This is a genomic window from Rhodococcus sp. 06-221-2 (assembly GCF_002258365.1).
Taxonomy (GTDB): Bacteria; Actinomycetota; Actinomycetes; order Mycobacteriales; family Mycobacteriaceae; genus Rhodococcoides; species Rhodococcoides fascians.
In genome coordinates this window covers 1-91,287 of record NZ_NOYJ01000019.1, presented here as the reverse complement: position 1 = coordinate 91,287, position 91,287 = coordinate 1, and the positions used below count along the sequence as shown (strand labels likewise).

95 protein-coding genes and 1 riboswitch are annotated in these 91,287 nt (G+C 65.0%); of the genes, 52 read left to right on the top strand and 43 right to left on the bottom strand.

All coding sequences use genetic code 11. From position 1 onward, the window contains the following. Positions 1-135: 135 nt before the first annotated feature. Positions 136-1,335, bottom strand: coding sequence for a lipase family protein (locus tag CH281_RS10740; protein ID WP_179274165.1), 1,200 nt, complete (start codon positions 1,333-1,335; stop codon positions 136-138). Positions 1,336-1,429: 94 nt separating this feature from the next. Between CH281_RS10740 and CH281_RS10735 the strand changes: the two genes are divergently transcribed. Both CH281_RS10735 and CH281_RS10730 read left to right on the top strand, forming a co-directional pair. After that, a complete protein-coding gene (locus tag CH281_RS10735) occupies positions 1,430-1,867 on the top strand; it encodes an OsmC family protein (protein WP_027494355.1) in 438 nt (145 codons plus the stop codon). Between the two features lie 173 nt (positions 1,868-2,040). Then, positions 2,041-4,335 carry a putative bifunctional diguanylate cyclase/phosphodiesterase gene (locus tag CH281_RS10730; protein ID WP_045841405.1) on the top strand — a complete coding sequence of 765 codons (2,295 nt, stop codon included), beginning with the start codon at positions 2,041-2,043 and terminating at the stop codon, positions 4,333-4,335. A 16-nt stretch (positions 4,336-4,351) separates the two neighbouring features. Here CH281_RS10730 and CH281_RS10725 read toward each other — a convergent pair whose 3' ends face one another. Beyond that, positions 4,352-4,663 (bottom strand): antibiotic biosynthesis monooxygenase family protein, encoded by a 312-nt coding sequence (locus CH281_RS10725; protein ID WP_027494354.1) that lies wholly within the window; start codon positions 4,661-4,663, stop codon positions 4,352-4,354. 36 nt (positions 4,664-4,699) lie between these two features. Here CH281_RS10725 and CH281_RS10720 point away from each other — a divergent pair, with 36 nt between their 5' ends. Further along, complete coding sequence (locus tag CH281_RS10720; RefSeq protein ID WP_052053258.1) at positions 4,700-5,476, top strand: alpha/beta fold hydrolase; 777 nt, start codon at positions 4,700-4,702, stop codon at positions 5,474-5,476. After that, complete coding sequence (locus CH281_RS10715; RefSeq protein ID WP_032382187.1) at positions 5,443-6,252, top strand: alpha/beta fold hydrolase; 810 nt, start codon at positions 5,443-5,445, stop codon at positions 6,250-6,252. The genes CH281_RS10720 and CH281_RS10715 overlap by 34 nt, the downstream gene beginning before the upstream one ends. Here CH281_RS10715 and CH281_RS10710 read toward each other — a convergent pair. Beyond that, positions 6,249-7,133 carry an A/G-specific adenine glycosylase gene (locus CH281_RS10710; protein WP_032391282.1) on the bottom strand — a complete coding sequence of 295 codons (885 nt, stop codon included), beginning with the start codon at positions 7,131-7,133 and terminating at the stop codon, positions 6,249-6,251. The two genes, CH281_RS10715 and CH281_RS10710, sit on opposite strands and share 4 nt — an antisense overlap. 121 nt (positions 7,134-7,254) lie before the next feature. Between CH281_RS10710 and CH281_RS10705 the strand changes: the two genes are divergently transcribed. From CH281_RS10705 to CH281_RS10695, 3 genes are all read left to right on the top strand, one after another. Next, positions 7,255-7,881 (top strand): carbonic anhydrase, encoded by a 627-nt coding sequence (locus CH281_RS10705; RefSeq protein ID WP_027494350.1) that lies wholly within the window; start codon positions 7,255-7,257, stop codon positions 7,879-7,881. 111 nt (positions 7,882-7,992) lie between these two features. Then, the gene (locus CH281_RS10700) at positions 7,993-8,739 is read left to right on the top strand and encodes a hypothetical protein (protein ID WP_027494349.1); all 747 of its coding nucleotides are present in this window, start codon (positions 7,993-7,995) and stop codon (positions 8,737-8,739) included. Between the two features lie 15 nt (positions 8,740-8,754). Next, positions 8,755-9,624, top strand: coding sequence for an SCO6745 family protein (locus CH281_RS10695; RefSeq protein WP_027494348.1), 870 nt, complete (start codon positions 8,755-8,757; stop codon positions 9,622-9,624). Between the two features lie 47 nt (positions 9,625-9,671). On the opposite strand, the gene disA is transcribed toward CH281_RS10695, so the two are convergent. The 3 genes from disA to CH281_RS10680 form a co-directional block, all read right to left on the bottom strand. Beyond that, positions 9,672-10,757 carry a DNA integrity scanning diadenylate cyclase DisA gene (disA, locus tag CH281_RS10690; protein WP_027494347.1) on the bottom strand — a complete coding sequence of 362 codons (1,086 nt, stop codon included), beginning with the start codon at positions 10,755-10,757 and terminating at the stop codon, positions 9,672-9,674. 128 nt (positions 10,758-10,885) lie between these two features. After that, the gene (gene radA, locus CH281_RS10685; protein WP_027494346.1) at positions 10,886-12,283 is read right to left on the bottom strand and encodes a DNA repair protein RadA; all 1,398 of its coding nucleotides are present in this window, start codon (positions 12,281-12,283) and stop codon (positions 10,886-10,888) included. Between the two features lie 53 nt (positions 12,284-12,336). Continuing rightward, positions 12,337-12,945, bottom strand: a complete 609-nt coding sequence (locus CH281_RS10680) for a hypothetical protein (protein ID WP_027494345.1) — start codon at positions 12,943-12,945, stop codon at positions 12,337-12,339. Positions 12,946-13,233: 288 nt separating this feature from the next. Here CH281_RS10680 and CH281_RS10675 point away from each other — a divergent pair, with 288 nt between their 5' ends. Genes CH281_RS10675 through rlmB form a run of 5 tightly spaced genes read left to right on the top strand, consistent with a single transcriptional unit; the run spans position 13,234 to position 17,306 of the window. After that, the gene (locus CH281_RS10675; RefSeq protein WP_027494344.1) at positions 13,234-13,722 is read left to right on the top strand and encodes a CarD family transcriptional regulator; all 489 of its coding nucleotides are present in this window, start codon (positions 13,234-13,236) and stop codon (positions 13,720-13,722) included. A 35-nt stretch (positions 13,723-13,757) separates the two neighbouring features. Then, entirely contained in the window at positions 13,758-14,423 is a 666-nt protein-coding gene (ispD, locus tag CH281_RS10670; RefSeq protein WP_032391218.1) for a 2-C-methyl-D-erythritol 4-phosphate cytidylyltransferase, read from the top strand. Further along, the gene (gene ispF / locus CH281_RS10665; RefSeq protein ID WP_032391219.1) at positions 14,420-14,884 is read left to right on the top strand and encodes a 2-C-methyl-D-erythritol 2,4-cyclodiphosphate synthase; all 465 of its coding nucleotides are present in this window, start codon (positions 14,420-14,422) and stop codon (positions 14,882-14,884) included. Before ispD ends, ispF begins: the two co-directional genes overlap by 4 nt. Before the next feature lie 23 nt (positions 14,885-14,907). After that, the gene (gene cysS, locus CH281_RS10660; protein ID WP_032391283.1) at positions 14,908-16,323 is read left to right on the top strand and encodes a cysteine--tRNA ligase; all 1,416 of its coding nucleotides are present in this window, start codon (positions 14,908-14,910) and stop codon (positions 16,321-16,323) included. Further along, a complete protein-coding gene (rlmB, locus tag CH281_RS10655) occupies positions 16,323-17,306 on the top strand; it encodes a 23S rRNA (guanosine(2251)-2'-O)-methyltransferase RlmB (RefSeq protein ID WP_027494340.1) in 984 nt (327 codons plus the stop codon). The genes cysS and rlmB overlap by 1 nt, the downstream gene beginning before the upstream one ends. A gap of 18 nt (positions 17,307-17,324) precedes the next feature. Here the strand turns inward: rlmB and CH281_RS10650 are convergent, their stop codons facing one another. The 6 genes from CH281_RS10650 to CH281_RS10625 are packed head-to-tail and all read right to left on the bottom strand — an operon-like array spanning position 17,325 to position 22,314. Continuing rightward, positions 17,325-18,179: a biotin-dependent carboxyltransferase family protein gene (locus tag CH281_RS10650; protein ID WP_032391220.1), complete on the bottom strand. Its 855-nt coding sequence runs from the start codon at positions 18,177-18,179 to the stop codon at positions 17,325-17,327. Continuing rightward, positions 18,176-18,778: a 5-oxoprolinase subunit B family protein gene (locus CH281_RS10645; protein ID WP_032388292.1), complete on the bottom strand. Its 603-nt coding sequence runs from the start codon at positions 18,776-18,778 to the stop codon at positions 18,176-18,178. The genes CH281_RS10650 and CH281_RS10645 overlap by 4 nt, the downstream gene beginning before the upstream one ends. Beyond that, the gene (locus CH281_RS10640) at positions 18,778-19,536 is read right to left on the bottom strand and encodes a LamB/YcsF family protein (protein ID WP_032364917.1); all 759 of its coding nucleotides are present in this window, start codon (positions 19,534-19,536) and stop codon (positions 18,778-18,780) included. The genes CH281_RS10645 and CH281_RS10640 overlap by 1 nt, the downstream gene beginning before the upstream one ends. A gap of 10 nt (positions 19,537-19,546) precedes the next feature. After that, complete coding sequence (locus CH281_RS10635; RefSeq protein WP_027494336.1) at positions 19,547-20,425, bottom strand: metal ABC transporter permease; 879 nt, start codon at positions 20,423-20,425, stop codon at positions 19,547-19,549. Further along, entirely contained in the window at positions 20,422-21,255 is an 834-nt protein-coding gene (locus tag CH281_RS10630) for a metal ABC transporter ATP-binding protein (RefSeq protein WP_027494335.1), read from the bottom strand. The genes CH281_RS10635 and CH281_RS10630 overlap by 4 nt, the downstream gene beginning before the upstream one ends. 48 nt (positions 21,256-21,303) lie before the next feature. Further along, a complete protein-coding gene (locus CH281_RS10625; protein ID WP_032391221.1) occupies positions 21,304-22,314 on the bottom strand; it encodes a metal ABC transporter solute-binding protein, Zn/Mn family in 1,011 nt (336 codons plus the stop codon). 141 nt (positions 22,315-22,455) lie between these two features. Between CH281_RS10625 and CH281_RS10620 the strand changes: the two genes are divergently transcribed. After that, a complete protein-coding gene (locus tag CH281_RS10620) occupies positions 22,456-23,562 on the top strand; it encodes a LacI family DNA-binding transcriptional regulator (protein ID WP_032364921.1) in 1,107 nt (368 codons plus the stop codon). A 212-nt stretch (positions 23,563-23,774) separates the two neighbouring features. Here CH281_RS10620 and otsB read toward each other — a convergent pair whose 3' ends face one another. Both otsB and CH281_RS10610 read right to left on the bottom strand, forming a co-directional pair. After that, positions 23,775-26,327, bottom strand: a complete 2,553-nt coding sequence (gene otsB / locus CH281_RS10615; RefSeq protein ID WP_094694112.1) for a trehalose-phosphatase — start codon at positions 26,325-26,327, stop codon at positions 23,775-23,777. Between the two features lie 59 nt (positions 26,328-26,386). Continuing rightward, positions 26,387-27,130 (bottom strand): FadR/GntR family transcriptional regulator, encoded by a 744-nt coding sequence (locus CH281_RS10610; RefSeq protein ID WP_027494331.1) that lies wholly within the window; start codon positions 27,128-27,130, stop codon positions 26,387-26,389. 80 nt (positions 27,131-27,210) lie between these two features. Here CH281_RS10610 and CH281_RS10605 point away from each other — a divergent pair, with 80 nt between their 5' ends. The 4 genes from CH281_RS10605 (at position 27,211) to CH281_RS10590 (ending at position 29,698) form a co-directional block, all read left to right on the top strand. After that, positions 27,211-27,771 (top strand): gluconokinase, encoded by a 561-nt coding sequence (locus tag CH281_RS10605; protein ID WP_094694126.1) that lies wholly within the window; start codon positions 27,211-27,213, stop codon positions 27,769-27,771. Positions 27,772-28,030: 259 nt separating this feature from the next. Next, on the top strand, positions 28,031-28,333 hold the full coding sequence (locus tag CH281_RS10600; protein ID WP_094694110.1) for a WhiB family transcriptional regulator: 303 nt from the start codon (positions 28,031-28,033) through the stop codon (positions 28,331-28,333). Positions 28,334-28,371: 38 nt separating this feature from the next. Further along, positions 28,372-29,166 carry a DUF2637 domain-containing protein gene (locus CH281_RS10595; RefSeq protein WP_032382196.1) on the top strand — a complete coding sequence of 265 codons (795 nt, stop codon included), beginning with the start codon at positions 28,372-28,374 and terminating at the stop codon, positions 29,164-29,166. A 22-nt stretch (positions 29,167-29,188) separates the two neighbouring features. Beyond that, complete coding sequence (locus CH281_RS10590; RefSeq protein WP_094694108.1) at positions 29,189-29,698, top strand: DUF427 domain-containing protein; 510 nt, start codon at positions 29,189-29,191, stop codon at positions 29,696-29,698. Between the two features lie 4 nt (positions 29,699-29,702). On the opposite strand, the gene CH281_RS10585 is transcribed toward CH281_RS10590, so the two are convergent. Genes CH281_RS10585 through CH281_RS10575 form a run of 3 tightly spaced genes read right to left on the bottom strand, consistent with a single transcriptional unit; the run spans position 29,703 to position 33,657 of the window. Next, positions 29,703-30,752 carry a hypothetical protein gene (locus CH281_RS10585; protein ID WP_256983455.1) on the bottom strand — a complete coding sequence of 350 codons (1,050 nt, stop codon included), beginning with the start codon at positions 30,750-30,752 and terminating at the stop codon, positions 29,703-29,705. Continuing rightward, positions 30,749-31,372 (bottom strand): 5,6-dimethylbenzimidazole synthase, encoded by a 624-nt coding sequence (bluB, locus tag CH281_RS10580; protein WP_174557217.1) that lies wholly within the window; start codon positions 31,370-31,372, stop codon positions 30,749-30,751. Before bluB ends, CH281_RS10585 begins: the two co-directional genes overlap by 4 nt. 11 nt (positions 31,373-31,383) lie before the next feature. Continuing rightward, complete coding sequence (locus CH281_RS10575; protein WP_094694106.1) at positions 31,384-33,657, bottom strand: putative bifunctional diguanylate cyclase/phosphodiesterase; 2,274 nt, start codon at positions 33,655-33,657, stop codon at positions 31,384-31,386. Between the two features lie 134 nt (positions 33,658-33,791). Between CH281_RS10575 and dinB the strand changes: the two genes are divergently transcribed. Then, positions 33,792-35,024 carry a DNA polymerase IV gene (gene dinB, locus CH281_RS10570; protein ID WP_256983454.1) on the top strand — a complete coding sequence of 411 codons (1,233 nt, stop codon included), beginning with the start codon at positions 33,792-33,794 and terminating at the stop codon, positions 35,022-35,024. Here the strand turns inward: dinB and CH281_RS10565 are convergent, their stop codons facing one another. Beyond that, on the bottom strand, positions 35,025-36,422 hold the full coding sequence (locus tag CH281_RS10565; protein WP_032406557.1) for a cytochrome P450: 1,398 nt from the start codon (positions 36,420-36,422) through the stop codon (positions 35,025-35,027). Between the two features lie 95 nt (positions 36,423-36,517). Between CH281_RS10565 and CH281_RS10560 the strand changes: the two genes are divergently transcribed. The 3 genes from CH281_RS10560 (at position 36,518) to CH281_RS10550 (ending at position 38,196) form a co-directional block, all read left to right on the top strand. Next, on the top strand, positions 36,518-37,093 hold the full coding sequence (locus tag CH281_RS10560; protein WP_027494321.1) for a TetR/AcrR family transcriptional regulator: 576 nt from the start codon (positions 36,518-36,520) through the stop codon (positions 37,091-37,093). A gap of 22 nt (positions 37,094-37,115) precedes the next feature. Continuing rightward, a complete protein-coding gene (locus CH281_RS10555) occupies positions 37,116-37,397 on the top strand; it encodes a DUF2277 domain-containing protein (protein WP_027494320.1) in 282 nt (93 codons plus the stop codon). Between the two features lie 106 nt (positions 37,398-37,503). Next, positions 37,504-38,196 carry a hypothetical protein gene (locus tag CH281_RS10550; RefSeq protein ID WP_143544788.1) on the top strand — a complete coding sequence of 231 codons (693 nt, stop codon included), beginning with the start codon at positions 37,504-37,506 and terminating at the stop codon, positions 38,194-38,196. Positions 38,197-38,213: 17 nt separating this feature from the next. On the opposite strand, the gene CH281_RS10545 is transcribed toward CH281_RS10550, so the two are convergent. Next, a complete protein-coding gene (locus CH281_RS10545) occupies positions 38,214-39,377 on the bottom strand; it encodes a globin domain-containing protein (RefSeq protein WP_094694121.1) in 1,164 nt (387 codons plus the stop codon). Between the two features lie 213 nt (positions 39,378-39,590). Here CH281_RS10545 and clpB point away from each other — a divergent pair, with 213 nt between their 5' ends. The 5 genes from clpB to pyrE all read left to right on the top strand — a co-directional run bounded on the left by clpB (position 39,591) and on the right by pyrE (position 45,531). Next, positions 39,591-42,137 (top strand): ATP-dependent chaperone ClpB, encoded by a 2,547-nt coding sequence (gene clpB, locus CH281_RS10540; protein WP_032364931.1) that lies wholly within the window; start codon positions 39,591-39,593, stop codon positions 42,135-42,137. Between the two features lie 103 nt (positions 42,138-42,240). Next, positions 42,241-43,146 carry a DUF5666 domain-containing protein gene (locus tag CH281_RS10535; RefSeq protein ID WP_052073633.1) on the top strand — a complete coding sequence of 302 codons (906 nt, stop codon included), beginning with the start codon at positions 42,241-42,243 and terminating at the stop codon, positions 43,144-43,146. 162 nt (positions 43,147-43,308) lie between these two features. Then, positions 43,309-44,247: a hypothetical protein gene (locus CH281_RS10530; RefSeq protein WP_032364973.1), complete on the top strand. Its 939-nt coding sequence runs from the start codon at positions 43,309-43,311 to the stop codon at positions 44,245-44,247. A gap of 57 nt (positions 44,248-44,304) precedes the next feature. After that, positions 44,305-44,880 (top strand): LemA family protein, encoded by a 576-nt coding sequence (locus tag CH281_RS10525; protein WP_032364932.1) that lies wholly within the window; start codon positions 44,305-44,307, stop codon positions 44,878-44,880. 102 nt (positions 44,881-44,982) lie between these two features. Then, entirely contained in the window at positions 44,983-45,531 is a 549-nt protein-coding gene (pyrE, locus tag CH281_RS10520) for an orotate phosphoribosyltransferase (protein WP_032364933.1), read from the top strand. Between the two features lie 58 nt (positions 45,532-45,589). Here the strand turns inward: pyrE and CH281_RS10515 are convergent, their stop codons facing one another. The 5 genes from CH281_RS10515 to CH281_RS10495 all read right to left on the bottom strand — a co-directional run bounded on the left by CH281_RS10515 (position 45,590) and on the right by CH281_RS10495 (position 50,680). Beyond that, the gene (locus CH281_RS10515; RefSeq protein WP_256983453.1) at positions 45,590-46,087 is read right to left on the bottom strand and encodes a class F sortase; all 498 of its coding nucleotides are present in this window, start codon (positions 46,085-46,087) and stop codon (positions 45,590-45,592) included. A 97-nt stretch (positions 46,088-46,184) separates the two neighbouring features. After that, entirely contained in the window at positions 46,185-48,032 is a 1,848-nt protein-coding gene (locus CH281_RS10510; protein ID WP_094694102.1) for a hypothetical protein, read from the bottom strand. 271 nt (positions 48,033-48,303) lie between these two features. Continuing rightward, on the bottom strand, positions 48,304-49,530 hold the full coding sequence (locus CH281_RS10505; RefSeq protein ID WP_094694100.1) for an MFS transporter: 1,227 nt from the start codon (positions 49,528-49,530) through the stop codon (positions 48,304-48,306). Further along, positions 49,527-49,988, bottom strand: coding sequence for a MarR family winged helix-turn-helix transcriptional regulator (locus CH281_RS10500; RefSeq protein ID WP_032364936.1), 462 nt, complete (start codon positions 49,986-49,988; stop codon positions 49,527-49,529). The genes CH281_RS10505 and CH281_RS10500 overlap by 4 nt, the downstream gene beginning before the upstream one ends. A gap of 92 nt (positions 49,989-50,080) precedes the next feature. Next, positions 50,081-50,680, bottom strand: a complete 600-nt coding sequence (locus CH281_RS10495) for an Rv1733c family protein (RefSeq protein ID WP_052053263.1) — start codon at positions 50,678-50,680, stop codon at positions 50,081-50,083. Between the two features lie 141 nt (positions 50,681-50,821). On the opposite strand from CH281_RS10495, the gene CH281_RS10490 reads away from it, so the two are divergent. Beyond that, a complete protein-coding gene (locus CH281_RS10490) occupies positions 50,822-51,517 on the top strand; it encodes a lysoplasmalogenase (RefSeq protein WP_094694118.1) in 696 nt (231 codons plus the stop codon). Here CH281_RS10490 and CH281_RS10485 read toward each other — a convergent pair. Further along, positions 51,444-51,893, bottom strand: a complete 450-nt coding sequence (locus CH281_RS10485; RefSeq protein WP_027494309.1) for a hypothetical protein — start codon at positions 51,891-51,893, stop codon at positions 51,444-51,446. The two genes, CH281_RS10490 and CH281_RS10485, sit on opposite strands and share 74 nt — an antisense overlap. Before the next feature lie 90 nt (positions 51,894-51,983). On the opposite strand from CH281_RS10485, the gene CH281_RS10480 reads away from it, so the two are divergent. The 4 genes from CH281_RS10480 to CH281_RS10465 all read left to right on the top strand — a co-directional run bounded on the left by CH281_RS10480 (position 51,984) and on the right by CH281_RS10465 (position 55,400). Beyond that, the gene (locus tag CH281_RS10480) at positions 51,984-52,772 is read left to right on the top strand and encodes an SDR family oxidoreductase (RefSeq protein WP_027494308.1); all 789 of its coding nucleotides are present in this window, start codon (positions 51,984-51,986) and stop codon (positions 52,770-52,772) included. Between the two features lie 86 nt (positions 52,773-52,858). Further along, entirely contained in the window at positions 52,859-53,521 is a 663-nt protein-coding gene (locus CH281_RS10475) for a DUF6636 domain-containing protein (protein ID WP_370878753.1), read from the top strand. Then, positions 53,518-54,201, top strand: coding sequence for a TrmH family RNA methyltransferase (locus CH281_RS10470; RefSeq protein ID WP_045841394.1), 684 nt, complete (start codon positions 53,518-53,520; stop codon positions 54,199-54,201). Before CH281_RS10475 ends, CH281_RS10470 begins: the two co-directional genes overlap by 4 nt. Positions 54,202-54,263: 62 nt before the next feature. Then, on the top strand, positions 54,264-55,400 hold the full coding sequence (locus CH281_RS10465) for a glycoside hydrolase family 76 protein (protein WP_032364937.1): 1,137 nt from the start codon (positions 54,264-54,266) through the stop codon (positions 55,398-55,400). Between the two features lie 117 nt (positions 55,401-55,517). On the opposite strand, the gene CH281_RS10460 is transcribed toward CH281_RS10465, so the two are convergent. After that, the gene (locus tag CH281_RS10460) at positions 55,518-56,183 is read right to left on the bottom strand and encodes a DedA family protein (RefSeq protein WP_027494304.1); all 666 of its coding nucleotides are present in this window, start codon (positions 56,181-56,183) and stop codon (positions 55,518-55,520) included. A gap of 73 nt (positions 56,184-56,256) precedes the next feature. After that, positions 56,257-56,997: a VTT domain-containing protein gene (locus CH281_RS10455; RefSeq protein ID WP_370878752.1), complete on the bottom strand. Its 741-nt coding sequence runs from the start codon at positions 56,995-56,997 to the stop codon at positions 56,257-56,259. Between the two features lie 185 nt (positions 56,998-57,182). Here CH281_RS10455 and fbaA point away from each other — a divergent pair, with 185 nt between their 5' ends. Continuing rightward, positions 57,183-58,223 carry a class II fructose-bisphosphate aldolase gene (gene fbaA, locus CH281_RS10450; protein WP_027494302.1) on the top strand — a complete coding sequence of 347 codons (1,041 nt, stop codon included), beginning with the start codon at positions 57,183-57,185 and terminating at the stop codon, positions 58,221-58,223. A gap of 63 nt (positions 58,224-58,286) precedes the next feature. On the opposite strand, the gene CH281_RS10445 is transcribed toward fbaA, so the two are convergent. Next, positions 58,287-58,988 (bottom strand): Rv0361 family membrane protein, encoded by a 702-nt coding sequence (locus CH281_RS10445; RefSeq protein ID WP_094622807.1) that lies wholly within the window; start codon positions 58,986-58,988, stop codon positions 58,287-58,289. A 148-nt stretch (positions 58,989-59,136) separates the two neighbouring features. Between CH281_RS10445 and CH281_RS10440 the strand changes: the two genes are divergently transcribed. From CH281_RS10440 to CH281_RS10430, 3 genes are all read left to right on the top strand, one after another. Continuing rightward, positions 59,137-59,553, top strand: a complete 417-nt coding sequence (locus tag CH281_RS10440) for a DUF3151 domain-containing protein (RefSeq protein WP_027494301.1) — start codon at positions 59,137-59,139, stop codon at positions 59,551-59,553. A 37-nt stretch (positions 59,554-59,590) separates the two neighbouring features. Further along, a complete protein-coding gene (locus CH281_RS10435; protein WP_094694098.1) occupies positions 59,591-60,685 on the top strand; it encodes an FUSC family protein in 1,095 nt (364 codons plus the stop codon). 78 nt (positions 60,686-60,763) lie between these two features. Further along, positions 60,764-61,693 (top strand): cation diffusion facilitator family transporter, encoded by a 930-nt coding sequence (locus CH281_RS10430; protein ID WP_027494299.1) that lies wholly within the window; start codon positions 60,764-60,766, stop codon positions 61,691-61,693. Here the strand turns inward: CH281_RS10430 and CH281_RS10425 are convergent. From CH281_RS10425 to CH281_RS10415, 3 genes are all read right to left on the bottom strand, one after another. Beyond that, positions 61,683-62,150: a pyridoxamine 5'-phosphate oxidase family protein gene (locus CH281_RS10425; protein WP_179274163.1), complete on the bottom strand. Its 468-nt coding sequence runs from the start codon at positions 62,148-62,150 to the stop codon at positions 61,683-61,685. The genes CH281_RS10430 and CH281_RS10425 overlap by 11 nt on opposite strands. Before the next feature lie 117 nt (positions 62,151-62,267). Continuing rightward, positions 62,268-63,041 (bottom strand): site-2 protease family protein, encoded by a 774-nt coding sequence (locus tag CH281_RS10420; RefSeq protein ID WP_094694114.1) that lies wholly within the window; start codon positions 63,039-63,041, stop codon positions 62,268-62,270. Further along, a complete protein-coding gene (locus tag CH281_RS10415) occupies positions 63,038-63,703 on the bottom strand; it encodes a hypothetical protein (protein WP_052053266.1) in 666 nt (221 codons plus the stop codon). Before CH281_RS10415 ends, CH281_RS10420 begins: the two co-directional genes overlap by 4 nt. A 203-nt stretch (positions 63,704-63,906) precedes the next feature. On the opposite strand from CH281_RS10415, the gene CH281_RS10410 reads away from it, so the two are divergent. The 3 genes from CH281_RS10410 (at position 63,907) to CH281_RS10395 (ending at position 67,334) form a co-directional block, all read left to right on the top strand. Then, positions 63,907-65,196 (top strand): adenylosuccinate synthase, encoded by a 1,290-nt coding sequence (locus CH281_RS10410; protein WP_027494295.1) that lies wholly within the window; start codon positions 63,907-63,909, stop codon positions 65,194-65,196. Positions 65,197-65,610: 414 nt separating this feature from the next. Next, the gene (locus CH281_RS10405) at positions 65,611-66,147 is read left to right on the top strand and encodes an alternate-type signal peptide domain-containing protein (protein WP_032371491.1); all 537 of its coding nucleotides are present in this window, start codon (positions 65,611-65,613) and stop codon (positions 66,145-66,147) included. A gap of 626 nt (positions 66,148-66,773) precedes the next feature. Then, positions 66,774-67,334 (top strand): signal peptidase I, encoded by a 561-nt coding sequence (locus CH281_RS10395; RefSeq protein ID WP_094622806.1) that lies wholly within the window; start codon positions 66,774-66,776, stop codon positions 67,332-67,334. 133 nt (positions 67,335-67,467) lie between these two features. Here the strand turns inward: CH281_RS10395 and CH281_RS27290 are convergent, their stop codons facing one another. After that, entirely contained in the window at positions 67,468-67,719 is a 252-nt protein-coding gene (locus tag CH281_RS27290) for a hypothetical protein (protein WP_230593050.1), read from the bottom strand. 177 nt (positions 67,720-67,896) lie between these two features. On the opposite strand from CH281_RS27290, the gene CH281_RS27285 reads away from it, so the two are divergent. Both CH281_RS27285 and CH281_RS10380 read left to right on the top strand, forming a co-directional pair. Next, positions 67,897-69,438, top strand: a complete 1,542-nt coding sequence (locus CH281_RS27285) for a signal peptidase I (protein ID WP_143544787.1) — start codon at positions 67,897-67,899, stop codon at positions 69,436-69,438. A 469-nt stretch (positions 69,439-69,907) separates the two neighbouring features. Continuing rightward, complete coding sequence (locus CH281_RS10380; RefSeq protein WP_032371486.1) at positions 69,908-70,348, top strand: LGFP repeat-containing protein; 441 nt, start codon at positions 69,908-69,910, stop codon at positions 70,346-70,348. 72 nt (positions 70,349-70,420) lie between these two features. On the opposite strand, the gene CH281_RS10375 is transcribed toward CH281_RS10380, so the two are convergent. Continuing rightward, positions 70,421-70,945, bottom strand: a complete 525-nt coding sequence (locus tag CH281_RS10375; RefSeq protein ID WP_094622805.1) for a methylated-DNA--[protein]-cysteine S-methyltransferase — start codon at positions 70,943-70,945, stop codon at positions 70,421-70,423. Between the two features lie 90 nt (positions 70,946-71,035). Here CH281_RS10375 and yczR point away from each other — a divergent pair, with 90 nt between their 5' ends. Continuing rightward, the gene (gene yczR, locus CH281_RS10370; RefSeq protein ID WP_027494287.1) at positions 71,036-72,517 is read left to right on the top strand and encodes a MocR-like transcription factor YczR; all 1,482 of its coding nucleotides are present in this window, start codon (positions 71,036-71,038) and stop codon (positions 72,515-72,517) included. 84 nt (positions 72,518-72,601) lie between these two features. Here the strand turns inward: yczR and CH281_RS10365 are convergent, their stop codons facing one another. After that, on the bottom strand, positions 72,602-73,678 hold the full coding sequence (locus CH281_RS10365) for a CaiB/BaiF CoA transferase family protein (RefSeq protein WP_032373688.1): 1,077 nt from the start codon (positions 73,676-73,678) through the stop codon (positions 72,602-72,604). A gap of 95 nt (positions 73,679-73,773) precedes the next feature. On the opposite strand from CH281_RS10365, the gene purT reads away from it, so the two are divergent. Next, positions 73,774-74,970 carry a formate-dependent phosphoribosylglycinamide formyltransferase gene (gene purT / locus CH281_RS10360; RefSeq protein ID WP_094694096.1) on the top strand — a complete coding sequence of 399 codons (1,197 nt, stop codon included), beginning with the start codon at positions 73,774-73,776 and terminating at the stop codon, positions 74,968-74,970. On the opposite strand, the gene CH281_RS10355 is transcribed toward purT, so the two are convergent. Further along, the gene (locus CH281_RS10355; protein WP_094694094.1) at positions 74,967-75,632 is read right to left on the bottom strand and encodes a CPBP family intramembrane glutamic endopeptidase; all 666 of its coding nucleotides are present in this window, start codon (positions 75,630-75,632) and stop codon (positions 74,967-74,969) included. The two genes, purT and CH281_RS10355, sit on opposite strands and share 4 nt — an antisense overlap. A 72-nt stretch (positions 75,633-75,704) precedes the next feature. Here CH281_RS10355 and CH281_RS10350 point away from each other — a divergent pair, with 72 nt between their 5' ends. Next, the gene (locus CH281_RS10350) at positions 75,705-76,187 is read left to right on the top strand and encodes a DUF456 domain-containing protein (RefSeq protein WP_032406543.1); all 483 of its coding nucleotides are present in this window, start codon (positions 75,705-75,707) and stop codon (positions 76,185-76,187) included. Here CH281_RS10350 and CH281_RS10345 read toward each other — a convergent pair. Continuing rightward, positions 76,184-76,930, bottom strand: coding sequence for an amidohydrolase family protein (locus tag CH281_RS10345; RefSeq protein WP_094694092.1), 747 nt, complete (start codon positions 76,928-76,930; stop codon positions 76,184-76,186). The genes CH281_RS10350 and CH281_RS10345 overlap by 4 nt on opposite strands. Positions 76,931-76,985: 55 nt before the next feature. Here CH281_RS10345 and CH281_RS10340 point away from each other — a divergent pair, with 55 nt between their 5' ends. Continuing rightward, positions 76,986-77,855: an SMP-30/gluconolactonase/LRE family protein gene (locus CH281_RS10340; protein ID WP_230073381.1), complete on the top strand. Its 870-nt coding sequence runs from the start codon at positions 76,986-76,988 to the stop codon at positions 77,853-77,855. A gap of 104 nt (positions 77,856-77,959) precedes the next feature. Here the strand turns inward: CH281_RS10340 and CH281_RS10335 are convergent, their stop codons facing one another. After that, positions 77,960-79,345, bottom strand: a complete 1,386-nt coding sequence (locus tag CH281_RS10335) for an FAD-dependent oxidoreductase (protein WP_094694090.1) — start codon at positions 79,343-79,345, stop codon at positions 77,960-77,962. 304 nt (positions 79,346-79,649) lie between these two features. Between CH281_RS10335 and CH281_RS10330 the strand changes: the two genes are divergently transcribed. From CH281_RS10330 to CH281_RS10315, 4 genes are all read left to right on the top strand, one after another. Next, complete coding sequence (locus CH281_RS10330; RefSeq protein WP_094694088.1) at positions 79,650-80,513, top strand: TauD/TfdA dioxygenase family protein; 864 nt, start codon at positions 79,650-79,652, stop codon at positions 80,511-80,513. 64 nt (positions 80,514-80,577) lie between these two features. Continuing rightward, positions 80,578-81,105 carry an Rv0361 family membrane protein gene (locus CH281_RS10325; RefSeq protein WP_094694086.1) on the top strand — a complete coding sequence of 176 codons (528 nt, stop codon included), beginning with the start codon at positions 80,578-80,580 and terminating at the stop codon, positions 81,103-81,105. A gap of 45 nt (positions 81,106-81,150) precedes the next feature. Further along, entirely contained in the window at positions 81,151-81,564 is a 414-nt protein-coding gene (locus CH281_RS10320) for a rhodanese-like domain-containing protein (RefSeq protein ID WP_032364957.1), read from the top strand. Further along, positions 81,561-82,784, top strand: a complete 1,224-nt coding sequence (locus tag CH281_RS10315; protein WP_094694084.1) for an O-succinylhomoserine sulfhydrylase — start codon at positions 81,561-81,563, stop codon at positions 82,782-82,784. The genes CH281_RS10320 and CH281_RS10315 overlap by 4 nt, the downstream gene beginning before the upstream one ends. Before the next feature lie 4 nt (positions 82,785-82,788). On the opposite strand, the gene CH281_RS10310 is transcribed toward CH281_RS10315, so the two are convergent. From CH281_RS10310 to CH281_RS10290, 5 genes are all read right to left on the bottom strand, one after another. Beyond that, positions 82,789-83,862 carry an isochorismate synthase gene (locus CH281_RS10310; protein WP_094694082.1) on the bottom strand — a complete coding sequence of 358 codons (1,074 nt, stop codon included), beginning with the start codon at positions 83,860-83,862 and terminating at the stop codon, positions 82,789-82,791. Then, positions 83,862-84,677 (bottom strand): HAD-IIA family hydrolase, encoded by an 816-nt coding sequence (locus CH281_RS10305; RefSeq protein ID WP_045840622.1) that lies wholly within the window; start codon positions 84,675-84,677, stop codon positions 83,862-83,864. The genes CH281_RS10310 and CH281_RS10305 overlap by 1 nt, the downstream gene beginning before the upstream one ends. A gap of 33 nt (positions 84,678-84,710) precedes the next feature. Continuing rightward, positions 84,711-85,052, bottom strand: coding sequence for a WhiB family transcriptional regulator (locus CH281_RS10300; RefSeq protein ID WP_370878629.1), 342 nt, complete (start codon positions 85,050-85,052; stop codon positions 84,711-84,713). A gap of 100 nt (positions 85,053-85,152) precedes the next feature. Continuing rightward, the gene (locus CH281_RS10295; protein ID WP_094694080.1) at positions 85,153-85,554 is read right to left on the bottom strand and encodes a hypothetical protein; all 402 of its coding nucleotides are present in this window, start codon (positions 85,552-85,554) and stop codon (positions 85,153-85,155) included. A gap of 42 nt (positions 85,555-85,596) precedes the next feature. After that, positions 85,597-86,796, bottom strand: coding sequence for a hypothetical protein (locus CH281_RS10290; RefSeq protein ID WP_141215171.1), 1,200 nt, complete (start codon positions 86,794-86,796; stop codon positions 85,597-85,599). A 235-nt stretch (positions 86,797-87,031) separates the two neighbouring features. Continuing rightward, positions 87,032-87,126: riboswitch (SAM riboswitch) on the top strand. Between the two features lie 117 nt (positions 87,127-87,243). Here CH281_RS10290 and CH281_RS10285 point away from each other — a divergent pair. From CH281_RS10285 to CH281_RS10270, 4 genes are all read left to right on the top strand, one after another. After that, positions 87,244-88,200: an amino acid ABC transporter permease gene (locus tag CH281_RS10285; protein ID WP_094694078.1), complete on the top strand. Its 957-nt coding sequence runs from the start codon at positions 87,244-87,246 to the stop codon at positions 88,198-88,200. After that, positions 88,197-88,994 (top strand): amino acid ABC transporter ATP-binding protein, encoded by a 798-nt coding sequence (locus tag CH281_RS10280; protein ID WP_094694076.1) that lies wholly within the window; start codon positions 88,197-88,199, stop codon positions 88,992-88,994. The genes CH281_RS10285 and CH281_RS10280 overlap by 4 nt, the downstream gene beginning before the upstream one ends. Before the next feature lie 42 nt (positions 88,995-89,036). After that, the gene (locus tag CH281_RS10275; RefSeq protein WP_027494270.1) at positions 89,037-90,011 is read left to right on the top strand and encodes an ABC transporter substrate-binding protein; all 975 of its coding nucleotides are present in this window, start codon (positions 89,037-89,039) and stop codon (positions 90,009-90,011) included. A 68-nt stretch (positions 90,012-90,079) separates the two neighbouring features. After that, positions 90,080-90,604: a GNAT family N-acetyltransferase gene (locus CH281_RS10270; RefSeq protein WP_094665641.1), complete on the top strand. Its 525-nt coding sequence runs from the start codon at positions 90,080-90,082 to the stop codon at positions 90,602-90,604. 68 nt (positions 90,605-90,672) lie between these two features. On the opposite strand, the gene CH281_RS27280 is transcribed toward CH281_RS10270, so the two are convergent. Further along, positions 90,673-91,188 carry a TfoX/Sxy family protein gene (locus tag CH281_RS27280; protein WP_256983450.1) on the bottom strand — a complete coding sequence of 172 codons (516 nt, stop codon included), beginning with the start codon at positions 91,186-91,188 and terminating at the stop codon, positions 90,673-90,675. Positions 91,189-91,287: the final 99 nt, after the last annotated feature.

The following is a 91,287-nucleotide window of genomic DNA, read 5'->3' as shown; positions in this document are numbered from 1 at the left end:
CCTCCGCTCACCCGGCCCGCCACCCACCCCCCGGATCAATGTGGGTTCCAGTCGGTCAGACTGCAACAAAGGCGCATTGATCCAGGCCCGGGCCGCGCAGAAGCCTCGGTGAAGACCCTGATTTCGGTGCTGAGATCAGGCGTCGCTTTCGTGAACGAGGTCCGCGATCCAGGGCAATATGTCGGCGTATGCGGCCAGGGCTCCGGGTGCATGGTTCGCGCCGGTCATCGGGACGACCGGAAAGTCGTATTCGCGGTAGGTGACGTCGGCACCGAGTTCCCGCCAGCGTTCGAGCAGAGTGCGGGACTGCTCGATCGGTACGACGTCGTCCGCGACGCCGTGCGACAGGTAGACCGGCATGCTCGGTGCGATTCGGCCGACGGTGTTCGCATCGATCACGTCGACGATTCCGGGGTCGTTCAGGTGTGCGGTGAGTGGGCGTCCGTCTCGGGTGAGTTCGCTGGTGTCGACGGGGTCGTTCGCGGCGCGGTCGGTGCTGCACCAGTTCTGCGCGGCGTCGAGCACCGCGGTGCCGTCGGCGTCGAACACGCTTCGGATCTCGTCGGCACGTTCGGGGTAGGCGTTGATCATGCCGTCGACCGCGAACAGCACGGCGCTGCCGAGTGTGGTGCCGTCGAGGGGCTCGATGTTGAGCGTCGGATCTGCCGGTGGCGCACCGACGTACGCGCCGACGATGTTGAGCTCGGGGGCATACCCATTGGCGAGTTCGGCCGCCGAGGCCGAGGCGAACCCACCCTCGGAGTACCCGTACAGCACCACCGGGGTGTCGGCGTCGGCGGTTCTCGCCACGTCGAGCAACGCGTGTCCCGAGGCCAGACGGTTCAGATACGTGTGCCCGCCCGGAGTGCCGAGTCCCTGGTAGTCGGTCGCTACGACGCGATAGCCGGCCAGCAGTAGCGGCAGGATGGCGGGGGACGAGCCGACGGTACCGAGTACCGCCGATCCGGCGCAGCGATCGGCCATCCCGGATGTGCCGGGCGCGTAGGCGATCACCGGTCGCGGTCCGGGGCCGGGCCACGGCGCGGTGGGGGTCATCGTGTACCCGGAGACGGTCATGGGTTCGCCGTGCGTATCGGTGGAGGTGTACAGGATTCGTTCGATGTCGAAGCCGAGTCCGAAACCTTTGGGCGAGTTCATCGGTCGTACTCGCACCACATCGCCGGGCGAATGTCCCGTCGATTCCACCGGCAGGTCGTAGAAGTCCGACAGGGGATCGGCGACGACGGGTGCCGACAGCGTGACACCCCAGACGAGCGCCGCCGCCACGATCATCGCTGTTCGCCGCAGGCAACTGGTGGCTCGCTCGTTCGTCATCTCGAGATCTCCGCACTCGATGGCCCGGTCACCCCGCCGACGTTAGCCTGAGTATCGGCCCTATGAAGGGTCGACGACGAAAGGACTCGGTTCGATGCCAACACGTACCTCACGCACCGCATGGAATGGAACTCTCGAACAAGGTTCCGGCCAGGTGGAGCTGTCCAGTTCGGGTGCAGCGACGTTCGACGTGTCGTTTCCCAAGCGTGCCGCCGAGAACGCCGACGGCACCACCAGCCCGGAGGAACTGATCGCAGCGGCTCATTCGAGCTGTTACGCGATGCAATTGTCGGCGCTGATCGCCGAAGCAGGCGGTACTCCGCAGAGTCTCGAAGTCACCGCTGATGTCTCGCTCGGTCCGGATCAGCCCGGTTTCAAGCTCACCGGTATCAAATTGACCGTCCGCGGCGAGGTGGACGGTCTCGACGCCGACGGGTTTGCGAAGGCAGCGCAGGCAGCGAAAGAGACCTGCCCGGTCAGCAAGGCTCTCACCGGTGTCGAGATCACGCTGGACGCCGCGCTCGAAGGCTGATCGAACGGATCACCCGATGTGAGACTGGCGAACAGTCGCCAGGTTTGAAATAGTTCGTGAATCGACCCATCCACGGATGGTTCGGTGCCGAATCGAGGTCAAGCATCGGGTTAGATCGGCTGTTGCATACCTTCGGGGAATGTAACGACCAGCCTAGGAAGGATGTGCCCACCATGTTGTGGACGCGCTTCCTAGGCCTGGGTGCCCTGGCAGTTGCAGCGCACGCGGCAGCCCCGCAGGGATTACCCCGCGACATCGTCTATGCAATCGTGGTCCTGGCCACAATGGCGGCATTCGTTTATCGGTACCTGCGCGAGAACGGTCCGGATCGGCGCACATGGAAGTACATGGCCCTCGGTGTCGGCTGCTGGGGCGTGGGCGATGGCTTGGTCGCCCTGATGCAGTACGGGGGCGGTCGGGTCTCGACCTTCTCGGCCGCGGACGTGCTGTTTCTGGCCGGGTACGTGATCATCGCTGTGGGATTCGCGCGTGCGGCCGACGAGAACGGGCTCGTTTTCGGTCTGGAAGAGCTGCTCGAATGTCTGGTGGTCGCAGTGGGCGTCGGTCTGGCCGCGTGGATGTTCGTCGTTCCCGGCGACTGGACGGGGTCATTGGCCTCGATGCTCTCGTTCCTGCCTGCGACCGTCTACCTGACCATCGACGCGTTCTTGCTGACTCTCATCGGCAGTCTCTATCTGTTGACGCGTTCGACCGGAATCTCGGTCGTGGCTGCCACCATCGGCACAGTGCTTCTCACCGTGTCCGACTTCGCCACCTACTCTCGGCTCGACGATGTCGAGCTCTACCGCTCGCTGATCCCGAACACGCTGTGGCTGGCGGCCTACGTGTGCTTCGGAGTCGTTGCGCTGTTCGTGCCGGAGCGGGCGGTCGCACGGATCGAGCGGCCCAGTCCGTTCAGGTTCGGGCGAGCACGATTCGTCGGTCTGGGTCTCGCGGTTGCCGTCACCCCGGCGGCCATGGCCGTGCAACTGGCTCGCGGAGTGCCCGTCGCGCAGTGGGGTTGGGTGATCGTGCTGTCCTCTGCGTTGGTCATATCCCTGGTCGGCGGCAGGATGGCCTGCTTCCTCGGAACGCTGCGCAGGCAGGCTTCGGTGCTCGAGAACGTGGCACGAACGGATGCCGTTACCGGACTGGGGAACCGCAGGCTGCTTCGGGAGCGCCTCGACACGATGCTCGCCACGCGCGGCGAGTCGGACGTCTTCACGCTCGTGGTCGACATCGACCGTTTCGCTCAGATCAACGAGACGTTCGGGTACAGCGTGGGCGACAGCGTGCTCCGCGAGATCGGCCATCGCCTCGTCGCCTCGGTGCGGTCCGACGATCTGGTGGGGCGGCTGGGAGGCGATCAGTTCGTCGTGGCGATGCGTCGGATGCCGGGCAGGACCGATATTTTCGACATGGCACATCGGCTCCAATTCGCGGTCAGCAGAACGATGTTCGTGCACGACATCAACGTCGCCCTCGACGCGGCGGTAGGGATAGCGGCGTTCGAGGAGTGTTCGGGGGCGTCCGAGACGAACGGCGTCGACGGCGAGGCGATGTTGCAGCGAGCTCATGTGGCGTTGACGTCCGCGAAGGCAGGCCATGCTCGCATCGGTCTGTACGAGCCCGACATGGACCGAAACCGACACGATCAGATGCGACTGTTGGGCGAGCTCGACACGGCGATCCGTGACCATCAGCTCCGGGTGTTCTTCCAGCCGTGTCTCGATCTCGAGTCGGGCAGCGTCGACCGGGTCGAGGCTCTGCTGCGGTGGCTGCACCCTCGCGAGGGACTGATCGGGCCGTCGACGTTTCTCCCCGATGCGGAGCGCACCGGCATGTTGCCCGCCATCACCGCACTGGTACTGGACGAGGCACTCGCGCAGTGCAGCGCACTACGACGGCGAGGCATCACTCTGTCTGTCTCGGTGAACCTTTCGGTTCGGAATCTTCTCGACGAGACACTCACCGAACAGGTCGCCGCGGCACTGGCGAAACACTCCGTACCGGCGCACGCCCTGGAGTTCGAGGTCACCGAAACGACAGCCATGACCGACCCGGTGCGATCGGTGGCTGCGTTGACCTCGTTGCGCAGCCTGGGGGTGACTCTGGCCATCGACGATTACGGGACCGGCTACAGTTCGCTGGCGTACCTGCAGACCCTGCCGGTGCAGACCCTCAAGATCGACCGCTCGTTCGTCTCGAAGATGAACTCCGACGACACCGACGCGTCCATCGTTCGCTCGACCATCGACCTGGCCCGCAGCCTCGGCGTGCGGATCATGGCCGAGGGCGTCGAGGACGCAGGCACCCTCGACGCCCTTCGTCGGCTGGGTTGCGATGCGGCACAAGGCTTTTATCTCGGTCGCCCGATGCCTGCCGAGCTGTTGTTCGACGCCGTGCACAAACTCGATTCCGATACGCCCACCAGACTGGAGTGGGAGCTCGCCCGTCAGCCCATCTGACGGGCGAACTGCGTCGTCACGAGGTGGCGGGCACGTCCAGCACGACCTCGAACTCCAGCAGTGACGCGCCCGACGCGACCGGCTTGCTCTCGCCGGAACCGGCGTGCGCCTGCCGTGACGGGCCACCGGACCAGGCCTGGAACGACTCCTCGTCCTCCCACTGGGTGACGACGAAATAGCGTGTCTCGCCCTTGACCGGACGGAGCAACTGGAACCCGAGGAAACCGGGCGAACCGTCGACCGTTCCGGCACGCGCGGCGAAGCGCTTCTCGAGCTCGGGGCCTGCGCCCTCGGGTACGTCGATCGCGTTGATCTTCACAATGGCCATTCTCGGGAGACTACCCCGCCGATATGCTCGGCGGTGATGCTCTACGACGAGGGTGGATCCGGCCGTTCGATACTGCTGCTGCACGGGCTGATGGGCAGTGCGGCGACGTGGCGACGCCAGATTCCGTGGCTCCGAGAATTCGGGCGGGTGCACACCTACGACGCCCCGGGTCACCGTCGGCCTCCGCCGCCCGAGCTGACGACCGAGGCGTTCGTGGACGACCTGATCGAGCACCTCGAAACGGTGGGTCCCAGTGTGCTGGTCGGTCATTCGATGGGAGCGCTGCACGGCTGGTGTGCGGCTGCGCGGCGACCGGATCTGGTCACCGCGCTCGTCGTCGAAGACATCGCGCCGGACTTTCGCGGTCGAACGGCGGACGGCTGGGCGGCGATGATCCGGGCGTGGCCGCAACCGTTCCCGGACGCCGACGCGGTACGCGCCTTCTTCGGAGATGTTGCCGGACAGTACTTTCTGGATTCGTTCGAGCTCAGCGACGACGGCTGGCGACTGCACGGTGACGTCGATACGTTCGAGGCCATTTCGCAGGAGTGGGGGACGCGGCACTTCTGGAACGAATGGGATGCCGTTCGTGCTCCGGTTCTGTTGATCGAAGGTGAGCACACCATCACGCCTGCCGGACAGATGAGCAGAATGCACTCGGCCAAGCCCGGATCGGTGTACGTCCGAGTCGAGGGTGCGGCGCATCTCGTTCACGACGAAGCCCCGGAGCGGTATCGCGACGCCGTCGAGGGGTTCCTGCGCACACTAGGATCATCCGAATGCCGCTCGCACAGCTCAACGGAATCGACCTGAACTACGACGTCACCGGTGACGGACCGCTCGTGGTTCTGGTGATGGGAACGGGAAGCCCGGGCCGCGTCTGGCGAACCCATCAGGTTCCCGCGCTGGTGAAGAGCGGATATCGCGTGGTCACATTCGACAATCGCGGTATCGCACCGTCGTCCGAGTGTGCGCGCGGGATGACGCTCGACGACCTGGTCGCAGACACCGCCGCCTTGATCGAACATCTCGGCGGCGGAAAGGTGCGCGTCGTCGGCACGTCGATGGGCGCACGCGTCACCCAGGAATTGGCGTTGGCGCGGCCGGATCTGGTGTCGCACGCAGTGATGATGGCCACCTACGGCAAAAACACCACGATGCGTCAGCAGTTGACGAAGGGTGAGAAAGATCTGTTCGACGCCGGAGTCGAACTTCCGGCCTCGTACCGGGCGGCGATGACTGCGATGCAGAACTTCTCGCCCAAGACCTTGGCCGACGAGGCAGCGATCGGCGATTGGCTGGCGGTGCTCGAATACTCCGGCGGCAAGAAGACGGCCGGTATGCGGGCGCAGATCGGACTCGAAATGCGTGCCGGCACAGACAGATTGATAGCGTATCGCCGAATTTCGGCCAAGTCGCTCGTCGTCGGATTCGCCGACGACCGGCTCATTCCGGTGCAGCAGTGCCGCGAAGTGGCTGCGGCGATACCCGGTGCGCGCTACGTCGAAATCGCCGATACGGGCCACTTCGGCTACCTCGAACGACCCGACGCCGTCAATGCGACTCTGGTGGAGTTTCTGGCGTCCTAGCCGTCCGAACCTTCGCCGGCCAGCGCGAACAAGCCCGATTCGGTCTGCTCGATCAAGCCGTCGGTCAACAGTGAGTCCAACGCGCGGTCACGCTGGGTGGGGTCGGTGGGCCAGACGATGTCGAGCTGAGCCCGCTCCACCGGCCCGGTGCTCTCCCGCAGGACCGACATCAGTTTGCCGCGTACCTGTCGATCGGTTCCGGCGAACTTCTGCACCTTCTTCGCCGGGCCGGTGTGCGCAGGCCGCCCGGCCTCGATCCAGGCGCACTCGGGAAGTGGGCACAGCAGGCACGCCGGATTCTTGGCGGTGCAGATGAGCGCGCCGAGCTCCATCAACGCCGCCGAATACCGGGCGGCGCGGGGCACGCTGACTGGAAGCAGTTGTTCGACGTCGGCCAAATCCCTTGTCGTCGAGGGATTTCCAGGCTCGGCGTTGCCGTGCAACGCACGCGCGACGACGCGTCGAACATTGGTGTCCACCACCGGAACTCGCTGGCCGTAGGCGAAAGTCGCCACCGCCCTGGCCGTGTAGGCCCCGATGCCGGGCAGGCCGAGCAGGGTGTCGACATCATGCGGAACCTCGTCGCCGTAGTCCTCGGCAAGCACCCGAGAACACTCGTGCAGACGCAATGCGCGACGCGGATATCCCAGCTTCCCCCACGCCCGCAGCACCTCGGCCTGCGACGACGCGGCCATCGCCGAGGGGACCGGCCACCGCTGCACCCACTGCTCCCAGATGGGAGCCACCCGCACGACGGGCGTCTGCTGCAGCATGATCTCGCTCATCAGGATCTGCCATGCGGTCACTCCCGGACGACGCCACGGCAGGTCGCGTCCGTCGGTATCGAACCATCCGAGCAGGGCCTCGGGATCGATCGGCAACTGTGCGCCCTTCTTCTCGTGTCTGTGACGGGTACCAACAGTAGTGAACCCGACTCGCCGGTAACCCGCTGCGCGTGCACCCGACTCGCCGGTAACCCGCTGCGCGTGCACAATGAGAGCTATGCCTGCTTCGAATCCGATCGCTGCCTGGAAGTCACTCAAGGAAGGCAACCAACGGTTCGTCTCCGGAGAGGTCCTGCATCCGTCGCAGGGGATCGAGGACCGCGCCCGGCTCGAGAGCGCTCAGCACCCCGGGGCCATCCTGTTCGGCTGCGCCGACTCACGCGTCGCCGCCGAGATCATCTTCGATCAGGGCCTCGGCGACATGTTCGTCGTTCGCACCGCCGGCCACGTCGTCGATTCCGCTGTTCTGGGCTCCATCGAGTACGGCGTCGCGGTGCTCAATGCTCCGCTGATCGTCGTGCTCGGACACGACCACTGCGGTGCCGTCCAGGCGACCGTCGACGCACTCGAGAGCGGTGACGTGCCCGGCGGCTACATCCGCGACGTCGTCGAGCGCGTCACCCCGTCGGTGCTCTCGGCCCGACGCGACGGCCACGAAGCCGTCGACGAGTTCGAGGCGCGCCACGTCCAGGAAACCGGCAACCTGCTGATGCAGCGTTCGCGCATCGTCGCCGAGAAGGTCGAAGCCGGCGAGCTGGCGATCGTCGGGCTCACGTACCAGCTGTCCAAGGGGCGTGCGCAGCTTCGCGAGGTCATCGGCGACATCGGCGAACAGCCCGCCTGAACGGTCGAACAGCCCGCCTGACGGTCCGGCAGCCCCCGAAAGCCCGTTCGCCGGTGCGACACGCCGCGTGGGCTCAGGGATAGCGTGGCTTCGGCCGCATACGGTTGATTCGTGTTGGAACCGACCGGGCCATTGCCTCCCGAAATCTACTGGCGACGCCGCGCACTCGCCATCGGTGCGGCCGTTGTCGTCCTCGGCTTGATCGTGTGGTTCATCGCCTCGCTCAGCGGTCGTTCCGACGACCCCGAGGCCGCTCCGGCCGGGGTCGCAGCTCCGGCGACCACGTCCGCCCTGCCGTCGCCCAGCTCGTCTGCCACGCCCGGTGGTTCGGGTGGCTCCGGTGGTTCGGGTGAGGGATCGGGCGGTTCCGGTGGGTCCGGTGGTTCGGGCGGCGGTACCGACTCCGCGGCCGGCGGTGGCACGACAGCAGCAACGACCAGTGGTGCGCCCGCTCCGGCGATCGCCAACCAGTGCCCGGATCAGTCCCTCGCGATCAAGGTGACGCCCGAGAAGGCCACCTATCGCCTCGGCGAAGAGCCCGTGTTCACTGTCGTGATCACCAACATCGGGTCAGCGGAGTGCCAGCGCGACGTCGGTGCCGGGCTGCAGCAGGCACTCGTCTACACGCTCGACAACCAGCGCATCTGGTCCAACATCGACTGCTTCCCGAACGCTGCGTCGGATCTGCGAACCTTCAAGCCCGGTGAGCAGGCCGGCTTCACGGTGAAGTGGTCGGGCACCAACTCGGTTCCCGGCTGCGGTGAAGAGCGCGTCCCGGTCGGCGTCGGTGCATACCAGGCCATCGCACAGCTCGGCGAACTCAAGAGCGTGCCGGAACCGTTCAACATCACCGGCTGAGTACGGTCGAACCTCATGACCACCCCGACAGCGCTTGCCCGAGCGGCCTACACGACGCTCGAACCCTTCCATGTGACCGCGTACTTCAATCCTGAACTCGGATCTGCGTACGAGGACACCGGACTCGACGGTCATGCCTGGTACGTGGGCGCACGGGCCGCGCCGATGGGTCCGTGCGCGCCCAGCGTCGTCGCGGCAGCGTTCTACAACTTCAACCCGGTGTTGATCGAGCAGGCGTGGCCGGCCGCTGTGGCCGTCGGTCTGGATGCAGTGTCCGATCGTCGGTGGGCACTGCTCGACTCCGTCCTCGGCGCAGCATTGGGTTCCTTGGCCTCCGAGCCCGATCTCGCGACCATCGCGGAGCGATTGCGCAGCATCGGCGACGCGGCGTCCTTCGCCGGCCGTCCTCTCGCAGCAGCATGGCATTCCACCGAACGACCCGACGTGCCTCATCTCGCCCTGTGGCATTCGATCACCGTGCTGCGTGAATGGCGGGGCGACGGCCACCTCGCCGCGTTGATCGACGCGGAACTCGACCCCGCGGAAGCAGCGGTGTTCCACGAAGCCGTCCGCCCGACACCGCAGCCCGGACGCCGAGCACTCGGCAAGCGCATCACACAGCTGACGCGACAGTGGTCCGAGACCGAATGGGATTCGGCTGCAGAACGACTCGCCGTCCGGGGACTGCTCACCACTTCTGCCGAGGGGGAGACGTTGACCGAGGCCGGCACCGCTCTCGATCGGCACATCGAGGAGCGCACCGACGCCATGGCTTCGGCAGTGTGGAAGACCGTTCCGGATGCGGAGCAACTGATCACGAGCGCACGGCCCTACGTGAAAGCCGTGATCGACGCTGGTTTCCTCCCGGGGACCAAGAAGCGGTAGGGGTTACCGGTTCTCCCAGTGGTCCCGGGTCACGGTCGTAGCGCTTCCTAGTCGTAGGGCCCGGAGATCGAGGCCTCTGCCAAGCGCGACAGTCCCTCACGAATGTGCCTGGCCCACAGGCCGCCGATGCCGTCGACCGACTGCAGATCGGCGGCGGTGGCGGCCAGCAGGCCCTGCAAAGTGCCGAATGCGCCCACGAGTCGGTGAATCTGGCTGAACTGCAACCGCGGCACTCGCGTCAGTACGCGATAACCGCGCGGGCTCATCGGGGTGTCCAACGCTTCGATGGTCGCGGGATAACCGAACGCACGGGACAGAGTCGTCAGGTCCAACAGGTCGACATCGGTCAGCTTGTCCAGCGCCGCGAGCGCTTTCTCCACACCGGTGGTGCTCGACGGTTCGTTGCCGGCGAGATAGTCGCGCACGATCAGTTGACGGTCGATGTCGTTGTCGCCCAACAACTCTTCGAGCTGAAGAGCGAGCTGACGGCCGTCGGTACCGAGCTCGAGGACGTTCTGCTCGATTTCCACCGACACCCGTCGCACCATCTCGAGGCGCTGCGCGACGGTCAACGCGTCGCGCAGGGTCACGAAATCTTCGATCTCCACGACCGAGAGCTGACGCGTGTTCTCGTCGAGCCGGGCCTTGTATCGCTCGAGCGTGGCGACGGCCTGGTTGGCGCGCGAGAGAATGGTGGCGGAGCCCTCGACGACGTGCCTGATGCCGCTGATGTAGACACTGACGATGCTCATCGACTGGCTCACGGAGACAACGGGATACCCGGTCTGCATCGCGGTTCGCTCGGCCGCGCGGTGTCGGGTGCCGGATTCGACGGTAGGAATCTTGTGGTCCGGGACGAGCTGAACATTGGCCCGAACGATGCGCTGCCCGTCGGTCGAAAGCACTACTGCGCCATCCATTTTCGACAGCTCGCGCAGTCGTGTCGGCGCGAACTCGACATCGAGCTCGAACCCGCCGTCGCAGATGGCCTCGACCTCTTCGTCGTAGCCCAGGACGATCAATCCGCCGGTGCGGCCGCGCAGGATTCGTTCGAGACCGTCCCGCAGGGCGGTGCCCGGTGCCAGTCGAGCGATGGTCTCGCGTAACGCCGGGGACTGCGCGGCGCCTTCCATGGCCAACCCCCTCGTGTCGTAACGGCATGCGGCAGATCTGGAGCTCGTGCCCAACAAAGACTAACGCGCCGCCGAATGCGGGCCACGCCGTTGCACACGGGCAGCGCCGTAAAGGGTACCGCCCGGTGTCATACCGGCCGCATACGCGTGTAGGTCAGGGCCTCACCGACGTTGGTGACGGTTTTGACCTTGATGCCGGGCGGGATGGGGCCCGCGTCCTCGGGGACGATGGCGTAGTTGAACCCCAGTCTGGCTGCCTCGGCGAGGCGGCGCCCGAGCCCGGCGACGCGTCGTACCTCGCCGGCGAGCCCTACTTCCCCCAGAATCACCATTCCTGCGGGCAACGGTTGATCACGCACCGCCGACGCCACCGCAGCTGCCAGAGCCAGATCTGCGGACGGCTCACTCGTGCGCATCCCGCCGACCGTCGCGGCATAGACCTCGGCCTTGGACACCTTCACCCCGCACCGGCGTTCCAGGACGGCCAGAATCATCGCGACACGGGCGTGATCGAGTCCGCTGACCGCACGTCGCGGTGACGGCATGGCGGTGTCGACGATCAGTGCCTGCAACTCGGCCAGCAGCGGCCGCTTGCCGTCCATCGTGACGGTGACGGCGGTCCCGGGGACGGCGTCGTTGCGGTGATGCAGGAACAGTCCGGACGGGTCACTGATGCCGACGATTCCGGTCTCCCGCAACTCGAAGCAGCCCACCTCGTCCGAGGCACCGAACCGGTTCTTGACGCCGCGAATCATGCGCAGCGTGGAGTGCTTGTCGCCCTCGAAGTTGAGGACCACGTCGACGAGGTGTTCGAGCGAGCGCGGGCCTGCCACCGCGCCTTCCTTCGTCACGTGCCCCACGAGCAGAACGGCGACTCCGGTGGTCTTGGCCAGCGTGGTCAACGCACTGGTGATGGCGCGGACCTGAGTGACACCGCCGATGACGCCGTCGACGTCGGCGGCGAGCATCGTCTGCACCGAATCGACGATCAACAGGCTGGGCTTGACCTGTTCGACGTGTCCGAACACGGTTGCCAGATCGGACTCGGCGGCGAGAAAGACGCGCTCGTGCACCGCGCCGGTACGGTCGGCTCGCAGCCGAACCTGCCCTGCCGATTCCTCACCGGTGACGTAGAGCGCGCGGCGATCGGGAGCCGAACGCGCCCACCGATGCACCACCTCGAGCAGCAGCGTCGACTTGCCGACGCCCGGCTCACCGGCCAGCAGAACGACCGAACCGGGGACCAGACCGCCGCCGAGGACACGATCGAACTCGTCGATGCCGGTGGTGTTCGCCTGCGAGGTTGCGCTGCTGATGGTCGTCAGTGCAGCTGCAGGCGTCGTCGGGATCATGGCACCGCCGCCCGAGCGGAGCGCCGATGCACCTGCGCGCGACGTGAGCGGTGCCGCGGTGGCCTGGACCTCGTCCATCGAGCCCCAGTCGCCGCATTCGGGACACCGGCCGACCCACTTGGAGACCGAATGATGACACGCGGAGCAGCGGTAGCTCGACTTCAGTTTGACCACGTCGGAAGCCTAACGATCGGCACCGACAGGTCCGGTGACCTCGTACGGAGGGGTCAGTGCCCGCCGCTGTGCTCGGAGACTGCCTCTTCGGAGCGCTCGAGTTCGTGACCGGCGTCGACGGGGACGTTGACGACAACATCGCCCGCATTCGCGAACTCGAAGGTGACCGGCAGCGTCAGGCCCGGGCGCACGTTCTCGCTGATGTCGGCCATCTCGACCTTGATGAGCTGGATCGGAAGCAAAGGATCGTCCAGCTGCGTGTCGGCGGGTGATCCGGCACCGAGCGCGGTCAGCGGAGCGATCTCGGTGCTGCCCGGTTCTGCCTCGTCGACGATGGTGACCTGAGCCTCGGGAGAGGAGATCCCGGTCAGCTCGTCCGCCACGGCGGGGTTGGCGTTGATGGCCGTGAACCCGAGCTCGACGGTGCCGCCGGGCTCGATGCTGTACTCCTCGGAGGAGGGGTACACGACGTGCACGTTGCGAAGCTGAATGTCTCCGACGTCGACGGAATTGCCGTTGACCGCCGCGACCTGAGTGGCCGTCTGCGAGATCTGACCTGCGCCGCAGGCGGTGAGCACGAGGGTGCCACCAGCGAGAAGCGCGAGGGCAGCGGCCGTTCTGCGATGGCGGCCAAGCGGTGTCGCAGCGTCGATTGCAGTCACTTCGGTCGTCCTCCATGTGGTGCCGGGCCGGCTCGGTCCATCTCGTCCACTAGGCAGAGTAGTAGTTCTCGTCCACCGACCGCTCGTGGGGTCCGCCACTGCTCACGATGCGCCAGGTAGGGCAGCCTTCCGCGCGGAACGGGGGTGTTACGACCGCGGCCGAAATGTGGCATCGGATACACGTCGAACGGTCTGTGTCAACCCCTGATTCGGCAGCACTGTGCCCCTGACCTGCGCCGTTGATATTGGGCGTGGTATTCTGGATAAATCGAAAGGGGCACTTGTCACATGATTTTCAAGGTCGGAGACACCGTCGTTTACCCCCATCACGGAGCGGCGCTGATCGAAGCGATAGAGACACGCACCATCAAGGGCGAACCGAGAGAGTACTTGGTTCTCAAGGTCGCGCAAGGCGACCTCACCGTTCGAGTCCCCGCGGACAATGCCGAGTACGTCGGCGTTCGCGATGTCGTCGGGCAAGAAGGCCTCGACAAAGTCTTTCAGGTGCTGCGCGCACCGCACACCGAAGAGCCCACCAACTGGTCGCGTCGCTACAAGGCCAACTTGGAGAAGCTGGCTTCCGGTGACGTGAACAAGGTGGCAGAGGTCGTTCGTGATCTCTGGCGTCGCGAACAGGATCGTGGATTGTCGGCAGGCGAGAAGCGGATGCTCGCCAAGGCGCGTCAGATCCTCGTCGGCGAGTTGGCACTGGCCGAGGGAACCGACCAGGCCAAGGCCGACACCATGCTCGACGAAGTTCTCGCCACCGCTTCGTAGAGTGAGCAGCTTCGCAGAATGAGCAGCTTCGTAGCGTGAACGGTACCGCCGGCGACGTTGTCGCCCTGGTACCCGCAGCAGGTAAAGGCCTTCGGCTCGGACACGACGAGCCGAAGGCTTTCGTCTGTCTGGGTACCGACTCTCTTCTCAAGCGATCCGTGGACGGACTGCGTGCCTCGGGTGCCGTCGACCGCATCGTCGTCATCGTGCCCGTCGATCTGCTCGACGCGGCCCGCGGGCTCGTCGGCGACGACGTCACCGTCGTGGCAGGCGGCCGCGAACGCACCGATTCGGTGCGCGCCGGTCTCGCCGTCATCGGAGGCGCTTCGGTCGTGCTGGTCCACGACGCCGCTCGCGCTCTCACCCCGCCCGCGTTGATCGCCCGCGTCGTCGCCGAGGTCCGAGCCGGACGACCAGCGGTCATCCCGGTGCTGCCCGTCGTCGACACCGTCAAGGAAGTCGACCTCATGGGCGCTGTGGTCGGCACGCCCGATCGCGCGAGTCTGCGTGCGGTCCAGACCCCGCAGGGCTTCGACGCCGACGTCCTGCGTCGCGCCTATGCCGCCGCTACCGACATCTCCACCGACGATGCGGGACTGGTCGAGCGCATCGGCGAGACGGTGCACACCATCGTCGGCGACGCGCTCGCATTCAAGATCACCACTCCGCACGACCTACTACTGGCAGAGGCGCTCCTATGAGAGTCGGCATCGGCACCGACGTCCACCCCATCGCTCCCGGCCGACCCTGCTGGCTGGCCGGACTGCTCTTCGAGGACGCGGACGGTCTCGAGGGCCACTCCGACGGCGACGTCGCCGCGCACGCGCTGTGTGACGCCCTGCTGTCCGCTGCGGGCCTGGGCGATCTGGGGTCGGTCTTCGGCACCGGGCGTCCGGAGTGGGACGGGGTCAGTGGAGCCGCGATGCTGACCGAGGTACGACGGTTGCTCGACGCCGACGGGTTTGCGGTCGGCAACGCTGCGGTGCAGATCATCGGTAATCGGCCCAAGATCGCACCGCGCCGCGTCGAAGCGCAAGACGTTCTCTCGGGTGTGCTCGGTGCGCCGGTGTCGGTGTCCGCGACCACCACCGACGGGCTCGGGCTGACCGGTCGCGGCGAAGGAATCGCGGCCGTCGCGACCGCACTTGTCATGACGAGGTAAAACCACCGGTAGCATTGCTGGTCGTGACCCTTCACCTACACGACACCGAGACGAGGGCCCTGCGGGAATTCACCCCCTTGGTCCCTGGCCATGTATCGGTGTACCTGTGTGGGGCAACGGTGCAGGGTGAGCCTCACATCGGCCACGTACGCAGCGGAGTAGCGTTCGACGTCCTGCGCCGCTGGCTGTTGGCACACGACTACGACGTCGCTTTCGTTCGCAACGTGACGGACATCGACGACAAGATCCTGAACAAGGCGCGCGACGCCGGTCGTCCGTGGTGGGAGTGGGCGGCAACGTACGAGCGTTCGTTCACCTGGGCCTACGACCGACTCGGTGTGCTGCCGCCGTCCGCCGAACCGCGTGCGACGGGCCACATCACTCAGATGGTCCAGATGATCGAGCGGCTGATCGAGCGTGGGCACGCGTATGCCGATTCGTGCGGAGACGTGTACTTCGACGTGCAGAGTTTCCCGAGTTACGGCGCGTTGTCCGGTCACAAGCTCGACGACGTACACCAGGGCGAGAGCGTTGCCGAGGGCAAGCGCGATTCTCGCGACTTCACACTGTGGAAGGGTGCCAAGCCCGGCGAGCCCTCGTGGCCGACGCCGTGGGGCCCAGGCCGTCCCGGCTGGCATCTCGAGTGCTCGGCGATGGCGGAGACGTACCTCGGCGCGGACTTCGACATCCATTGTGGCGGACTCGATCTCGTGTTTCCGCATCACGAGAACGAGCGGGCTCAATCCATGGCGGCCGGCGACGGCTTCTCGCGCTACTGGCTGCACAACGGCTGGGTGACGATGGGCGGCGAGAAGATGTCCAAGTCTCTCGGCAACGTCCTCTCGGTACCCAACGTGCTCAAAAAGGTTCGGCCGCAAGAACTTCGGTTCTACCTCGGTGGCGCGCACTATCGCTCGATGCTGGAATACTCCGACACTGCGCTCGAGACCGCGGCGGTGACGTACCGGGGCATCGAAGGATTCGTCCGGCGAGCCGTCGAACGTGCCGGTGACGTACCGATGGGCAAGTGGACCGCCGGATTTGCCGCGGCTCTCGACGACGATCTCGGAGTTCCCAAAGCGTTGGCCGAGATTCACGCCACCGTCACCCTCGGCAACACCGCCCTCGAGTCCGGTGACCTACCGGCAGCCGTGGAGCATGCGGGCAGCGTGCGGGCCATGCTCGACATCCTCGGTGTCGACCCCCTCGATCCGCACTGGTCGAGTGACAGTGGTTCGGACGCAGCAGCTCTCGGTGCACTCGGCGTTCTCGTCGAGGCCGAGCTGGAGCGTCGAGCAACGGCGAAGGCGACCAAGGACTGGGCCGTCGCCGACGAGATACGCGATCGACTGGCGCAGGCCGGAGTCGATGTGACAGATACACCCAATGGGCCCGAATGGTCGCTGGGTACGAGCAAGACCGACGAAGCAGGTTTGTGATGGCAGGCAATTCGAGTAGGCGCGGCGCAATCCGCAAGGACGGCACCAAGAAGGGGCAGGTCGCCGGATCCGGAGGCAAGCGTCGTAAGGGCCTCGAGGGCCGCGGCGCAACGCCCCCCGCCTCCGAGCGCACCAAGCATCCCGCAGCGCGTCGGGCCAAGCTCGCCGAGAAGTCCGCGCAGAACCGCGGCGCTACCACCGGAGGACGCGCGGGTGGACGCCCGGCCGGACGTAAGGCCGAAGACGGTCCCGAGGTGGTACTCGGGCGCAACCCGGTCGTCGAGTGCCTGCGTGCAGGCGTGCCCGCCACCGCCCTGTGGGTTGCCGTCGGCACCGACAGTGACGATCGACTCAAGGAAGCCGTGCAGCGCGCAGGCGACGCACGGATCTCCATCCTCGAAGTTCCCCGCTCCGATCTGGACAAGCTCAGCGCCAACGGACTGCACCAGGGCTTGGCCCTGCAGGTGCCGCCGTACCGCTACGCGCACCCCGACGATCTGATCTCGAACGCGCGCACGCACCAGGAACCCGCACTGCTCGTGGCGCTCGACAACATCACCGACCCGCGCAACCTCGGTGCCGTCGTGCGTTCGGTGGCCGCGTTCGGTGGCCACGGCGTCGTGATTCCGCAGCGTCGCAGCGCCAGCGTGTCGGCGGTGGCATGGCGCACCAGCGCCGGTGCCGCAGCCCGACTGCCCATCGCGCGGGCGGTCAATCTGACTCGCACACTGAAGGATTGGCAGTCCAAGGGCGTCACCGTCGTCGGTCTCGACGCAGGCGGCGACACCGACCTCGACACCTTCGACGGTAAGGGGCCGGTCGTCATCGTCGTCGGGTCCGAGGGCAAGGGCCTCTCGCGTCTGGTCAGCGAGACCTGCGACCATATCCTGTCGATCCCGATGGCGGGGCCGGTGGAATCGCTCAACGCCTCCGTCGCTGCGGGCGTCGTGCTGGCCGACATCGCGCGTCAGCGTCGAGGCTGAGGTTGCGCGGGGCCTGGATCAACCGGTAGCGCGGAACTGGATTCGCGTTCCGGGGGTCAGTTGCGCGGCGGCGGATACATCGTTCGTGGTGACGACGGCGATCACCGGATAGCCGCCCGTGACGGGATGGTCGGCGAGAAACAACACCGGCTGTCCCGAGGGCGGCACCTGTAGTGCCCCGAGAACCATTCCCTCGCTGGGCAATTCGTCGTCGACCGCGCGGGTCAAGGGCTGCACGCCGTCGAGCCTGATGCCGACGCGATCCGAATCCTGCGTGACCGTCCATGGCTGCTGCACCAGAACCGATCGGGCGTGCTCGGTGAACCAGTCATCGCGCGGGCCGAATGTGATGTGCAGTGTTTGTCGAATCGGCGGTGGTACTACGAAATCCGCTGCAGGCCAATGGTCTGTGGTGTCGCCGACCGGGAGCACCGTGCCGGGGGAGAGTCGAGCGGGCCCGAGGCCCGACATCGTGTCCGTCGATCTGCTGCCGAGAACCGGCGGGACGTCGATGCCTCCCCGGACGGCGAGGTAGCTGCGCAGACCCGATGAGGGCGGCGACAGAGTCAACTCCTGCCCGGCTCGGACCACGAGCGTCGAATGCAGTCCCTGCACGGTGCCGTCCACGCGGCAGATCACGTGCGCTCCGGTGACGGCCATGACGGCGTCGAACTCGGCTCGGACCTGCAGGCCACCGAACGTCACTTCCAGGGTGGCGGCCCCGGAGTCGTTGCCCACCAGACGGTTTGCCGCATCGTGTGAACGGAGATCCGCTGCACCGGATCGTCCGACGCCCACCGCCGCGTGGCCACGTCGTCCACGATCCTGGACGGTGCACAGCGGACCCGTCTGCAGGACGGTCAGGGCCTTCATGTCGACTCGAATCGGACGGTGGTGCCGGGTGTGAGCAGTGCCGGTGGAGTGCGCTCACTGTCCCACAGCGTCACGTCGCTGCGGCCGATCAACTGCCATCCCCCGGGTGAGGATCGCGGGTAGATGCCGGAGAACTCGCCGGCCAGACCCACTGCGCCTGCCGGGACGCTGGTGCGCGGTGAATTACGTCGCGGCACGTGCAGTCGGGTGTCGGTGCCGACGAGGTAGCCGAAGCCGGGCGCAAAGCCGCCGAACGCGACCGTCCAGGTCTGTTGCGTATGCGCTGCAACCACTTCGGCGACGGACAGGCCCGTCAGGCGGGCGACGTCGTCGAGATCTGCGCCGTCGTAGGAGACGGGAATCGTGACCGCCTCGGATGCGGCAGTGGGGTCGTCGACAGCGGGTTCCAGCGCCGCGACCCACTCGAGTATCGGTGCCGGTGCCCCGTCGAAGATCACCAGCACGGTGCGGGCGGCAGGAACCAGATCGACGACCGCGTCCGGCCGTTGGCGGACCATGGACCGGTGGTACGACATGGTCTCGGGCAGGTCGGCGAACTCGATCAGCAGCGCGTTCTCGCCTGCGGGGAGGAGGCGCATCAGACGAAGGAGGCGATATCGACAGCGTTGACGCGCAACAGGTCCCGCACGGCATTCGCCATCGCCACCGCGCCGGGGGAGTCGCCGTGCAAGCAGATCGATTCGGCGCGGACTTCGACCGTTGTGCCGTCCACTGCTTCGACCGTACCGTCGGTGATCATCGTCAGGACCCGCTTGGCGACCGCCTCGGGATCGCTGAGCACGGCTCCCGGTTCTGAACGCGAGACTAGAGTTCCCTGTGGGGTGTAGGCGCGATCGGCGAAAGCCTCTGCGACTGTTCGTAACCCGACGCGTTCGGCTTCGTCGAGGAATGCCGAACCGGGCAGTCCGAGTACCGGCAGGCGCGGGTCGTACGCGGCGACTGCCTCGGCGACGGCTTTCGCCTGTTCGCGGTGATGCACGATCGCGTTGTACAGCGCACCGTGCGGTTTGACGTACGTGACGGCCGAACCGGCCACTCGGGCAAGGCCGTCGAGGGCACCGATCTGGTAGATCACGTCGGCGGTGAGGTCTGCGGGGGCGACGTCGAGAAAGCGTCGACCGAATCCGGCGAGGTCCTGATAGCCGACCTGAGCCCCGATCCGCACGCCCGCGTTCGCAGCAGAGCGGCAGGTGCGCAGCAGAGTGGTCGGATCACCGGCGTGAAAGCCGCACGCGACGTTGGCACTGGACACCACTGCGAGCATCGCGTCGTCGTCGCCCAGAGTCCACGCACCGTAGCTTTCGCCGAGATCGGCGTTGAGATCGATGGCCGTCACCTTGGACAGTCTAGGCGGCGACGAGCCGTCCGGAATTGGCCTTGCGGGTTGCCCCGATGCCGCGGCAGAGGAGGTAGATGACGAACGAGATGGTCGTGACGAAGGTCGAGACCGGGAGCCCCGGAGCGAGCGAGAGCAAGATGCCACCGACAGCGGCGATCTCGGCGAAGAGGATGGACAGCAGCGTCGCCTTCAGCGGGCTGGCCGTGACCCGCGCGGCGGCCGCGGCCGGCGTGATGAGCAGTGAGAGAACCAGCAGGGCACCGACGATCTGCACGCCGAGTGCACAGGCAACTCCGACGAGTACGGCGAACACGACCGAGAGTGCGCGGACCGGGACGCCGCGGGCCAGGGCCACCTCGGGGTCGGTGCTGGCGAACAGCAGCGGCCGGTAGACCACGGTGAGCACGATCAGCACGAGAACGGCGCACACCAGCAGCAGCTGGATTCCGCTCTGCCCGACGCCGACGATCTGGCCGATGAGCAACGAGAAGCTGGTGCCGGTTCGGCCCGGGTACAGCCAGATGAACAGCACCGACAGGCCGAGGCCGAACGACATGATGACGCCGATGACCGAGTCGCGGTCGCGGGCCTTGTTGCCGAGGAGGGCGAACATCACCGCGGCGACGACGGATCCGACGATGGCCCCGAGTCCGACGGTGATACCGACGAGCAGTGCTGCGGACGCACCGGTGAGGGAGAGTTCACTCGATCCGTGCACCGCGAAGGCCCACTGTCTACTGACGATGAGCGGTCCGAGCGCACCGGCGAGTAATCCGAGAATGGCAGCGGCGATCAACGCCTGCTGAACGAAGTCGTAGCTCAGCAGATTCGCCGTGGTGTCGAAGTCGAGCATTTTCGAGAATGCGTCGAGAACCTTCTCGTTCATGCCTTGTCTTCTCCGTCGTGCGGTACGGGTGGATGGTGGGCGCCGGCCGAGCCGAGCGCATCGATCGAGTCGCCGGTTCCGACGACGACGAGCCGACCGCGAACCTTCAACACCTCGACCTCGGTGCCGTACAGCTCGGACAGCACCTCGGTGGTCATGACGTCCTCGGGAGTCCCGATCCGGAACCGGCCGTCGACGATGTAGACGACGCGGTCGACGAGCGGGAGGATCGGGTTGATCTCGTGCGTCACGAACAGCACGGCTGTGTCGTGCTCCCGCCGTCGGCGATCGATGAGGCCGGAGACCAACGATTGGTTGGCGAGGTCGAGGCTGAGCAGGGGCTCGTCGCACAGCAGTACCGACGGATCGCCGACGAGTGCCTGGGCGATCCGCAGTCGCTGTTGTTCACCACCGGACATCGAGCCGACCGGTGCGCCGGCGAAGGAATTGGCGTCGACCTGATCGATGGCGCGCTGCACCGTCTCCTTGCGCTGCCGCATGCCGCGCAGTCCCATGCCCCATTTGTGGCCGTCCCAGCCCAGACCGACGAGATCGCGTCCGCGTAGCGGCAGATCGTCGTCGATGTTGCGTTGCTGGGGGACGTACCCCACGCCCGACTGGCCGCGGCGAACGGGACTGCCGCCGATCGACGCGGTGCCGGACGTGAGGTGGTTCTGACCGAGCAGCACCTTGAGCAACGACGTCTTGCCCGACCCGTTGGGGCCGAGGACGGCGACGAACTCGCCCGCCGCGACGGACAGATCCAGGTTCTGCCAGAGTGTGCGGTCGCCGAAGGCCAGTCCGGCATCGCGCAGTTCTACAGCAGGCATGCGTTACAGCTTTCCATCAGCTGCGCACCGATCGGGAGGCGGATCGGCTCACGGGTTGGTGCTGAGCGCGGCCTGCAGGTCCGTCGCGGCCTTGGTCTGCCACTCGATGAACGTCATCCCGGCGGGCAGAGTTTCGGTGACCTCGACGACGGGGATGCCCGCAGCCTCGCTGGTGGTGCGAATGTCCTGTGTGACAGCGTCTTCGGTCTGAGTGTTGTAGACCAGCGCGCGGACGGACTTGGACGTGAACAGATCCCGTGTCGCGGCGATCGATGCGGGCGACGGGTCGTTGCCCTCCTCGATGGCATCCTTGAAGTCCTCGGGAGTGCGATCGTCGAGATCGGACTCCTCCAGGAGGTAGTGCGCGATCGGTTCGGTCTGGGCCACCGGTGCGTTCGGGAACTCGGCGGCGATCCGGTCCGTCACGTCGGTGATCGCGTGGATCTGCTCGTGGAACGTTTCGGCGTTGGCGGTGTACTGCGCGGCGTTGTCCGGGTCGAGCTGACCGAGCTTGTCGGCGATCTCCTCGGCGGTGTGCGCTGCGACCTCGGCATTGTACCAGACGTGTTCGTTGACCTCACCGTGCGAGTGGCCGTCTTCGGTCGCGGACTCGGTTGCTGCCTCGGACGTCGTCTCGGAGTCGTGATCGTGGTCCGCGTCGAGCAACGTGAAGGCATCGACGGACGGCACGTCCTTGCCTTCGGAGCCCAGGATGTCCTCGATGAACTGGTCGTAGCCACCGCCGTTGTAGACCACCAAGGACGCCTCGGCAACCGCGGCAGCGTCACCGGGGCTCGCCTCGTACGAGTGTGGATCTGCCGACGGGTCGGCGATGATCGACTTCACGGTGGCCAGGTCGCCCGCAACGGCCTCGGCAACGCTGCCCCACACGTTCGTGGACGCGACGATCGTGATCGGACCGTCGACGGGGTTGGCCGGAGCGGACTCGGTGCTCGTCGGCTCGTTCGAGCTGCACGCGGTCAGTGCCAGCGCGGCAGCGCAGGTCAGGCCGATGAGGGCCGAGCTCTTGACCCGAGACGGGCGGTGGAAGGACGACATCGATGTACTCCTGAAGGCAGGGCTTGACGCTAATGGAAACCGTTACCGTTGTACTCTAGCTCTCGGGCGGGCTCGGTATCGAATCGGACGAGCCCAACCTCGATTTTCACTGCAGCGTGGTGTGGGACTAACGTCCCGGTTATGGCCAGGTCAAGCGAGCCCCGACGGCAAGCGACGTTGGCGTCGATCGCAGCCGAGCTGAAGGTATCGCGAACCACCGTCTCGAACGCCTACAACCGACCCGATCAACTCTCGCCCGAACTGCGCGAACGCGTTCTCCAGGCAGCCAAGCGACGCGGTTACGCAGGCCCGGACCCGGTCGCGCGATCGCTGCGCACCCGCAAAGCCGGAGCCATCGGACTACTGCTCACCGAAGCCCTCAGCTACTCCTTCCGCGACCCCGCCGCCATGAGCTTCCTCGCCGGTCTCGCCGAATCCTGCGAGGCCGCAGGACAAGGGCTGCTGCTCATCCCGGCCGGAGCCGAACGCGACGACGTCCAAGCCGCAGCCGTCGTCCAACAAGCAGGAGTCGACGGATTCGTCGTCTACTCCGTCGCCGACGACGACCCCTACCTGGCCGCAGTGCGCGAACGACACCTACCCATCGTCGTGTGCGACCAACCCCGCAACATCCCCGAGGCCGCCCTCGTCGCAATCGACGACCGCGTCGCCATGAAAATGCTCGCCGCACATCTGATCTCGCTGGGACACGAACATCTTGCAGTGCTGTGCATGCGGCTCGGACGCGACCGCCGCGATGGCGTCGTACCCCCGGGGCGGCTGGCCGACAGTCACTTCCACGTCCAACGTGAACGCATCGCCGGCGTCCAGGCAGCCATGATCGACGCCGGACTCGACCCCGACACCCTCACCGTCGTCGAACGATTCGACCACACCGTGCGCTCCGGCCACTCCGCCGCAGCCCAGGCACTACAGGCCAACCGCGAGACCACCGCACTGCTCTGCACCACCGACGTCATCGCCCTCGGTGCACTCAACTTCGCCAGAGTCTCGGGAATCGATGTGCCGAGCCAACTCTCGGTCACCGGATTCGACGGCATCTCCGACGCCATTCGCGAGAACCTGACCACCGTGCGCCAGGACGCCGAGGAAAAAGGCCGCCGCGCAGGCAAACTGGTGCTCTCGTCCTCGCACTCGGGCATCGTCGCCGCCGAAACCCTCCCGACCGAACTCTTCCGCGGCCGCACCGCAGCACCGCCGCCGGCTCAACCGCCCGCAATCGCCTGAGCTGTCCTCGCGCGCTCTCGCCCTCCGCTCGCTCGCCCGCAGTTCACCCCCATCTGGGATCAATGTGGATTTCAGTCAGTCTGACTGCAACAAAGCCACATTCATTCGGTGTCGGCCGGAACCCCGTTCGGGATGAATGTGGGTTTCAGTCAGTCTGACTGCAACAAAGGCGCATTGATCCCAACTGGTGAGGAGTGAACCGGGGGTGGGGGTCAGACGGGCTGAGCGCTGAGCAATCTCGCGCAGCGCAGCAGACCAAGGTGACTGTAGGCCTGGGGGTGGTTGCCGAGAGAGCGTTCGGCAATCGGGTCGTATTCCTCACTGAGCAGTCCGGTCGGTCCGGCGGCGCTGACGAGTTGAGCGAACAGAGCCTCGGCCTCGGCGCGTTGGCCCACCAGCAGGTATGCCTCGACGAGCCATGCTGCGCAGAGGTGGAATCCGCCTTCGCCGCCGGGCAGACCGTCGTCGTGGCGGTAGCGGTAGACCGTCGATCCGCTGCGCAGTTCGGCTTCGGTTGCAGTGACGGTGGCTGCGAAACGCGGGTCCGACGGCTCGATCAGTCCGGACAGGCCGATGTACAGCGTCGCGGCGTCGAGGTCGGTGCCGTCGTATGCGGCGGTGAAGGACTGTACTTCGTCGTTCCAGCCGTTGGCGAGCACTTCTTCTCGGATGGTGTCACGAAGCTCGGTCCAGCTCGATTCTGCTGTGCGACCGAAGGTTTCGGCCAGACCGATGGCGCGGTCCACCGTCGTCCAGCCCATCACCTTCGAGTAGACGTGGTGGCGGGGATTGTCTCGGATTTCCCAGATGCCGTGATCGGGTTCGAACCAGCGTCGCTCGACTGCTTCGACCATCGCGCGGACGAGGTCCCAGTCGTCGTCGGACAGGCCGTTCTCCGACCCCGCGGCTTTGCGGGCGTGTGCGAGGGCGGACACCAATTCGACGATGGGGCCGAAGACGTCGAGCTGAACCTGTTGGTTGGCAGCGTTTCCCACGCGGACCGGACGCGATCCGGCGTAGCCGGGCAGCTCGTCGATGACGGCCTCGGGCGGCAGGCCCAGGCCCCAGATGGTGTAGAGCGGGTGCAGGCGTTCGGGTCCCGACACCGATTCGAGTACCCCGTGAATCCACGAGAGGTAGTTCTCGGCCTCGGCTGTCGATCCGACGTCGACCAGTGCGGTCGCGGTCAGTGCAGCGTCGCGCAGCCAGCAGTATCGGTAGTCCCAGTTACGCACTCCACCAATGTCTTCGGGCAGCGAGGTGGTGGCGGCCGCCATGATCGAGCCGGACTCGGAGTGCACTAGGCCGCGCAAGGTCAGGGCCGATCGCTTCATCAGATCGCGCTTGAGCGGCGGCAGATTAAGGCCGTCGGCCCAGTCCTTCCAGTACGACTCCGATGCTCGACGCCGTTCGACCTCGGGCCACGGGTGCTCGCTCAGATCGTCTGTGCCGAGCCGCAATTCGAGAACGATCGGCCCGTTCGACGGGTCGACCTCGGCGTGGGCGGACTGCTGGGATCCGTCGGAGACGATGTTCCAGGTGACACCGGGGCTGCGTAGGACCATCGGGTCTGCCGTGCCGAGGATGCGCAGTCCGTCGACGTCGGGTTCCAGTGACGCCCACGCCTTTCCGAACTCCGGACGCGGCGCGAACGTGACGATGGCCGGTGCCTTGCCGGTGATGACGCGGGTCAGCGCGGTCTGGCCCTGGCCGATGTCGTGCGGGAGGTAGTCGGTGACCTGCAGGCTGGCCCACTTGGTCTGCACGGTCATCGTGCCGTCCACGTACTGCTGGCTCAACGGAAGCGATGCGCGGACGGGTCCGATGCTGAAGTGTCCGGCCTGATCGCCGCCGAGCAGGTGTGCGAACACCGCTGCCGAATCGGGCTCGGGGTGACAGAGCCAGGTGACGTCGGCATCGGGAGTGAGCAGCGCGACGGCGTTGGGGCTGGCCAACATTGTCAGTCGTTCGATGCGCGGGGCGTCGGCTCCGGAAAGCCACTGCCGACGCTCCTCGAGCAGGAACGCCAGTGCCAGCGCCACGTGCTCGGTGCTGTCGATACGGAATTCGGCGAGGGTGTCGCCCGGTCCTATCTTGACCCCGATGTCGGGTCCGTGCAGGTGGCCGAATGCCTTCTCGTCGGTGACGTCGTCGCCGAAAAAGACTGCAGCAGTGGAGGCTTCCTGATGCCTGAGGATATCGAGGGCGACGCCCTTGTCGGTGATGATGACGGCCAGTTCGATGACGGACTTGCCCTCGGTCACCTGGACGCCGTCGCGTGCGGCAGCACCGGAACGCACGGCGGCCAGGGCTTCTTCGCCCGCAGCAGTCTCGGCGTTGCGCACGTGCAGTGCGACGCTGGCCGGCTTGGTTTCGATACTCACGCCCGGATGGGCGTCGGCGATGGCTTGGAGCTCGCCGGTGATGACGGTGAGGAGCTTCTTGGCGTCGTCGTCGATGGCGTTGACGAACCCGGCGTCGAACTCGCTGCCGTGGCTGCCCACGAGCTGCACCTCGGACGGCAATCGCGAGAGGATCGCGAGATCGCGAAGAGCGCGGCCGGAGATGACCGCAGCGTTGGTGCCGGCGAGGGAGGCGAGCCCGCGCATGGCGCTGACGGACTCGGGGTGCGGGAAGGCCTTCTGCGGGTCGGAGACGATCGGAGCCATGGTTCCGTCGTAATCGGACGCGACGAGCAAACGGGGAGTCCGAGCGACTCCGACGAGTGCGCGGCGAAGTTCGAGCGGCAATTCGAGAGCAGTCACGCGTCGAATCTAGGCGATGAACCTCGTCTCGGCGTACCTGGCTTCGTGCGCCCGGTGCATCACTGCTGGTCGGGAACCAGACCGGGCGACGGCGTCACACCGGAAGCAGCCGACATCGACCTCGCGGACTTGGTGACGATGGCCAACATCGCTCGTTGGGCGGCGTCGGCGTCACCGGACTGGATGGAGGACGCGACCACTCCGTGCAACCGGATGGCCTCGGGGTCTGCTTGCCGCGACATCAAGGCATGGCGGGTGCGTCCGGCGAGTACCTCGACGACGATGTCCGACATCGACCGCAACATGGGATTGCCCGACGCCTCCAGCAGCGTGCGGTGAAAGTTGCAGTCGTGTTCGAGGTAGGCCTCCGAGTCCGCGGACCGCGACGTCGAGGACATTCCGATGACGGCAGCGGTGAGCGCCCCGCAGTGCTCGGGGGTGGCTCGGTGGGCAGCGAGTTTGGCTGCCAAAGGTTCGATACCGGACCGCAGTTCGCTGAGCAGCAGCAGCTGCTCGGCGCGGGCAGGCCCGGCCAGTTGCCAGCGGATGACCACCGGGTCGAGGGAGTTCCAGTTCTGCGAACCCAGCACTGTGATGCCGACGCGTCGCCGAACGGTGAGCAGGCCCAGTGACTCGAGAACACGAACGACTTCGCGCACCACGGTTCGCGATACGGCGAACCGCACGGCGACGTCGTCGGCCGAGATTCGGGTGCCACTCGGGATCGCGCCACTCACGATGTCGCGCCCGAGCTCGTCGAGCACCGAATCGTGGAGTTGGCGAAAATCGTTGGTCTCGGTCATGTCCGATCGATCGTCCCACGGGTTGCCCGGTTTCTCGCGTCTGTCCGATCCCGATGCACCGGATGGAGCAGTATCGAGTCATGGCAGCAGAGAAGACAGGCAGAGCGCACCATCCGGTTCTCGTGGTGATGGGGGTATCCGGATCGGGCAAATCCACCGTGGCAGGCATCCTCGCCGGAGCCTTGAAATGGGACCTTCAAGAGGGCGACGACCTGCACCCGGACGCCAACGTCGCGAAGATGGCGTCGGGTCAGCCCCTGACCGACGAGGACCGATGGCCGTGGCTCGACATCATCGCCGATTGGATCACCGACCACACCAGCACGGGACGATCGGGAATCGTGACGTGCTCGGCACTCAAACGGTCGTATCGGGACGTACTGAGCGCAGGAGCCAGGGACGGGGCGCCGGTGATCTTCGTGCACCTGGCCGGAACCAAGGACCGAATCAGCGGGCGTCTGAATGCACGGATGGACCACTTCATGCCGTCCTCGCTGCTCGACACCCAGATCTCGACACTGGAACCCCTCGGCGACGACGAGAACGCCATCGTCGTCGACATCGGCCCGCCGCCCACCAAAATCGCCGAACACGTCCTCGTCGAACTCGAAAAACGCGCAGGAATGTCCGAAAGCCACTGAGTGCTGCCTGCCTCTGCCCTCTCGCTCCCCACCCGGGTTCGGATCAATGCGGGATTCAGTCGGTCAGAGTGCGGCAATGGGACATTGATCCACACCCGGGGGCCGAAACAGGGCAGAGGTCCGGGGCGGAGTGTCCGGTAAGTGCATATTCCAAGCAAGCGCGCTTGATTTTAAGTACTACGAATGACCGAAAGGACTTGTAAAAGTACGACGAATGCGAGAAGGTGAGCTTGTTCACTTTTCAGTGAGGAGACAGCTCATGGTGCGAGGCGCACCCGCCAGGCCGGTCCAACTTCCCGTTCCCAACGCAAATGTCTGGGACTGGCAACTCGACGGTCTGTGTCGTGGTCTCGACTCGTCCGTGTTCTTCCATCCCGAGGGGGAGCGAGGCCGTGCCCGCGCCACTCGGGAAAAGACCGCCAAGCAGGTCTGCGGCCGATGCCCGGTGCTCGAGCAATGCCGTCAGCACGCACTCGAAGCGAACGAGCCGTACGGCGTGTGGGGCGGAATGTCTGCACACGATCGCGCAGACTTCTACCGCGGAGCCGTTCGTACCGCTTGATCGGAACCTGTCGGTGGGCTCGTGTTTCATGACGACCCATGAACAAGGTCCTGCGTGCGACGCTCGTCAGTGCGGTCGTCATCACCACCGTCATCGGAATCGCGTCGTTCGTGCTGAGTTTCGCCGCACTGTGGGATCTCGCCACGATGGCGGGCGTCCCGCGATCGCTGTCGTGGCTGTGGCCGGTGATCGTCGACGGCACCATCTTGCAGGCCACGATCTCCGTCATCGCACTCGCCCAATTCGAGGAACAACGCAGTGGTCGACGCTTCTTCTGGGGCGTGTTGATCACGGCAGCTCTGGTCAGTATCGGCGCAAATGCTATGCACGCCTTCATTTCCGACGCCGGAACACTGCATCCGGCGCTGTCGGCGGCCATCGCGACGGTCGCCCCGGTCAGTCTGTTGGCCGCGACCCACGGACTCGGCATCCTCGTCCGAGTGCCGGCCGAACTGCCGCGCGACGTCGAACTACCCGAACCCGAACAGACCCATGAAATCGCACAGGTCCATGCGGTCGAACAGGCAGGCAAGGCCGAGGCGCAACAGCACCACACAACCGAGCAACCCGATGACGTCGAGTCGAGCATCGCAGACGTTCCGGTCGATGCCCGAAGGCTGACGGTCCCCGTCGCCGCGAGCATCGACGACCATGACGGCGACACCGCGGGCGCGCGAACCCAGGAGACGCTGATCGAGCACGTTCGGGTCGATGCGCCGGCGAGCGATATTCCGGTCACATCCGTGCGCACGGTCGAACCTCTCGACGACGTCGATCGCTGGATTCTCGACGAGGAACGGGTGGACGATCTCTATCCCGTCGACGCTCCGTGACATCCGGTGGCACCATCGAGAGATGAGCCAGAATCTGCCGAGATCCGTAGTTCCCGAGAAGCCGAAGCCGGGTCAGGAGTCGGTGTGGGATTACCCCCGTCCACCGAAGCTCGAGTCCTCCAACCGTTCGCTGGTCGTCCGGCTCGGCGGCGAGGTGGTCGCGCGCACCACCGCCGCGTACCGAGTGCTCGAAACCAGCCATCCGCCCACCTGGTACATCTCTCCCGCAGACGTGGTTCCCGGCGCGTTGACGCCGTCCGAGGCCCGGTCGACGCACTGCGAATGGAAGGGCGCCGCGACGTACTGGGACGTGCACGGCGACGCCGTGGCACCGGCCGCGGGGTGGAGCTACGAGAACCCGACACCGCGGTTCGCAGAGATCGCCGGTTATCTTGCGTTCTCACCCAGCCGACTCGACTGCGAAATCGACGGCGAGGCGGTCCGGCCGCAAGAAGGCGGTTTCTACGAGGGCTGGATCACCGACGACGTGGTCGGCCCGTTCAAGGGCATCCCGGGCTCCTACGGCTGGTGATCACTCACCCCGCGGGTAGCTCGGCGCGGGGAATGATCTGAATCGAACTCGTTGCGCCGGGGTCGCTGCCGGTCACCAGAACGTCTCCGGTGCGCGGGTCGACGGCAACGGAGTTGGCCTGTGTCACGGTCGGGACGTCGCCCAGGATTCGCGGTGCGGAGACGTCCGAAACATCGACCACGCGCAGCAGATTCGACGCGGTCAACGTCACGAACAGCAGTGCCCGGTCGCGGTCGACGGCAAGTCCGTACGGATTTCCCGGGGCCTCGATCGACGCGGTCTGGCGGATACTCCCCGCAGCGTCGACCGAGGCGAGAAGAACGGTTCCGCCGTCGGTATCGGCGAACCCGGCCGTTGTCTCGTTCACCGTCACGGCGTGGGTCAGCTTGACGCCGATCGGGGCCTGCGCCACCTCCCGCTGGGTCGCGCCGTCGTAGACCCACACGCCGTTGCCCTGCACGTCTGCGACGGCGGCGTACGGGCCCAGAGCGGCAGCGCCACCGGGCTGGACCGGGCCCGGCGGTAGCTCCGACACGACCGATCCCTCGCGCAGGAAGATCACCCCGCCGCCCATCTCGTTGGTGGCCACGATCGTGCCGCCGGAGGTGAGCACCGCGTCGTGCGGCTGCCGTCCGACACCCGTGGCCGTGGACAGGATCGCGCCGTCGTTCAGCGCCAATTCGAGTAGTTCGTCACTGCCTTCGAGCGGGGCCAGGACCGGGCCGTCGGGACCTGCCAGCGAAAGATGCCGGGGTGCGCCCGTCGTCTGGACCATCTGCCGGACGGCACCCGTCGCCGCGTCGAAGAGCACCACGCCGTCGGGCTCGCGTACTCCGGCGGCGGCGATGCCCGACGTCCCCACGACGATGCCCTCGGGAGCCCCCGGGAGCGGAACGACAGTTCCGACGGGATCGGCAGAATCGGGCGCCTGGGCGGGTTCGGCCGCCGGAGTTGTTGCCGGCGTGGTTGCGGGCGAAGGGGATTCGTCAGGGGCAGAAGAGCACCCCACGAGCAGGAGGCACATGACCGTCGCCGCGGCGAGAGCGGTTTTCACGATCGGCGGTACTGCTCGAAGTGCAGGGCATCGTCCAGTGGACGCCCCGTGCGCCAGCCGAATCGCTCGAGATCCGGTACCTCCTGGAACGACTCGACCGGGCCCACACACAACCATGCGATCGGACGCACCGGGGCGGGGATGTCGAGCAGTTCGGTGAGGTACGCCTCGTCGTAGAACGACACCCAGCCGACCCCGACGTTCTCGGCTATCGCTGCGAGCCAGAGGTTTTCGATGGCCAATACTGCCGAGAACAATCCGGTGTCGTCGACGGTGTCGCGGCCGAGGACGTGCGGGCCTCCCCGGTTCGGGTCGTACGTGACCACCACTCCGGTGCCGCTGGTCTCGATCCCTTCGATACGGATGGGGTCGAACGTCTGTCGGCGCTCGGAGTCGAGCTTGTTCGCGAAGTCCTGTCGGCAGTCGGCGACGTGTGCGGCGAAGGCGCTCAACGTGTCGGGTTTGCGGACCACTATGAAATCCCAGGGCTGGGTGTTACCGACGCTCGGTGCCTGATGCGCTGCGCCGAGGATGCGGCGCAAGGTGTCGTCGTCGACGACGGTTCCGTCGAACTCGGCTCGCACGTCGCGGCGAGATCGAATGGCCGCGTATACCGACAGTGTGGCTTCGGTCATGATATCCGTTCTCCGATAACAGTTTTCAGGTTCTCGTTCAGTTCGTCGACGAGGGCGGGCAGGTGCTCGCCGGGGGTGGGGCGGCCCAGATGGAAGCCCTGCGCCCGTCCGCATCGCAGCTCACGCAACACCGATACCGTCCTTTCGTCCTCCACGCCCTCTGCGGTCACCGACAGCCCCAGTGTGCGCGCCAGTTCGATGGTCGAGCGAACGATGGCGGCGTGAGTGGCGTTGTGCGACATTCCGCTGACGAACGTTCGATCTATCTTGATTTCCTGGACCGGGAGGCGCTCGATGTAGGCCAGAGAACTGTAGCCCGTGCCGTAATCGTCGATGGCGACCTGCACTCCCATGGCGTGCAGACCGGCCAGCACCTCGGTGGCACCGGCGGGGTCGGTCATCGCGGAACTCTCGGTCACCTCCAAGGTCAACTGCTCAGCAGGACAATCGAACTCGGACAGGACTCGGGACACGTGGAAGATCAGGCTGTCGTCGAACAGGTTTCGGGTGGAGATGTTGACGGCCATGCGCAGGTGCAGGCCCGATGCCGCCCATCGCTGTCGTTCCGCCAGGGCTTGCTCGAGAACGTAGCGGGTCAGTGGGCGGATCAGTCCGGTGTGCTCGGCCGTGGGCAGAAATGCGCTGGGAGAGAGAATGTCTCCGCTCGGGTGGTGCCAACGCAGCAGGGCTTCGACCCCCACCACGGTCATCGAGTCCAGGTCGACCTGGGGCTGATAGCGCAGTCTCAGTTGATCCGACGCGAGGGCGGCGGTGAGCTCGCCCAGCATGATCAACTGCTCGCTCTTGTCCCGGTCCATGGACCGGTCGTAGTACGCGACGCGCGATTGCACGGTCTTCGCGGCCTGCACGGCGAGGTCGGCGCGTTGCACCAGACGGTCGGGTGTGGCGTCGTCCTCGGCGACGCGCGCCGGGGCGTTCGTCGCTACCCCCACGCTCGCTTCGATGAGCAACGACATGTTGCCCACCTCGAACGGCGTCGAGAATTGTTCCAGTATGTCGCGGGCGAGGGCCGCGGGATCCATCGAATCCGACTCACCGCACAGCGCGAATTCGTCACCGGCCAAGCGTGCCAACAGGATCGCGTCATCGCCCACCGTGCGCAGACGGGTGGCGACGGCGGCCAGCACCTGATCTCCGAGGCCCCGTCCGAACGTGTCGTTGATTTCGGTGAAGCGGTCGATGTCGACCGTCAGCAATGTCGATTCACCGGCGTTGCCGTAGATCCGGTGTTCGAGGGCGCGCAGATTGGCCAGCCCGGTGAGGTGGTCGGTGTCGGCGACGGCGCGGAGCTGAACGGTCTGGGTGTGCAGCAGCCGCAGCAGGTCGGTGATGCGCAGGATCACCAGGACCACCAGAATGCCCGCGCACAGCATGACCGCCCATCCCCATTGTGCGATCGGCTTCTCGCGCACGACTTCGACGACCATCACGGCGGGGGCGGTGAGCGTGGCGGCGGTCAGCACGACGACGGACGGTGTGGTGAACGACGCCATCAGGTGGGCGTCGGATTCGATGGTGGGGCTGGTGATTCTCCGCATCGACGGGTGGAGTGCGGCGACGCCGATGAGCACGTAGGACAGCGTCCACCCCGCGTCGAGCAGCGAGCGGTCGGCCGAGGAATCGGACACGATGGAGAAGTTGTTGGCGGTGTCGGTGACGACGAGCAGGACCACCGCCGCGGTGAGCAGTCGGTAGGACAGTGCCCGCCACTGACGAGAGCCGACGAAGTGGGCGAGCAACCCGAGCAGAAAGATGTCCATCGCGGGATAGGCGACGTCGACCAGCCCGGCAACGCCGGAGATACCGTCCCCGTCCAGCGATGGTTGGACCGCAAAAACCCAGGTGAGCAGTGCGAATGCGACCATCACGATAGCGCTGTTGGCGATGTGGCCGCGTTCGCTCGCCCGCCACTTGTGCCGGACCAGCAGGAACAGTCCGAAACCGTAGATCGGGTAGCCGACGAGGTAGAGCGCGTCGGCGAGCGACGGATAGGGCACGACGCCTCCGCCGGCGTGAAGCCACTCGTAGACGATGTCGCCGAGCACCCACACCGCGGTGCCCGCGGCGATGCTCCACCAGGCGGTTCGGTTGCGCGGACGGTTCAGCCTGGTTCCCACGATCGTGGCGGCGACGGCGGACGCCCCGACCACGACGAAGATCGATTGCGACCAGACGGAGTCGGGCACCGCGAAGTAGGCGATGCAGCCGAGTACGCCGAGTGCTCCGTACCACCGCCACCAGGCCGTCACAGTTGTCTCCAGCCGTTCGCGTGATCCGACGACTCAACAATGGCACATCAGGTGACCTGGGTCACTTTCTCGGGGTGTTTTTCGGGCTCGATGCAGGTAACGGGGATGTCGGTGCCTCGTGGGAGCATGAAAACGTGGAGTCGAGCGCCGAAAAGGCGAAGAGCGGGGAAGCGAGCATCATGCATGCCGATCTCGACTCCTTCTATGCCTCGGTGGAGCAGCGAGACGATCCGCGGCTGCGGGGAAAACCGGTGATCGTCGGCGGGGGAGTGGTACTCGCGGCCAGCTACGAGGCCAAGGCCTTCGGGGTACGCACCGCGATGAGCGGTGGGCAGGCGCGGGCGGTCTGTCCGCAGGCGATCGTGGTGCCGCCGCGTATGGAGGCGTACTCCCAGGCGAGCAAGGACGTGTTCGACGTCTTTCACGACACGACGCCGCTCGTCGAGGGAATTTCCATCGACGAGGCCTTTCTCGACGTCGGAGGCCTGCGCAAGATAGCGGGCAGCGCACTCGACATCGGGCAGCAACTGCGCCGCGACGTCGCCGAACAGGTAGGGCTCCCGATCACCGTCGGGATTGCCACCACCAAGTTCCTGGCGAAGGTGGCCAGTGCGTTCGCCAAACCCGACGGGCTGCTGTTGGTGCCACCCGGTGGTGAACTCGAGTTCCTGCACCCGCTGAACATCGAAAGGCTGTGGGGCGTCGGCAAGGTCACCGCCGAAAAGCTGCACGTACTCGACATCAGAACCGTGGGAGACATCGCGGCCTACGGCGAGAGATCGCTGGCCTCGGTGTTGGGAAAGGGCGCAGGAGCGCACCTGTACGCACTGGCCATGGGACGAGATCCGCGCCGCGTGCAGCCCGGAAAGTCGCGCAGTTCCATCGGTGCCCAGCGGGCCCTGGGCCGCGGGCGGCACGACGCGGCCGAGGTGGAGGCGTCGTTGATCGGCCTCGTCGATCGCGTCACGCACCGAATGCGGGGCGAGCAGCGGACCGGCCGAACCGTGATGTTGCGCTTGCGGTTTGCCGATTTCACCCGGGCCACCCGATCGCACACCCTCGATCGCGCCACCGCCGACACCCGGGACATCCTCGATGCCGCACTCGAGCTGCTGCACGAGGCGGCTCCGCTGGTCGCGGAGAAGGGCATCACTCTGGTCGGGGTGACGGTCTCGAGCATCGACAGGGGCGGAGCCGAGCAACTGGAACTGCAGTTCGACCCCCCCTCGGTACGTAGACCACCCGAGGCGTCGGCACTCGACCGTGCGTTGGACGGGGTGCACAAGAAGTTCGGGTCGACGTCGCTGACGCGCGGGGTACTGCTCGGACGAGACCCGGGGGTATCGGTACCGCTGCTGCCGGACTGACTACGTGCGCACTGTCGGCTGCACCCGAAAGCCCTCGGGCATCATGGTCAGCCGCTCCGTGACCTTCAGTCGATACGACGGGTCGGCCTGCAGATCGAAGCGTTGCAGGACGGTTCCGAGTACCAGTACGGCCTCATGGATGGCGAATTGCCTTCCGATGCATGCTCTTTCGCCCGTCCCGAAGGGCTTGTACACGTGCGCCGGCCGAGCTTTGATGCGGGCGGGCAGAAAGTTGTCGGGGTCGAATTTCTCCGGCCGATCGCCCCACACCGGATCTCGGTGCAGGGCCGTCGCGAGCACGATCGCCCAGTCTCCTGCCGCCATGGGGTAGCCGTCGCCGATGACGGTGTCGGCTCGTGCGCCGCGTCCGAACGCGGGAACCGTCGGCCACAGACGCAGTGATTCGTCCAGGACTCGGCGGACGTACCGGAGTTTGGGTACTTGGCCGAACTCCGGCTTGTCCGTCCCCCAGATCTCGTCCACCTCGGCCCTGGCACGTTCGAAGACCTCGGGGTGGGTGGCCAGGAAGTACAGTGCGAAAGACAACGCACCAGAGGTGGTCTCGTGCCCAGCGATCAAGAACGTCAGAATCTGGTGGCCGATGTTGGCTTCGCTCAAGGCGTTCGGGTTGTCGGCCTCGCGCGCCGCGTCCATCATGATCTGCAGTAGGTCGGTGAAGTCGCCGTCGGACTGTCGACGAGTGCGGACGACGTCGGTGAGTACCTCGGCCAGGTACTTCTTGTTCTGCTCGTATCGCCGGTCCGATCGGGCGAACAGCGGCGCGGCGAACGCCGGGATCGATACCAACGCCCGCCGTTGGTTGTACGTCAGTGCGCCGACCATCGCGGACACGAACGGGTGTGGTTCGGCGCGGGTGAACGAGCCGAAGCTGTAGCTGAATCCGGTGCGTCCGATGGTCTCGAGCGTCAGCTTCGTCATGTCCGAGGACACATCGGTCGTCGACGCGTCGCGCGAACGCTCGGTCCAGTGCTCGATCAGATCGTCCGCGACGTTCACCATGATGTCGTGGTAGCCCCGCATGGCTCCGGCGGTGAACGCCGGCCGCAGCAGATCGTGGGCCCGTTGCCAATTGGGCTCGTGGTTGTAGGCGGTGAACAGGCCGTCGGCACCGATGTCGCGGAGGCGCTCGACGCCCGGCGGCAGGAACTTCTCGAAGCGGCGTTCGTCGCAGAGATCGCCGACCACGTCGGCACCCGAGGCGAAGACGAAGCGCTTGCCGAGGATGTGGCGCTCGAACATCGGTCCGAGCCGGGCGGCCAGAGCTGTCGAATCCTGGATCGGCGAGCGCGGGTCGACACCGATGACGTCGCCCAGTATCGGCAATCGATACGGCGGATGCGGTAGTACGCCGTCTCGTAGTGCGAATTCCGTCGACATGGCCGCTCCTCAGTCCCCGAACCGACTCGTTGAACCGGTGTCAAATAGTGACCGTACTCACCGTTGAACTCGTGTCAAGTAAGGTTCGAGACCCAATGACCACACCTCGAAAACGCATGACACCGGAGCAGCGGCGTGCGCAGCTGATCGAGATCGGGTCGACCCTGTTCGCCGAACGTCCCTACGAGGACGTGTGGATCGAGGAAGTGGCAGACCTGGCCGGGGTCTCGCGGGGTCTGATGTACCACTACTTCCCGTCCAAACGGGAGTTCTTCGTCGAGATCGTGCGCACCGAATCCGAGCGCAACCTCGCCGTCACCGCCCCGGACCCGTCGTTGCCGGTCCTCGAGCAGATAGCCGCCGGACTCGACGCCTACATCGCCTACACCGACGAGCATGCGCACGGCGTCCGAGCGGTCAATCGAGGCGCGCTGCTCGGAGACGACCGCATCAACGACATCCTCACGCGCGAGTTCGACATCCAGCAGCAACGCATTCTCGACGCGCTGCCGGACGAGTTCCACGACGACGAGATGATCCGGGCCGCGCTCCGAGGGTGGGTGGCATTCGTCCGCGCGGTCTGTCACGACTGGGTGGAGCGCAGGACTCTGAAGAGGGAACAGGTTCGCGAGCTGTGCCTGAAGGCGATCGCAGGTCTTCTCGAGGTGTGACCTGCGGGTCTATCGTCGGGGAATGTGCCGAAACATCACCACCCTGCGGGGCTTGGAACCACACGCCACCGACGACGAGATCGAGGCTGCGGCGCGTCAGTACGTCCGCAAGATCAGCGGAGTGCAGAAGACGTCCGACGCCACCCGTGACGCGTTCGAGACGGCAGTAGCCGAGGTGACGGCCACGACGCATCGGCTGCTCGACGCCCTGCCGGACCGGCGGCAGCCACCTCCGACGGTGCCTCCGCTCAGGCGTCCGGAAGTGCAGGCGCGGATTGCCGCCAAGGCGGCTGCCCGGGCCTGACGCGCGCTAGCAGACCACTGCATCGAATGGATGGTTTTCGGCAGAATCGGACGCGCGATCAGGGTCGAGGGTGGCAAACTGGTCGAGTCAGGCAAAGGGGGTGACGATGACCGATCGACGACGACGACGCACGTTCGATTCCCGAGACGGTGACGCCGAGGTCGCCGAGCCGCTGCTGCGGGCGGTGTTGTCCTATGCGCCCCGCGACGAGTCCCCGATGCCCCATCCTTCCGAGGGCATCACCTTGCGGGCCGAGAACGGATCCGGTTCGATCCGCCTGGAATTGGCCATCGCCGACGAGCTCGGCGTAGGCGTACCGGGACCGTTCGGATCCAGATTCTACGAATGTGGATCGTTCGAAGTGGTTGTGCCGCAACGAGACCCACGCGAGGGTGCGTTGTTGATGATTCACCTGCTCGAAGCCCAGGCTCCGCATCGATTCGAGTTCACCGCATCCATGCCTGCGTGCTGGGAGTTGCGGCTCGAGCGAGACGGCTCCGTATCGGTGCTCGACGGCACCGGCGACGCAGTGATATTCATCGGCCGCCCTTGGGCTTTCGACTCCGACCTGCACCCGGTGCACGTGTACTACACCATCGAGAACGGCCTGTTGGTGCAGAATGTCGGAGCTACCTCCGACACCGGATATCCCATTCTCGTCGACCCCGATCCGGAGGCGATCATCACCGGAGACGGCAGGCTCGTCACCGAGAGCTGGACACCGCGGCTGGTCGTCGGAGGCATCGTCGAGGACCTCCCGCCGAGGTCGATCTCCGGCCGAAAGATCATTCCCGGCTGAAAAGTGTTGTAGCGCAGTCAGAACGGATCGTGCTGAATGTGCTCCATCGGCGTACCGACCTTGCGCAGTGCATACAGCGTGGTGCGCACCATCGACGGCGACCCACAGATCTGAATCTGCCGATCGGCCCACGAGCCGAACCGCGTCACCACCTTGCCCACCGGGCCGTGCAGTCGATGATGCATGCCCCACGGGAGTTCGCGCGTCGGACCCGAGTGCCACCACGGATCCTCGAGCTCCTCGGTCACCGGCACCACCGTCAGCCACGGATTCGACAACGACAACTGCCACAGCGTGTCCAAGTCGTAGAGGTCGCACGGATACGTCCCACTGACGAACAGATGCACCCGCGGATTGGTGCTGCGCTGGGCCATCTCCATCACCTGCGCGCGCAACGGTGCCAGACCGGTGCCCCCGGCGATCATCAACACGTCCTCGCCGATCGTGCGATCGACGTGCATGCCGCCCAGCGGCGGGCTGATCAGCCAACGGTCGCCGACAGTCGTTTCGGTGACCATCGCCGGTGATACCCAGCCCCCGGATACGCGTCGAACATGGAACTCGATCTCGCCGTAGGGGTTGCTGGGAATGGCAGGGGACAGGTAGCGCCACAGTTTGGGCCGCTGCGGAATCTGCACACTGACGTACTGGCCGGGGAAGTACGGAATCTCCCCGTCGGTCTTCAGTCGCACCACGGCCAGGTCGTCGAGCAGGCGGTGATGTTCGACGACCGTCGCGCTCCAGTACGGGGGCAGCTCGTCGTTGTCGGCGGCGGCGGCCATCGCGTTGCTCACCACGGTGAGGGCGTCTCGCCAGGCGGTCTCGACCTCGTCGGTCCACATCTCGGTGCCGGCGAAGCTCCGGAAGGCGCTGATCAGCGCCGAACTCCCCGCCCGGAAATGTGCCCCGGAAATTCCGTGCTTGCGGTGGTCCCGGCCCAGCTGTTCGAGGAACGGCTCGACGCGGTCGGCGTCGTCCAGATTGTCGAAGATGTACCCCAGTGCCAGCACGAAATGCTCGCGCAATGCGTCCATCGACGCCGGGAAAAGGGAACGGAAGTCGGGATACTCGGCAAAAAGGTGAGCGTAGAACGACCGGGACAGCTGTTCGGGACCGTTCGGTTCAGCCACTACCGACTTGAATCCGGTGCGGACCAGGGAGACCGTGCGTGCGTCGAGCAACCTCCACCCCCACCGATTGACACCTTCGACCGTCACCAAAGTAGACCGATCGAGACTTTCGCGCATCAGGGCTGCGCCCTCGTGCGCGTCTTGCGCCCCTCCAGGTACGCAAAACGCGCACGAGAAAAATCAAGGTTGAGCGGAACAGACTCAACTTGTCTATGGTTGTACCCAGCGACACGCTCGAACCCCACACTGGAAAGAAGGTGACCGGTGGACAGTTTCACTCCCACCACGAAGTCGCAGGCAGCACTTTCCGCTGCACTGCAGGCCGCATCCGCGGCCGGTAACCCGGATATTCGTCCGGCACATTTGTTGGTGGCGTTGCTCGATCAGACCGACGGCATCGCCACACCATTGCTGAAGGCCGTCGGCGTCGACCCCGCAACGGTGCGTCGAGAAGCGCAGAACCTCGTCGACCGCCTGCCCTCGGCATCCGGTTCGACCACCACTCCGCAACTCGGCCGTGAAACTCTCGCCGCGATCACCGCAGCGCAGCACCTGGCCACCGAACTGGACGACGAGTTCGTCTCCACCGAACACCTCATGGTGGGTCTCGCGACCGGAAACGACGACGTCGCCAAGCTCCTCTCCGGCCATGGTGCCGGAGCCAACGAGCTGCGCGACGCGTTCCAGGCGGTCCGCGGCAGTGCCCGCGTCACCAGCGCGGATCCGGAGAACACCTACCAGGCGCTGGAGAAGTACAGCACCGACCTGACGGCGCTCGCCCGAGAAGGCAAGCTCGATCCCGTCATCGGCCGCGACACCGAAATCAGGCGTGTCGTCCAGGTGCTGTCCCGGCGAACCAAGAACAACCCCGTTCTGATCGGTGAACCCGGTGTCGGCAAGACCGCCATCGTCGAAGGACTCGCACAACGCGTCATCGCCGGCGACGTACCCGAAAGCCTGCGAGGCAAGACCGTCGTATCCCTCGATCTCGGTTCGATGGTCGCCGGCGCGAAGTTCCGCGGTGAGTTCGAGGAACGGCTCAAGGCCGTGCTCGACGACATCAAGAACTCCGCCGGTCAGGTCATCACGTTCATCGACGAGTTGCACACCATCGTGGGCGCAGGAGCCACCGGCGACTCGGCGATGGACGCGGGCAACATGATCAAGCCGATGCTTGCTCGCGGCGAGCTCCGACTCGTCGGCGCGACCACCCTCGAGGAGTACCGCAAGTACATCGAGAAGGACGCCGCCCTCGAACGCCGCTTCCAGCAGGTCTACGTCGGGGAGCCGTCGGTCGAAGACACCGTCGGCATCCTGCGCGGACTCAAAGAACGCTACGAGGTGCACCACGGCGTCCGCATCACGGACTCCGCCCTGGTGGCCGCCGCGACCCTCAGCGACCGGTACATCACGGCCCGGTTCCTGCCGGACAAGGCCATCGACCTCGTCGACGAGGCCGCGTCACGTCTGCGCATGGAGATCGACTCGCGCCCCGTCGAGATCGACGAGGTGGAACGAGCCGTCCGCCGCCTCGAGATCGAGGAGATGGCCCTGGCCAAGGAGACCGACGACGCGTCGAAGGCCCGGCTGGACAAACTGCGTCAGGAACTCGCCGACCTGCGGGAGAAGCTGGCCGAGCTCAGCACGCGGTGGCAGAACGAGAAGAACGCCATCGACTCGGTGCGGGCGCTCAAGGAAGAACTCGAGAACCTGCGCGGAGAATCCGATCGTGCCGAACGCGACGGTGATCTCGGCAAGGCCGCCGAACTGAGGTACGGCCGGATCCCGACCCTGGAGAAGGAGCTCGCGGCAAAGACCGAGGACTCACCTGCCCAGGGCGACGTGATGCTCAAGGAGGAGGTAGGCCCGGACGACGTCGCCGACGTGGTGGCGGCGTGGACCGGAATTCCGGCCGGCCGAATGCTGGAAGGCGAGACCGCCAAACTGCTGCGGATGGAAGACGAACTCGGCAAGCGAGTCGTCGGACAGAAAGATGCAGTGCAAGCGGTGTCCGACGCCGTCCGACGGGCCCGCGCCGGGGTGGCCGACCCGAACCGTCCGACGGGCTCGTTCCTGTTCCTCGGACCCACCGGCGTCGGTAAGACCGAGCTCGCGAAAGCGTTGGCGGAGTTCCTCTTCGACGACGAACGCGCGATGGTGCGCATCGACATGAGTGAGTACAGCGAGAAGCACGCCGTGGCCAGACTCGTCGGTGCCCCTCCGGGCTACGTCGGCTACGAGGCCGGCGGCCAGCTGACCGAGGCGGTACGCAGGCGTCCGTACACGGTGGTGCTTTTCGACGAGGTGGAGAAGGCACACCCGGATGTGTTCGACATCCTGCTGGCCGTGCTCGACGAGGGCAGGCTCACCGACGGCCAGGGCCGCACGGTCGACTTCCGCAACACGATCCTGATCCTCACCTCGAACCTCGGTGCCGGCGGTACCAAGGACGAAGTGATGGACGCGGTGCGGCGCTCGTTCAAGCCCGAGTTCGTCAACCGGCTCGACGACGTCGTCGTGTTCGACGCACTGTCGGAGGACCAGCTCGAGTCGATCGTCGACATCCAGCTCGGCTTCCTCGCGAACCGTCTGGCAGCTCGTCGACTGACTCTCGACGTGTCGTCGCCGGCCAAGATGTGGCTGGCCGTACGCGGTTACGACCCGCTGTACGGTGCTCGACCGCTTCGCCGACTGATTCAGCAGGCAATCGGCGACCAGCTGGCGAAGCTCCTCCTCGCCGGTGACGTGCACGACGGCGACGTGGTGCCCGTCAACGTCAGCCCCGACGGCGAACGGCTCATCCTCGGCTAGCGCCCGAGCCGGCAACCAGCCCGAGCAGGCCCGCACGAACGTCTCGTGCGGGCCTGCTGTCGGTAGCCACTGTCGACGTTCTCGGCGTGGGTACCCTCGTGGAATGACAAATCCGGACGACCCGCGAGCACCCCGAGATCGCGATCAGGACGCGGCGCAGCAGCCGGAGTCATCCCAGCCGACCCAGGACTACGGGCACCCAGGTGCCCAGCAGTACCCGGACGCCCAGCAGTACCCGGACGCTCAGCCGACGGAGGCGTATCCGACCCAGGCCTACGGCAACCCCGACCCGCAGGCGTACCCACCGGGCTACCAGCCGACGCAGGCGTTCCCGCCCTTCGACCCGGCGCAGCAGGCGGCCGCGAACCAGGCCTACGGGCAGGCCCCGGGATACGACACCCAGCAGTTCGGTCACACCCAGCAGTTCGGTCACACCCAGCAGTTCGGACAACCACAGCAGTTCGGGGGCACCCAGCAGTTCGGGGGTGCGCCGCCGCCGCAGGAGCCGAACAGCGTCGATTCCGGCAGTAAGGGGCCCCGTCCGTGGGTTCTGGCGCTGATCGGGCTCGTTGTGCTCGTCATCGTCGTCTCGTTCGGGATTGCGTTTCTGAGCGGAGGGCGCGACGAGCCGGGCACCACCGCCGCGGCACCGTCCACCTCCATCCGGCCCTCGCCGTCCAGCGCGCCCACGACGACGCCGCGGCCCACGGAATCGGGTGCGACAACCACACCCGAGCTCATCCCGGGCGGCATTCCCGAGATCCTCGGCCAGCTCGGCTCGTCGGTGGGAACGATCAACGCCAACGACGGTTCGACTCTGACGCTCGACGGCCTCGACGGCGCTCCGGTCACAGTGCAGACCACACCGCAGACCCAGATAATCTCGTTGTCCGGTCGCGATCTCGCGTCGTTGGCCGTCGGTGCTTTCGTCGTGGTGCAGGGCGAGGCCGTCGAGAACGGAATCATCCGTGCGAACGTCATCATCGAGACTCCCAAACTCGGAGGGTGACGGCGGGAGTGGAGCCTGCGGAATGACCCTGAGGTGAGGCGGGAGTGGAGCCCGCGGAATGACCCGCAGCTCTCCGTGCGGCTCCTATGACCGTCTACAGGAGTCGGCGGCCGTGGACGGGCGCGAGGTGGAAGTCGATTAAGGTGGTTCGCGATGACGGCAATGTGGTTCGGCCTGGCGGTAATTGCACTCGTGGGCGCAGCAGCGCTGCTCTACATCGACCGATCCAAGCGAGATCGATCCGGTCGGGTTCGGCAGATGTGGGCCAAGGCCCAGGGGTACGAGTACCGACCCCACGACCGAGAGCTGGTCACCCAGTTCTCGCGCGCCGCGCTGTCCAAGCCCGAGTTCGATGTGGCTCTCGGTGTCGTCACCGGAGTTCGGCGTGGTGAGGAGTTCGTACTCTTCGACGTCGAGGAGACGGGCACCATCGTGGCCGTGCAGCGTTCCGTCGGCTCCGATGTCGATATCGACCTGAGGCCCCGCTCGACGCCACCTCCGCGCGACGAGGACATGCAACTGCTCGGGTCCATCGGACCGCGAGTGGTGTTCGCCACCGACGTCGACATCGCTCGTCGTGTCTGTGACCAGCGGATGGCGGCGTTCACCGAGTCGATTCCCGAGAATCTGCAGCTGTTGTGGAGTGAACAGGACTGGACTCTCGGATCGATGCCCCTGACCAGTTCGGGGCGCGATTGGGATGCCGCGATCGATGCGGTGGCGCGACTGTCGGGGATGCTTCACGTTCTGCCGCCGGTCCGCGGTAGCGCGGTGTACGGCTCGCGTCCGGGCGGCGGCGAGTCCGTTCGTGATCGAAGCGATCCGGGTCGACCGTTGGTGCAGGAACCGCGCGTCGGGCCGCCCCGCAACCAGCAGTCCGGGAACGTCCCGCCGCGCAGTGTCGAGCCTCGCGGTGTGGAGACGAGAAGTCCTGCTGCCGATTCTCGTCCGCAGGAGGCGACTCGACGGCCGAGTCCACCGAGGCCGGATCAGAGCGGACCGCAGGCCACCCGATCGGTGAATCCGGTGCGACCGGTACCGCGTCCGCCTGTGTCCCGTCCGATTCCGTTCGATGCGGATCGGCGACGCAACCAACCCTGATCATTCTCGGGCGTGCCTACCGGCCTCGGCGGCCGGGCACCGTTAAATTCGTACCTCGTGACGGTTTTCTCGGGCGTTGTGGTCCTCGTGCTGGTACTCGTCGTTCTCGGCTATGTCCTGAGTGTGGTGCGCCGACTCGCGCGGTACCGCGGTCTGGCCGAGCAGAGCGCACGGCTCGTCGACATCGAGCTCGAGCGTCGATACGAGCAACTGCAACCGTTTCTGACTGCGGCCGAGTCGGCGGACCTGTCGGGCGACCTGCTGCGTCAGCTCGCCGGAGCGCGTTCGTGGTCCAAGGCAGTCCGTGATCGCGGACTGGGCCTGCAGGCGCAGGCTGCCGCCGAGAACGCTCTGTCCGCCGCCTTCCACGCGGTTCTCGACGACGCCGAAGCGCGCCGCAGTGTCGTCGGCAACTGGGCGTTCCAGGGGCCGGCCGGCGACCTGACTGTCACCGAGAAGCGGATTGCCGGCGCGGTGCGGGTGTACAACGACACGGCGTATCAGCTGTCCGAGGCCGTCGGATCGTTCCCCTCGTCGCTGGTCGCGAAGGCTCGCTCGGTGACCGCGCCCGAACCGTTCGTCGAAACCAAGGAGTCCCTGGACGAGCACCGCGCCGCCGAGGTCGCCGCGTAGGGGAGCGCTGCGCCCAGTACCCGGGTGCGGGTGGTCGAGAATCTCGGTGGGTAAGTTCGTACCGACCCGACCGCCTCATGGCACGACGAGAGGAACCCGAACATGGCCGACAGCGCTGCGAATTCGGACAGGCAGGAACTGGCCGATCTGGTGAAAGAGCTCGCCGTCGTGCACGGGAAGGTGACGTTGTCCTCGGGCAAGGAAGCCGACTACTACGTGGATCTGCGTCGGGCGACCCTCCATCATCGCGCAGGTGCATTGATCGGTTCGCTGATGCGCGAACTCGTCGCCGACTGGGATTTCGCGTCGGTCGGCGGTTTGACGATGGGCGCAGATCCCGTCGCGATGGCGATCATGCACGCGCAGGGCCGGCCGATCGACGCATTCGTGGTGCGCAAGGCCGCGAAGGCGCACGGCATGCAGCGTCAGATCGAGGGACCGGACATTGTCGGCAAACGTGTTCTGGTGGTGGAAGATACGACGACGACCGGCAATTCGCCCCTGACCGCAGTTCGAGCCCTGCGCGACGCGGGCGCGACGGTGGTCGGGGTCGCCACAGTCGTGGATCGGGCGACGGGTGCGGACGAGGTCATCGCCGCCGAAGGGCTGGAATACCGATCACTGCTGGGCTTGGCAGACCTCGGTCTGTAGTCACTGTCGCGGCCGGACCGGGGGCCCGGCCGCGACAGTGATTGTCTACAAGCCTGTTTCAGCGAATCAACTGCGCGACGACGACGAAGTTGTCGTCGGTCGGCTCGCCGCCTTGAACGTCGCAGTTGGCCAGGATCAATCGACCGGGCACCGATTTGCGGAGTTCGTTGTCCGCTAACAGTGATCCCTTCGGCAGGGGTCCTACGGTTTCGACTGCGTATTCCAAGGTGCCGCTCGAGGTACGCAGCACAACGGTGTCGCCAGGGGTTACCACCCGCAATGCCTTGAACGGGGCGTCCCGCTTCGAATAGTTGTGTCCGGCAACAACAACGGTTTGTTCGGTGTCGGTTCCCGGCATTCCGCTCTCGGCCCACCACGCGGGTAGTTCGTCGACCGGGTTCAGCACCTGCCCGCTTTCCCCGCCGCGATAGAGGGGGTCCGGATGAATGGGACTGCTCAGATAGGTCGACCCGTCCGCCGAGCGCAGCTCGATGTACTCCGGTCGAGAGGGGGCGACATCGCCCGTCGGTGCAGCCCCCGAGATCTGTGACTGCACCGGCGAACGATCGGGTGCGGCGATCCCGACTTCGTCACTCGCACAACCTGATACGAGAAGAACGAACGTCAGGATCGCCGTCCACAGCCAGCGGGTGTTACGAGGTGGCATCGGTGGAGCTGCGGCGACGCAGGTAGAACGCGCCACCGGCAGCTGCGACGACGACCACGCCGACACCGGCCAGGATCACCGGGGTGTTCGACGAGCTGTCCGAAGCGCCCGACGCCTCGTTCGAGGAATCGCCGAGTGCCAGATCGACCGGCGGGAGCTCTCCGGCCACGCTGACGACGCCGTTGTCGTCGGTGGTGAAGTAGTCCGCGACGGTGAAGGATCCGTCCTCGTTCTTGACGCCGACGAGCGAGACTCCGGTCTTGTCGACGACGACGGTGTTCTCGTCGACCTCGGTGACGGGTACGTCTTCCTTCACGGTGTTGCCGAGGTTGATGGTCCACTCGAACTTCGGTCCGCTGGCTGCCAATTCGGCTGCCTCGGCCTTGAGATCGGCCTCGGCCTTCGCCTTGGCGTCGGCTTCGGTCTTGGCGGCCGTTGCGGCGTCCTGAGCCGTCTTCAGCGTGGCTGCTGCCTCCGTGGCCTTGGTCTTGGCGGTCGCGGCTGCGTCGGTCTTGGCCTGCAGGTCGGCGTTCGCCGTCTCGACGGCCGTATTCGCCGTCACCAGTGCCGCTGCGGCTGCGTCGGCCTTGGCCTGCAACTCAGCGACATCGGCGTCCGACGGCGCGGAATCGAGTGCAGCCTGGGCAGCGGTTGCCGCCTCGGCCTTGGCGTCGGCATCGGCCTTCGCTGCGTCGGCTGCAGTGCGGGCGTCGGCTGCGGCCTTCTCGGATGCAGTGTCCTCACCTGCGGCGGCCTCGGCGGCGGCTTCGAGGTTCTTCGCGTTCTGCTCGGCCACTGCGGCCACTGCGGCAGCGGTCTGAGCCTCGATGTTCAGTGCCAGCGACTTCGCGGCAGTGGCAGCGGCAGCGCGAACTGCAGCGGTCACCTTGGCGAGGTTGAAGTTCTTGAACGAATCCTGAACAGCGGTAACGGAATCCGCGAGCGCCTTGTTCGATGCGTCGGCTTCGACCTTGGCGGTGGCGGCGAGTTCGGCCTTCGCGTCGGCGTCTGCGCGAGCTGCCTCGGCTGCGGCGGTGGCCTCGGGGTCGCCCGAGACGGCTGCGGCTTCGAGCTCCTTCGCCTTCGCCTCTGCCTCGGCTGCGACTGTTGCAGCGCTGTCGGCGGCGGCCTTGGTTTCGTCGGCCTTGGTCTTCAGTTCGGCAGCGGTGTTTTTCGCTGCGGTGACCGCTGCGCTCGCTGCTGCGCTCTCGACCTTGGCGTTCGAGGCGGCCGTGACGGCGGCCTTGGCCTTGACGTCTGCCTCGGCAGCAGCAACCTCTGCCTTGGTGGCGTCGGTGCTCGCGGTGGCCTCGGCTGCCTTGGCCGTCTCGAGTCGTACCTGGGCGGCAGCCGATGCGGCTGCGGCTTCCTTGCTGGCGGCCTCGGCGTCGGCGATCGCCTTCTTCTCGGCGTCGGACAACTGCGGAATGACGTCGAGATTGACTGTGGCCGTGCCGTCTTCGTTGAACACGACGCCGCCGGTGATCTGCGGCAGTGGACGAACGGCGGAGGGGGCTTCGGGTGTCGGGACTGCGGCTGCGGCGGCCGCGGCTGCGTCCTCGGACGTGACGGCCGGGACAGGTGCGTCGATCTGTCCTTCGGCTGTTGCGGTGCCGGATCCTTCTACTGCGGCACCCTGTTCGCCTGTGGGAGTGGCGGGTTCGACGCCCTCGGATTCTTCGCCCGCCGGTGCTTGAACCTCGGAGCTTTCCGGCGTACTGGGCTCCTGAGCACTGGCGATTCCCGGTGCGGCGATGGACAGGGACAGTGCCATGGCGGCCCCGGCTGCGGCGAGGCGCGCCTTCTTGGACCTGGCGATCGACTTCTGCGACATGGAGATTGTGGCCCTTCGGTCAGTGGCAGCAGTGAGCTGCGCGCACCCGTCCTCCCACGCGGAACGAGTGTTGTTGGTGAGTCACACGAACAACCGTGATGACGTGACCGTAAACCAACCGGACGGTACATCGAACCGAAAAGCCCTTTACTGAGGTATTGGTTACCAAAGTGTTACTGATGAGACGGATGTGACGAATGAGGCCATTGATACACGTCGACGGCCGAGAGCGATGCTCTCGGCCGTCGGATTCAGCGGTTGATCGAAAGGCTCAGTCGCCGACTGTCACCGCACGAGCTTCGTCGATGCTGTGCGGTGCCGGCTCGTGTTCGTCCACGTGGGCGAGGACTTTTCGGCCGGTCGCCAGGACGACGATGGCCAGTGCCGTGCAGGCCGCGCCGACCCAGAACGGGACGTGCATGTTCGATTCTCCGAGCTTGCCGGCCAGGTAGGGAGCGGCGGCACCGCCGGTGAAGCGGACGAAGCTGTAGGCCGCGGACGCGGTCGAGCGCTCCACCGGTGCTGAGATCATGACGGTCTCGGTGATCAGAGTGTTGTTGACGCCCAGGAACAGGCCGGCCACGACGGTTCCGACGATCAGGACGGTCTTGTTCTCGGTGAACATCGCCATGACGCCGAGGTCGACGGCGAAGAGCAGGAGCGAGAGCATCATCATGTTCAGCGTTCCGTAGGCCCGCTGCAGTCTCGGCGCGATGAACACCGATGCCACGGCCAGGCAGAGGCCCCAGCCGAAGAAGATGAAACCGATCGAGTAGGTGCCCATGTCCAGGGGGAACGGGGTGTACGCCAGCAGGGTGAAGAAGCCGTAGTTGTAGAGCAGTGCGGTGATGCCGACGGTCAGCAGTCCGCGGTGTCGCAGTGCCCGGAACGGATCGAGGATCGACGTGGTGTGAGCGGGCTTGGGGGTGTCCGGGAGCATGACGATCAGCAGGATGAATGCGATGGCCATCAGTACCGCGACGCCGAAGAACGGTCCGCGCCAGCTGAATCCGCCGAGTAGGCCGCCGACCAGCGGGCCGGTTGCGATTCCGATGCCCAGTGCGGCCTCGTAGAGGATGATCGCGCGGGCGACGCCGCCGGATGCTGCGCCGACGATGGTCGAGAGCGCCGTGGCGATGAACAGGGCGTTGCCCAGTCCCCAACCGGCGCGGAATCCGATGATCTCGCCGACGGAACCGGACATGCCGGCGAGGGCGGCGAAGACCACGATGACGGCCAGGCCGGCCAGCAGTGTGCGCTTGGGCCCGAATCGGCTGGACACGACGCCGGTGATGAGCATCGCGACGCCGGTGACGAGCATGTAGCTGGTGAACAGCAGCGACACCTGGGACGGCGAGGCGTGCAGTTGTTCGCCGATCGGCTTGAGGATCGGGTCGACCAGACCGATGCCCATGAAGGCGATGACGCTGGCGAACGCGACGGCCCACACGGCGCGCGGTTGCTTCAGCAGGCTGTCGGGGGAGGTGCTGGTGGTCACGAAAGAGTTCCTCTCTTTTCGCGATCGACGGGTTCGAGGATGCTGCGAAGCTCGCTCAGGCCGTCGGTCAGTTTCTGGATTTGTTCCGGGTCTCGGTCGGACAGGTACGGGACGAGTCCGTCGACGATGTGACGGCGACTCGCGGCGAGCCACCGATGGCCGGCCTCGGTCATCTCGACGAGCACGGCCCTCGAGTCGTCGGGGTCGGACGTCTTGGTCACCAGGCCGTTCTTGCCCAACTTCGCGAGCAGTGCCGTGGCCGAGGGCTGCGAGCATCGGTCCAACTCGGCGAAGGTGCTGATGCGCAAGGGCTGATACTCCTCGAGCAGCGACAGTGCCCGCATCCACGCTCTGGGCCATTCGTCGCTGCCGAATCGGGCAGCCAAGCGAACGAAGCGTGACGAACTGGTGACCAGTTCCGAGACCAGATCTTTGAGGTCGTCGTGGGAATGGCTCACCGGTTTATTGTTACATACACTAACTATCTATCGCAACGCGAGGCTCACCGGCCGTTGAAATCGGGTGGGGTGAGCTCGGGGGAAGAGAGCGGTCAGTGTCGACTCAGTAGATCGGCGATCTCGCGATCCCACTCGGCGTTTCGGCGCCCGTCGTAACGGAAGCGCATGACGTAGTAGAAGCCGATCAGCGCAGTGGCCGCCAGGATCCAACTTCCGACAGCACTGAAGATCGCGGCAGCGACCACATCCGACGAGGTCAGTGGCCGCAGGCTCAGCTCGCCGGCGTCGTTCACCCAGATCTGAGCGGTCGTACCTACCGGCGACCCGGTGTCGACGCTGACGCGGCCGGTGTGCTCGACACCTCGGTAGACCCACTGCGAGGGAACGGCCGTCACGGCGGCACCGTTGGTGGAGTCGAAACTGGTTGCGGCGGTCGGTGCCACGGCTGCGACATCGGTTGTGGTGGCCGTCACCTGGTGGATCGACGTGCGCTGCTCGTCGAGTCGTTGCTGCTGCTCGGAGTAGGCACCGATGCCGATCCACAATGAGAACGGCACCATGACAATTAACAGGGTGACGACCCACCGCTTGATCTGTGCCTGGCGGAGGTCGCAGTCGCGGAGAAGCGGATTGGGGTAGCCGGCGACCTCGTCACCTGCGATGCGAGTGTGCCCGGTGAGTTTGCGGCGCATGATGGTCCCCAGTGCTTTCGAAAATGATCCGACCGACCTGTCCACGATGCCCACGCTCACTGCGAGTATCAAGCGATAGGGGTCAGGGTCACATGTGACGGTCGTTATGACGGATTCGCCCCGGAAAGGTCGGAAGTGAACATCGATCGGGTGGGATATGCCCGCGTTGCCGCGTCGGTAGCAGGTGCGGTGACAGTGCTCGGGGCGTGGACGGGCTCGGCACGGCTGCAGAAGATTGCCAAGCCGCTGATCGTTCCTGCATTGGCCACCGCCCTCGATCCAGCACACGACCGGGTGCTGGCGACGGGTCTGGTCGCAGCCACCATCGGTGACGTGCTGTTGATCGACCCGGACGACGACTCGGCCCTCGAACTCGGTGCCTCGGCATTCGGAGTCATGCAGAGTTGCTACACGTTCTTGCTGTGGCGTCGTGGTGCGCGACCGGTTCTGCTGGACGCCGTTCCGCGATACGCGGGCTGGCTGGCCGCGTCGATCCTGCTGGCTCGACGCCAACCGGCGGTCGCCCCGACCCTGTCGGCCTACGGCGGCGTGCTCGCGACGACGTCGACGTTGTCTGCGCGGTCGGTTTCACGTGGTGGTGACCGCAGGCTCGTCGTGGGCGGCATCCTGTTCACGGTGTCCGACGCGCTGATCGTCCACCGACGGTTGTTCCTCACCGACGAACGGCAGCGCCGCACGGCGGAGGCGGTGATCCTGTCCACGTACGTGGCCGCTCAGATGTTGCTCGTCGACGCCCTGGCCACTACTCGTCGACGCCGTGACGGGGAAGCAGCAGAACCCGCTCTCGATGGGCCGGGTCCACTCGAACGGCGATGACCGTGCCCGGCTCGAAGTGTGCGGTGTCGGCTCGGGGAATGCCGTAGACGATCTTGCCGAAGTAGCTGCTCGAGCCCGGCACGGTGAACTCCAGGTCGAGCTCGGCGGTGTCGTCGTCGATGCGCCGGATCGCGTCCACCGTCGCCCACCCCTCGACGCCGTGTTCGATCAGATCCTTCTGCTCGCGCGTGGGGCGTCCGGCGATCATCATGGCCAGGCCGAGGGCTGCGCCGAATCCGGCCACCAGGGCTGCCAACTGGTACGGCAATGTGCCGGGCGGGGTCTTGTCCACGAGCCAGCCGATCCAGACTGCCAGCACTATCGAATAGCCGATCGCCACGACGACGACGGCTCGCACGATCCTCGAGTCGTTCACTTCGGTACTCCTGTGCCGTCGGGAGACGGCGTTCGATCGATCGGAGATTGGGGGTTACTCGTAAGTAGGGTTACATGTACGGTGATCGATGTGACTCGACCAACTGTCTTCATCTCAGGTGCCGCGGCCGGCATCGGCCGTGCAACGGCACTCAAGTTCGCTGCCAACGGTTACCTCGTCGGTGCGTACGACATCGACGAGACCGGTTTGGCGTCACTCGGCAAGGAAGCTGCTTCGCTCAGCGGTCGGGTGTTCACCGGTACTTTGGATGTAACCAACTCCGACCAGTGGGAAACCCGGTTGAAGGAGTTCGTTGCCGAGGGTGACGGTCGACTCGACATCTTGATCAACAATGCCGGGATCCTCGCTGCAGGGGCCTTCGAAGACATGCCGCTCTCGGTGCATCGCCGCCAGATCGACATCAACGTCAACGGCGTCGTCTACGGCACCCACGCTGCATTCCCCTACCTCAGGGACACCCCGGGCGCGCAGGTCGTCAACCTGTGCTCGGCCTCGGCCATCTACGGTCAGCCCGAGTTGGTGACGTACGGCGCATCCAAGTTCGCGGTGCGCGGCATCACCGAGGCGTTGGATCTCGAATGGAGCAAGTACGACATCGCGGTCAAGGCCATGTGGCCGCTGTTCGTCCAGACGGCGATGACCGAGAAAATCTCGACGGGCACCACGAGCTCGTTGGGCATCAAGCTCACCGTCAAAGACGTGTCCGACGCGATCTTCGACGCCACCCGTCCGGTGAAGCGCCGGTTGCACAAGGTGCACTTCCCGGTCGGACTGCCCTCCAAGGCGCTCTCGCTCGGTTCACGGTTCTCGCCTGCGTGGCTCACCCGTGAAGTCAACCGCCGTCTGAGCCACACCTAGAACGCCGCACCGGACGATGCCGGCGCTGCGCCGGTATCGTCTGTCTTTCGAGCAGTAGGTGTCGAAAGGTGGGTCGGGTTTTCTTCATGCTGAGCACGGTGCGGTCGAGCAGGACAAGACAATTCGGGACAGTGCGATTCGGAACGGTGCGGGCGTGGGCGGTCGCGGTCGGGATCGGGTCGGCGCTCGTACTCACCGGCTGCAGTAGCGAGTCGGCTGCGCAAGCGCCGCCTCCGTCGTCGACCACCACCCCCGTGCCGACCACCACGACGACCGCACCGACCACGACTCCGCCGCCGGTGACGACCACGTCGGAAGCGCCGCCGCCCCCGCCGGTCGAACCACCCCCACCGGTCGCGGAGCCGCAGACGACGTACGCCGCGATCGGCGGGGCCTATTACTTCACTTCGCCCGACGGGCTGTTTCAATGCGGCATCGTGCCGCTGTCGAGTCGCACCGAGGCCGGGTGTCAAGGCACGACCACCCCGGTCCCGCCGCGGCCCGACGACTGCATGATCAACTGGGGCAACGGTATTCGCGTGACCAACGACGGTCCCGCGGCATTCATGTGTTCCGGGGGAGTGGTGTACACCTCGGGTGGCGAGTCGATGGATCCGCCGCTGGCTGTCGGTGCGACCATCGCCGAGGGTGGCTACACCTGCACCTCGGCCGAGAACGGTATCTCGTGCGCGAACGACGCCACCGGTCACGGATTCCGGATCGCGCCCGACAGTAACGAAATCTATTGAGCGAGAACGAGATCGACGGCCAACCGGCCGAAGCCGGTCCCACCGAATGGGGTGAGAACCCGAACGGCGTCGGCCCGTGGTCGGACACCCACGACGAGCCGCCGCCCGACGACCCGCGACTGGACCCCGAACTGCTCGCCGCCGGTGATCGACGCAATGTCGTCGACGCATATCGATACTGGCGACGCGAGGCCATAGTCGCCGACATCGACACGCGCCGTCATTCACTGCACGTCGCCATCGAGAACTTCGCGAACGACGCGAACATCGGCACCGTGGTGCGCACGGCCAACGCCTTCGCCGCGCAGGCGGTGCACATCGTCGGGCGGCGTCGATGGAACCGTCGCGGCGCGATGGTCACCGACCGGTACCAACACATTCACCACCACGATTCGGTGGAGGCGCTGATGGCGTTCGCCGAGGACCAGGGACTCGTCGTCGTCGCCGTCGACAACACCCCGGGCTCGGTGCCGATCGAAACGGCAGAATTGCCGCGCAACTGCCTGCTGCTGTTCGGTCAGGAGGGTCCCGGCGTCTCCGACAGTGCGCGGGAGTCCGCATCCATGACGGTCTCGATCGCGCAGTTCGGATCGACACGCAGCATCAATGCCGGTGTTGCGGCCGGGATTGCGATGCACTCGTGGATTCGTCGCCACGCCGATCTCGATACCGCATGGTGAAGACAGGGCTTTACCAGGACGGGATGTAACGGTTCGGCAACGGTAGTGGCAGGATTGCGGGTATGCAGGAGTTGTGGTCGCAGCGTGCCGACGCTGCGGAGGGGGCCGTCGTCGCACGGCACATGCGTCGGCTGTGGGGACTGCCCGGTACGGCGCTCGGAGTCGTCGCGTGGCCGCCCGTCAAGCATGAGCGTGCCTTCCTGCGCTGGCACTACTGGTGGCAGGCACACCTGCTCGACTGCGCAGTGGATGCCGCCGACCGCGAACTCACCACGAAACGTCGACGACGCCTGACGAAGATCACCCGCGCGCACCGCACCCGAAACCTCACTGGCTGGACCAACAACTACTACGACGACATGGCCTGGCTCGGGTTGGCCCTCGAACGTGCGCAGCGTCAGCACTTCGTCGGAAATCGCAGCGGCATCCAGCAGATCGAGATGGAACTGTTCGACGCCTGGGCTCCGGCCGAAGGCGGCGGCATCCCGTGGCGCAAGAAATCCGACTTCTACAACGCGCCTGCCAACGGCCCGGCCGCGATCATGCTCGCCCGCACCGGTCGGCTCTGGCGGGCCCAGGAGATGTCGGACTGGATGGACCGCACCCTGCGTGACTCGCGCACCGGTCTGATCCTCGACGGCATGCATTCCACCCGCGCCCTCGTCGACGCGGGCAAGTCCGGCGAGGTCGAACGCGCGATCTACAGCTACTGCCAGGGCGTCGCACTCGGCCTGGAAACCGAACTCGCACTCCGTCTCGGCGAGCCGAGGCATGCGCAGCGCGTCCACGCTCTGGTCGACGCCGTCGAGAACCACCTCACCCGCAACCTCGTCATCACCGGCGGCGGCGGGGGAGACGGGGGCCTGTTCAACCCGATCCTCGCGCGCTACCTCGCGTTGGTGGCCACCGAACTACCCGGCGACACCGACGCCGACGACCGTGCACGAGAGGTCGCGGCTGCAATCGTCCTCGCCTCGGCCGAGGCCGCGTGGGAGAACAGACTCGAAGTGGAGGACAACCCACTGTTCGGTGCCGACTGGACCCGCGAAGCACGATTCCCGGGGCAGGGCCTGCACATCGCCACCTTCGCCGAGGGAACGGTCCGACCGTCCGAGGTGCCCGAACGCGACCTGTCCGTGCAACTCGGTGGCTGGATGCTCATGGAGGCGGCCTACCGCGTCTGTGCTGGTGGATTCTAGGTCGTTCCGCAGGCTGCACTCCCGCGGTTTCTAGGTCGTTCCGCAGGCTGCACTCCCGCGGTTTCTAGGTCGTTCCGCAGGCTGCACTCCCGCTGGTTTTTAAATCGCTCCGGGCTACTACTCGACAACCTCGTCGACGACGATCGTCTCTTCCGGACGCGCCATTTCCTTGCGGTATTGCCAGATGCCCAGACCCGTTCCGACGACCAGCAGCACGATCATGCTGATCAGCACCGCGGGCATCAGCCACGGGATGCGCTGGATGAACGAGCCGAAGTAGAAGCCGACGAGCAGTAGCACCGGTGCCCAGATGATCGCGCCCAGAGTGCTGGCGATGGTGTAGCGACGGTGATCCATCTTCGCGGCCCCGGCGACCATCGGGCACAGCGTGCGCACCCACGGGATCCAACGCGCGACGAGAACCGCCCAGAATCCGTGCTTTTCCAGCAGCAGATTGACCTTGTGCAGGTTCTTGGTGTTGAGGTACTTGCCGTTCTTGCGGGCCACCAGCGTCGAACCGGTTCGGTGGCCGATCATGTAACCCACCTGGTTGCCCGCGATCGCCGCGACCATCGCACCGACCGAGAGAGCCCAGATGTGGCCGGTGCCCGACGCGTGCGTCGCCATGACGATGCCCGCAGTGATCAGCATCGAGTCGCCGGGTAGGAACAGGCCGATGATCACTGCGCATTCGATGAACACGAATGCCATCACGATCACCCACACGACCAGCGGACCCGCAGACTGCAGCGGTCCGAAACTGCCGACGGCCTCGGTGGACACGGTCTGCAGTGCGGTGGCGGTCAATGCTGTGGCGCTCAGTGACACGGGCTCGATCGCTTTCGGAATTTCTCGATCAGGACTTGGAGTCCGGGGCGTCGGCTTCGATCGCGTCGGCTGCTTCCCCGAGTGGAGTCTTGCGGGCCTTGATCATGCGCTTGCCGACCTCGATCACGATGGGTAGTACGGACACGGCGACGATCAGCAGGAAGATGATGTCGACGTGGTCGCGGATGAACGCGATCTGTCCGAGCAGGTACCCCAGAACCGTGACACCCGCGCCCCACAGGATGCCGCCGACGACGTTGTACGTCAGGAACAGCGAGTACTTCATGTGCGACGCACCGGCGACGACCGGCGCGAACGTCCGCACGATGGGTACGAATCTCGCCAGGATGATCGTGATCGGGCCGTGCTTCTCGAAGAAGACGTGCGACTCGTCGATGTACTTCTTCTTGAAGAATCGGGCGTCGTTCGTCTTGAACAGGGCGGCACCACCCTTGGTGCCGATGAGGAAACCGACCTGGTCGCCGAGGATCGCGGCGATGGGAATCAGGATGACCAGCGTCCAGATGGACGCGAAGGGCTCGATCTCGGTGGACTTCGACGCCGCGATCAGACCGGCTGTGAAGAGCAACGAGTCGCCGGGCAGCAGCGGGAACAGCAGGCCCGACTCGATGAACACCACCAGCAGCAGACCGATCAGGACCCAGTGACCGAAGGAATTGAGCAGGTTCACCGGATCGAGGAAACCGGGCAACAGGGCCAGATTCGTCGTCACCGATTCCGAAGCAGCAAGAAGACTCACCGCGCCCACACTACCGGCCGAAACCGGCAACTCCTGAACAGTCGGTGTCGGCCGACCGTGAACTCGATGGCCTGTTCGGCACCCCTCGACGGACAACCACCCGAGAGGGACGTGAGCGGGTACGCACGACACCGAGCGCGGAGGTTGCCATACTGCACAGGACACAATCGAACTTTCAATGGAGGAATGACGCCGTGCCTATCGCAACTCCCGAGGTCTACGCCGAGATGCTGGGCCGGGCGAAGGAACACAAGTTCGCCTTCCCGGCAATCAACTGTGTGGGTTCCGAGTCCATCAACGCCGCCATCAAAGGCTTCGCCGACGCGGGTAGCGACGGCATCATCCAGTTCTCGACCGGCGGCGCAGAATTCGGCTCCGGCCTGGGTGTGAAGAGCATGGTCACCGGCGCTGTCGCTCTCGCCGAGTTCGCCCACGTCGTGGCCGCCGAATACGACGTCACCATCGCGCTGCACACCGACCACTGCCCCAAGGACAAGCTGGACACCTACGTGCGTCCGCTGCTCGCGATCTCGCAGGAGCGCGTCGACGCCGGCAAGAACCCGCTGTTCCAGTCGCACATGTGGGACGGATCGGCCGTGCCGATCGACGAGAACCTGGAGATCGCGAAGGATCTGCTGGCCCGCGCTGCGGCCGCGAAGATCATCCTGGAGATCGAAATCGGTGTCGTCGGCGGCGAGGAAGACGGCGTCGAGGCCGAGATCAACGACAAGCTGTACACGTCGAACGAGGACTTCCTCAAGACCGTCGAGGCACTCGGTGCCGGAGACGCCGGCTCGCGCTACCTGCTGGCGGCCACCTTCGGCAACGTGCACGGCGTCTACAAGCCGGGCAACGTCAAGCTCAAGCCGTCCGTTCTGGCCGACGGTCAGCGTGTGGCCAGCGAGAAGCTGGGCCTGGCATCGGGCTCGAAGCCGTTCGATTTCGTCTTCCACGGCGGATCGGGCTCGGCGAAGAGCGAAATCGAAGAGGCGCTCGAGTACGGAACGGTGAAGATGAACGTCGACACCGACACCCAGTACGCATTCAGCCGCCCGATCGCCGGACACTTCTTCTCCAACTACGACGGTGTGCTCAAGATCGACGGCGAGGTGGGCAACAAGAAGGCCTACGACCCGCGCAGCTACCTCAAGAAGGCAGAAGCCGGAATGACGGCCCGTGTGATCGAGGCCTGCAACGACCTGAAGTCGGCCGGACGCAGCGTCAGCGCCGGATAAGCGGCTGCGCCCCATGTGAGCGGAACCTCGTAGCCCACTACGAAGTTCCACTCACATGGGTTCTCAGCTGCACACCTTCCACTGATCGCCGTCGAGGCTCAGGTCGAAGGTGCGCGGCGAGCGATCGTTCGGGTTGGCGTCCGTGTGGGCGATGACCTGAGCGATCGCCGTGGTGTCGTCGGTGACCTGGATGGCGTCGATGCTGTCGACGGTCGGGATGTTGCCCTGCTCCACGGACACCCGATGCACGTCGGCGAACTCCGTGTCCGGGATGTCGCGGTAGAACGTCGCCAGGTCTCCGCAGGACGTACTGCGCAGCGTGGCCAGATCTCCGGCGGCCAGCGCCCTGGTGAACGACTCGACCGTCGTGCGAATCTGCGCTTCCGGGGAGTCTTCGACGCTCGTGCGGTCGATCAGCAGGTACGCACCGGCGGCCACTGCCGCGATCACGACTACCGCGGCCACCAGAGCCGCCCACCACTTCTTGTGACTCGGTTTGTTCGGTTCCGCAGCCGGCGGTCCGACGCGGCGTGGTCCGACCTGCTGCGGCCGAGCCTTCTGCGGTTCGATCTTTCTGGGCGCGATCTTCTGGGGCGTGATCTTCTGGGGCTCGGCTTTTCGAGGCGCAGCTACCGGCGAATCGGCTTCAGGTGCAGCGATCTTCTCGGTGGGGGCGTCCGTCGATTCGTCGGCCGGCTTCTTCTTGTTCAGGTCGATCTTGGTCGTGTCGGCCTCGGGGGTCGCATTGTTCTTCTCGTCCGACATGCGTTCTCCCTCGTTCACCGAATTCCTCGAAAGCTGTAAGTCCGAAATTTCGTCAGCTGGCAGCCTATCGACCGCGTGTGCAGCGCAGCGTGAGCGCCGCCGGGGGTGTTCGGACACGATTGGGTGACGTAGGGGCACAATGAGCGCCATGACTTCTTTCGGTGATCTGCTCGGACCTCAACCAACGCTGTTGCCCGGCGACGACGAGGCCGAATCCGCACTGCTGAATCACGAGGCTCCCGAGACGGTTGCTGCGGCCCATCCGACGGCGTCGATCGCGTGGGCGTATCTCGCCGAGGCCGCTCTCGAATCGGGTGCCACCATCACCGCGTACGCCTATGCGCGTACCGGTTATCACCGAGGTCTGGACCAGTTGCGTCGTAACGGATGGAAGGGATTCGGGCCGGTCCCGTACAGCCATGAGCCCAACCGCGGATTCCTCCGATGCGTCGCAGTCCTCGCCAAAGCCGCCCGCGACATCGGCGAGCACGACGAGTACGCCCGCTGCCTCGACCTCCTCGAAGACTGTGACCCCAAAGCAGCGGAAGCGCTCGGCCTGGGCTGATCGGGCCCGCGCGAGCCGGGCGCGTGGCCGAACCCGGATGAAGGCGGGCACCGAGCGGCTGCGGTTGTCGTTGTTGCCCATCGTGCAGTGCGCGTTGGCGGCCGGGGTCGCGTGGTTCGTCGCTACGGATCTCGTCGGTCACGAACGTCCGTTCTTTGCGCCCATTGCGGCCGTCGTCTCGCTCGGTGTGTCCCTCGGGGCGCGGTTGCGTCGATCGGCCGAGCTGGTGGCCGGCGTGACGGTCGGCATCGGCGTCGGCGATCTGTTGATCTCCCTGATCGGCAGTGGGCCGTGGCAGATTGCGCTGGTGGTCGTGTTGGCGATGTCGGCTGCGGTGTTCCTCGACGGCGGCCCCATCATCGCGATGCAGGCCGGATCGTCCGCGGTGCTGGTGGCGACCCTCATTCCTCCGGGCAACATGGGTGGCCCCAACCGCATGGTGGACGCGTTGGTCGGTGGTCTGGTGGGCATCGCGATCGTGGCGTTGATTCCGACGCATCCGGTGTGGCGGGCGCGTAAGGATGCGGCGAACGTGTTGGCGACCGCGGCGAGCGTGTTGCAGAAGGTGGCCGACGGGTTGGTGGCCAACGATCCGAAGCCCATCGAGGATGCGTTGCGCAAGGCTCGGGCGACGCAGTCCGGCATCGATGCTCTGCGGACCGATCTCAAGGGCGGCCGGGAGATCGCGCGCATTTCTCCGATGTACTGGAGTCACCGCAACCGGTTGGCGGCCCTGGCGGCGACGGCCGACCCCATCGACAACGCGGTTCGCAATATTCGGGTGCTGGCACGGCGGTCGTTGACCTTGGTGCGCGACGACGAAATTCTCGATCCGCGGGTGGTGGACGAGGTGGAGAAGCTGGCGCATGCGGTGGAAGTCCTACGCCAGATGATTCTCGCCGATCCGGGGCAGAAGCCGGATGCGGCGGAGGCCGCGCGGGTGTTGCGGTCGGTCGCTGCCGGAGCGAAGCCGGAACTGATCTCGAACGCCGGGTTGTCGGCGACGGTGGTGCTCGCTCAGTTGCGGTCGATCATCGTCGATCTGTTGCAGGTCGCCGGGCTCAAGCGCATCTCTGCGCTGGCGACTCTGCCGCCGACGGTCAAGCATCCGCACGTCCCGCCGGAGTTGTGACCCGAGCACACCATTGCATATATGCGTATGTACGCATATGGTGACTGCCTGAAGTCGTTGCAGTCACGAGGGGGAGTCATGGGCGCGGGTCACGGACACAGCCACGGCGTGGGTGGTCATTCGCCCGACGGCGCGGGACCGCCCAGATCTCGGGTTCGCAAGATGATCGTGGCGTTGGCCGTTCTGGTGGTGTTCCTGGTGGTCGAACTGACCGTCGCGCTGGCCATCGGCTCGCTCGGTCTGCTGGCCGATGCCGGCCACATGCTCACCGACGTACTCGGGATGTCGATGGGCTTGATCGCTCTCGTCCTTGCGCGAAAGGGAAGTGCCGCAGCGGCAAGGACATTCGGTTGGCACCGTGCCGAGGTGCTCACCGCGATCGCGAATGCTGTTCTGCTGCTGGGCGTTGCGGCGTTCATCATGTACGAGGCGATATCTCGCATCGGCGATGCGCCCGAGATCCCCGGTCTTCCGCTGATTCTCACCGCTGCGGCCGGTCTTGCCGCGAACATCGTCGTCATGATGCTCATCCGCGGCGATGCGAAGGACTCTCTCGCCGTTCGCGGTGCCTACATGGAGGTGCTGGCCGACGCCGTCGGCAGCGTCGGTGTGTTGGTGGGCGGTGTGCTCATGCTGGTGTTCGGGTGGACCTGGGTCGACATCGTCGTCGGCGTGCTCATCTCGCTGTGGGTGGTTCCGCGTGCGATCAAGCTCGCCGGGTCGGCACTGCGCATCCTCACTCAGGCGAGTCCTGCCGATGTCGACGTGGACGCGCTGACCGGAGATCTGAGCGCCCTTCCCGGAGTGACGGGAGTGCACGACCTACATGTGTGGACCCTGACCACCGGAATGGACGTGGCCACCGTGCACCTGGAATGCGAGGGGTCGTCGTCGATGGTGCTCGATCGAGCGCGCTCGCTGTTGTCGACCTACGGACTCGACCATGCCACCGTGCAGGTCGAGCCGACCGCACACGGCCGAACCTGCAAGGAAGAGCTCACCTGGTGACGGTGCGTACCTCGGTTCCCGGACGCCAGACGTCGATCTGCATGTGATCGTCCACCAGTGACGTCAGTACCACTTCGCCGATGTCGAGATCGAACACGTGATACGGCACGAGTTCGCCGGGAGTCGCGTCGAATATCGGTTGCAGCACAGCAGGATCGGTGATCTCTGCGGCGATTCCGCTGATCTTTGCGTCGCCGCCCTCCATCGAGTGGTGGCCGGGATTGCTGTGCAGTGCGAACCGGCCGTCGCGCTGAAGATCTTGCGCTTTGGCGGCACCGAGCATCGAGCCGAGTCGCAGCACCCCGGTGTCCACGAACTCCACCTCGGTTCCGCTCACGCGCGGTGAGCCGTCTGCTCGTAGCGTCGCAAGAACATGGTGCTTGTGCGCGGTGAATCGGGCCCGCACCGCGGACGCGAGTATCGGGGCCGCTGCCGAGAATTCGTTCCACGTCGTCATGCGCACATTATGCGATCCGGCACCGACAGTGTTGGGCAGGAATGCACGGAATCTGCCCGAACAGACGGAATCCCGCCGATCGCGCTCGATATCGTGCACTCTTTCCCGCTGGACCTGTCAGATCCAGAATCGCATCAGGTAGTTGCCGTTGCCGGCGAAGAACTCGGGGACCCCCGACAATCCGAACAAGGTGTAGATCGCTCCGAAGAAGGCGGCATTGACGGCCGGTACGAAGAGCAGCGCAACGAGGACGAGAATCCCGTATCCCTTGACCTGGTTCAGCGACGCTCGGGTGGTGGGTGAGAGCGAGGGTTCGAGGGCTGCGTATCCGTCGAGTCCGGGCACCGGGATCAGGTTGAGGATCGTAGCCATGATCTGCAGAAACGCCAGAAAGCTGAGCCCGTACCAGAAGGCGGCGTTGGTGCCGTCGGTACCGAACAGCCTGATGACCACCAGAAGTGCCACGGCCACAACTGCATTGGCGAACGGGCCGGCCAGTGCGATGCGCCGCTGGGTCGACGCCGAGAACTGTCCGGTACGCAGGTACACGGCACCGCCCGGCAGGCCGATCCCGCCGATCGCGATGAACACCACCGGGAGAACGATGGACAGCAGCGGGTGTGTGTACTTCAGCGGGTTCAGGGTCAGGTAGCCGCGGAGCTCGACTTCGCGATCACCGGCTCGAAACGCGGTGTAGGCGTGGCCGAATTCGTGCAGGCAGACCGACGCGATCCACCCGGCGAGAACGAGCACGAACACTCCGATGCGCGCGGCGACGGACGTGACGTCGTCCGCCGTCCAGGCAAGGGCACCACCGATTCCGGCGATGGCGAGTACCGCGACGAAGATCGGACTGGGCAGGACGGGACCGCGCCGCACCGGAACGGTCATCGGACCAGCAACCACTCCTGATGGTGGCGGTAGAAGGTCGACCGCTTCACTGCCTTGCCGCCGGCGATGCCGTCGCGCGTCAGTTCGGCGGCGGGGGAGCCGAGTTGCATGGCGCGGCCGCTCACCCAGCGGCGCGGCAGAAATCGGCGACGGCCGACCACGCGTGCACGGAGGCCGGGCATGTCCGGGGTGGGAGCCACCTCGACTCCGGGCACGACGCCGGAGAACAACCGGGTGTCGTCGACATAGGCCTCGCCTTCGAGGTCGGTTCCGTCGGCACCGCCGAGCAGAGCCCTCCCGACGACGGCCTTGCCTGCATCGTCGCGGATGAGGGGTGTGCTCGACGCAGTGCCCGTCAAGGCGACCTTGGCGGCACGTGACCCGGTGCCCAGCTTGTAGATGTGCGCGGCATCGGTTGCGTTCTCCGGCACGAACGCGACTTCGACGTGCAGCCGTTCGGTGCGCATCAGGCGCGTCAGCAGCGCGGCGAGGGACGCATCATCGCCCAGGACGATGATGCGTGGCTCGGGGGCGGATTCGATGTCGGAGAAGATCGCGCTGCAATCGTCGTCGGTCGGTACTGCGTCGGCGTTGCGCAGTGGGACGTCGGTCAGCGTGATCGGCAGCAGCGGGTTGCCGCACTGCAGAACGAACGGTGTCACGGCGCTCCTAGATCTTCCGATGAATCCTCGTCACGACCATAGTGCCCTCGTTCGGCGTCGACCGTAGCGGCATGCGGGCCAGCTCACCGCCTCGGCTAGACTGTTCCCCCGGCCACTGTCGCGCCTGCGACGAATGGTGACTGCTGCATTCGCTCTAGTACATCTGCAGCACGTCCTTGCACGAAAGCAACGTAGGAGAGCACATGCCGGCGATAGTCCTGATCGGCGCCCAGTGGGGCGACGAAGGCAAAGGCAAAGCCACCGACCTGTTCGGCGAACGACTTCAGTGGGTGGTTCGCTACCAAGGCGGCAACAACGCCGGCCACACCGTCGTTCTTCCCAACGGCGACAAGTTCGCGCTGCACCTGATCCCGTCGGGAATTCTGACGCCGGGCGTCAAGAACGTCATCGGTAACGGTGTCGTCGTCGATCCGGGTGTGCTGCTCACCGAGCTCGACGGCCTCGAGAAGCGCGATGTCGATACGTCGAACCTGCTGCTCAGCGCCGATGCGCACCTGATCATGCCGTACCACGTGGCCATCGACAAGGTCACCGAGCGCTTCCTCGGAGCCAAGAAGATCGGCACCACCGGGCGCGGCATCGGCCCGTGCTACCAGGACAAGCTCGCCCGCGTCGGAGTGCGTGCGGCGGATGTGCTCGATGAGAAGATCCTGACTCAAAAGGTCGAGGCTGCACTGGAATTCAAGAACCAGGTGCTCTCGAAGATCTACAACCGCCGGGCGTTGGACCCACAGCAGGTCGTCGACGAGGTGCTCGAGCAGGCCGAAGGTTTCAAGCACCGCATCACCGATACGCGCCTGCAGCTCAACCTAGCGCTCGAGCGCGGCGACACGATTCTGCTCGAGGGATCGCAGGGCACGTTGCTCGACGTCGACCACGGCACCTATCCGTACGTGACGTCGTCGAACCCGACGGCAGGCGGTGCGTCCGTCGGCTCGGGCATCGGCCCGAACAAGATCACCACGGTCCTCGGCATCCTCAAGGCCTACACGACGCGTGTCGGTTCGGGTCCGTTCCCGACCGAGCTGTTCGACAACCACGGTGAGTACCTGGCCAAGCAGGGCGGCGAGGTGGGCGTCACCACCGGTCGTGCCCGACGTACGGGCTGGTTCGACGCGGTCATCGCTCGGTACGCCACCCGCGTCAACGGCATCACCGACTACTTCCTGACCAAGCTCGACGTGCTGTCCAGTCTGGATACCGTCCCCATCTGCGTCGCCTACGACGTCGACGGCGTCCGTCACGACGAAATGCCGATGACGCAGACCGGTTTCCACCATGCGAAGCCGATCTACGAAGAGATGCCCGGTTGGTGGGAAGACATCTCCGGTGCCCGGACATTCGAGGAACTGCCGATCAACGCGCAGAACTACGTCCTGCGTCTCGAGGAACTGTCGGGCGCGTACATGTCGTGCATCGGTGTGGGACCGGGCCGCGACGAAACCATCGTCCGTCGAGACATCCTGCGGTAGCCGAACCCGTTATCGAAAAGCCCCGAGGCGCACTGCCTCGGGGCTTTTTGCTGTCTCCGCACGAACCTGTAGACCCAGGAACGTCTGTGTCGATGAAACAAACTGTGCTCTCGTAGACCGGCTGGAAACAATCATTCGGACGGGTAATCGTCCGAAATCGGCCGTCGGCAGTTGTCCGATTCAACCGATTCCGGATGAGGCTCTGCTTTACGGATGATCGCGACATGTAAACGCAGAGTTCGAAACGAGCGGCTGAAAAGACTCCTGGACTTTTACTCTCACTTGGGTAACAGGCCACGTAGACGTGGCGAAACAATGAGCATCGCACCAATTGCGGAGGCCTCTTCGGATGGCCGACGATCCGATCGGATCACCCCCCTCGGCCCCGTGTGGCCACCGAAGAAAGTAGAACGAATGAACAAGGCAACCAAGGGCGCGCTCGCTGCCGCTGCCGCTGGCGTGCTCCTGCTCGGCGGTGCCGGGTCCTACGCGCTCTGGAGTGATAGCGAAACCGTCGACGGTGGCACCGTGACTGCAGGTATTCTCGACATCGCTCCCGGTACCAGTACGGGATGGAGAGACATTTCGGCGGGTGCGCCTGGCACCCCGATCCCATCGATCGCCAGCTTCCGTATGGTACCCGGCGACATCCTGCAGTACGACGCAACATTCGTAGTCACCGCCACCGGTAACAATCTGACCGCGACGTTGACGGCTGATCCGCTGACCGCAGTGAGGTACGACGGCACTTCCGGATTGACTGCTGTCAATGCTCCGGTCGTGGTTACCAACTCGACCGGATCCAACACAATCACCTCCGCTCAGGCCGGACAGACGATCACGGTGTCGGCGAAGGTCACCTTCGATAGGGAAACCGCCAATCAGGTCGGTCAGAACGGCACTATCAATTTGTCGACGTTCAAGCTGAATCTTCAGCAGACACGTCCGTAGTCATTTCGGTTCGTGTCGAAACTCAGACCGAGAGTCAAGACAATGTGGCTCGGTATTGCGGTTGCGTCGGTGGCTGTCCTGGCCTTTGGGTCAGTGCAGACTACCGGCGCACTGTGGCGCGACCAAGAGACGATGAACGCGGGGTCGGTCAAAGCGGGCACGTTGACTCTCTTTGCGGGTGGAGATTCGACTACGACCTCCCAGGTTTTCCAGTTCGACAACCTCGCCAAAACTTTGATTGCACCCGGTGAATTCGGCCAGGGTGCGATGGTGTTGAGGAACGGTGGCAACGTCCCGCTGCGGTTCAGAGTGAGCAGGATTGGGTTGACGCCGGCTACGGTGGCACCGGCCACGCCGGTGCAAGTCGCCGTAGACGTTCGGATCGGCACGACTGTTGCTGCTTGCACGACGACCAGTGCGCCGTCGGGCCCGTCCGTAGTCAGCGTTTCCGCGAGCACGTCGTCGCCTGCAATCGTCCCCGTCGGAACGCCGATCTTGGAGCAGACCATTCAGGCCAATCAGGCAGTGGTGCTGTGTGTGCGGTCGACGTTGGTGTCCGCCTCGACGTCAGTGTCGTCGTCGTACCGACATGAATTCACCATTGTTGGAGAGCAGGTGCAGAAGTAATGACGACCGCTGAGCAGACCAGCGAGAAGACCGGGCTCCGCTGGTGGATCGTCAACGTTATGTCCTTGCTTCTCTTGTTCTGTGTAGTGGCGATCCTCCTTGCAGCCGTGGTTGTGCCGAAGGTCAGCGGATCGCAGGCATATACAGTTCTGACCTCATCGATGGAACCGACGTATCCACCTGGAACCTTGATCGTCGTCAAGCCGGGCGACGTGCAGTCGATGGGCATCGGCGAACCCGTCACATACCAAATTGCCTCCGGACTGCCCGAAGTGATAACGCACAGGATCGTCGCCGTCGGTTTCGACGCAGAAAACAGGCGGGTTTACACAACGCAGGGCGACAATAATCCGCGTCCTGATGAGAGCCCGGTCAAGCCCGAGCAAATCCGCGGAAGGGTTTGGTACAGCATTCCGTACCTCGGGTACGTGAATAATTGGATTACCGGTGAGCGCCGAACGACCGCCGTATACGTGATTGCGGGCGGCTTGGTTGCATTCGCGCTCTATCAGTTTGCGAGCGCAGGGATCGACCGGTCGCGGCGAAAGCTGCAGTCGTGAGCTTTCTCCGTCCGGTGTTCAACGTCCTGTCCAGTACTCGCGTTCGTGCGCTTCTGTCGCTCGGGATGGTTCTGGGCCTCGGCGCCGTGGGCACTCTTGCCGCGTGGTCGTCGACTGTGGTTGCGACGTCAGGTCAGTTCACAACCGGAACTGTCGACATAACCATCAACAACTCGAACGATCCGGTGACGTACGCGTCTGCACCGCTGACCGGGTTGTTTCCCGGTTCGATTACCTCAGGGGCATTCACTGTCCGCAACGTCGGGTCGACAAATTTCTCGTACTCCGTCGCTGTTACCGGGACTGGTCTCGGCGCATTTTTCGATGTAACTGTCAGGAAGGACGGAAGTGTGACTGCGCCGTGCACTGACGGCACTGCAGTCACGCCATCACTCGCTCCTTTGCCCGCGAATCTACAGATTGCTCCTGTGGCAGCACCCCTGGCCGCCACAAGCGGAGTTCAAGTTCTGTGCGTAAGTCTGCGACTGTCGCCGGATGCCCCTGCTAGCGCGCAGAGCTCGACGGGGAACGTCAGCCTTCTCTTTACTGCGACGGGGGCTTGATGGCCAAGTCGAGACAAATGATGAAGGAATCCGCGCTCAATATCGGTGCGCTCTTAGGCGTTATTTGCTTCGTCTTCGCTGTGTGCGCTGTCTTCTTCGGCATCACACCGCTGATATTCCGTTCCGGCTCGATGAGCCCCGCGATTGATACGGGATCTTTGGCCTTGGCGCGTACCGTACCGGCGTCGTCGCTGACGGTCGGCGATATCGTGAGCATCAACCGTACGGATGGATCGCGTATTACGCACCGAGTTAACAAGATTCAGGGTTCTACCGGAAACTCTGTGTCGGTCCTCCTCAAAGGCGACGCAAATGCGGACGTCGATGCCGACAGTTATGCAATTACCGAAGCCGATCGAGTTTTCGCGCATGTGCCTTTTGGCGGCTATGTAGCAACGTGGACCACCACGCCGTTCGCCTGGGTGCTCGGCGCTGGACTTGCAGCATTCTTATTGTATGTCGCATGGCGTCCGGAGCCGAGTGCGCCACGTACGCCGAGCGGCAGGCACTCCTTGTCCACCGGGATTGCACTTGTAGCTGCTGGTGCGACCGCTCTGGGAATGGGGTATGCGCATCCTGACGTGACTGAGGCTGCTCTATCGGACACTGCGACTGTTCGGCCGGGGCCGCTAGCAGCTGGTACCTTACCCAACCCGACAGGACTGGTGTGCTCGGGCGGTGGGGCGTTGGCAGGATCGGTGACTTTGACCATCGGCCGTCCCGTGGCTCCGGTCACCGGGTTTCAGGTGGTAGTTCGGAATGCTGCAGGTACAACTTCCACGGCCCCGATGGCTTTCACGGTGCCGCAGACCGGTAGCGCCACCGCGGTGGTGACTTCCGGACTTCTCGGGGCATTGTTGGGCGGAACTTCGTATGCAGACGTTCGATCGACTGCTGGGCAGTGGGTCTCGCCCGGGAAACAGACCCAGACAATCACCTCTTTTCTAGGTGTGAATTGCAACGGCAGCGCCACCGCGTCGGCTAGCAGGCAAGCTGTGCCGATACCGTCGCCGACGATCGATAGTTCGGTGGCTAACACGACCGCGCCCGAGATCGCGGCATCGACCACGACAGCGACCACGACACCGACCACGACGGTGCCTCCGAAAGCTACGGAAGTGCCACCAATGACGACGACGTCGGCACCGACCGTCCCCACCGAACCGGTCGTTCCCGCACCGATTGTCCCTGAACCAGTCGAGCCCGGACCTGCCGTCCCTGAGACGTCGGCGCTTCCGCCAGCCCCTCCAGCAAGCGCATTTGTCTCACCCGGTTCGCCGAAATCCTCGGGTGAGTACACAGCGAGTGTCGCACAAGGTGTGCTGGCAATAACCGATCCCGCGGAGGTGATCGTGTACGAATACCCAGTGTCGTCGAGTGAGCGTTACGGCACAGGGGCAGTGTGGTCCTCCAACGGCAGCTTGTACATCCTCTCGGAGAAATCTGCTCCGGTGCAGTTGGCTCCGTCAGGTGATGGCACGTTTGTTTCGAGTACGAAATCGACCGCTGACTTACCGTCGGACATCGCCGCGTTGCTTTAGCCCCGATCCACCGACGTCATCCCGCTGGGCTTCGTGTGCCGGCCTCTTACCACGGTTCCGGCGGCGGGTTGCAGGTGGTGCTGATCGCTCCGCTGTACCTACGCCGAGTCCGCGCCTCATGATGCCGAGGGCATGTGCGCGAAAGGTCCGTCGGTCAGACCCGACAGCGAGGTCTCGATGATCGCGTATGACCGGAGGTCCATTGCGGAGGACCTGCTTACCCGCGATTTGGAGCGATCGTAGGAGGCGCGCCTCGTTCGGCGTGTACGTAGACCGGCCGAAGGCGCGAGTCGATGTCGACTGCGCGTGGTCTCGAACGGTGGTCGACCCCGCAGCGACGGATGACGTCCCCGCCGAGATTCTCGCCCTTCTGCAATAGCGGAGACGCCACATATATCTCGGAATCGAAGTGCGCGTCTACGAATCGGGTGGATAATCGAGGCCAAGTAAAGCGACGGAGGGCCGGTCGATGACTGAAAATTACAATGGCTTGGAAGTTTTCAGCTACCAATTCGATCGGTTTGCTTACGAACACTCGTGGATCGGGGCGCAGACTGGCGAATTCATGCTCGGTCCGCAAGGGGGCGGCATGTTGGAGTTCACCCACGCGATGGTGTTCGCCCTCCCCGAGGGTGGTGCGCACGAAGTACACGGACCCATTCTGGAGTGGTACCTCTCGCACGGCGGACCCTATGGCGCACTTGGCTATCCGATCAGCAACGAGCGCCCGACGCCCACCGGTTCCGGACGCTACAACCTGTTTCAGCGCGGAGCGATCGGCTGGCTTCCGGATACGGGCGCATTCACCATCGGCGGTAGAGAAGAGGATTCTGATGTCAGTCCGGGTCCCGCCGCCGCGACGGTTTCCGTTGTCGACGCCTCGATGTCTTCGGTCGGGATATCTGGCTGACAAAGCCAACTTCAATCCTGTTTTCCATCTATTTATTCGGTCGAGAAGTATCTTTAGCGATTACCGATGAATTCAGAACAGCGTCGGCTCGTCGAATCCGGCGACGCCTTCGATGCCGAGAATTCGTTGTTTCGTATTCGCCCCGCCGGGAGCGGAGAAGCCGCCTACCTCTCGGCCCGCGCCGAGCACGCGATGGCACGGAACGATGATCGGTACCGGATTTCGGCCCAGTGCCCCACCCACCGCCTGGGCCGCGCCCGGCACCCCGAGTCGACGCGCGATGTCTCCGTACGTCAGCGTCGCGCCCCTGGGGATCGCGCTGCACACGGTGTAGACCGAGGCGTCGAACGCCGAAACCTGGAGCACCAGCGGGATCGGGCTCATGTCCACGTCGCGCCCGGCGAGGAGCGCCACGATTCGATCGATCGCGTCCTCGGCGAGAGCGTCGACCGGACCTAGGTCAGCGGCGAAGCCGGCCAGGTAATCGAGCATCGCCTCGTCCGACGGCTCGGGTAGTGCCACGGCCATCACGCCGTCCGCGCTCCAGGCAAGACCGCATCGCCCGATGGCCGTGTCGAAGAGGGTGCTGCTCGGCATGGGTCGAGTATCCACCGGACGCCGACAGGCAGTCCAGTCGAACGCCCAATGGACTTGAAAGTTCGATGCCAGTGGGTGAATATGGGCTGTATGGCCTCCAGAGTGCTCAATGCAACGTCACTGGCCCGTGATCTCGGAAGCTGGCGCGGCGACGCGTCGGCCGATGGATCCGGCAGGCGCAAGGCCTCCCGTCCCACGTACAGGGCGCTCGCAGACGGGGTTCGACTGCTCATTCACGACGGCCGCATCCCGTTGGGTGTCGGGTTGCCGAGTGAACGCGATCTGTCGGCTGCTCTCGACCTGAGTCGCACCACGATCACCTCGTCGTATTCGGTGCTGCGCGACGAGGGCTATCTCATCAGCAAACAGGGATCGCGCAGCACCGTGGCGTTGCCTGCCGCGCCGACACCGAACGGAATGCTGATTCAGTCGACGTCACCGTCGGGTCCGGTGGTGGACATGAGTCATGCGGCCATGTCGGCGGCCGACGGAACGATGACAGCAGCGTACGAATCTGCGCTGCAAGCACTTCCGACGTATCTGCCCACTCACGGTATGGAGCCCATCGGACTCGCTGTGTTGCGGGAGGCCATCGCGCAGCGTTTCGTCGAACGTGGGTTGCCCACCACCGCCGATCAGATCATGGTCACTTCGGGTGCGCAGCAAGCGGTTCGGTTGCTGCTGGGTACGTTGACCGCGCCCGGTGACCGCGTCCTGATCGATCACCCGACATATCCCAATGCACTCGAGGCCATCAGGCGCGTCGGTGCCCGGCCGGTGCCGGTGCCGGTCCGTCCCGTCGAAGGGGATTGGGATCTCGACGGAATCCGCAGTGCAGCAAGGCAAACCGCCGCCAAGGTGGCGTACTTGATCCCGGACTTCCACAACCCCACCGGGCAGGTGCTCGACGCGGAGGGGCGCGCCGAGCTCGCGCGCATCACCCGAGACACCCGAATGACGCTCATCGTCGACGAAACCATGGTGGACCTGTGGCTCGATGCGCCACCGCCGCCACCGGTCGCGTCGTTCGGGCGGGTGTCGGGATCGGACATCGTCACGATCGGTTCGGCGTCCAAGTCGTTCTGGGGCGGTCTGCGGATCGGGTGGATCAGAGCGCATCCTTCGCTCGTCTCGCAGCTCGCCGGCTCGCGAGCAGCACATGACCTCGGTACCTCGATCGTCGATCAATTGGCGTCGTCGTTCCTGCTGCAGGACGCCGAACCCGCGCTGGAGGTCCGTCGATCCCAACTGCGGGAGCGTCGAGATGTGCTCGAAGATGCCCTGGCCGAACATGTTCCGGAGTGGAAATACCGGCGCTCGGAGGGCGGGATGTCGCTGTGGCTTCAGCTCCCCGCTCCGGTGTCGAGTGCGCTCGCCGCTACTGCGCCCGCGTTCGGGGCAGTATTGGCCGCAGGTCCGCGGTTCGGGGTCGAGGGTGCGTTCGAGCGTTACCTTCGGCTGCCGTACACCCGTGAGCCGCAGGAGCTTCGGGCTGCGGTTGCGGCCACTGCCGCGGCGTATCGAGCCTTGGCACCGAGCGTCGAATCCGAACAGCCGGCCCTGGTGTTCTGAGCGGCGGTGTTCTGACCGCGAGCTCGAAGTTATGGACGAGAATCAGCCGTAAAGCGTCCATAACTTCGAGTTCGGCGCAAAGAATTACGCCCAGACGGATGCGATGTCGGTGGCGGTGGCGGGCGGTGGCGTCGGGACGCCGTTTTCGGTGCGCGAGAACCGCGGTGCCGGACGGTGCTGCGTCACGCCGCCGATGTCGATGAGCGAGTCTCGGTCCTTCATGTGTGGGTGGTTCGGAGCCTCGGCGAAGGTGAGGACGGGGGAGACGCAGGCGTCGGTGCCGTCGAAGATCGCGGCCCATTCGTCGCGGGTCTTGGTCAGGAATGTCGCGGTGAACGTCTCGCGCAGTTCCGGCCAGCGCGGCTTGTCCATCTGTGACGGTAGGTCTGCATCTGCGAGGCCGAGACCGGTCACGAGCTGAGCGTAGAACTGTGGTTCGAGGGACCCGACCGCCATGTACTTGCCGTCGGACGTCTCGTAGGTGTCGTAGAACGGCGCGCCGGTATCGAGCAGGTTGACGCCGCGGTCGTCGCTCCATGCTCCGACGCCTCGCCAGGCCCAGATCATGTGCGACAGTGCTGCGGTGCCGTCGACCATGGCTGCGTCGACGACCTGTCCCTGTCCCGAATTCTGTCGTTCGTAGAGTGCCGCCATGATGCCGAAGACGAGGAACATCGATCCGCCGCCGAAGTCGCCGACCATGTTCATCGGTGGCACCGGTCGTTCGCCGTCGCGGCCGATAGCGTTGAGGACGCCTGTGACGGAGATGTAGTTGATGTCGTGGCCGGCGGTCTGCGCCCAGGGGCCTTCCTGCCCCCAGCCCGTCATGCGGCCGTAGACCAGGCGCGGGTTTCGGGCGAGGGCGTCGTCGGGGCCGAGCCCGAGTCGTTCGGTGACGCCGGGGCGAAAGCCTTCGATCAGCACGTCAGCGCGTTCGATCAGGCCGAGGACCTTCTCGATGTCGGCGGGATCCTTGAGGTTCGCTTCGACGATGGTGCGGCTGCGCAGCTGGTGGTCGTGTGGAGAGACCTGTCCGGCGCGCTGGACGCGGACGACGTCTGCGCCGAGGTCGGCGAGCAGTAGCGCTGCGTGCGGACCGGGCCCGATCCCGGCGAGTTCGACGACGCGGAGCCCTGCGAGCGGTCCACCAGTGTTAGCCACGTTTGTTGCCTCGTTCCGACTCGTCAGCTGCGATTGTGAATGGAGACTAACTTGTACTAGGGCGTCCAAGTGATGTGGGTGTGGATAATAGGGCTGTGACTGCCCCAGAACCCGTCCGCATCGGTACTCCACTCACGCCCGGTGCCACCCGGGTCATGCTCCTCGGGGCAGGTGAGCTGGGCAAAGAGGTCATCATCGCGTTCCAGCGCCTCGGTGTCGAGGTGATTGCCGTCGACCGTTACGACAATGCCCCGGGCCATCAGGTGGCGCATCACGCGTACACGATCGACATGAGCAACCCCGAAGAGCTGCTGGCCCTGATCGACGCCCAGCAGCCGGACTTCGTCGTCCCGGAGATCGAAGCCATTGCCACCGATGCGCTCGCCGAGGTGGAGTCCAAAGGACGCTCCGTGGTCATTCCGACCGCGCGTGCAACACAATTGACGATGAATCGCGAAGGAATCAGGCGGCTCGCGGCCGAGGAGCTCGGTCTGCCGACCTCGCCGTACGCGTTCGCCGATTCGTTGGACGAGGTCCGACAAGCGTTGTCCCACATCGGCTTCCCCGCTGTCATCAAGCCGGTGATGTCCTCGTCCGGTAAGGGGCAGTCGGTGGTACGAACCGAAGCCGACGTCGAGACGGCGTGGGACTACGCGTTGAAGGGCGGTCGAGTCGACCTCGGCCGCGTCATCGTCGAGGGATTCGTCGATTTCGATTACGAGATAACACTTCTCACCGTGCGCGCGACAAACGGGACTTCGTTCTGCGAGCCGATCGGTCATCTGCAGGAGTCGGGCGACTACATCGAATCCTGGCAGCCGCAACCGATGTCCGACGCGGCACTCGCGTCGGCACGCGAAGTGGCCGAGAGAATCACGACGGCGCTCGGTGGTCGGGGACTGTTCGGCGTGGAGCTGTTCGTGCAGGGCGACAACGTGTACTTCTCCGAGGTCAGCCCCCGGCCACACGATACCGGCCTGGTAACGCTTCGTACGCAACGGTTCTCGGAGTTCGAGCTGCACGCCCGCGCCGTTCTCGGTCTACCGATCGACACGACGCTGCTCTCGCCGGGAGCGTCGGCGGTCATCTACGGCGGTGTCGATGCGGACGGAATCTCGTTCGAAGGCGTCGCCGATGCCCTCGCGGTTCCCGAAACCGACCTTCGACTGTTCGGCAAGCCCGCCAGCTTCGTCCGGCGGCGAATGGGTGTTGCGGTGTCGACGGCGTCGGACATCGAGACCGCTCGCGCTCGGGCCCGCGAGGCAGCAGGCAAGGTTCGACCGACCGTCTAGATTGCGGCCACCACTGCCGCGGTAGCAAGGGCGTTGTTCATCGTGTGCAGTGCGATGCCCGGAATCAACGATCGGTGCAGTCGAACCAGCAGGGCCGCAGCGGAGCCTATGCAGACCATGATCAGCGCGATGGCGGGCAGCACGTGGACGGCGCCGAAGCACACCGCGGATCCGAGAACCGCGATCTGCCATCGTGTTCGGGTGTCGAACCACCCGAAGATCACCCGACGGAAGAGGACTTCCTCGAGTACCGGTGCGATCAGCACAGTGCAGGCGATGGTGAGGGTTCCGGCGACCACACCCACATCGAGTGCATCGAGGGTCGACGCGCTTCCGCCGGCATCGGAGGCGGGAGCTATGCCGACAGCGCCGGCGAGTGCAATGCCGACGCCCATGGCGGCGATCCACGCGACGGGTACTTCCCACAGCAGGTGCCACAGTGAGCGTGGACCCGACGTGAGCTGCAGATCCTTCCACGTCCAGCCGCGGCGACTCAGCGACTGCCACAGGGCAACTGCGAACACCGCCGTCGCCAGCGGAATGGCGTAGCCGAGTACCCAATTCAGGTCGAACACACCGACGAGAAGCACGACCGCGGCCACCGCAGCGATGGCACCGATGAGCAGGCTGCCGATGGACAGCAGGGCGTCGCCGCCGGACACAGGACGTTCGAAAGTCGCGGTTCGGGGCACAGGCGTCAACTTACCGGCGATCGGCGTGCACACTTGACCACCATGAGCGCTCTCGGAGAAATACTGGTCGGCCTGGTGATTCTGGTCGGACTCGTCGGCATCGTCGTGCCCGTTCTGCCGGGCACCATCTTGATCTTCGCTGCTGTTGCGGTGTGGGCGTGGGTTACCGGCGGCACGGCCGCGTGGACGGTGTTCGGCATCGCGGCGGTGCTACTGGTTCTGAGCGGCGTCGTGAAATACACCTGGCCGGGCCGCCGGATGCGGGAGGCCGGAGTGCCGATGCGGTCGCTGATCGTCGGCGGCCTGCTCGGCATCGTCGGCTTCTTCGTCATCCCGGTCGTCGGGCTCTTCATCGGTTTCATCGCCGGCGTCTACGTGGCCGAACTACCCAGGCACCGCAACCATTCCGAGGCCTGGCGATCGACCGTGCATGCGACCAAGGCGGCCGGGCTGTCGATCCTGGTGGAGCTTTTCGGCGCGTTGCTCGCCTCGGCCGTGTGGCTCGGGGGAGCAGTACTGATCTAGGGGACCCGATACCAGGCCCGGGCGTTACCGTCGAGCACAGCGGGGAGGTCGCCGCCGACGGCCCCGGAGATGATGTCGATGTCGGTCTCGGAGAACGGCCGTGGGGCTCGCGTACCGGGCAGATCGGTGCCGAACAGCAGTGCCTCCGGGTTCACACGGTGGATCTGCTGAAGGGTGTCGACGATGTCGAGGTCCACGCGGCCGAATCCCGTTGCCTTGACGCGTACTCCGCGGTCGACGAGGTTCAACAGATAGGGAAGTCCCTGCGTCGACAGTCCCAGATGGTCGATGCTCACCGCCGGTAGTTTCGCGAGGATCGGCTCGAGCGAGAGCAGCAACGACGCGTCGACGTACAGCTCGGCGTGCCAGCCCACCAGTTCGTGCACTCGTCGGGCCTGCGTGGTGAGCATCTCGACGTCGGTCTCACCGCGTTTGAGGTTGAATCGCATTGCTCGCACGCCTGCCTCGTCGAGGGCGACGATCTCCTCGTCGGTGCACTCCGGATCGAGCTGGGCCACCCCCACCCAACCGCGTCCGAGCGTCTCCAATGCGGCCAGCAGATAGCTCTGATCGGTGCCCTGGAACGATGCGGTGACCACGGCACCGCCGGTGATCCCGAGCCCGTCGACGTCGTAGAGATAGTTCGAGATGGTGTACGGATCCGGCGTGTATCCCTGGTTCTCGATCAGCGGAAATCGAGGGTCGATGATGTGTAGGTGGGCGTCGAACACGGGTCCCAGCATGCCAGCTCGCCGATTCGCCGTCGCGGCCACCTGGCTCGGTGTTTGAATGCGAAACATGAAACCGGAGACCACCGTCGTTCTCGACGGATACACATATTTCGAATGTCCACGCTGGCACGACGGAAGGATCTGGGTATCGGATTTCTACAGCCATCGCGTCGTATCCGCCCTCGAGGACGGTTCCGACGTGCGAGTCGAGGCCGAGGTGCCCAATCAGCCGTCGGGCCTGGGCTGGTTACCCGACGGGCGGCTGTTGATCGTCTCGATGCGCGATTACAAACTGCTACTGCGCGAGCACGACGGTTCGCTGACCGTCCATGCCGATCTGTCGACGTACGTGACGGCGAACCTCAACGACATGCTCGTCGATGCGCAGGGTCGCGCGTACATCGGCAATTTCGGATTCGACCTGATGAACTTCGCTCCCGTCGAGACGGCCGACCTGATTCGCGTCGATCCAGACGGGTCCGCGCACGTCGTGGCCTCGGATCTGTACTTCCCCAACGGAATGGCGTTCACCGATTCCGGTGAACTGCTCGTCGACGAGACGGTCGGGAACCGGGTCAGTGCGTTCGACATCGCCGAGGACGGATCACTGGGGGAGCGGCGCGACTGGGCGACGTTCGGTGAGCTGCCGTCGTCGACGGATATGGCAACGGCCATGAGTGAGGTGAAGGTGGCAGCCGACGGCTGCTGCATCGACACCGACGGAACGATGTGGATCGCCGACGCACTCGGTCAGCGCGTGTTGCACGTCGCGCCGGGCGGAGAGGTTCTCGAGCAGCTCGACTTCGATCTCGGAGTGTTCGCGTGCGGACTCGGCGGATCCGACGGCCGCACGCTGTTCGTCTGCGCTGCACCCGATTTCAACGAGCATCAACGCAAGATCGAAACCGAGGGAAAGCTGCTGGCGGTTCGGGTGTAGAGCGCTGCGCGCATGTGAGTGGAAACTCGTAGCCTGCTACGAGGCAGGAGTGGAGCCTGCGGAACGACCCGCAGGCTCCACACTCACATGCGGCGCCAGCCGCTCTAGGCCTTGTCGGGCTCGGAGGCCTTCAGCATGTCCTCACGCTCGACGACCTTGACGCGCTCGCGACCCTCGGGCTCGCCGAGTGAACGCTCGTGGGCGTCGAGGCGGTACCAGCCGTCCCAGGTGGTGAACGGAACCTGCTTGCCTTCGAGGAAGGAGGTGACGCTGTCGAGGTCCGGCTCGGCTGCACCGGTGAAGCTGGGTGCATCCTCGAGCAGGTTCGCGACGGTTTCGTTGGCGTCGCCCTTGGTGTGACCGATGAGGCCGACGGGTCCGCGCTTGATCCAGCCGGTGACGTACGTGGCGGGAACGGGCGTGGTGGAGTGCGGCGATTCGACGACGCGTCCGGCCTCGTTGGGGATGGTGCCTGCCTGCTCGTCGAACGGGAGCTGGCTGATGTTCTGGCTGAGGTAGCCGACGGCGCGGTAGACGGCTTGGACGTCCCAGTCGTTGTACTTGCCGGTGCCGCGGACGTTGCCGGTGCCGTCGAGTTCGGTGCGTTCGGTACGCAGGCCGACGACCTTGCCGTCCTCGCCGAGTACCTCGTGCGGGGACTCGAAGAAGTGCAGGAACAGCTTGTGCGGGCGAGCGCCGACGTCGCGGATGGCCCAGTCCTGCAGGGTGTTGGCGACCATGTCGATCTGCTTGGAGCTGCGGCGAGCCTGCTCGGAGCCTTCGTCGTAGTCGATGTCCTCGGGTGCGACGATGACCTCGATGTTGGGCGAGTGGTCGAGCTCGCGCAGTTCGAGCGGGGTGAACTTGGCCTGAGCCGGTCCACGGCGGCCGAAGACGTGCACCTCGAGAGCCTTGTTGGCCTTGAGGCCTTCGTAGACGTTGGCCGGGATTTCGGTGGGGAGCAGTTCGTCGCCGGTCTTGGCGAGAACGCGTGCGACGTCGAGGGCGACGTTGCCGACGCCGAGGACGGCGACCTTCTCGGCCTCGAGGGGCCAGGTGCGCGGCACATCGGGGTGGCCGTCGTACCAGGAGACGAAGTCGGCGGCGCCGTAGCTGCCGTCGAGGTCTATGCCGGGGATGTTCAGTGCGCGGTCCGCGTTGGCTCCGGTGGAGAAGATGACGGCGTCGTAGAAGCGGCGCAGGTCGTCGAGGTTGATGTCGGTGCCGTAGTCGATGTTGCCGAGCAGGCGCACCTGAGGCTTGTCGAGCACCTTGTGCAGGGCGGTGATGATGCCCTTGATGCGTGGGTGGTCAGGGGCGACGCCGTAGCGAATGAGCCCGAACGGGGCCGGCATCCGCTCGAAGAGGTCGATGCTCACGCCCGGTCCGCTGACATTGTGGTCGGACTTCATGAGCGCGTCGGCGGCGTAGATGCCTGCCGGTCCGGCACCGACGATGGCGACGCGGAGTGGACGAGTCTGATCAGTCATGTGCAGCGAGCTACCTTCTTCGAGGGAAGTGCGGACACCCCAGCATAAATTAAGGACAACCTGAGCTGGGGCAGTGGGCAACTTGCCGTATTCCCCGGGTTCCGGTAGGAATTGACCCGTGCAGACGACATACCTGGTCCGACGGTTCACCGTCGACTTCTGTCGCACCTGCACCAACATGTGTTGTCGGTGATCTGACCCGACGCCCAATCCCTGTTTCCCGACGTCGTCGGGACGGGATCCCTCCCTCGACGGCCGTGCCGCGACCAGTAGGCGCACCGCTGTCTCTCGGATTCGAGGACACATGACCACTCTGGAACAGACAGTTTCGCTCACTCTCGACAAGCTCGGCCCGTCGTTCGGTGCCGAAGTCATCGGTCTCGATGTCGCGTCGGCCTCCGATGCGCAGATCCACGCCGTCCGCCGAGCTCTCGTCGAGCACAAGGTTCTCGTGCTCCGAGGTCAGTCGATCGACGACGCAGGCCACATCGAGTTCGGCCGCCGACTCGGTGACCTCACCGCCGGGCACCCCGTGCACGACAGTGGTCACGTCGCCCCCGAGGTCTATGCCCTCGACAGCCAGGACAACGGTTTCGCCGACGTGTGGCACACCGACGTGACATTCATGGAGCGCCCACCGATGGGGTCTATCCTGCGGCCCGTCGTACTGCCTCCGCACGGCGGCGACACCAACTGGGCCGACAGTCAACTCGCCTACGAGTCCCTGTCCGCGCCGGTTCGCCGAATGATCGACGGGCTCACCGCAATTCACGACGGTAACCGTGAGTTCGGCTACTACCTCGCGCAGAAGCGCGGCGGTAAGGGCAACGTGTGGGACGGCAAGGAAGTGACCGCGCTGGTCCCCGTCGAACATCCCGTCGTGCGGGTGCATCCGGAAACCGGCCGCAAGGGGCTGTTCGTCAATCCTGGTTTCACCTCCCACATCGTGGGGGTCTCGGAGGCCGAGAGTCGCGGAATCCTGGATCTGCTGTACGCGCACCTGACCAAACCCGAGCACATCGTGCGACACCGTTGGCGCCTGGGTGATCTGGTGCTGTGGGACAACCGCAGCACCTCGCACTACGCCAACCGCGATTACGGCACCGAGCACCGCAAGATGCACCGCATCACGTTGAAGGGCGACATCCCCGTCGGGCCCACTCTCTGAAGGGTCCTACTCACTGAAGGACCCAGCTGAACACAAACCCGTCGGATCGAGGAAGATTGCCTACATGGCGTCGTGGAGTGAACGTAGGCAGCAGTGGGTCGACAGTCGTGAGGAAGCGCGCAACAACGCATCCCAGGCGGCTGCCGACTCCGGTGAGCAGCGTCCGCCCAACGCGTGGCCGTTCATCATCGCCGCGGGCATCGTCGTGGTTCTGCTCGTCGGCATCTTCGCGGCGTCGAAGTTCGCACCCGCGGAGGACAACGTGACGCAGGCGCAGCTGCTCACCGACGCCGTCGACGGCTTCCTCGAAGCGCAGAACAACGGTGACGCGGACCTGCTGCGTGCCAACACGTGCGCCGATCAGGTCGAGCGTCTCGTTCCCGGCGACGATGCCCAGTACCGCACCGACCGCGCAGGCGAAGTGGAACGTAACGGCGAGACGTCGATCGACGGAGTGCCCACGGGGTACGAGGTCAACGGCGACCGCGGCATCGTCACGGTACCGCTGAAGGAAGAGAAATCCGGAGCGCAGACCGACGACGAATGGAAGTTCGTGCGGGTGAACGACACGTGGTTGGTGTGCAATGTCTGATCTCGGTATGTGTGACGTAACGGCAAGTGACGGAAGGCTGATCCAGTGACCTACGCAGGTGACATAACCCCGCAGGCGGCGTGGGAGTTGTTGCAGAGCAACCCCGATGCCGTTCTCGTCGACGTCCGCACGCATGCCGAGTGGCAGTACGTCGGCGTACCCGACACCTCCGGCATCGATCGCCCGACCCACCTGATCGAGTGGGTGAGCTACCCCGACGGCGCTCGCAACACCGATTTTGTCGACGAGCTGAAAGCCGCAGGCGTGGACGGCGATCGGCCGGTGGTGTTCCTGTGCCGCTCCGGTCAGCGATCCATCGGTGCCGCCGAGGCGGCCACGGCTGCAGGAATCGGCCCGTCCTACAACGTGCTCGACGGTTTCGAAGGTGCCACCGATGCCGACGGCCACCGCGGTGCCGTGGGTTGGCGTGCGGTCGGGTTGCCCTGGAGGCAGTCGTGACGAACATTCCCAGAGGCGGGGGTTTTCAGAAGCCGCTACCCGACGGTGTGGGTCAGGGAACGCTGGGTGTACGCGGCGGTCTGATGCGATCGGGCTTCGACGAGAACGCCGAAGCGCTGTATCTCACTTCGGGTTTCGTCTACGAGAGTGCCGGTGCCGCCGAGCGGGCGTTCACCGGTGACATCGATCATTTCGTCTATTCGCGCTACGGCAACCCGACGGTCAAGATGTTCGAGGAGCGGCTGCGGCTGATCGAGGGTGCCGAGGCGTGCTTCGGCACATCGAGTGGAATGTCGGCAGTGTTCACCGCGCTCGGCGCATTGTTGAAAGCCGGCGACCGATTGGTCGCTGCGCGTAGCCTTTTCGGCTCTTGTTTCGTGGTGTGCAACGAGATTCTGCCGCGCTGGGGCGTGGAGACCGTCTTCGTCGACGGTGAGGACCTCGAGCAGTGGGAGCAGGCACTCTCGGTGCCGACAACCGCGGTGTTCTTCGAGACCCCGTCCAATCCGATGCAGTCGCTCGTCGACGTCAGGCGGGTGTCCGAGATGGCGCACGCCGCCGGCGCAACGGTGGTCTTGGACAACGTGTTCGCGACGCCTCTGCTGCAGCGCAGCCTCGAACTCGGTGCCGACGTGGTGGTGTATTCCGGCACCAAGCACATCGACGGCCAGGGGCGGGTACTCGGCGGCGCTATCCTGGGATCGAAGGAGTACATCGACGGGCCGGTGCAGACTCTGATGCGGCACACCGGGCCTGCCCTGAGCCCGTTCAATGCGTGGACGTTGCTCAAGGGACTCGAGACCATGCCGGTGCGCGTGCGGCATTCGGTGAACTCCGCACTGCAGATCGCCAAGTTCCTCGAAGGGCATTCGGCGGTGCGGTGGGTCAAATACCCGTTCCTGCAATCACATCCACAGTACGAGCTGGCGACGTCGCAGATGTCGGGTGGCGGCACGGTCGTCACGTTCGAGCTCGATGCCCCCGAGGGCGGAGGCAAGCAGCGTGCCTTCGAGTTGCTCGACGGCCTGAAAATCGTGGACATCTCGAACAACCTCGGCGATTCCAAAACGCTCATCACCCATCCGGCCACCACGACGCACCGCGCGATGGGGCCGGAAGGTCGTGCCGCAGTGGGCATCACCGATGGCGTCGTGCGGATCTCCATCGGTCTCGAAGACACCGAGGACCTCATCGGGGATCTGGACCAGGCGTTGAAGTAGCTGGTCAGTTCTCGAAGACGCTGAGTACCGTTCTGAACTTCGCCGTGGTTTCGTCCAGTTCGGCGTCGGGGTCGGAATCTGCGACGATGCCGCCACCGGCAGTGGCCGTTCCGGTCAGCCCATCCGCCGAGAACTCGATGCAGCGAATGGTCACCATCCATTCGCCGTCGCCGCTGCCGTCGGTCCATCCGACGGCTCCGGCATAGAAGCCACGGGAGCCCTCGACGTCTGCGATCGCAGCCATGGCCGCGGCTCGGGGAACGCCGGCGACGGCAGCGGTGGGATGCAGCGCCAGCGCGAGGTCCAGCGCCGAGGTCGCGGGATCGGCCAGGGTTCCGATGATGGGCGTCGACAGGTGCCACAGCTGCGGAGTGCTGCTGAGCTGGGGCGACTCGGGCACCTCCAGCGTCTCGCAGAACGGTGCCAATGCGGCTCGGATCTCGTCGACGACGAATCGATGTTCGGCCTGATCCTTCGCACTCGCCGCCAATGCCGCGGAAATACGCGCTTCTTCATCGGGATCGGCGGATCGTGCTGCTGTCCCCGCGAACGGATGGCAGCTGACGATGTTGCCGCGCTTACGAACCAACAGTTCCGGGCTCGAACCGACGATGTGTCGACCGGCAGGCGCGGCGGGGGACAGGTCGGCCAGAAAACCGTTGCCCATCGGATCGCGGGAGACCAACGCGCTCAACACCGAGACAGGTTCGATCGGTGAATCCGCGGTCACCTCGATGGCCCGCGCGAGCACGATCTTCTCGGCCACACCGGCTTTCAACTGCTCGACGACATCCCGCACCCGCTGCACGTGAACGTCCGGGTCGGGAATCTGCCGCGCAACGGTGACGGTCGGCAGAGGCGGGAGAGCGTCGACCGTTGCCCACGGTCCGTCGAGTCGATAGAACTCCTCCGGCTCGATCAACGCGGTGGCGTCGGACATGTCGAACGGGAGCGCGCCGACCACGTTTCGGCCCTCCCGCACCGCGGCCACCGCGTCGGCGATATCGGGAAGAGCGTGCCGGACACCCCGTCCGATGACGTGGTGGTCCTGCCGGGACAGAACGAATCGGAGCTTCATCAGAACGGGTTCTGTGTGCGGCCCACCAGGTCTGCGACGGAATCGAGAACTTTGGTCGGACGGTACGGGTACTGCTCGACGGACTGCACGGTCGAAATCCCGGTCAACACCAGAATGGTCTGCAACCCGGCTTCCAGACCGGACAGCACGTCGGTGTCCATCCGGTCGCCGATCATCAACGTGTTCTCGGAGTGCCCACCGATGGCGCGTAGAGCCGAGCGCATCATCAACGCGTTGGGCTTGCCCACGTAGTACGGCTCTTTGCCCGTTGCCTTGGTGATGAGTGCGGCAACCGAACCGGTCGCTGGCAGCGAACCCTCGCGCGACGGACCGGTCGCGTCGGGGTTGGTGGCGATGAAGCGCGAACCCTTCTCGACCAAGCGAATGGCGGTGGTGATGGCCTCGAACGAGTACGTCCGGGTCTCCCCGAGCACCACGTAATCCGGGCTCGAGTCGGTGAGCGTGTAGCCGATGTCGTGCAGGGCGGTGGTCAGACCCGACTCGCCGACGACATAGGCGCTGCCGCCGGGCCGCTGATTTCCGAGGAATGTGGCGGTGGCGAGAGCGGAGGTCCAGATCGACTTCTCGGGAATGTCCAAACCGGTGAATGCGAGACGGGCGCGCAGGTCACGTGGGGTGCGGATCGAATTGTTCGTCAACACGATGAACGGGATCTCGTTGGCCTGCAGCTCGGCGAGGAACGTGTCGGCACCGGGGATCAGGTGATCCTCGTGGACCAGAACTCCGTCCATGTCCATCAGGTACGTCCACGGCAGGGGCTTCTCGATATCGGTCACCCCTCCATTGTGGACCATCCGGCGAGCTGCGGACCATCTTCTGGTCGTGGCCTAACTCGCCCGCCGCTCGTGGTCGCGTCGCGAGTTGGCCCGATGCACCAGCCGTTCGCGGGCCGTCATGCCGCCCCACACTCCGAACGGTTCGTTGGCTGCCAACGCGAACCGCTTGCAGGCGTCGAGCACTCCACAGCCGGCGCACACCTGCTTGGCGCGATCCTCGCGTTGGCGACGCGCCGTTCGCCCCTCACCCGAGGGGGAGAAGAATATCTCCGAGTCCTGACCCCGGCACAGTGCGTCGAGCTGCCAGTCCCAGGATTCGGCGGCAGACGAGGAAATCCTGCGTTCGATCATGGCAATTGCGGTGTTCTTCGACGGGGCAGATTCGTTCGGCATCGTGGCGACCCATTCCTTTCGTCGACGCTGTCGCTAGGAACCCTTGCCGTGTCGAAGGCGCGAGGCAATGGTTGAAATCAGGGTGATTCGAGACAGCGGTTCAGGACACGTCGGGGGTGTACCGATAGAGGGCGTTCACTCGGTCGTCCAGCATGAACAGCGGAAGGATCACAGCCTGGATCGCGGCGACCACAGCAGGGAGGTAGTCGCCCGCGACGACACACACGAGACTGCCGAGACCCAACAGAATCAGTGTCGTACGGGGAAGAAGCCACGTCGGCTTTCGGTCAGTTCGCCTGAGTGCGTGCAGAATTGCGAATGCGACCGCCACGAGGATGGCGCTGTGAGCGGCCAGGCGTATCGAATCGGACGTGTCGGCCGCCCGGAACGTGCCGATCACGACCAGCGATCCGAGAAAGACAACACTCGCTGCGTTCAGCTGCCGATAGCGCGGCGTTTTTCGAAAGCCATCGTCACCGATCCTGGCTTTCCGCACGTGCATGGGTCGAATTCTCGCACGAGGGTGGTGGAGTTCGTCGACCCTCTACAGATCCAACCCGGGGGCGGTTGCGAGCTCGACGAGCGAATCGACTGCGATGGTGTCGTCGAAACGCAACTGCACCACCGTGTTCGACGGTCTGAGCACACTGAGCCACTCGGTCGGTTCCGTCCCTATCGTGCGCAGGTCGGACCTGCGGGTCACCACGGTGCCGTCGGGTATAACACTGCGCACCGCGTCCGGATCGTCGGGCCAATCCTTGTTGTCCTCGAGGGATATCTCGACGTTCAGCTGTGCGGTGCCGCGCGAGGTGGTGAGAACGACTGCATTGCAGGCGCTTCCGCTTCCCGAGCGACCTGGCATCAGGTCGCCCACAGCAACATCGGTGGATGTGTTCGGAAACGTGGTTTCCCACTGCGTCTGGAGTGCCGATCCGATGCGCTCGACCACATCGCGTGGGAGTGGGGGAACGGGGAACTCGCGCGGTGATCCACAGTCGGCTCGCGCTGGTTTCGTACCTTCGGGGACGCGTGCGCTCACCCGCAGTTCGGGATTCGAGACGATGTCGCGGAGCTCGTCGGCCTCGAGGGGGAGTTCGGCCTCGGCTCCTTCGTTCGAAGTCCGTGCGTGGACGGTGGTGTCCGGGAAGTATGCGGTCGCTGTGCGTCGATGCGTCGATACCCCGTCGTACTCGGACACCGCATCCAGCACATCGACGACGGTGCCGTCGGGCAGCGTGGTCCGTTCGTCGACCGATCCCTCGGTGCACGGCGGAATCGCATCGTCCCACGCCTCTGCCGAGACCCGAAGTGGTGCAGCGACTCCTGCACGATCGACAACCCCGGATGCCGTGCTGTCCCCACTGATGTCCTCTACGGTCATGCCGCCCGACAGTTCGGCATTCTTCGAGTAGATCTGTATCGGTTGGAACACCAGTGAATTCGAGGGGGACGCGAACTGCACTTCGACGTCTGCGGGCAAGGAGCGAACCAAGGACTCCGACATCGCCGACGCCTTCTCGGCCGTCAGCCACGGGTAGTCGGGGTTGTCGTACGTGCCTGGGTAGGAACCGGTCAGGAAGGAGAACGTCTCGCCGGCGGGAACAACGACGTCACAACCCGGTATGTCCTCGACCTCGGGTTGCGAATCATGGGTGATTCCGGCTGCCACACAGCCCGCGGTGACGATCGCAGCGACGACCACGGCGTCGATCCACACTCCACTACGCCGTATGTCGAGTCGCACACGACAAGCCTAATCGGTGATCGAGTGGCTCATGAGTAGTGCGCAACTCCCGGTTCCGGTCCGAAGACCTGTTCTTCACATCCAGCGGCCCGCGTCGCATCCGGCGGCTCGGTGCCGGGGCATATTCAGCTGACACTCGGCAAACATCGTCGGTGGCAAGGGTTGAAATCATCGTGATTGTAACCGAATGCGCACCTGCACTTGACATTTCGATAAATTGTTCTGTACGTTCCTGTCACCATCCAGAGCGACCGAGAGACCTTGGCTCGATGACGTCGCAGCAACCCCGCCCTTACGGCGTGTGGGTGCTACCGCCAGGACCGATGGAGGCACGACCGATGAACATCTGCATCTGTACGCACGCTTGATCGATCGGCGTACTCACAGCACGAAATCTTCGAAAGGCAACCCAGCGATGATCGCTGCCCATCCGACCCGGCGGTTCCGGTGACTCAACTCGACTCTCGACCCGTTGCGGATACGACGGACGGCATTCCCGACGAACAACTCGTCGTTGCACGCACGTGGCACCCGTGGCGCTGGGTGATCGCGGTCGCAACGCTGATCGTGGTCGGTCAGTTCCTGCACGGCTTCGTCACCAACCCCGGCTGGGATTGGGGCACCTTCGCGCAGTACTTCACTGCAGCATCGGTGATGTCGGCGCTATGGTTGACCATCCAGCTCACCTTCTGGGGAACGCTGATCGGTTTCGCCATCGGTATCGGCCTGGCGGTGGCCCGGCTGTCCGACAATCCTGTGCTGCAGGTTATTTCCTGGTTCTACATCTGGGCCTTCCGTTCCATCCCGTTGATCGTGCAGCTTCTGTTCTGGTTCAATATTGCGTACCTGTACCAGACTCTGTCGTTGGGAATTCCGTTCGGTCCCAGCTTCTTTCAGTTCGACGTCAACAACGTCATCAGTGGATCGACGGCGGCCATCATCGGGCTGGCCCTGCACCAAGCGGCCTACTCCGCCGAGATCGTTCGGGCCGGCATCATCTCGGTGGACCAGGGGCAACTCGAAGCCGCAGCAGCGCTGGGGATTCCGAAGAGGCGGGAGTTCTTCAAGATCGTTCTGCCGCAGGCGATGCGAGGGATTCTCCCCAACGCAGCCAACGAGGTGATCAGTCTGTTCAAAGGCACGTCGATCGTGTCGGTGATGGCCATTGCCGAATTGTTCTACCAGGTGCAAGTCATATACGGACGCAACGGGCGCGTGGTTCCGCTGCTCATGGTCGCGACCGTCTGGTACATCATTCTGACGTCGGTGCTGTCGATCGTGCAGTTCTACGTCGAGCGGCACTACGCCAAGGGCGCGTTACGCAACATTCCGCTGACGCCGATCCAGCAGATACGCCACAAGCTCTCCAACGTCCCCTTCGCGCCGAGAGGGGCAACCCGATGACCACTCTCGATGCCTCCACATCCACTGCCGCAACGAGATACGCGGTCGAGGTGCGCGGCGTCCACAAGTCCTACGGCGGGCTCGAGGTGCTCAAAGGCGTCGACCTCCTCGTACGTCCCGGTGAGGTGACCGCGATTATCGGCCCCTCGGGTTCGGGCAAGTCGACCCTGCTGCGCGCTCTGAACCATCTGGAGAAGGTGGACCAGGGCACCGTCCGGATCGACGGTGATCTGGTGGGATATCGGCGCAAAGGCAACAAACTGCACGAACTCAGCAACAGGGAGATTCTGCGGCAGCGTTCCCAGATCGGTTTCGTGTTCCAGAACTTCAACCTCTTCCCGCACCTGACGGTGCTCGAGAACGTCATCGAGGCCCCGATCTCGGCGCAGAAGCGCACGCGTTCCGACGTCGAACCCGAGGCGCTGGCTCTCCTCGAACGAGTCGGGGTGCACGCGAAAGCCCACGATTATCCGCGACGACTCTCCGGCGGACAACAGCAGCGGGTCGCCATCGCGCGTGCACTTGCCCTGCGTCCCACAGTCATTCTGTTCGACGAGCCGACATCAGCGCTCGACCCCGAATTGGTGGGAGAGGTTCTCGAGGTCATCCGCGGCCTGGCACGCGATGGTGCGACCCTGGTGATCGTCACGCACGAGGTCGGGTTCGCCCGCGAGATCGCCGACACCGTCGTCTTCATGGATGGCGGCGTCATCGTCGAACAAGGCTCTCCTGCAGAGCTTCTCGATTCACCCCAGGAGGAACGCACCAAGTCGTTCCTCGCTCACGTTCTCTAGCTCTCACTCATGCTTCACCTGCACCCACGAACGGGGAAAGTCATGTCCGGATCATCTCGTAGGCTCGCGGTAGTAGCGTCGGCATTCGCTGTCCTGGCACTCACTGCGACAGCATGCAGCGAGCCCACTGCCGAATCTCAGGTCGTCACGGAGGACGGCGGATCGTTCGATCTTTCACCCGAGCAGGCCGACCGCGTTCGCGCCCAGAAGGTCGACGACATCGCAGCGGAAGTGCCGCAAGCGATTCGCGATCGCGGCACCCTGATCGTCACCGGGGCGGGCGGTACCGCGCCACCGCTGCGTTTCTACGCGACCGACGACACCACCATCGTGGGGTCCGAGGTGGACTTCTCGTACCTGATCGCCGACATTCTCGGTCTCGACGTCGATCTTCAGGTCGCAGATTGGTCGCAGAACTTCGTGAAGATCGACTCCGGCGAGAACGACGTGTTCATCTCCAATGTCACCGTCACCGAGGAGCGCAAGGAAAAGTACGACTTCGCGACCTATCGACTGGACAACCTCGCTTTCGAGGCGCAGAAGGACACCGATTGGACAGTCGAGAAGCGTCAGGACATCGCAGGCAAGAAGATCGGTGTCGGCTCCGGTACCAACCAAGAGCAGTTGCTGGTCGACTGGAACGAGCAGAACGTAGCCGAGGGTCTGGCTCCAGCCGAGATCGCTTATTACCAGAACACCTCCGATTACTACCTGGCGCTCGGGTCAGGCCGTATCGACGGGTACCTGGGACCCAATCCGTCCGCGGTTTATCACGCGGCAACCGGTGGTGAAACCAAGATCATCGGCACGTTCTCGGGTGCCGGAGATGCGCTGCAGGGTGAAATAGCAGTACTGACCAAGAAGGACAATGGGCTCATCGACGCCGTGCAGGACGCAGTGAACCACGCCATCGAGGACGGCAGCTATCAGAAGGTGATCGATCGTTGGGGCCTGCAGTCCGAGGCAGTGACCGAGTCCGTCATCAACCCGCCCGGGCTACCCCGCAAGGAAGGTTAGACAACTGAGCAGAGTTGACGTCGGCCGGGAAGCTGATCTGGTCGACAGTTAATCGAGACAGGAAGCACATGAGCGCGACGTTCGATGTCAACATTCGCACTGGTGACACGGGTCCAGGACGCGTGGACTTCGTCGAGGTCGATCAGCACGATCGGCTGGCGATGCCCCTGCTGCAAGAACTGGCGATCGAATATTCGTCCCGATACGGCCGGAGCCCCGGTGTCCAATACGAGGAACTGAAGTCCTATCCCGCCCGGGAGTTCGCACCGCCGGGTGGTGTGTTGGTAATTGCCTTGGCCGATGGCGTTCCTGTTGCCGGAGGTGCGTACCGGAAATACGACTCGGAAACCGCAGAGCTCAAACGTATCTGGACATCGAAAGTGCACCGCGGCAGGGGATTCGGCAGACTCGTCGTGGCCGAGCTGGAACGCAGCGCACGTGATCGCGGATATCGCAGGGTCTACCTGACGACCGGCTGGAATCAGCCCGAGGCCGTTGCGCTGTACCTGGCAGCTGGATACACCTCGCTCTACGACCGAAGTCTGCCGTCCAGAACAGTCGGATCGCACCCCTTCGAGAAGAGTCTCGAATGAGCCCGGTTCAGTGATGCCCGACTACGGCCCGAGTGGGGTGCGGTATCGCCGAGCAATGTTTGTCAGCCCTACGTGTCGGCGTGGTGTTCCAGAGCTGCACCGACCCAGAACTGCAGTGCCTGTTCGCTCGTCAGCGCTTCTGCATCGACGGTGATCCAGCCTTCACCCATCGACCGCCCCTTGCCCATGACGGCATGGTGGGCCCCATCGAGCTGGAGGTATTCGGGTTCGCGTACCCCGTCCACACGAACAAGCAAGGCACGGTTTTCGGTGCCGACACACACCACCATTCTGTCTCGCACCATGAACGCCAGACCGCCGAACATCTTCTGCTCACGCAGACTCTCCTGGTCCCTGAGAGCGTCGCGGATGCGGTCCGCAAGAAGCTCGTCGTACGCCATGCGCTCGTACTCCTCCTGTAATGGTTGTATCGATGGAACCCCCTGGTCGTATCGAGCGCAACTGTGGGTCGACGCAATGGGGATTCGGTATCCGCGTTGCAGTCCTGCCGGAGGCAGGGCTGTGTCGATGGCCGGGTGGTGCGACAGGCAGAGCTGTGCCGTGGTGGTGGTGTGGTTCGTCATGCGGGTTGTCGTGGTTCTTCGTCGCCGGTGTCGCGGGTGTTGTCGTTGTGCTGGTCGGGTGGGTAGAGGACTTCTTCTGGGTGGTGTGCGTGGTTGATC

Bases quoted from the DNA above. Each gene is read 5' to 3' on its own strand.
- CH281_RS10675 (WP_027494344.1), top strand. From the start codon at position 13,234: ATGATTTTCAAGGTCGGAGACACCGTCGTTTACCCCCATCACGGAGCG.
- CH281_RS10335 (WP_094694090.1), bottom strand. From the start codon at position 79,345: ATGACTGATCAGACTCGTCCACTCCGCGTCGCCATCGTCGGTGCCGGA.
- CH281_RS10625 (WP_032391221.1), bottom strand. From the start codon at position 22,314: ATGTCGTCCTTCCACCGCCCGTCTCGGGTCAAGAGCTCGGCCCTCATC.
- CH281_RS10610 (WP_027494331.1), bottom strand. From the start codon at position 27,130: ATGACCGAGACCAACGATTTTCGCCAACTCCACGATTCGGTGCTCGAC.
- CH281_RS10635 (WP_027494336.1), bottom strand. From the start codon at position 20,425: ATGAACGAGAAGGTTCTCGACGCATTCTCGAAAATGCTCGACTTCGAC.
- CH281_RS10375 (WP_094622805.1), bottom strand. From the start codon at position 70,945: ATGCCGAGCAGCACCCTCTTCGACACGGCCATCGGGCGATGCGGTCTT.
- CH281_RS10420 (WP_094694114.1), bottom strand. From the start codon at position 63,041: ATGACCGTTCCGGTGCGGCGCGGTCCCGTCCTGCCCAGTCCGATCTTC.
- CH281_RS10645 (WP_032388292.1), bottom strand. From the start codon at position 18,778: ATGCGCCTCCTCCCCGCAGGCGAGAACGCGCTGCTGATCGAGTTCGCC.
- CH281_RS10695 (WP_027494348.1), top strand. From the start codon at position 8,755: ATGACCACCCCGACAGCGCTTGCCCGAGCGGCCTACACGACGCTCGAA.
- CH281_RS10340 (WP_230073381.1), top strand. From the start codon at position 76,986: ATGAAACCGGAGACCACCGTCGTTCTCGACGGATACACATATTTCGAA.
- yczR (WP_027494287.1), top strand. From the start codon at position 71,036: ATGGCCTCCAGAGTGCTCAATGCAACGTCACTGGCCCGTGATCTCGGA.
- CH281_RS10325 (WP_094694086.1), top strand. From the start codon at position 80,578: ATGGCGTCGTGGAGTGAACGTAGGCAGCAGTGGGTCGACAGTCGTGAG.
- CH281_RS10380 (WP_032371486.1), top strand. From the start codon at position 69,908: ATGACTGAAAATTACAATGGCTTGGAAGTTTTCAGCTACCAATTCGAT.
- CH281_RS10395 (WP_094622806.1), top strand. From the start codon at position 66,774: ATGACGACCGCTGAGCAGACCAGCGAGAAGACCGGGCTCCGCTGGTGG.
- CH281_RS10705 (WP_027494350.1), top strand. From the start codon at position 7,255: ATGCCTGCTTCGAATCCGATCGCTGCCTGGAAGTCACTCAAGGAAGGC.
- CH281_RS10740 (WP_179274165.1), bottom strand. From the start codon at position 1,335: ATGACGAACGAGCGAGCCACCAGTTGCCTGCGGCGAACAGCGATGATC.
- CH281_RS10600 (WP_094694110.1), top strand. From the start codon at position 28,031: ATGGTGCGAGGCGCACCCGCCAGGCCGGTCCAACTTCCCGTTCCCAAC.
- CH281_RS10475 (WP_370878753.1), top strand. From the start codon at position 52,859: ATGCTGAGCACGGTGCGGTCGAGCAGGACAAGACAATTCGGGACAGTG.
- CH281_RS10725 (WP_027494354.1), bottom strand. From the start codon at position 4,663: ATGGCCATTGTGAAGATCAACGCGATCGACGTACCCGAGGGCGCAGGC.
- CH281_RS10530 (WP_032364973.1), top strand. From the start codon at position 43,309: ATGTGGTTCGGCCTGGCGGTAATTGCACTCGTGGGCGCAGCAGCGCTG.
- CH281_RS10425 (WP_179274163.1), bottom strand. From the start codon at position 62,150: ATGACGACGTGGAACGAATTCTCGGCAGCGGCCCCGATACTCGCGTCC.
- CH281_RS10720 (WP_052053258.1), top strand. From the start codon at position 4,700: ATGCTCTACGACGAGGGTGGATCCGGCCGTTCGATACTGCTGCTGCAC.
- CH281_RS10565 (WP_032406557.1), bottom strand. From the start codon at position 36,422: ATGTCGACGGAATTCGCACTACGAGACGGCGTACTACCGCATCCGCCG.
- CH281_RS10590 (WP_094694108.1), top strand. From the start codon at position 29,189: ATGAGCCAGAATCTGCCGAGATCCGTAGTTCCCGAGAAGCCGAAGCCG.
- CH281_RS10305 (WP_045840622.1), bottom strand. From the start codon at position 84,677: ATGGTCCACAATGGAGGGGTGACCGATATCGAGAAGCCCCTGCCGTGG.
- CH281_RS10620 (WP_032364921.1), top strand. From the start codon at position 22,456: ATGGCCAGGTCAAGCGAGCCCCGACGGCAAGCGACGTTGGCGTCGATC.
- CH281_RS10605 (WP_094694126.1), top strand. From the start codon at position 27,211: ATGGCAGCAGAGAAGACAGGCAGAGCGCACCATCCGGTTCTCGTGGTG.
- CH281_RS10445 (WP_094622807.1), bottom strand. From the start codon at position 58,988: ATGTCGGACGAGAAGAACAATGCGACCCCCGAGGCCGACACGACCAAG.
- CH281_RS10310 (WP_094694082.1), bottom strand. From the start codon at position 83,862: ATGAAGCTCCGATTCGTTCTGTCCCGGCAGGACCACCACGTCATCGGA.
- CH281_RS10345 (WP_094694092.1), bottom strand. From the start codon at position 76,930: ATGCTGGGACCCGTGTTCGACGCCCACCTACACATCATCGACCCTCGA.
- CH281_RS10350 (WP_032406543.1), top strand. From the start codon at position 75,705: ATGAGCGCTCTCGGAGAAATACTGGTCGGCCTGGTGATTCTGGTCGGA.
- ispF (WP_032391219.1), top strand. From the start codon at position 14,420: ATGAGAGTCGGCATCGGCACCGACGTCCACCCCATCGCTCCCGGCCGA.
- CH281_RS10715 (WP_032382187.1), top strand. From the start codon at position 5,443: ATGCCGCTCGCACAGCTCAACGGAATCGACCTGAACTACGACGTCACC.
- CH281_RS10430 (WP_027494299.1), top strand. From the start codon at position 60,764: ATGGGCGCGGGTCACGGACACAGCCACGGCGTGGGTGGTCATTCGCCC.
- CH281_RS27285 (WP_143544787.1), top strand. From the start codon at position 67,897: ATGGCCAAGTCGAGACAAATGATGAAGGAATCCGCGCTCAATATCGGT.
- CH281_RS10410 (WP_027494295.1), top strand. From the start codon at position 63,907: ATGCCGGCGATAGTCCTGATCGGCGCCCAGTGGGGCGACGAAGGCAAA.
- CH281_RS10440 (WP_027494301.1), top strand. From the start codon at position 59,137: ATGACTTCTTTCGGTGATCTGCTCGGACCTCAACCAACGCTGTTGCCC.
- CH281_RS10510 (WP_094694102.1), bottom strand. From the start codon at position 48,032: ATGTCGCAGAAGTCGATCGCCAGGTCCAAGAAGGCGCGCCTCGCCGCA.
- CH281_RS10270 (WP_094665641.1), top strand. From the start codon at position 90,080: ATGAGCGCGACGTTCGATGTCAACATTCGCACTGGTGACACGGGTCCA.
- CH281_RS10730 (WP_045841405.1), top strand. From the start codon at position 2,041: ATGTTGTGGACGCGCTTCCTAGGCCTGGGTGCCCTGGCAGTTGCAGCG.
- CH281_RS10495 (WP_052053263.1), bottom strand. From the start codon at position 50,680: ATGCGCCGCAAACTCACCGGGCACACTCGCATCGCAGGTGACGAGGTC.
- CH281_RS10650 (WP_032391220.1), bottom strand. From the start codon at position 18,179: ATGAAGGCCCTGACCGTCCTGCAGACGGGTCCGCTGTGCACCGTCCAG.
- CH281_RS10595 (WP_032382196.1), top strand. From the start codon at position 28,372: ATGAACAAGGTCCTGCGTGCGACGCTCGTCAGTGCGGTCGTCATCACC.
- pyrE (WP_032364933.1), top strand. From the start codon at position 44,983: ATGGCCGACAGCGCTGCGAATTCGGACAGGCAGGAACTGGCCGATCTG.
- rlmB (WP_027494340.1), top strand. From the start codon at position 16,323: ATGGCAGGCAATTCGAGTAGGCGCGGCGCAATCCGCAAGGACGGCACC.
- CH281_RS10300 (WP_370878629.1), bottom strand. From the start codon at position 85,052: ATGCCGAACGAATCTGCCCCGTCGAAGAACACCGCAATTGCCATGATC.
- CH281_RS10405 (WP_032371491.1), top strand. From the start codon at position 65,611: ATGAACAAGGCAACCAAGGGCGCGCTCGCTGCCGCTGCCGCTGGCGTG.
- CH281_RS10535 (WP_052073633.1), top strand. From the start codon at position 42,241: ATGACAAATCCGGACGACCCGCGAGCACCCCGAGATCGCGATCAGGAC.
- CH281_RS27280 (WP_256983450.1), bottom strand. From the start codon at position 91,188: ATGACGAACCACACCACCACCACGGCACAGCTCTGCCTGTCGCACCAC.
- CH281_RS10735 (WP_027494355.1), top strand. From the start codon at position 1,430: ATGCCAACACGTACCTCACGCACCGCATGGAATGGAACTCTCGAACAA.
- CH281_RS10550 (WP_143544788.1), top strand. From the start codon at position 37,504: ATGACCGATCGACGACGACGACGCACGTTCGATTCCCGAGACGGTGAC.
- CH281_RS10560 (WP_027494321.1), top strand. From the start codon at position 36,518: ATGACCACACCTCGAAAACGCATGACACCGGAGCAGCGGCGTGCGCAG.
- CH281_RS10465 (WP_032364937.1), top strand. From the start codon at position 54,264: ATGCAGGAGTTGTGGTCGCAGCGTGCCGACGCTGCGGAGGGGGCCGTC.
- CH281_RS10280 (WP_094694076.1), top strand. From the start codon at position 88,197: ATGACCACTCTCGATGCCTCCACATCCACTGCCGCAACGAGATACGCG.
- CH281_RS10630 (WP_027494335.1), bottom strand. From the start codon at position 21,255: ATGCCTGCTGTAGAACTGCGCGATGCCGGACTGGCCTTCGGCGACCGC.
- CH281_RS10555 (WP_027494320.1), top strand. From the start codon at position 37,116: ATGTGCCGAAACATCACCACCCTGCGGGGCTTGGAACCACACGCCACC.
- CH281_RS10295 (WP_094694080.1), bottom strand. From the start codon at position 85,554: ATGCACGTGCGGAAAGCCAGGATCGGTGACGATGGCTTTCGAAAAACG.
- CH281_RS10330 (WP_094694088.1), top strand. From the start codon at position 79,650: ATGACCACTCTGGAACAGACAGTTTCGCTCACTCTCGACAAGCTCGGC.
- disA (WP_027494347.1), bottom strand. From the start codon at position 10,757: ATGGAAGGCGCCGCGCAGTCCCCGGCGTTACGCGAGACCATCGCTCGA.
- CH281_RS10435 (WP_094694098.1), top strand. From the start codon at position 59,591: ATGAAGGCGGGCACCGAGCGGCTGCGGTTGTCGTTGTTGCCCATCGTG.
- CH281_RS10275 (WP_027494270.1), top strand. From the start codon at position 89,037: ATGTCCGGATCATCTCGTAGGCTCGCGGTAGTAGCGTCGGCATTCGCT.